Source organism: Nocardia sp. NPDC051832 (genome assembly GCF_040681285.1).
Taxonomy (GTDB): Bacteria; Actinomycetota; Actinomycetes; order Mycobacteriales; family Mycobacteriaceae; genus Nocardia.
Window position 1 is genome coordinate 1,470,881 of record NZ_JBFAYL010000002.1, and the last position, 115,343, is coordinate 1,586,223.

A 115,343-nucleotide genomic window follows, 5' to 3' on the forward strand; every position below is an offset into this window, starting at 1 on the left:
GCGGGAAGGGTGACCGACATGCGGACCCGGGTCCCCGGCTCGGTGTGGTCGATCTCGAGTTCCTCGGTCAGTGCGCGCATCATGTCGATGCCGCGGCCGCGGTTGCCGGGGTCGGCCGATCGCGGTTTCCAGACGCCGGTGTCGCTGACCAGGATCGTCACCCGCTCGGTATCGCACTCGGCGGACAGGGTGACCTGGTTGGCGGCGGCGCCGTTGCTCAGGTAGGCGTGTTCGATGCTGTTGCTACAGGCCTCGTTCGCCGCCGCGACCAGATCCGAGGCCAGGTCGTGCGGGACGGCGGCCGCGGCCAGCCAGGCTTTGAGCTTGCGGCGCAGCGCGGCCAGCTGGTCCGGGTGCGCGGGCACGTCCAGATGCAGCGACGCGGGCGGCTGGCGGTAGACCACCATGGCGACGTCGTCGTCGTAACCCGCCGCCGGGCGCAGCCGGGAGAGCACCGCGTCGGCCACTTCGCGCGGCAGTTTGCCCGGGGTGTCGGCCAGCACCGCGGAGATCTTGGCGAAACTCTCGTCGATGTCGACGCCGCGATGTTCGACCAGGCCGTCGGTGAACAGCACCAGCGTGGAGCCGGGCGTGAGCGCGGTGGTGGCCTCCGGGCGCCGCGGCGTATCGAAGGTGGCCAGCGGGACCGCCCGGCCGCCTTCCAGCAGCCGGCCCGGCGCGCCGACATCGGCCAGGATCGGCGGCATATGCCCGGCGCTCGAGTAGCGCACCAGCCCGCGTTCGGGATCCAGCACGGCCGCGCAGACGGTGGTGCACATGGCGCCCGGGATCCGCGCCGCGACCGCGTCGAGTTCGGTGAGCAGCTGGGCCGGACCCGCGCCGCGCAGCAGCAGCGCCCGTGCGGCCGTACGCAATTGGCCCATCACCACGGCGGCGGACAGACCACGGCCGACGCAGTCGCCGACCACCACGCCGATGGTCCCGTCGTTGAGCGGCACCACGTCGTACCAGTCGCCGCCGATCTCCAGCGGCGGCAGCGCGGGCTCGTAGTGCACCGAGAACCGCGGCGGCAGTTCGATCGGGCCGAGCATGGCCCGCTGCAAGGTCAGCGAGGTGGAACGGGCCTGATCGAAGTTGCGGGCGCGCTGCACGGCCAGGCTCAGATGCCCGATCAGCAGCGAGAACAACGTCCAGTCGGCGGCGGTGATGGCGCGCGGCGCGGCGAAGCGCAGCCACAGCGCGGCGTCGCCGACCTCGCCGAGCGGGGCCACGATGCCCTCGGAACTCTCGGCGTCCTTCCCGCCCCCCTGCCCTTCGGGCCCACCCTCCGGGATCGCGAACAGGCTGCGCGGCGGGCGGCGGCGGGCCCGCTCCAATAGTGAGGTGGCTCGCTCGTCCAGCGTCGGCGCCTCGATGTTCTGCGAATTGCGTTCCACCGCACCGGAAACGTAGACCTCCGGGCGGGCGTTGCGGTTCGGCCACACCGACACCACGGCCGATTCCGCGCCGACGGTGCGGCGCAATTCGTCCAGGCCCACCGCGAGCACCTCGACCACGCTGGTGGCCGCGCCGACCGCGGTCGCCAGCCGGGACGCGGCCTGGTCGCGGGCCTGTGCGTCGTGCTCGGCGGTGACATCGCGGATGGTGCCGACGAAGATCTGCTCGTTGTTCTCCGGCTTGATCAGCGAGGACGTGCTGACCGCGAGCCAGACGTCGCGGCCGTCGCGATGCCGGACCGGAATGACGAACCGCTGCGCCACCGTGCCCAGGTCCGGATAGCGCGGGCCGGTGGGCAGCGACCACGGGTGCGGCAGCGGATAGGGGAGCCCGGCGGCGCCGTAGCCGGTCAGCGCGCCGAAGGCGGTGTTGACCTCGATGATGGTGCCGCGGGAATCGGCGACGAAGAAACCGTCCTGCAGCGATTCCACCAGCGCGGTGCGGAAGGCGTCCCGGCCCGCGAGATCGTCCGCGCGCGAACGCTGTTGCTCGTAGCGGCGCAGGCCGCCGAGGTAGCCGCGGGTGGCGATATCCAGGGCGGCCAGGGTTTGCAGCAGGAATTCCAGCGCCGGCTCCGCGATCGGGCGCTCGGGGTCGTCGTTGGCGGCGACGAATCGGAAATGGTGTTCGGTCAGATCGAGCAGGCTGATGTCCTCGACCAGGGCCCGGCGGCCCAGTTCGTAGCCTTCGGCGAGACTGGCGTGCGTCGGCGAATCCAGGTGGCGCCGTAGCGCGTTCGCGTAGGCGTCCAGAAACGCCGCCAGCACATCACTCATGGTGTTCCGTTCAAGGTCCCGCCGCGATGGCGGGCGGCCAGCACCAGCGCGTCGTCCGTGTCCTTGGAATGGCGGCTGAGCACTTCCGCCGCGATCTCGGCGGTGGACTTGGAAAGATCTATGCCGTCGAAGGATTCGGCGACGATGCCGTCGGTGGACATGAGCAGCAGATCACCGGCGCGCACCTGCACGGTCTGCGGTTGCAGATGTTGCGGCAGCCGGTAGCCGACGATGCCGCCGGTCATCAGCACCGTCGCGCGCACCGTGAGCCCGGCCGGGCCGACCGTCAGCACCCGGGACTCCACATTGCCGACCCCGAGCCAATTGATGGACTCGGCGCAGTCGAACAACGCCAAGGAGACCGCGGCGCCGCGGGTATCGGCCATCGCCCGGTGGCACAGCAGCATCAGCACGTCGAGCGGTTCGGCGCGGTTCTCGGAAAGTATCTGCGCGGCACGGTCGGCGGCGTCGGCGGCGGGCGCGCCGTGGCCCAAGCCGTCGAGCACACCGAAAAGCACGGAACCGCCACCGGTTTCGAGCACGACGCAGCGGTCACCGGACACTCGCTGCCCGGGCAGTGCCCGTCCGGCCACCGCCCATTCGATCCGACCGACGAAGCCGTCCTCATGCACCGGCGGGCACCCACTTCCACATTTCGATCAGGGTGCCCCGACCGGGGGCAGAGTCGATGATGAGCCGGTCCATCAGCCGGCGCGCGCCGGGCAGGCCCAGCCCCAGACCGCGGCCGGTGGAGTAGCCGTCGTCGAGCGCGCGGGCGATATCGCGGATGCCCGGGCCCTGGTCCTCGGCTTGCACCACCAGCGCCTGCCGGCCGTCGCGTTCGTCGACGAGCAGGCGGACTTCGCCGCTGCCCGCGTAACTGGTGATATTCCGGGCGATTTCGGAGATCGCCGTGGAGATCATGGTGCGGTCGGTGAGGGAGAAGCCGAGCCTTTCGGCGAGCTCCCGTCCGGCCTGTCGCGCGATCACGATGTCACCGGACACCTTCACCGCGATCACCATGTTCTCAGCGGCCACTGTCACGACCGTCTCGCTGGTGCCGTTTCGAGGCCTTGCGGTCCAGCCACGCAAGCCCTTCTTCCAGGTCCAGGGCGGTGTGCATGTCCTCGAAGGTGAGGCCCAATTGCACCATGGCGAACGCGACTTCGGGTTGCAGCCCGACGATCACCGTTTCGGCGCCGCGCAACTGCGTCATGTGCGCGATGGTACGCAGCGATCTGGCCGCGAACGAATCCATCACGTCGATCGCGGTGACATCGACGATGATGCCGTGCGCGCGATACTTGGAGACCTGTTTCATCAGGTCGTCCTGCAGGCGCTCGGTATCGGCGTCGGTCAAGGCGGATTGAACCGACGCGATCAGATACGTGCCCTGCTTGAGTATGGGTACCGGCATCAGCCCGCCCGACTACCGTCCGTCGCGTTCGGTCAGGAGTCGATCCGTCACGCGAGTGACTTCGTAGCCCAGCAGCCGTTCGGCCTCTTCGATACCGCCCTGGAGGTCGCCGACGGCGTTCATCTTGGACAGGTCCAGGCCGATGGTCACCAGGGTGAGCGCGATCTCCGAGGACAGGCCGGTGATGATGACGTTCGCGCCCATCAGGCCGGAGGCGTCGACGGTCTGCACCAGGTGGTTGGCCACCGTGGAATCGATCTGCGGCACACCGGTGATGTCGATGACGACCACCTTGGCGCGGTTGGAGCGAATCGCGCGCAGCAGCTGCTCGGTGAGCTGGCGGGCGCGCTGGCTGTCCAGCACGCCGATGATGGGGAGGATCAGCAGCTGCTCGCGGACCTGCAGGACCGGGGTGGACAGCTCGCGGATCGCCTCCTGCTGCTGGCGGATGACGCGCTCGCGCTCCTGCACGAACGAGATGGCCACGGTGCTCGCGATGCGGTTGGCGGCCGGTTCGTAGGCGTCGAGCACCTGGTTCAGCAGCTCGAAGTTGGTCTGGTACTTCTCGAACAGCGAGCGCGCCAAGACATCTCGGAGCAAGAGCACGATGCCGAGGACCTCGTCGGTTTCGACGCCTCGGGGAATGATGCGCTCGGACAGGTCGCGGGCGTAGGCCTGCAGCGCCTCGACGCTACCGGTCTCGAGCACCTCGACGTAGTTGTCGAAGATGGAGGTCGCCTCGGAGAAGATTTCCTCCGGGGTCATCGCCGTGAGCAGCTGGGCGTCGGTGATGCGCCGGGCCCATTCCTCACGGAGCGCGGTGCGGTTCTGGCGCAAGTGCTCGACCAGCTGCGGCAGCAGATTGTCGACCGGGCCGACAGGCAACGAGTCCGCCGAAAGGCTCATGGACACCTCGGACATGGAATTTCCAGCCCCTTTCGACGGGTGGGTCAGTACGTTCGAACGGTCGGCCTGCGAGCCGATACCGAGCCTAGTCATACCCCAGCCGTACTGTTATCGAAACCTGAGGGTAGCTCGGAGAAGCCCCGTTGCAGTGCCGAGAGGGCCTGATCGAGGTAAACCGTGAGGTCGGCGTCGGCGCGGGCGACCCAGGCGTCGAACGCGGCGCGGGCGGTCGCCAGGGTGCTGCGGCCGACGGCCAGTGGAATCAGAGCGTCTTCGGCGGCGCCGAGGCGCCGGGCGGCGAAGGCGCTGACCGCGCGTTCCCAGGCGTCGTAATGGGCGCCGGCGGTGGCCGCGAGGGCGGGCACGGTGGCGATCAGATGCATGCGGGTGCGCAGTTCGGGGATGTCCTCGGCGCGATAGGTATTGGCGCTGACCACCACCCGGCGCACCGCGGTCATCATCGGCACGTCGTCCGGGATGGTGGCGAAAGCGGCTTCCAGGGCTGCGATCTCGTCGTCGAACTGGGACCAGAGCACCTCGGCCTTGGTGGGGAAGTAGCGGAAGAAGGTGCGCCCGCTGATGCCCGCGGCGGCGGCGATCTGCTCGACGGTGGTGTTGTCGAAACCGTGCGCGCTGAACAGTCGCATGGCGATCAGCTCGAGTTCGCGTTTGGTGGTGCCCCGGGGGCGGCCGCGGGTGGTGGTGCCCTGCCCTGTCACGAAAGTCATTATGTCAGCGATTGCCGTATTGATTATGTCAGCGAGTGACGTTAATCTCGGCCTCGTGGTAGAACACGTTTCAGATCTGGCCTGGCCCGAGGTGGGCGCGCGGGCGGAGAAGGGCGTGATCCTGGCGGTTCCGGTGGGGTCCACCGAGCAGCACGGACCGCATCTGCCGCTGTCGACCGATACCGATATCGCGGTGGAGATGTGCCGACGGCTGGCCGCGCGCCGGCCGGATGTGCTTGTGGCGCCGGCCATTCCGTACGGCTCCAGCGGGGAGCACGCCGGTTTCCCCGGGACGCTGTCGATCGGGCAGGCCGCGCTGGAACTGCTGATCGTGGAGCTGTGCCGTTCGGCCACCGACACTTTCGACCGCATCGTGCTGGTCAACGGGCACGGCGGCAACGCCGAACCGCTCCAGCGGGCGGTGCGGTTGCTCCGCGAGGAATCCCGCGACGTGCGCCTCTGGGTGACGCGCTACCACGGCGACCTGCATGCGGGCCGCTCCGAAACCGGCATGCAGCTCGCGCTGGATCCGCTCCGGGTGCGCCCGGAGCTCGCCGAACCCGGTGACCAGCGCCCGATTTCGGAGATCTTTCCGCTGCTCGCCGCCGGCGGCGTGCGCGCGGTGAGCCCGAACGGCGTGCTCGGTGACCCCACCCCCGCCACCCCGGAGGAGGGCGCCCGCCTCCTCGCCGAACTCGCAAGACATCTGGAAAACGACAGCCGGTCCTGGTGGCCGGTCGAGCAGCAATCAGACACAGATAGGGCCGGACAATGAATCCCTGGTTCGAAACCGTCGCCGAGGCGCAGCGCCGCGCGAAGAAGCGCCTGCCGAAATCGGTGTACGGCGCGCTCATCGCGGGCTCCGAACGCGGTCAGACCATCGACGAGAACCAAAAGGCCTTCACCGAACTGGGTTTCGCGCCACACTGCGCGGGCCCGATCGGGGAACGCGATCAGTCCACCACTGTCATGGGTCAGCAGCTGTCCATGCCGGTGCTGATCTCGCCGACCGGCGTGCAGGCCGTGCATCCCGACGGCGAGGTCGCCGTGGCGCGCGCGGCCGCCAATCGCGGAATCGCCATGGGGCTCAGCTCGTTCGCCTCCAAGCCGATCGAAGAGGTGATCGCGGCCAATCCGGCCACCTTCTTCCAGCTGTACTGGTGCGGCAGCAAGGACGAGATGGCCGAGCGGATGGGCCGGGCCAAGGCGGCCGGCGCGGTCGGGCTGATCCTCACCCTGGACTGGTCCTTCTCGCACGGCCGGGACTGGGGCAGCCCGGTCATTCCGGAGAAGCTGGACCTGAAGGCGATGATGCAGTTCGCGCCGCAGACCCTGGCCAAGCCGCGCTGGCTGGCGACCTACCTGCGGTCCGGGCACATCCCGGATCTCACCGCCCCCAACATGGCGGTCGGCGGCAAGGCCGCGCCCGGCTTCTTCGGCGCGTACGGCGAATGGATGGGCACGCCCGCGCCGGACTGGGACGACGTGCGCTGGATCGTCGAGCAGTGGGACGGCCCGGTCATGCTCAAGGGCATCATGCGAGTCGATGACGCGCACCGTGCGGTCGACGCGGGCGTGGCCGCGATCTCGGTGTCCAATCACGGCGGCAACAACCTCGACGGCACGCCTGCCGTGATCCGCGCGCTGCCGGTGATCGCCGACGCGGTCGGCGCCCAGGTGGACGTGGTGATGGACGGCGGCGTGCGCCGCGGCAGCGACGTGGTCAAGGCCGTGGCGCTGGGCGCCCGCGCGGTCATGCTCGGCCGCGCGTACCTGTGGGGCCTGGCCGCCAACGGGCAGGCGGGCGTGGAGAACGTGCTCGACATCATGCGCGGCGGCGTCGACTCGGCGCTGCTGGGGCTGCGCAAAACCAGTGTGGCGGAACTGGATCGGAGCGACCTGGTGATTCCGGACGGTTTCGAACGGGCGCTGGGCGTGCCGGCCCGGCCGCAGGCGGTGCCGGACCAGGCGGCCGCGGGCTAGAGCTCCTCCGTCGCGCGCCGATGGTGCGCGAGCAACGTGTCGTAGATGTCGGCGAGCGCCGCCAGCTGATCGCGGTCCAGCGCGTCGATCATGTGGCGGCGCACGCTGCGCGCGTGCGCCGGGGCGGCGCTGCCGAGCAGGTCCGCTCCGTGCGGGGTGAGCCGGGCGGCGGTGCGGCGGGCGTCATCCGGGATCGGCTCCCGCAGGACCAGGCCGCGCTTCTCCATCCGGGTGATCTGGTGTGAGAGCCGGCTCTGCGACCACTCCAGCCGTTCGGCCAGATCGGCGAAGGTGAGCCGGTGGTCCGGCGATTTGGACAGGCTGGCCAGCACCGAGTATTCGACGTAGGTGAGGTTCGACTCGCGCGCGGAGTCGCGCCCGACGGCGGCGGCGATGAGGTCACGAGTGCGCACGAAGCCCACCCAGGCTCGCATCTCGACCTCATCGAGCCATACCGGTTCCGTCATGGGACCCTCCAAACGACAGCGTCAACCCTGAGAGTTAGCACCACAGGGTTGAACGTGCAACCTTTTGTGCCTGCTACCAGGCTCTTAGGATTGCCTAACCCAGGTGGGCGCCGGTCCGGTGGATAGGCTCGCTGTGCTTGTGACCAGTGTGCAGGCACCCAGCCCCATGTGAAGGAGAGCGCTCCGTGACCGCGCCGGAATTCCGCTATTCAGATCTGCTGCCGATCGGCACGGACGACACCCCCTACCGGTTGATCACAACCGAGGGTGTCAGCACCTTCGAGGTCGACGGCCGCACCTTCCTGAAGGTGGAGCCCGAGGCGTTGCGCCTGCTGACCGCCGAGGCGATGCACGACATCAGCCACTACCTGCGCCCGGCGCACCTCGCGCAGCTGCGCAAGATCATCGACGACCCGGAGTCCTCCGGCAACGATCGATTCGTCGCGCTGGATCTGCTGAAGAACGTCAACATCTCCGCGGGCGGCATTCTGCCGATGTGCCAGGACACCGGCACCGCGATCGTGATGGGCAAGAAGTCCGAGGGCGTGCTCACCGGCGTCGACGACGCGGAAATGATCAGCCGCGGCGTGTTCGACGCCTACACCAAGCTGAATCTGCGCTATTCGCAGCTCGCCCCGATCACCATGTGGGACGAGAAGAACACCGGCACCAATCTGCCCGCGCAGATCGAGTTGTATTCCGCTCCTGGCGATCCGGCGAACCCGTCCTACAAGTTCCTGTTCATGGCGAAGGGCGGCGGTTCGGCGAACAAGTCCTTCCTATACCAGGAGACCAAGGCGGTGCTGAATCCGCAGCGCATGCTGGAATTCCTGGACGAGAAGATTCGTTCGCTCGGCACCGCGGCCTGCCCGCCGTATCACCTGGCCGTGGTGATCGGCGGTACCAGCGCCGAATTCGCTTTGAAGACCGCGAAATACGCCTCCGCGCACTATCTGGACAATCTGCCCACCGAGGGTTCGATGGCGGCGCACGCGTTCCGCGATCTGGAGCTGGAAGAAGAAGTCTTCAAGCTCACCCAGGAGTTCGGTATCGGCGCGCAGTTCGGCGGTAAATACTTCTGCCACGACGTGCGCGTGGTGCGCTTGCCGCGGCACGGCGCGAGCTGCCCGGTGGCGATCGCGGTGTCGTGTTCGGCGGACCGCCAGGCGCTGGCCAAGATCACTGCCGAGGGCGTGTTCCTGGAGCAGCTCGAGCGCGAGCCGGCGCAGTATCTGCCGGAGCAGACCGACGCCATTCTCGGCGGCGACGTGGTGCGGATCGACCTGAACCGGCCGATGGACGAGATTCGCGCCGAACTCTCGAAATACCCGGTGAAGACCCGGCTTTCGCTGACCGGTCCGCTGGTGGTGGCGCGCGACATCGCGCACGCCAAGATCAAGGAACGGCTCGACGCGGGCGAGCCGATGCCGCAGTACATGCGCGATATGGCGGTGTACTACGCCGGTCCGGCCAAGACCCCCGAGGGTTATGCGTCGGGCTCGTTCGGGCCCACGACGGCCGGGCGCATGGACTCCTATGTCGATCAATTCCAGGCCGCCGGCGGGTCGCACGTCATGCTCGCCAAGGGCAATCGTTCCGCGCAGGTGACCAAGGCGTGCAACGAGCACGGCGGGTTCTACCTCGGATCCATCGGCGGGCCCGCGGCCCGGCTCGCGCTGGACTGCATCAAGTCGGTCGAAGTGCTCGAATATCAAGAGCTCGGTATGGAAGCCGTCTGGAAGATCGAGGTCGAAGATTTTCCCGCGTTCATCGTTGTCGACGATAAAGGCAACGACTTCTTCGCCGAAACGCAGAAGCCGATTGCGTTGCGCGTGCGTACGCGCTCCAAAGAACGCGTCTGAAAATAGGCATTCGCCAATTGCTTCCGCGATAGGACACGGCATTGTCACCCGGTTCGCCGGGGTGACAATGCCGTTCCGGCGCGCACCCTGGAGGGGGTAAGTCGCCGTGTCCGCAAGTCGAGGAGGGCAATGAGTACGTCGTTTCGTATCTCGGATTCGGCCAGCCGACGGCTGGTCTCCCGTGCCGTACGCGAGGGAACGAGCTCGACCGCACTGCTCAACCGCCTGATCCGCGAGGGCGTCGACCAACTGGAACATCCGGGCATCGTCTTCCGCGGCCCCCTGCACGACCGGCGGGCCGCCCTGGCCGCCGGACCCGAGGTCTGGGAAGTCGTCGCCCGCCTCATGGAACTCGATGGTCCAGTGGAGCAGCGGATCGTGGCGCTGGCCCGCCAGTCCGATCTCCAGGACCGCAAGATCCGCACCGCGGTGGCCTACGCCCGCGAGCACGGCACCGAGATCGGCGAGCGCATCGGGCGGCATCGCCAAGCGTCCGACTTGGTGCGCCACAAGTAGTTCCGCTCGCTGTTTGCCTCGAAAAAGATTGGGCACCACCAGATATGCAAGGGCGCTCGCTCTTGGATGGAGGAGGATCATGCCGATCGAGCAAACGGCCCGGATCATCCGGATGCTGGAAGTACTGATTACGGCTCTGGCCGCGCTCGGCTTGATCGTGGCCTGGATCGTTGATACGCCCCCTGTGTTGCTGGTGATTTTCGCCGCGGTCATCGCCTACGGGAGCTGGACGTTCACGCATCCGATCGAGACCTGACCTCGGGCAACAACATCGTTGTGCGCGCCGGGACGGGCGCGCGGTTCCCGGGAACGGCGTGCCGCGGCGGCTAGGATCGCCGACATGATCGCAAAGCTAGCGCTGTCCGCGATGGCTCTACCGGCGCTTTTCGTCTTGACCGCGCCCGGTGCGCACGCGGACCAACGCACAGCGGCGGCCGCCGCCGGGACCGAAGGACTGAACCCCGCGTTGGCGGCGGCATACACCGAGGCCGAGGCGTCGGCCCGGGCCGAAGGTGTGACCTTGTACATCAACTCCGGCTACCGCTCCTATGCCGAACAGCAGGCGATGTGGGAGGACGGGGTCGCCACTTATGGCAGCCCGGACGAGGCGCGCCGGTGGGTGTTGCCGCCCGAGGAGTCGACCCACGTCTCCGGCCAGGCGATCGATGTGGGTCCGCAGCCCGGCGCGCAGTGGTTGGAGCGCAACGGCAACCGGTGGGGCCTGTGCCGGATTTACGCGAACGAATGGTGGCATTTCGAGCTGGCGACCGTGCCCGGCGGCCAGTGCCCGGCATTGCGCGCCGACGCGAGCGAACAACCGCATGCGCCCGCGCCGCCGCAAGCCGTCCCGCCGCTGCTGACCGGCAGCGCGGGTCCGCTGAAAGCCTGGCGCTGGGGGCCCGGCCAGTAGTTTCGCCGCTTCTCGTGGTTGTTCGACGCCTCGCACCCCTGTCGGTCGGCAGGGGTGCGATCGCGTTCGAAGGTCAGTTGGCGGGTTCCAGTTCGCCCGGCATGTCGTCGAGGGTCAGGCCGCCTTCGATGCCGTTGGGGACGCGGCGGCGGTTGGGGGAGCCGAGGGCGGTGGTGAGGTCGGTGCCGTCGTGTTCGGCGAGCAGGTCGCCGCTGTCCCACACCAGGAGGGTGGCGCTGACGGAGTTCTCGGCGGTGGAGTGGGCCAGGTCGTAGTGGGCGCAGCCGGGGACGTGGGGGTAGGTGATCCAGAGGTCGTAGCCGGTCATGAACAGGTCCAGGTCGAATTGGACGCTGAGGCCGAGGAGTTCGCTGCGGCCGTTGTCGTCGACGCCGGCGAAGGCTTCGTCGAGGGCGAGCAGGCGGGGGGCTTGCGGGTCGGCGGAGTCGAGCATGACGTGAGCGGCGGCGAAGAGCGGCAGGTGCAGGGAGACCGACTGCTCGCCGCCGGAGAGGGCGCTGTGCCGGGCGACGGTGAGCTTGTCCTCGGTGCCGTCGCCGGAGATCAGGGTGAAGGAGAAGACCCGCCAGGTGCGGTAATCCAAGGTGGCGGCGAGGATTTCGGGATAGGAGCGTTCCGGGTGCGCGGCGCGGGCGGCGCGGATCTCGGAGGCGAAATGTGAGCGGATCGCGGCCAGGTCCTCGGGGGAGAGCACGGAGGCATCGCGGTCCAGCAGTTTGCACATGGCGCGGGCGGCGTCGGACAGCGCGTCGGCCAGCACCCAGTGCACGCCGATCGTGTTGCCCGAGGACATGCGACGCTGCTTCATCTCCGCGCCCATGCGGGCGATGAGATCGCGGGCGTCGGAGGTGCGTTCGTAGATCTGCTGGGCCAGGCCGGTGAGCAACGCGTCCTCCAGGATGCGGCGCTCGGCGTCGGTGAGCAGCAGTTCCTGGTCGTGGCGGGCCCGATCGATGCGGCCCGCGAAATCGGCGAGCGCCGACATGCCCTGTTCGTCGGCGACCTGCACCACGGTGAGCCCGTCGGCGGCGTCCCATTGCAGGCGGTAGTCGCGGCCGCAGCCCGCCAGGGCCGCGTCGAACTCCTGCAAGGCGGCGGTGACGGCGCTGCGCGTGGTCTTGCGGGCGGCCTCACCGGCCTTCACCGAAGCCGTTGCGGCGGAGAGGTTTCCGAACAGTTCGGCCACCTCGTCCGGCAGTACCTGTGGTTCGACCTCGGGTCCGGCCTGGGTGATCCGGTAGAGCAACTGCTCGGCGGTGGACCAGGCGGCGTCGCTGCTCGGCCAGCGGCTGTCGTCCGGCGCGCCGAGCAGCCGGAGCAAGTCCGGACGGGCATAGGGCGCAAGAGTTTTCACGTCGGTGAGCACTTCGGTGAGGGCGGTGCCGAGGGATTCGAAGGCGGTCCGATAGGCGGCCTCGGCATCGCCGATCGCCTCGATCGCGGAGTTCGCGGCCTTGCGGGCGGCCTTCTGCTCCGCGCGCGCGGCCTCGATCTTCTCCCGGGCCAGTTCCAGGTCCCGGTCGATATCGGCCGCGCCCGCGCCCAGCGCTTCGCGCAGGGTTTCCAGTTTGCGGGATTGCTCCTGGTAACCGGCTTCCGCGGCTTCGGCCTCCTCGGCGAAAGCTTCGGCCAGGTCCTGTGCTTCGGCGAGGCGGTCGGCGCCTTCGCGTTCGCGTTCCCGCTCGCGGTCGTGGTCGGTGCGCAGGCGCAGCAGTCCGGTGCCGGTGTTCTCGAAGTGCCGGATGGCGGCGGCGAGCGCGTCGATATCGCGCGGATCGCGGGGCGTGTTGTGTTCGGCGGCGATGGCCCGCAACTTCTTGTCGACAGTCGCGACGGCGGCAACCGCTTGGTCGAGGTCGCTCTCGGCCTGGGTGACGGCTTCGGAACGCGAGCGCATCATGCCCGCGGCTTCCGAGACCGCACGCAGGGCGGCGGTGACGGCGGAAGGGCGCGGCAGCGCTTTCGCGGCGGCGGCGATCCGCGCGAGTTCTGCTGTGGCGGCGGCTTCTTCGGCGGTCGCCTGGTCCTGGGCGGTCGCGGCGGCGGCCAAGGCGGCGGCCAGTTCGGTGAGGCGGATCTCGCGCCGGCGTGCCCGGGCGGTCGCGCCGATGAACTCGGCGTCGGCCTTGCGGTGGCGGCCGAGCTGCACGCCTTGGCGGAAGCCGCCGGAGGTGCTGACCGCGACTTCGTCGTCGCCGAAGCTCGCGGTGCTTCCTTCATGCAGTGCGATCGAAGCGAGGACCGCGGAGACGGTCTGCCGCGGCACCGTCAGGTGCCCGGAATCCTCTTCCACCACAAGCACATCGGCGAGCGTGCGGCCGGACGGGCGGTGCGGGGACGGGACCAGGAACTGTTCGGAGGTGTAATCGGCGGGCAGGTCGGATTCCGCGCAGACCCAGGCGTCGAGCAGGCCCGCGGCGTGCAGCGCGGCTTCGATGCCACCGGCCGCTTCCGGCGTCACGTCGTCGGCGAACCGCACCAGCTGCCAGAGCGGACCGCCCGGCCGGTCGCCGCGCGCATCGGTGCGCGTGGCCGAAGGCGTTGGGGCATCGTCACTCTGGGCGGCGACACGGTCCCGCTCGGCGGTCAGTTCGGTGATCCGGTCCGCGGTCGCGGCGGCCTGCGATTTGGCTTCCTGCCTGCGGTTGCGAATCTCGTCGAGCAGCGGCTCGGCGCGCTCCGACAGCACCTCCGCGATCCCGGCGGCCTCGTCGGACCCGGCGTTGGCCAGAGCCGTGTCGAGCGCGTCGAACAAGCCTTTCTCGATGGGGGAGTAGACCTCTCGGTGCTGGTCCCACCAGCCCCGCAGCGCCGCCGAAGCTTCGGTGCGAGCCAGCGCGACCGCCGCCTCCGCCGCCGCGACCTCGGCGGCCGCCGAATCCTTCGCCGCCACGGCCCGTTCGGACTGACGCTGCGCCCGGGTTCGCTCGGCGGCCGCGGCATCCATGAGCCCCAGCGTCTTCCGGACCGCGCGCACGTCGGCGTCGCGTTCCTCGGCGCGCGCCCGCACGGCGGCGGTGAGGTTGTCGGCGCGCGAATCCTCCGACGGCGCGGTCCAGTCGATGCCCGCTTCCTCGGCGGCGGAACGCAATTCGTCCTCACCGCGAGCCAGGGTCGCGGCGGCGGTGCGGACCGCGGCGGTCGAGCGCTCGGCCTCCTGCACGCGCTGGTCGAGGGTCTGGCGCGCCTTGAGCGCCTTGTCCCGATGCACACTCGCCGAGGTCTCCAGGCGACGCACCGCGTCGGCGAGATCGTCGAGCTGCTGCTTGCCCTCGTAGGCGCTGGAGCGCTGCAAGGTTTCCCGGTCGGTCAGCGCTTGCTCGTAGGTGCGATCCGCGTCGTCGGCGCGCGCCTCGGCAGCGGTGCGCTCGGCTTCGCGGCGCTCGCGCAGCGCGGTCGCGGCGAACAGCGCGGTGCTCGCGTGCGTCACCGCGTCGAGCCGGGTGCGGACCTGGTCGACATCCGTCTTCGCCTGCACCGCAAGGTATTTCCGATAGACGCCGACGAACGCGCGGGTGGCGGTGTCGGCGTGCACCAGCCCTTCGAGGTTGCGCCCCACCTCCTCCATATCGCTGAAGGAGCGGGCCGCGTCCAGGATCATCTGCTCGTCCAGCGGGCGCAGACCGTCGGTGAGCGCCTGCGAAAGCCCGCGCGGGTCCAGGTTTTTCGCCAGCTGCGGGCGGCGCAGCGTGAGGATCAGGTTGATCAGCTGGTCGTAGCGCTGGGTGCCGAGGCCGAACATGCGCGCGTCGATCGCGGCCCGATATTCCACCGGGCGGTCCACGATGCAGTCGGTGCCGATCTGCTCAGCCAGCTGCTTGCGGGTGAACGGGCGGTCGTCCGGGCCGATCAGCGAAAAGTCCACGCCCACCCGGCCGTCGGCGACGAAGTACCAGCGCGTCACCTTGTCCGCGGAGCGGGTGGCGCGCATGCCGATGCCGATCGTGACCACCTCCGGGTCGTCCCAGCTGCCGCGCGCGAACTCCATCCAGATGTAGGAATACGCCGACTCCTGCTTGCGATACAGCAGATTCGACTTCATGGTGCGCTCTTCACCGGCGAACGGGTTCAGCCGGCGCGGTTCGATGCGCCCGTCCAGGACGAACGGGAACAGCACCTCCAGCGCCTTGGTCTTGCCGGAACCGTTCGGCCCGCGCAGCACCAGCCTGCCGTCGGCGAAGCAGAACTCCTGATCGCGGTAGTCCCACAGGTTGACGATCCCGGCGCGGGTCGGGATGAAGCGCACTCCGCCGTGGATAACCGACATGGTCAAACCCCTTCCGTGGCAACGCTTGCGCCGGTCTCCGCGGCGGTGACGAACAACTCTTCGGCCCGCTTGGTGCGGACGGTGACGACCGCGCCCCGGTACCGGGCGAGGGCGGGCAGGATCAGCAGACCTTCCGGGCCCGCTGCGCCGGGCGCCACTTGGAGCAGGCGCAACCGTTCCAGCAGGGCCACCACCTCGGTGGTCAGGCCGGGAACGTCGGCCTGCCACTGGGCGGCGAAGGTGACGCCGTAGCGGTCGGCGAGCGCCTGCACAGTCTCGCTGACCCAGGCGTAGTCCAGGAACGGGTAGGTCGCGGGGTCCGGTGCGTCCTCCGGATCGTCCGGAATCTCGTCCTCGTCCAGCGAATCGGCGAACGGGAGATCGGCCAGCGGGGCGAAGACCGTGGACTCGGGGATCGCGTCGTCGAGTTGCGCGACCAGGCGCACCATCGGATCGGCGAGTGCGGGGCGGTGCGGCAGCGGGTTGTCGATGTCGAGCACCAGATCGGCGATCTCGCCGACCAGCAGCAGGGCGACCTGGGCGAGGGTGCCGGCGCCGGGGAACCGGACATCGGAGAGCCGGCCCGAAACATCGATCAGCGCAACGCCTTCCGCGCGGCGCTCGGCGCGCAGGCCGGTGAACAGTTCGACTTCGGCGACGATGCGTTCGTGCGCGAGGACCGCGCGTTCCCCGGGGGCGAGGTCCTCGGCGTAGACGACGGGGCGCTCGACCAGGCCGCGCCGCACCCGCCGGGCGACGTCGGCGCTCGCGGGTTGTCCGTTCGGGTGCGCTTCCTCGCCCAGCAGACCGGCGACGCTGTGCAGGTGTTGCAGCGCGCGCGGCGGCCGGAAGATCGCGAAGACGACCGGTCGATCGATGTCGTACAGGGCTTCTCCGACCGAGGGATCCGAGGCCCAGCCGCCTGCGTCACCGTCGGCGAGGGTGAGCGCGCCGCGGTGCGCGAGCCAGCCGACGGCGTCGACGAAAGCGTCGCGGTCCGCGGCGCGATCGGGGGAGAGATCGAGTCCATCGATCCGGCCGGTGTAGGCGGCGACCTGATCGGCCAGCTCCGACAACGTGATCTGATCGCCCGCGCGCCCGAGCGCGGCCAGCGCCAGCGATAGGTAGGCGTAGCGGCGGCGATCGAACAGGCGGTCGTTGACGGTCCTGGCGGGTTTGCCCGCGTCGAGTTGATCGAGGACGGGAAACAGTCGCGCGGTGGTCTCGGTGACTTCCAGGCGATAGCCGAACAGCTCGGCCAAGTCCTCGCGCAGCTCGGTGGCCCACCTGCGGATCAGGGGCAGTGCGATGCGATCCGGATAGGTCCGGGTCACCAGGTGATTGGCGAGGATCACCCGCGCTGCCCGCTGATAGTTGTCCAGCGCGAGCGAATCGATGCGGCGTGCGTGAATCATGCTCGGCCTCCCTTCGGGCGGGTTGCTCGGACGTCGAGCTTGCGGCCGTTGAGGTGCAGCAGGCCGCGGGCGGTGCGTATCACCGTCGATCCGGGGTGCGTCGAGACCGTGAGCGTGATGCCGTTGTCGGAGCCGGTGGTCCCGTCGACCCGGCCGCTCACCGGCACCCAGGCCGTGGAGGCGGCGTCGAGCAGTCGCAGCAAGACCTCGGTCTCCCGATCGTCCAGCTCGCGCTCGTAGATATCGGCGGCGGCAAGGGATTTCGCCGCTTTCGCGCGCGAACGCTGGGCGTCGAGCTGGGCCTCGCGCAGGCGGCGGATGCTGGCGTCGTTGCGCTGGATCCGGGCGGGCGCACCGGCCTGTGGTGGGCGTCCGGTTTCGGCGAGGGTGCGCGAGATCTCCAAAGGCGGTGCTTCCCACCAGGATCGAGTCGGCGGGATCAGATCCGCGTCGGGATGCTCCATCGACAGGTGCCGGGGGCGGCCCAAGCCGAAGACCGTGTCGAACAGCGCGTGCGCGCTGTCGGTGCTGGGCGCGGCGGTGAACCAGCCCGCGAGATGCCGCAGCGCCGATTCCCGGCTCACTCCGCCACGCCGGGTCTCGGTGACCCGCCGCAGCAGGGACAGGACCGCGGCGATCGCGCTCATCGTCGCTTCGCGCAGCCGGTCCGCTTCCGTCGAATCACCCGCTTCCGCCGGGACGAACCAGGTCCGCAAGCCCTGCCACCGGGCGCGCCAATCCGCCTGCCGCTCCTCCGGACTCAACAGCACCCGCTCGTCACATCCCGCGGCCCGCTCGATCAGCTCGTCGACACCGGTCTCCTCGATGTCGCCGATCGCGTTCGCCAGCCGCGGCGCGAACCGCGCCAAATCCATGCTGAAGTCCCGCATGTGCGCCAGCAGCGCGTCCTTGTGCACGAGAAACGCCTCGGGCGTGATCTCCGTGGTCCGCACCATATCGCCCAGCGACAGGTAGAAATGCGCGGCCCGCGCCGCCATATCGGTGAGCGCCGCGTCCAGCCGCCGCAACGTCCGATACACCCGCTCCGCGTCCCCGGCGTGGTTCGCCTCGGCCAGCGCGTTCAGATCCGCGAGCAACTCCGGCAGCACCAGCCGCGACAACGCCGCCTCATCCAGCCGCGCTGTCAGCACCCCCGCGACCGCCCGATACGCCTGAAACCCGGCCTGCGAGAACTGATACACGTAATGCCGGTTCCGATACTCCGCCAGCGTCGCCGCCCGCGTCCCGTCATACGACCGCTCCAGCACCCCCCACTGATGCAGCTGATCCAGCAACGGCCCGATCTCCGCCCCCGACAGCTCCGCGGCCGCCGCACTGTTGCGCCGAATCCACTCCGCCACATCATCGGCATGCAAGAGCACCACATACGCGGCCCGCGCACTGTCGAACGCCCGCAGCACCCACAGGTAATCAGCGCGCTTCTCCGCCGTAGCGAAGGAAAACAGCCGCAGCCGCTCGTCGCTGAGTTCGAAGTCGGCCCGCTGCGCTTCTTCGAGCACAGAGCCTTCGGCGGAGTCGGTCACCGGGAACAGGGTAGTAGCGGGTACGCCCCCTCCCGACGGAACAACCCCGCGTGTCCAATTTGCGGCGTGTTCGCCCACCCCCATTCCGTCGCGACACCACCCCTGGCCTGCCCCCGAACTGATACTCGATCCGCCAAGCCTGTGGCCTGAACTACATGTCCTGGCTAACTATTGGCACCCAGCCCGAGATGTGACACCGCCCGCCCTGCTGCCATCAAGCCCTGGATCGGCGGGGAAGTTCGCCGATTACTGGGTTTTGCTTATTCGGGGGAGAGGGATCTGAGTTGGTCGAGGTAGATGCGGGTGCGGGGGTCGCCGGGGAAGCGTTCGATGATTTCGCGGGCGGCTTCGCCGGCGATCCACATCAGGGAAGGCAATGATCTGCGTTTGCCGGAGAAGGCGCGCATGCCTTCGTCGACCGCGAGTTCGAGGTCGCGGTTGCGGACCGCTACGACAGCGAGGGTGAGGTGGGCTTCGGAGACGCGCATGGGGTTGCGGATGGTGCCGTCGGCGCGGGTGGAGTTGCGGATGACTTCGCGCGCATAGGATTCGGCGAGCTGGTCTTCGCCGGCGACGCGGCAGCAGTCCATGGCGTAGAAGTCGAACTTCTGGGGGTCGACGACGAAGTGGTTGTCGAGATTGATCGGGGGCTCGAGTCGCTCCAGGATCGCTCGGCCGGTGCCGAGAGCGCGCTCGACCTCGGCGCGATCGCCGATGCGCGCCCAGGCCTTGGCGCGCTGGGCGGCGAGCTGGACGCCGACGCCGAGGGAGCTGGACGAGGCCAGCGCACCGTCGGCAGCCTCGATGGCACCCCGGTAGTTACCTTGAGTCAGGGCGAACCAAGCGGCCATTTCGGCGCCCCAGCCGATGATTTCGGCATGGTCGGCTTCGGAGCCGAGCGAGCAGGCGGCGCGGCGGGTGGCCTCGGCGGAAGTGCGCCGGCCCAGGTCGTAGTCGACGCAGCCGACGAGCAGCGCGACCCACCCGGCGAGCACCAGGATCTCGCGGTGCTGGGCCAGTGTGAGCCGCCCGTCCAGCAGTGAGGTGATACGGCGCAACCAGGCGGTTCCCTCGCTGTGCAGGGAATGCGGGTCGGCATAGGGGTATTCGCAGCACAGCCGCTCGGCGGTGATCCGGATGGCGTCCAGCGTCGCGGCCGACACATCGGACATCCGTAGCCGCCCAATGAATTCCAGCGTGTCCATCCCGGTGGCGGAGAGCAGCTCATCGTCCCGGTTGGGCCGGGATTTGGGGAAGAACGCCGCGGTCACGGTGTCGAAGGCGGCGGCGATGATGGGGGCGTAGAAGTCGTCGGGGCGCGACTCGCCCGACTCCCAGCGCCGCCAATTGCGTAGCAACGTACTGTCCGTCGGCAAATTGTGGGACGACTTCGCGCGCATCACCCGGACCGCGTCGGCTTGAGACCACCCCCTGGCGTCGCGCTCGGAGCGCATCCGGACAGCCCAGACGGGTCGATCGTCTCCAGCGGCCACGCCCCAAGTATCGCACCAGTTAACGCTCAGCGGACCGAATAGGGCATAGAGATGTCACTGGGTTGACACCTGCATTTGCAACATGGCGTCCGACATCCTGGAGGAGGAGCGGCTACAGTTTGCCAACCCACTGCCCCACACCGCATTACCCCTTCGGGGGCCCATCCAAAACAATGCAACAGCGACCCATGACCAACGGAGGTTCGGGTGGAAGCGTTGATCTATGGATACTTGCGTGATGATCTGGCCGACGGCCACTGCGAGGAGCTCGAGGATGCGATGAGCATGCTCGCGCAGGCCGAAGGCCTTTGCTTCGCCGCGACTTTCCATGAATCGACTTCGGGTGACGGCACGGCGTTCGCCGAGCTGACGCAGGAACTCAAGCGCGCCGACGCGCACCACGTCGTAGTTCCCTCGCTCGATCACTTTGCCGGCCAGACGATTCCGCGCGACATTCTGATCGCGAAGCTGGCCCAGGACGCGGCGGCCCAGGTGTGGACCGTCGAGGATTTACAAGGACCACCCGGCACCCAAGACTGAGGTGCGGGGGGCGCGACCGTTCGCCGCGCCCCGGCTGCCCTGCCGATTACAGCCCGAAACTCCCGGGACCTCGCCTGCGCAGGTACTTTTCGAACTCGGCCGCGATGGCGTCGCCGTCGATCTTGGCGATGGCCTCGTTCATGTCGACCGCCGCGTCGCCGCGTTCCTCCAGCGAGCGCACGTATTCGCTGATCTCCTCGTCGCCGACGGTCATCTCGTTGACCGCGCCCTCCCAGTCCTCGGCCTGCTTGGGCAGTTCGCCGAGCGGGACCTCGATGTCGAGCACGTCCTCGACCCGGTGCAGCAGCGCGATGGTCGCCTTCGGATTCGGCGGCTGGGAGACGTAGTGCGGCACGGCCGCCCAGAAGGACACCGCGGGTACGCCGGCGCGCACGCACTGATCCTGCAACACTCCGGTAATACCGGTCGGTCCCTCGTAGCGGGTCTGCTCGAGGTTGAAGCGCTCGGCGGCTTCCTTGCTATAGGCCGACCCGGTGACCGGAACCGGACGGGTATGCGGGGTATCGGCCAGCAACGCGCCGAGGATGACCACCGTGTTCACATTCAGCTGTTCGATCATCGCGAGCAGCTCGCCACAGAAACTGCGCCAGCGCATGTTCGGCTCGATCCCGCGCAGCAGCACCACGTCGCGCTCGCTGCCGGGCGGCGAACACACCGACAGGCTGGTGGACGGCCACTGGATCTCCCTGGTCACGCCGTCGACCTGGCGCACCGTCGGGCGGTTCACCTGGTAGTCGTAGTAGTCCTCGGAATCGAGTTCCGCTAGCGGCTCGGCGTCCCAGATCAGTTCCAAATGCTCCACCGCGCCACTGGCCGCGTCACCCGCGTCGTTCCAGCCCTCGAAGGCGGCGACCAGCACGGGATCCCGCAGCGTCGGCAGTTCCGACTCGGGAGTTTCACTGGGGTTCACCCGTTCACCCTACGGTGTGGGCTCGGCATGCGCTGTCTCATATAGCAAGGACACGGCCGGGCACGCAGCGTGAGTGTGGTCTGGTTCACCCACCTCTCACCTGCAGTGGTGCGGTTGGTGGGTTGGTCGGACCTGCCCTTTACGCTTGTACCTATGTCTGCGCCCCGATCCGCTGCGTTCGATACCACGCTTCTCGACACGCTGTCCCGCCGTGTCGTCATCGGCGACGGTGCGATGGGCACCATGTTGCAGGCGGCGGACCTGACGCTGGACGATTTCCTAGGTCTGGAAGGCTGCAACGAGATCCTCAACGACACCCGGCCCGACGTGCTGCGCAGCATCCATCGCGCGTACTTCGAGGCGGGCGCGGACGCGGTCGAGACCAACACTTTCGGCTGCAACCTGCCGAACCTGGCCGACTACGACATCGCCGATCGGATCCGCGATCTGTCCGAGAAGGGCACGCGCCTCGCGCGTGAGGTCGCCGACGAGATGGGCCCGTCCGCGGACGGAACCCCTCGCTATGTGCTGGGCTCGATGGGCCCCGGCACCAAATTGCCCACCCTGGGCCACGCCCCCTACACGGTGCTGCGCGACGCCTACGTCGAATCCGCGCTCGGCATGCTCGACGGCGGCGCCGACGCCATCCTCGTCGAAACCTGCCAGGACCTGCTGCAGGTGAAGGCCGCGATCACCGGCAGCCGCCGCGCCATGGAACTGGCCGGCCGCCGGATCCCGATCATCACCCACGTCACGGTGGAGACCACCGGCACCATGCTGGTCGGTTCCGAAATCGGCGCGGCGCTGGCGGCTTTGGAACCGCTCGGCATCGACATGATCGGCCTGAACTGCGCCACCGGCCCGGACGAGATGAGCGAGCATCTGCGCCATCTGTCCAAGCACGCGCAGCTGCCGGTCTCGGTGATGCCGAACGCCGGTCTGCCGGTGCTGGGCCCCAACGGCGCGGAATACCCTTTGACGCCCGAGGAATTGGCGATCGCGCTGCGCGGCTTCGTCTCCGAATACGGCCTGGCCCTGGTCGGCGGCTGCTGTGGCACCACCCCGGAGCACATCCGTCAGGTCACCGAGGCGGTGCGCGAGGTCGAGAAGTCGCTGCCCGCCATCGCGGAGCGCCGCCGGCCCGAGCACGAGCCGAGCGTGTCGAGCATGTACACCGCGGTCCCGTTCGAGCAGGACGCCTCGATCCTGATGATCGGCGAGCGCACGAACGCCAACGGCTCCAAGGCTTTCCGCGAGGCCATGCTGGCCGAGGACTGGCAGAAGTGCCTGGACATCGCCAAGGATCAGACTCGCGACGGCGCGCACATGCTCGACCTCTGCGTCGACTACGTGGGCCGCGACGGCGTCAAGGATATGGAGGCGCTGGCGTCCCGCCTGGCCACCGCGTCCACCCTGCCGATCATGCTGGACTCCACCGAAACCCCGGTGCTGCAGGCCGGTTTGGAGCACCTGGGCGGCCGGTGCGCGGTGAACTCGGTGAACTACGAGGACGGTGACGGCCCGGAATCCCGCTTCCAGCAGACCATGGCCCTGGTCGCCGAGCACGGCGCCGCCGTGGTCGCGCTGACCATCGACGAGGAGGGCCAGGCCCGCACCGCGGAGACGAAGGTCGCGATCGCCGAGCGCCTGATCGCCGACATCACCGGCAACTGGGGCCTGCTGGAGAGCGACATCATCATCGACACGCTCACCTTCACCCTGGGCACCGGCCAGGAGGAGTCCCGCAAGGACGGCATCGAAACCATCGAGGCCATCCGGTTGCTGAAGCAAAAGCATCCGCAAGTGCAGACCACACTGGGTCTGTCGAACATCTCCTTCGGCTTGAATCCGGCCGCGCGGCAGGTGCTGAACTCGGTGTTCATGCACGAGTGCGTCGAAGCCGGCCTGGATTCCGCGATCGTGCACGCCTCCAAGATCCTGCCGATGGCGCGTATCCCCGAGGAACAGCGCCAGACCGCGCTGGATCTGGTCTACGACCGCCGCGGCGAGGATTACGACCCGCTGCAGAAGCTGATGTCGTTGTTCGAGGGCGTGTCCACGTCGTCGTCGAAGGCCTCGCGCCAAGAGGAGCTGGCGGCGCTGCCGCTGTTCGAACGGCTGGAGCGGCGCATCGTCGACGGTGAGAAGTCCGGGCTGGATACCGATCTCGACTCGGCCATGGCCGAGGTGCCGCCGTTGCAGATCATCAACGAGACGCTGCTCGCGGGCATGAAGACCGTCGGTGAGCTGTTCGGCTCCGGCCAGATGCAGCTGCCGTTCGTGTTGCAGTCCGCCGAGGTCATGAAGACCGCCGTCGCCTATCTGGAACCGCACATGGAGGCCACCGACGACAGCGGCAAGGGCCGCATCGTGCTGGCCACCGTCAAGGGCGATGTGCACGACATCGGCAAGAACCTGGTCGACATCATCCTGTCGAACAACGGCTACGAGGTCGTCAACCTGGGCATCAAGCAGCCGATCGCGACCATCCTCGACGCCGCCGTCGACAAGAAAGCCGACGTCATCGGCATGTCCGGGCTGCTGGTGAAGTCGACGGTGATCATGAAGGAGAACCTGCAGGAGCTCAACACCAAGGGTGTGGCCGAGCAGTTCCCGGTGCTGCTCGGGGGCGCGGCGCTGACCCGTGCCTATGTCGAGCACGACCTCACCGAGGTCTACCACGGCGATGTGCATTACGCCCGCGACGCCTTCGAGGGCTTGCGGCTGATGGACGAGATCATGACCGTCAAGCGCGGCGGCGGCATCGACCCGAACAGCCCGCAGGCCATCGCCGAACGCGAGAAGGCCGCCGAGCGCAAGGCCCGGCACGAGCGCTCGAAGCGGATCGCCGAGGAACGCAAGGCCAAGGAGGTGCCGGTCGTGGTGCCCGAGCGCTCCGACGTGGCCGCCGACCTGCCCGTTCCGGTGCCGCCGTTCTGGGGCACCCGGGTGGTGAAGGGCCTTGCGCTGCAGGAGTACTCGGGTCTGCTCGACGAGCGGGCGTTGTTCCTGGGCCAGTGGGGTCTGCGCGGCCAGCGCGGCGGTGAAGGACCCAGCTACGAGGAACTGGTGGAGACCGAGGGCCGCCCGCGGTTGCGGTCCTGGCTGGACCGGCTGGCCACCGAGAACGTGCTGCAGCACGCCGCGGTGGTCTACGGATACTTCCCGGCGGTGTCGGAGGGCGACGAGGTCATCGTGCTCACCGAGCCCAATCCGGAAGCGCCCGAACGCTATCGGTTCACCTTCCCGCGCCAGCAGCGGGACCGGTTCCTGTGCATCGCCGACTTCATCCGCTCCCGGGCCAAGGCCGAGGAAACCGGTCAGGTCGATGTGCTGCCGTTCCAGCTGGTCACCATGGGTCAGCCGATCGCCGACTTCGCCAACGAGCTGTTCGCCGCCGACAACTATCGCGACTACCTGGAGGTGCACGGCATCGGCGTGCAGCTCACCGAGGCGCTGGCCGAGTACTGGCATCGCCGGGTCCGCGAAGAGCTGACGCTGGAGGGTCATTCGGTCGCCGAATCCGATCCGGCCGACGTGCAGGACTACTTCAAGCTCGGTTATCGCGGCGCGCGCTACTCCTTCGGGTATGGCGCCTGCCCCGAGCTGGAGGATCGCGCCAAGCTGGTGGATCTGCTGGAGGCGGGCCGGATCGGTGTGGTGCTGTCGGAGGAGTTGCAGTTGCATCCGGAGCAGTCCACCGACGCGTTCGTGCTGCTGCATCCGGAGGCGAAGTACTTCAACGCCTGAGCAGTGATCGGACCGTGCGGGATGGTGTGATGGTCCTCACCGGTTGGGGTGTTGTCGGAGGTTACCCGGTACCGGCAGGCACGTGATTCGGCCCACGCGGCCGAAGTCGCGCGGCGAGTTGGTGGATGTCTGTCGGTTGGGTATGCCATTGTCGATGCAGTTGCAACTGCATCCGGGGCAGTCGGCGGATGCGTTCTGTCGGCGGCTGTTCGCAGGTCGCTCGACCAGGTCGGCCAGAACTGCTTACGGGTGCAAAGTACTTCGGCGCGTACGATTTTCGGAGATTCCGAACTCGGCCGCCGGGGTGCGATCGAGCTCGGTGTGAAAGCAGGAGGGTAACAACCCATGACGGCGGATCGGTTGATCGCTGGACGGTATCGGCTCACGGACCCGATCGGCACCGGCGCCATGGGTGTGGTGTGGCGTGCCACCGATGTCCGGCTGCGACGCACCGTGGCGGTGAAACAGTTGATCCTCGGCCCCGGGTTGTCCCGTTCGGCCGCACTGGAGGCCAAGCTGCGGGCCATGCGGGAGGGCCGGATCGCGGCCCGACTACACCACCCCAACGCCATCACCGTCTTCGATGTCGCCGAAGAGGACGGCCAGCCCTGGCTGGTCATGGAATACATGAACGCGCCCAGCCTGGCCGCGAAACTGTCCGGCCGGCAGACGCTTCCGCCCGAGGAGGTGGCCCGGATCGGCGCGCAAGCCGCGGCCGCGCTGTCCGCCGCGCACGAGGCGGGCATCATGCACCGCGATGTGAAACCGGCGAATCTCCTCGTCGCCGATGACGGCACGGTGAAGATCACCGACTTCGGCATCTCCCGCGCGGTCGGCGATGTCACGGTGACCGCCACCGGCTTTCTCGCGGGTACCCCCGCCTATCTCGCGCCGGAGGTGGCGCGCGGTGAGAACCCCGAACCGGCCTCGGACGTGTTCGCCCTGGGATCGACCCTGTACGCGGCCCTCGAGGGCAGCCCGCCGTTCGGTGAGGGCGACAATCCGCTGGCCGTGCTGCATTCGGTAGCTCGTGGCGAGATTCCGCCGCCCAAGCAGGCCGGCGAGCTGGGCCCGGTGCTGCTGCGCCTGCTCGCGCCCGGCATCGATGCCCGCCCGACCATGCGCGAAGCCCGCGAAGCGCTCGAAGCCGTTGCGGCGGGCCGGGTCCCGGCCCTGGCCGCGGTGCCGATCAGCACCAAGGTGATGCCCGCGCCCGGCGGTGACGCGACCACCGTGCTCGCCGCGCCGGGTCCCGACGCCGACGGGGCCACCGAATTCATCCCGGCGCCGGCGGCCCAAAACCCGACGCCGCCGCCACCCCCGGCCCGGTCCAGCGACACCTTGCGCGGGGGAGCGGGCGACGGCGGACCCAGCAAACAGACTCTCGCCCTGGTCGCCGTGGCCGCGGCGGCCGTGCTGCTGGCCGCGTTCCTGCTCTGGACCCGCAACAGCGGCGAGGAGTCGCCCCAGGTCGCCCAGCAGAGCACCACCGCCGAGCCCGCCGCGCCGTCGTCCTCGCTCGCGGGCGGCGCCCCCGTGCAGCGCGAACCGCAGAACCCGCCGTCGTCGACGACCACGCCACCGCCGTCGAGCAGCACCACGACGCCGCCGTCGAGCACCACCACCACGCCCCCGACGACGACCCCGGCCGGCCCGCCCACCCCGGAGAAGGTCGGGCAGTTCATCCAGGGCTACTACAGCATGCTGCCCGGCAACGTCGACGGTGCCTGGGCCCAGCTCGCCCCCGCTTACCAGGCCCAGACCGGTGGTTATGCGGCCTACTCCTCATGGTGGCGCACCATCCGCTCGGTGAGCGTCAGCAACGTCACACCCAGCGGCGACGGCGCCACCGCGACGATCAACTACGTGAAGGCCAACGGCCAGCGCGACAGCGAAACCCGCTGGTTCCGCGTCTCCTCCGACGGCGGCCGCCTGCTCATCACGGCGTCCAGCACCTGACCGCGGGGAGCCAGTAGCGGCCGACTGGACCTGTGGCCGGGTGCGCGTCGGCCGTTACCCTGGTGAACGACTTGGTGGAGAGGCCACCATGGAGTTCGAGGAGTGGCACCGAACGTGACAGCGCTGGCCGCGGTTCTCTGGGATATGGATGGCACGCTGCTCGACTCGGAGAAGCTGTGGGATATCGCGGTTCGGGAGCTGGGCCGCGAACTGGGCGGTGAGGTGACCGACGAGATCCGCCACGCGCTGGTCGGTTCCGCGGGCCCGGCGGCCATGCAGATCATCTACACCGGTCTGGGTCTCGACCCGTCACCCGCCGAGGACGCCGCCGCCCGAGCCTTCCTGGAAACCCGCGTAGCCGAACTGATGACCGGCCCGATCCCGTGGCGTCCCGGCGCGAAAGACGCCCTCGCCATGGTCCGCGAAGCGGGCCTGTCCAGCGCCCTGGTCACCAACACCAAACGCTCCCTGGCCGAATACGGCCTGGACACCCTGGGCCGCGACTTCTTCGACACCTCGGTCTGCGGCGACGAAGTCCCCCAGGGCAAACCCCACCCTGCCATCTACCTCCGCGCCGCAGAACTCCTCGGCGTCGACCCACAGCACTGTGTCGCCATCGAGGATTCCCCCACCGGCGCCCAGGCCGCCGCGGCCGCGGGCTGCGCCGTCCTGGTCGTTCCCTGTGAGATCCCGGTCCCCGCGGGCCCGGGGCGCGTCTTCCGCGACTCGCTGATCGGCCTCACCCACGCCGACCTCCAGCAGATCCGGCACGACATCCGCTGACGAGCTACTCGGTTGTGCGCGTGCGGATCGAGATTCCCCGCCCGCTACGAACCGGCGGGTACGATACACGAGAGTTGCTGTCCCGCAACGGAAGTGTGGCGGCGATCGCAGGCTGCTCGGCGCGCATTGGAGGTCGGCACAATGCGCTGTGAGAGGCGTTGTACTACAACATAACTCGTGCTCGGCTGAGATTGTGACGGTGCTCACGAGCGGGCCGAATCGGCGCGCGGAGGCGGCCGGTCCACCAAAATAGCAACATGGCAGCGACGGGCGACCTGGATGATTTCGTCGACACCGCGCGGTATCCGCTGGCCGATCGCGAGGGCCGGAGTGCGGTGGTGCGCCGGGCGCGCGCGGAACTGGCCGAGAGTGGCTGCACCGTGCTGGCGGGTTTCATCCGGCCGGAACTGATCGAGACGCTGCGGACCCAGGGGGCGGCGCTGGCGCCGCACGCCCACTATGCGGTCGAGCGCGTCAATGCCTACAACATTCCGTTGAATTCCGAACTGCCGCAGGATCATCCGGGGCGGATCGTGCTGGAACGCGGCAATGCTTTCGTGGCGCGGGACCGGATCCCGGCGGACGCGCTGATCCATCGCCTCTACACCGACGAGCGGTTCCAGCGGTTCCTCGCAGAGTGTTTCGGCCTCGCCGACCTCTACGAATTCGCTGATCCGCTGGCCGGGCTGTGCCTCAATGTGGTGGCGCCCGGCATGTCCCATCCCTGGCACTTCGACACCAACGAGTTCACCGTCAGCATGCTCACCCAGCCGGCGGACGCGGGCGGGGTCTTCGAGTACTGCCCGAATATTCGGACACCGCAGGCGGAGCATCTCGACGACGTCCGGAGCGTGCTCACCGGCTCCGGTGACCGCTACATCCACCGGCTGGACCTGCGGCCCGGTGATCTACAGCTGTTTCAAGGGCGATTCTCGCTACATCGAGTCTCGCCGGTATCCGGTGCCGTACAACGGCATTCGGCGATCTTCGCCTACACCGACCGGCCTGGCGTGATCGGAACCGTGGAACGAACCCGTCAACTGTTCGGCCGCGTGTTGCCGGACCATCTAGCCGCCCGGGCGCGCCTGGTCCGCGGCGACCAACTGCTCGACTGAGGGGCGTACGCGCCCGCTCGAGAGGAACACCACCGTGCCAGTGCCCTTGCATACGACCGGGAAAGCCTCCTTCGACGACATCTACCACCGCCCCGATCCGCGCGACTATTACACCCGCCTGGCCGACCTGGACTATCGCATCCCGGAACTGGCCAAACCCCACTTCCAGAAACAGATCCGGGAGTGCCGCGCCGCGACCGGCACGGACACCCTCACCGTGCTCGATATCGGCTGCTCCTACGGCGTCAACGCCGCGCTGCTGCGGCTGGACACCGGCATGCGCGGACTGGCCGAATACTACGGTGACGCAAGCGAATTCGAACGTGCCGACCTGATCGCGCGGGATCGTGCGCGGCTGGCCGCCGACGATCGGCTGCCGGGCGTCCGATTCCTCGGCATGGACGCGGCCCGTCCCGCGCTGGCGTACGCGCACGCCGCGGGCTTGCTGCACGACACAGTGCACGCCGATCTCGAAACCTCCGAGCCGACCGACGAGCAACGTCGTACGCTGGCTAGCGCCGATCTGGTGATTTCGACCGGATGCATCGGTTACGTGACGGAGAAAACCCTTGCCCGCATCGCGTCCGCACACCCGCACCGTCCCCCGTGGATGGCGCATTTCGTCCTGCGGATGTTCGATTTCACGCCGATCGCCGCCGCGCTGTCGGTCCTCGGTTATCGGACCGAGTGCGTCTCCGGAATGTTCGAGCAGCGCCGGTTCGCCTCACCCGACGAACAGGCACAGGTCCTGGACGTTTTGTCGGCCAAAGGCATCGATACCGCCGAATACGAGTCACAGGGCCGTCTTTACGCCAACCTCTACTTGTCGCGCCCAGAATTCCCCCGCAGCACCGCATCGAATACGAGGAATCAGAGTTGAGTGACCGAACCTTCGCAGCCGACGACCAGCTACCCCGGGTGCCGCTGCCGACACTCGAGGACAGTTGCGCCCGATTGTTGCAGTGGTGTGCCCCATTGCTCAGCCCCGGGGAATTCGCGACCACCGAGGCCGCGGTCGCCGATCTGCTGCGCCCGGAAGGTCCGGCCCGCACGCTGCACGCGGCCCTCGCGGAATACGACAACACTCCCGGTGTCGGCAGCTGGCTGGATTTGTTCTGGCCTTCCCGCTACCTCGGCCGGCGCGATCGAATCGCGTTGAACGCCAATTTCTTCTTCCTTTTCCGGGACGACACCACCTTGGCCGCGTCGACCGCCGCCGATCAGGTGGAGCGCGCGGCCGCGATCGTGTCGGCGGCCGTCGCCTACAAACTCGCGCTCGACGAGGAAGCGATCGAGCCCGCCACGCAGCGCGGTCAGCAACTGTCGATGTGGCAGCACAAATATCTGTTCTCCGAGACCAGAATCCCCGGTCCGGAGCAGGACAGCGTGCGGGTGCCCTACAGCGACGAATGGCCGGGCCCCTCGGATGCGCGCCACATCGTGGTGTTCTATCGCGGGAACGCGCTGCGCCTCGAGGTAATCGGACCGGACGGCGCGCCCTACTCCCTGGAAGATCTCGCCGATGCCCTCCGGACCGTGCTGAGCACCGTCACCGAAACCGGTGCCGCGGCCGGGCATCTCACCACCAAGGCCAGAGCCGAATGGGCCGCCAGTAGAACAGCTTTGCGTGCCGAACCGGCCAATGGCGCGGCCCTCGACACCATCGAAACCGCCCTGTTCTGCCTATGTCTCGAAGATTTCACGCCGCAGGACGACCTCCAGGCCTGCGATCAACTCCTGCACGGCGACAGCGGTAATCGCTGGTTCGACAAAGCGGTCTCGTTCATCGTCTTCGGCAATGGTCAGGCGGGCATCAACGTCGAACACTGCGGCTTGGACGGCACCACCATCCTGTCCTTCGTGGACACCCTGCTGGAAACCTCGGCGGCCGACCATGCCGCGCGTTCCGGCGCCCGATCGCAAGGCCGCCCGCCGCTCGCACCGATCGAATTCGTGCTGAACGAGGAATTGCGCGCCGATATCGCGGCCGCCGGGGCCGACTTCGCGGAATACGCGGCGGCGAACGCCACCACCACGGTCTCGTTCGAGAATTTCGGCACCACCCGGGCCAAACAACTCGGCATCTCCCCGGACGCGTTCGCGCAATTGAGCTACCAGCTCGCACACCGGCGCAGCAAGGGATTCACCGGCGCCACCTACGAGTCCATCGCCACCCGGCAATGGCGCAACGGCCGCACCGAGGCCATGCGGGTGGTGACCCCGGAGCTGGTGGCCTTCGTCGACGCGGTGCAGGACCCGGCGGCGAGCAAGGAAACCCGGGTCGCCGCCGCCCGGACCGCGGCCGCCGCGCACGTCGAACGAGCCAAGCAGTGCCAGGCGGGCGACGCCCCGGAGCAGCACCTCTGGGAATTGCAGTGGATCCAGCGTCGTCGCGGGGCCGAGCTGGGCGTCACCGAGCCGATCCCGCTCTACGACAGCCCGGGCTGGCTGATCATGCGCAACGACTACCTCAGCACCAGCTCCGCGCCGTCGGTCAATATCGAGTACTTCGGTTTCGGATCCACGAGTCCGACCTGTATCGGCATCGCCTACGTCCTGCTGCCGGACCGCTGGAACCTCTACCTGGCGACTCCGGAACCGGTCGCCGACCAGATGCACGCCTTTGCCGGTCACCTGCGCACGGCGGTCGCCGATCTGGCGGCGCTGCTGGCGTGATCGCGGTCCGCACGCGGGGTGAGCAACTCTCCCGCGTGCGGATCTGAAAGAATCTCTTCCGTGAAGAACTTCGAATCCCTGTTCGCCGAGCTGCAGGATCGTGCCGCCACCCGCCCCGCGGGCTCCGGCACCGTGGCCGCATTGGACGCCGGCGTGCATGCCCAGGGTAAGAAGGTGCTCGAGGAGGCCGGTGAGGTCTGGCTGGCCGCCGAGCACGAGAGCGACGAGTCGCTCGCCGAGGAGATCTCGCAGCTGCTCTACTGGGTGCAGGTGCTGATGGTGGGCCGCGGGTTGAAGCTCGAAGACGTGTACCGACATCTGTGATGTCCGCTCCGTCTTCCTGCTGAAACCCCTCTGAAAGGACCCCGCCATGCTGCGCGTCGCAGTTCCCAATAAAGGCGCTCTCTCCGAATCCGCCACCTCCATCCTGGCCGAGGCCGGCTACCGCAAGCGCACCGATTCGCGTGACCTGACCGTTCTCGACCCGGCCAACCAGGTGGAGTTCTTCTTCCTACGGCCCAAGGACATCGCCATCTACGTCGGGTCCGGCGAACTCGATCTCGGCATCACCGGCCGCGATCTCGCCCTGGATTCCGGCGCTCCGGTGCAAGAACGGCTGTCGCTGGGCTTCGGCCGCTCCACCTTCCGCTACGCCGCCCCCGCCGGGCGCGCGTGGACGGTCGCCGATCTCCAGGACAAGCGCATCGCCACCTCCTACCCGAACCTGGTGCTCGAGGACCTGAAGGCGCACGGCATCGAAGCCGAGGTGATCCGCCTCGACGGCGCGGTCGAGATCTCCATCCAGCTCGGTGTCGCCGACGCCATCGCCGACGTGGTCGGCTCCGGTCGCACCCTGCGCCAGCACAACCTGGTCGCGTTCGGGAACTCGCTGTGCGACTCCGAGGGGGTGCTGATCGAGCAGGTCGGCTCCGATCAGAACGAGCGGGCCCGGAATCAGCTCATCGCCCGCGTTCAGGGCGTGGTCTTCGGCCAGCAGTACATCATGCTGGATTACGACTGCCCGAAGGAACTGCTGGCGCGGGCCGTCGAGATCACCCCCGGCCTGGAGTCGCCGACGGTCTCGCCGCTGGCCGACGAGAACTGGGTCGCGATCCGCGCCATGGTGCCCCGCAAACAGGGCAACGAGGTCATGGACCAGCTCGCCGACCTGGGCGCCAAGGCCATCCTGGCCTTCGACATCCGCTCCTGCCGCGCGTTCTGACACGGCTATCGATGAATTCACGGTGAGCGCAACCGGTGTGCGCGGTTTTCGGACGTCATACGTTGTGTCCTCTCGATGAGGAACACAAGGAGTGACTTACCGTGTCGCAGACACCGCCCGCGGACAACGCGGGCCGCAGATTCGCTGTGAGTGAGGACTGGCTGGCGGCGATCGTCGGCCTGATCCTGATCGTGCTGGTTCTGGCCGGCGTGATCCCGGGCTGGCTGGTTTCGCCGGACTGGCTGGTGCGGTGATGACCGAGCAAGCCGCGGCGGAAACGCCGGTCAAGTCCGAAACCGCTGCGCTGCAAGCGATCGCGCGACCTACCAAGGGGGAGATCGCGGCGGGTGTGGCCGTAGTGCTCGCGCTGGGGCTGATTACCCGCTATCTCGACGCGCACGGGCCGGAGTGGGCGAAGGAGACTCCGTTCCAGCGGATCGCCAAGTCGGTCGAGTTCCCGGTGTATGCCATCGCGCTCGGCCTGCTCGGCAACGTCATCCTGACGAAACTGAATCTGCGGGAACGGCTTTCGGCGGGTTTCCGCACCGAGTTCTTCATCAAGACCGGTGTGGTGCTGCTCGGCGCGTCGATCAATCTGAAGATCCTGGTGACCGCGGCGGGACCGTCGATCCTGCAGGCGCTGCTGCTGATCACCGCGGTGTTCGGGTTCACCTGGTGGTTCGGCGGCGTGCTCGGCCTGGACGACAAGCTGCGTGCGCTGCTGTCCTCGGCGGTGTCGATCTGCGGTGTCAGCGCCGCGATCGCCGCCGCCGGGGCGGTGCAGGCCAAGCGGGAGCAGATCGCCTACGCGGCCTCCCTGGTGATCATCTTCGCGCTGCCCTCGATCTTCGTATTGCCCTGGCTGGCCGACACTCTCGGCCTCTCGGACGCGGTAGCGGGCGCCTGGATCGGCGGCAATATCGACACCACCGCCGCGGTCGCCGCCTCCGGCGCGCTCGCGGGCGAGGACGCGCTGAAGATCGCCACCATCGTCAAGACCACCCAGAACGCGCTGATCGGCATCGTGGCGATCGCATTGACCGCCTACTTCACCCTGCGGGTGGAGCGCAGCCCGGGCGCGACCCGCCCCTCGGCACGCCAGTTCTTCGAGCGCTTCCCGAAGTTCGTCCTCGGTTTCATCGCCGCCTCGGTAATCGGCACCCTCTTCTTACAGTCGGTGGACAAGAAGACCGGCACGGCGCACATCGCGATCGTCAACGACCTGCGCACGTCATTCCTGATCCTGGCCTTCGTCTCCATCGGCCTGGAGTTCTCCTTCCGCGGCTTACGCGAAGCAGGCTGGCGCCCCATCGCCGTCTTCGGCTCGGCGGTAGTCGTGAACCTCCTTGTCGGCCTAGGCCTCTCGGTGCTCCTCTTCCGCGACTTCACCATCTAGCCCGGCCCTAGGCGAACTCTTTGAGCATCTGGGTGAGCGCGGTGGGGTCCTGCACCATGGGCAGGTGTCCGGTAGGGAGTTCACGCTGGAATTCGGCACCGAGCTCGGCGGCGTACTTGCGCTGCAACGCGGCCGGAAACTCGCGATCGGCGGTGGCCACCACATACCCGGTGCGAGTGGGGAAGCGGCGCGGCGAGACACGGTCGCGGTAGAGACGCTGCGATTCCGGGTCGAAATCGCTGACGACGCGCGCGGTCTCGGCCTCGCCGAGTCCGCTCGCCAGCGAGCGAATCGCCTGCTCCGGCGGACGAGTTCCCGCAACCCGCATGGCGAGACTCACGATATGCCGCTGCGGGAATGGCAGCGCACCGAGAAATGACGTGCCTGCCGCGGGAATGGACGCCGCGATGCCGAACAGCCCCTCGACCCGATCGGGCGCGATCGCCGCGATCTCGCTCGCCACCACCCCACCGATCGAATGGGCGACGAGGGTGAACGCCGTGCCCGGAGCCTGCTCCAACGCGGCCTCGGCATACTCCCGCAGGCTCGCGTCGCTCGACTCGGGATAGCTCGCGACCACCGACTCCACACTCAAACCGGCACGCACCTCGTCCCAGATCCAAGCGGGCAGTCCGGCCCCGCTGAGAAACAGGATGGGGGAGCCGGGCGGGGTCGTGCTCATCGATAACTCCTCGGATTGTCGTGTGTGACACCAACTCGCGTGCGGCACCGAGCATTCCACGCCCGCATTCCGCGACGACGTGGACTTCGGACTTCACTCGGCGACGGCGTCGGCCAGAGTCTCCTCCGGTGACTCCGGGCCGTCGGCGGGCCAGCCTGGATACGGCGGCGGCGTACCGCCGAAGGCGGGGCACAGTGGCTTGTAGTCGCAGTAGCCGCACAGCCAGCTGGTGGTGGGTTGGAACTCACCGGTGCGGCCGGCCTCCAGGATTGCTTCCCATAGTGCGCCCAGGGTGCGTTCGAAGCGGAGCAGTTCCTCTTCGTCCGGTGCGTAGGTGAGAATCTGCTCGTCGGCGAGGTAGATCAGCCGCAGTTGGGCGGGCAGAATCCCGCGGGTGCGCAGCACCACCAGGGCGTAGAACTTCAGCTGGAACAGCGCTTTGGTTTCCTGCGCCAGGCCCGGAGCGCGGCCGGTTTTGTAATCGACCACCCGCAGTTCGCCGGTCGGCGCGACATCGATGCGGTCGACGAACCCGCGCAGCAGCACGCCGTTCCCGAGTTCCACCTCGACTCGGGCTTCCCTCGATTCCGGCTCGAAACGCGTCGGATCCTCTAGTCGGTAGTAGCTGTCGAGCAGCGTGCGTACTTCGGTGAGGAAGGGCTCCAGCCCGTCGGGAGCCACCAGCTCGGCCACCTCCGGTTGTCCCTGCTGGACCCGGGCCCAGGCCGGCTCGACGAGCTCGGCCGCGCGCTCGGGTCTGCGCTCGGCGGCGGGCAGCCCGTAGAGGTCCTCGAGCACCGCGTGCACCACTGTTCCGCGCACCGCGCCACGCGAGGGCGCTTCCGGGATTCGGTCGATCGCGCGCAGCCGGTATTTCAACGGGCACTGTTTGAAATCGATTGCCCGCGAGGGCGACAGCGCCGGCCTGCGCCGCTCGGAACCGCGCTCCGGCCCGGCCTCGGGGGTGAGATCGGCAGGGGGCTTGCACGCGGGCACTGACATACCTGGCAGGCTATCCGGCGGCACTGACATAAAGACAAGAAGCACCGCCATCGAATTCTGAACGGAGATACATGACGGCCAGACGGACCGGGCCTTTCACCATCGGTGACCGGGTACAGCTGACCGATGCCAAGGGGCGCCTTTACACGGTCGTCTTGGAGGAGGGCAAGGAGTTCCACACCCATCGCGGCGGCATCAAGCACGACAAGCTGATCGGCGCCGACGAGGGCACTGTGGTCACCTCCACCAACGGCACCCCGTATCTGGCGCTGCGTCCGCTGCTGGTCGACTACGTGCTCTCCATGCCCCGCGGTGCGGCCGTCATCTACCCGAAAGACGCCGCCCAGATCGTGCACGAGGGCGATATGTTCCCCGGCGCGCGCGTCCTGGAGGCCGGTGCGGGTTCCGGCGCGCTGACTTGCTCGCTGTTGCGCGCGGTCGGCCCGCAGGGCGAGGTCATCTCCTACGAGATCCGCGACGACCACGCCGAGCACGCCATCCGCAATGTCGAGACCTTCTTCGGCGAACGCCCGGCTAACTGGTCGTTGACCGTCGCGGACGTCGCGAATTACGACGGCGAACCGGTCGATCGCGTCGTGCTGGACATGCTCGCGCCCTGGGACGCGCTGCCCGCGGTGTCCAAGGCGCTGGTGCCCGGCGGTGTGCTGGTCGTCTATGTGGCGACCGTCACGCAGCTGTCCAAGGTCGTCGAGGCGCTGCGCGAACAGGAGTGCTGGACCGAGCCGCGCTCCTGGGAGTCGATGGTCCGCGGCTGGCACGTGGTCGGCCTCGCGGTGCGGCCCGAGCATCGAATGCAGGGCCACACCGCGTTCCTGGTGAGCGCGCGCCGCTTGGCCGAGGGCACCGTGACCCCGAAACCGCAACGGCGCCCCTCGAAAGGCTGAGACCGGGAACGACTAGGGGGCGCAGGGCGCGATGAACGCCAGCATGCTGCAGGCGCTCGCGTCCGACAGCTTCCACTTGCCGTCGACGTGTTCCCAGGTCATCGGCATCGCCGGGGCGGAGCCGTGCGGGGAGGTGGTGACCACCTGCGCGGTCGCCTTGGTGCCCTCGACCTTCACGTCGCTGACCGCGAAGGTCAGCGTGCCGTAGCCGGCCAGCGCCTGGTTCAAAGCTTCAATGTTGGCCTGGCGCTTGGCGCCGTCGACCACGATCGCGGTCTTGTCGGCGGTCGGCTTGGCCGGATCGGCCAGCAGCACCAGCGTCGCCTGCAGGTCAGCGGCCGAAGGCGCGGCGGCCGCCGAGTGATCGCCGTGACCGGCGGCACTTGTTGTGGCGGCGGCACTGGTGCCGGTGGCCGGGTCGGACTTATCGTCGGAACCACAACCGGTTACACCGGCCGTAACGGCCAGCGCCACCGCGGCGCTAGCCATAGACAGACGGATTTTCCTTGCGGGAAGGAGCATTGAGTCAGCAACCTTTCGGCTCGATCGGCGAGCGCGCTCGCCAGGTTCGGGTTAGGGCAGGCTAACATGGACAGACGCTGGTCGATCGCAGCCCAGATGTGATCACGACGAAACCGTGTTGGAAGGCGAGAACCGTTCACGCCCGGTAGCGTTGATAGACCGGGACTGGGAGGAGCAGCACATGAGCCCCATCGAGAATTCGGATTCGGCGGCCTGGAGAGAGCTCGAGGCGGTACGCGCCGAAGCAGCTGCACTCCGAAGGCAACTCGCCGATTCACCCGATCGCGCACGGGAATTGGAAGCCCGTATCGATTCGCTGACCATTCGCAACACCAAGTTGATGGACACCCTCAAGGAAGCGCGGCAGCAACTCGTCGCGTTGCGTGAGGAAGTCGATCGGCTCGGTCAGCCACCGAGCGGATACGGCGTGCTGATCGGCGTATACGAGGATCAGACGGTCGACGTATTCACGTCCGGGCGCAAGATGCGGTTGACCTGTTCACCGAACATCGACACCGCGACCCTGGAATACGGGCAGACCGTCCGCCTCAACGAGGCGCTCACGGTCGTGGAGGCGGGCGTCTACGACGCGGTCGGCGAAATCGGAAGTCTGCGAGAGATTCTCGACGACGGCCGGCGCGCCCTCGTGGTCGGCCACGCCGACGAGGAGCGGGTGGTGTGGCTGGCCGGCCCGCTGTCCAAGCTCGCCGAGATGGACGATCTGGAAGATCCCGATCGCCCGATTCGCAAACTGCGGCCGGGAGATTCGCTGCTGGTCGACACGAAGGCGGGCTTCGCCTTCGAGCGCATTCCCAAGGCCGAGGTCGAGGATCTCGTGCTCGAGGAAGTGCCGGATGTCGACTACAACGACATCGGCGGCCTGGGTCGCCAGATCGAGCAGATCCGCGACGCGGTGGAGCTGCCGTTCCTGCACAAGGACCTGTTCCGCGAGTACGCGCTGCGCCCGCCCAAGGGCGTGCTGCTCTACGGTCCGCCCGGCTGCGGTAAGACGCTGATCGCCAAGGCCGTCGCCAACTCGCTGGCCAAGAAGATCGCCGAAGCCCGCGGTGAGGATGCCAAGGAGGCCAAGTCCTTCTTCCTCAACATCAAGGGTCCCGAGCTGCTGAACAAGTTCGTCGGCGAGACCGAGCGCCACATCCGGATCATCTTCCAGCGGGCCCGGGAGAAGGCCTCGGAAGGCACTCCGGTGATCGTGTTCTTCGACGAGATGGACTCGATCTTCCGCACCCGTGGTTCGGGCGTCTCCTCCGATGTGGAGACGACCGTTGTGCCGCAGCTGCTTTCGGAGATCGACGGCGTCGAGGGCCTGGAGAACGTCATCGTCATCGGCGCCTCCAACCGCGAGGACATGATCGACCCCGCGATCCTGCGCCCCGGTCGTCTCGATGTGAAGATCAAGATCGAGCGTCCGGACGCGGAGTCGGCCGGCGACATCTTCTCCAAGTACCTGATCGACAATCTGCCGCTGCACGCCGACGATCTCGCCGAATTCGGCGGGGACAAGGCGGCCTGCCTGCACGCGATGATCGACCGGGTCGTGGAACGGATGTACGCCGAGAGCGAGGACAACCGCTTCCTGGAGGTCACCTACGCCAATGGTGACAAGGAAGTCCTGTACTTCAAGGACTTCAACTCCGGCGCCATGATCCAGAACATCGTGGACCGGGCCAAGAAGTACGCCATCAAGGCCGTCCTCGACAGCGGCACCCCGGGCTTGCGCATCCAGCATCTCTTCGATTCCATCGTGGACGAGTTCGCCGAGAACGAGGACTTGCCCAACACCACGAATCCCGATGACTGGGCCCGCATCTCGGGTAAGAAGGGCGAGCGGATCGTCTACATCCGCACCCTGGTCACCGGCAAGAACGCCAGTGCCAGCCGCGCTATCGACACCGAGTCCAACACAGGTCAGTACCTGTAGAGGTCAACAGCCGAAAGGGCCGCGTTTCCCACCGGGAGCGCGGCCCTTCCGGTATTCGGGTGTTGCGTGTTTCGGCTGAAAACAGACATACCGGGTAGCGTCTTGCGCTGAAACCAGAGGAGATCGAATGACTTACCCGCAGCCCGAGCCCTATCCGGGCGCTGAACCGTATCCGGGCGGTTCGTACGACCCGTACAGCCAGTCCCCGGCGAAGCCGCCGGTGCCCTCGACTGTGCAGAACGCCTTCTACGTGATGCTCGCCGGCGCGGTTCTCACCGTGCTCAGCACGCTGCTGGTCTTCCTGGAGCTGGACACCATCCGGGACGAGGTGCGCAACGCGGACCCCGACGGCGTCTTCACCGAGCAGCAGCTCGATGGGCTGGTCACCTTCGCGATCGGGTTCGCGGTAGCCATCAACTTGGTCTCGGCCGGCCTGTGGGTCTGGATGGCCTTCGCCAACCGCGCGGGCAAGAACTGGGCCAGGATCACCGCGAGCGTCTTCTTCGGCCTCAATGCCCTCTTCTCGCTGATCAACCTGGTGGGCGCGGGTGTGGCGGGTTCCGGCGCCGGAGTGTCCGGCCTGATCTCCACCGTGGTCCTCCTGCTCATCGGCGCGGCCGCGATGTTCCTGTTGTGGCACAAGGACTCCGCACCGTACTTCAAGCCGGCGCCGCCCGCCGGGTACGGCCCGCCGCCCGGGCCTGGCGGCCCGCCGCCGGGTTACGCGCCGCCGCCCGGCGTGTGAAAACTCCGAAGGGCCGCGTCTTCCACGGAAGACGCGGCCCTTCGTCGTGTCCGGGCTAGTTCTTGACGGCCACCGAGTCGATGACGACGTCCGCGGCGGGCGCGCCGTCACCGGCGCCGTCCTTGGTGCCGCCGTTGGCGACCGCCGTCAACTTGTCCATGCCGGCGCTGATCTTGCCGAACGGGGTGTAGTTCGGCGGCAGCTGCGAATCCTGGGTCACCAGGAAGAACTGGCTGCCATTGGTATTCGGCCCGGCGTTGGCCATGGCGACGGTGCCCGCCGGGTAGGTGGCGCCGGCCAAGTTCTCGTCGGGGACCTGGTAACCGGGGCCGCCGGTGCCGGTGCCGGTCGGATCGCCGCACTGGAGCACGAAGATGCCCGCGGTGGTGAGCCGGTGGCAGCGGGTGTGGTCGAAGTAGTTCTCGTTCGCCAGGAAGACGAAGGAGTTCACGGTGCGCGGCGCCTTCGCCGCGTCGAGCGCGATCGTGACCGCGCCACAGCTGGTGTTCAGCGTCGCGGTGTAGTTGGCGCCCGAATCGATCGCCATACCCGGCTCCGCGGGCCACTGCTTGCCGTTGGGCTCGCCGGCGTCGGGGGTGCATTTCGGCACCGCCGCCGTGGCCTCGGGCATCGTCAGGACGCCGCCGAGGCCGAGTACCGCGAGGGCCGCGCCAGCAGCGAAAAGCCGTGCACCGCCTAGGGTTCGCCGGAGAAATCCGCTTCGGGTGCTATGGACGAGTTGCCGCTGTTCGCTGCTCAACGTTCTCCAGTCTCCTTCATTCGGTTCCCGCATCGGTCGATGCTCTGGCGCATCATGCCATTTCGCGGCGGAGCGCGGACCTGGATGGGCGGACAAGTGTGCTCGGCTGGGGTATCGTGTCCGAAACCTGAATGTGTGCAAGGCCACTCGCCATGGCGTATCCGCATAACTGCTGCTGAGTGCGGCGGCAGGTAGGCAAAAGTCCCATCCAGCGGACTTTTTCGGCGAAATCGCTGATCAAACTGTTCTGAATTGTGCATGCTTCACATTGCTCGGCGTGCGAGGGCGCGTCGTTTGAAGATGAGGAGTCATCATGTCCGGATCTGCAGCGGATTTCATCGTCGAGGTGCTGGTCAAGACGATCACCCAGCTGATCACCGGTAGCGCCGGCTAGTCCGTCGCCAGTCCGGAGGCCGCGTTCCCGCTCGGGAACGCGGCCTTTGTCGTTTCCCGACCCGGGGTGATTGACCTTGCGTGCTAAAATCTGGCCGTGCGGTCAGAAAAAAATCCGGATGGACAACGCAAGTCGTTCATCGAGGAGGCGCGCCGCCGCCAGATCATCGCGTCGGCCGTTCAGGTCATCTCCGAAGCCGGATACGCCGGCGCCTCGCTGGCGCGGATCGCCGAGCACGCGGGCATCTCCAAGGGCGTCATCTCCTACCACTTCGCGGGCAAGGACGAGCTGATGGAGCAGTTGGTCATCCAGCTCTACATCTCGGGCGGGGAGTACATGGCGCCGAAGATCGGGGCGGTGCAGGGCCTGCGCAACCAATTGCTGACCTACATCGCGACGAACCTCGAGTTCATCGACGCGAACCGCACCTATATCGCCGCGCTGCACCAGGTGGTGCTGAATTTGCGCGACAGTGCGGGCAATCTGCGGTTCGCCGCCTCCGATGGTGAGCAGGCGGTCATCCAGCCACTGGTCGAGCTGCTGGTGCAGGGGCAAGCGAAGGCGGAGTTCGGCACGGACTTCGATCCGGTCCGCATGGCGGAGTCGATCCGCGATGCCATCGACGGCGCGGCGGCCCGCGCGGCGCGATCGGCGGATTTCGATATGACCGCGTACTCGGCGCACATCTGCCGGGTGTTCGACATCGCGACACGGGAGGCGGAGCGGAAATGACCGGCGTACTGGAAACGCAAGGGCGGCAATCGGAGACCGAACAGCCGCCGTTCGCCTACGCGGGCGTCGGCGCGGTCGTGGCGGTGGCCGCGGTGGCGCTGTTCGCCTCGATCGGCCGCTACGGATTCTTCGGCGACGAACTGTACTTCCTCTCCGCCGGGCGCAGGCTCGCATGGGGGTACGCCGATCAGGGGCCGCTGGTGCCCGCCCTCGCCCGCCTGATGGACCTGCTCGCACCGGATTCGATGGTGGCGCAGCGTATTCCGGCGGTGCTGCTGACCCTCGCGGCGATCGTGATCAGCGCCCAGATCGCGCGCGAGTTCGGCGGTTCGCGGACCGCGCAGGTGCTGACGGCGGTCGCTTATGTGACCTCGCCGTTCCTGCTGGTGCAGGGTGCGCAGCTGGCCACCAACACCGTTGATACCGCGCTGTGGGTGCTGATCAGCTGGCTGCTGATCCGGTGGGTGCGCACCCGCCAGGACGTGCTGCTGCTCTGGGCGGCGCTGGCGACCGCGCTGGACATGCAGGTCAAGTGGCTGATCCCGTTCTTCTGGATCGCGGTCGTGATCGGCGCGCTGGTCTTCGGGCCGCGAGAGCTGGTGCGGCGCAAGGCGTTATGGCTCGGTGGCGCACTTGTCGTGCTGCTCTCGGCGCCGATGCTGCTCTGGCAGGCCGAGCACGGGTGGCCGCAGCTGGCGATGGGCGCGGCGATCTCGCACGAACAGGACACCGTCGGCGGCCGGTACACCTGGATTCCGCTGGCGATCGCCTCGGCGGGGCTGTTCGGCGGCGTGCTGCTGATCGCGGGGATCTGGGCGCTGCTGCGCGCGGAATTCCTGCGGCCCTACCGCTTCCTCGGCCTGGTCCCGTTGCTGCTGACGCTGGCGTTCCTCGCGACCAACGGCCGGCCGTACTACGCCGCGGGCTGCTATGCGGCGCTGATGGCCGCCGGTGCGGTGTGGTGGACCCGGGATGCGGTGCGCTGGCGCCGGATCGCCACCGTGCCGCTGGTGGCGCTGTCGGCGGCGATGGTCATCTGGAGCCTGCCGTGGCAGGCCGAGGCCGATATCGATCCGGTGGACAACGAGGCCGAAGCGGGTTTGGCGATCGGGCTCTACGGCAAGTTCGGCTGGAACGAACTGCGCGACGCCACGGCGAACGCCTATCAGCAGCTGCCGAGCACCGAACGCGCCCAGGCGGTCATCATCGCCGATTCCTATTGGCAGGCTTCGGCTCTCGATGTCGGCCGCGCGCGCTACGGCCTCCCGCCGGTGTACAGCCCGCAGCGCGGCTTCGGATACTTCGGCACCCCACCGGATTCGGCCACCTCGGTGCTGTGGGTCGGCGGCGACGAGCAGGAGTTGCGGGCCCTGTTCGGGTCGGTGGTCCAGGTCGGGCGGTCGGATGCACGGCTCGGTATTCCGGGCGTCACCCGGGACGTGCCGATCTGGCACTGCGACCATCCGCTGCGGCCGTGGTCGCAGACCTGGCCTGGGCTGCTGCGGTTGAACTGAGCGCTGGCTTACGCTGGCGGGGTGGGAGATCTCGGACTCGACACCGCCGTCGACGGCGCCGCCGGCCACTACACCGCGACCCTCTCGCCGGACTGGGAAGCGTGGGGCCCGGTCGGCGGATACCTTGCGGCGCTTGCCGTTCGGGCGGCGCGCGAGCACGGCGAACTGCCGCGCGTCGCGTCGGCCACCTGCCAGTTCTTGTCCGTCGCCGAATTCGGCCCGGTCGAGCTGAGCGCCGAAACATTGCGGTCGGGGCGGCGCGCGGAGTCGATCCAGGTGCGGATGACCCAGCGCGGCAAGCCGATCCTGGCCGCGCTGGTGTGGCTGACCGCCGACGGTCTGCACGCCGGCGTGCAGCACGACGCGGCGCGCATGCCGGTGATACCGCCGCCGGAGGGGCTGCGCTCCTGGGACGACCTGACCGTCCAGCTGCCCTCGGTGTGGAAGAGCGTCGAGGGCAGACCTGTTGTCTGGCACGAACATTGGCGGCAGCGGCCGCTCGGCGCCCCGGTGTGGCAGGGTTGGTTCCGCTTCCGGCCCGCCTGCACTGATCCGGCCGCGGACGCCGCGCGTCAGCTGATCCTGCTCGACCTGCTGCCGTACCAGGCGCTGCTGGCCGCGCACCGCGACGAACTGCTCGCCCCGAATCTGGATCTGTCGGTGCAATTCCATCGCGCCGGGCCGGTCGACGAGTGGCTGTTCGCCGAAGCTTCCTGCGACATCGTGGAGTCCGGGCTCGTCGGTTTCCGCAGCCGGGTGTGGACCCGCGACGGACGTCTGCTGGCCTCGGGTTCGGGCCAATTACTCTGCAGCCCGATGCCCGCCGGGCCGACCGGCGGCCGGTCGACCTGAACGCGCCGGCACAGGGAACGGCCCGCTCTAGCGCGGGCCGCGGTAGGCCGCCTCGGCCTGCCACCGATCGATGCGGAAGATGATGCCGGCCAACAGGATTGCCGCGGTGGCCAGCAGCGACACCCCGATCCAGACGGTGACCGTCTGCGCGGCGCCGATGCCATACCAGAACACGACCCAGGCGCTGATCCAGGCGAGCCACCACACCCAGACCAGCGCGCCCGCCGAGCGTTGCGCGGGGTGCGAATCGCGCCAGACCTGATACACCACCAACGCGGGCATGATCAGGTTGGCGATCGGCAGGAACCAGGCGCCGATGGCCCAGCCGCGGGAGAGGCCGCCTGCGTGCGGGCGCAGGGCGTCGGCGTTCATGCGGGCGCGCATCAGCCAGCACAGGAAGACCACTCCGGCGATCAACAGGGCGAGGACGAGCGTCAGCAGGCCGACCACGGTCGGGAGGGCCCAGTCGTCCAGTGCCGCATCGTATGCCGGTGAGTCCTCCGGCAAGGCGTCGAGCGTCCGATAGTCGGGCGTCGCGAGAGCCATCACGGCGGGACCGGGGAATACCAGGGCGAACAGCAGGGCGGTGGTGATGCCGAGACCACGGCCCACGGAGACAGGCGGGGCGCCGAAGCGCGGATCGTGGAGAGCCGGGGGCGGCCCGGGGTAGGGGTGCTGGATCTGCTGAGGGAGAGCCGGGTGCGGCCCGGGGTAGGGATGCTGGATCTGCTGGGGGAGGCTGCCCGAACGCGCCCGGCTGGTCTGCCACGCGCTGACCCGGCGCAGCAGGACGGTGACGGCGAGGGCGGCGACGAGCTGGACCAGGATGCCCGCCAGCCAGATCAGGACGCCGAGCCCGGCCCGGGTAGCGTCCTCGCTGCCGAACCGCGGGGCTATGCCGAACAAATATCCGGTGAACAGCAGCAGCGCGCCGAAGACGAACGCCACCCACCAGATCACGACCACCTTGGTGAGCGAATTCGCGGGCAGCCGTGCCGAATCCGGGGACAGGGCCGGGTCGCTCGCGCGCTGGATGTCATCGACCAGCACCGGCGGCAGGAACCAGTTCACCACCGGCAGGAAGCCCGCCACCGCCCAAGCCCTGGGCAGCCGATGGGGTGCGGCGCAGAACAATTCGGCATTCGAGCGGGCCCGGTAGGTCCAGACGACGAACAGCAGGCTGCCGATCAACTGCACCGTCACCGCCGTCGACGAGGTCCAGAACAGCCATTGCCCCGTCTGGTCGAGCGCCCGCAATTGTTCTTGCGCGTGCGCCAGACCGGTGGCGGGCTCACTCGCCAGCTGCCAGTTACGAATGTAGACAACCAGTTCGGCGCAGAGCGCCGCCAGCACCACCCAGACCGCGGCCTGCACGGCAGCGGCCAAGCCGCCGACCGGTTTGAACGCCGGGCCCGCGGGCGGGCGCTCGAAATCGAGATGGGTTTGCGTCACCATGGGAATCCCCTCCCCGCAAGGAATTGACCGAACTCCAAAATGTGTCACCTCCCGGGGGCGCGGTCAACGGATTTCACTTCTCCCTGCTGGCAACCAGATACGCGCGGGTGGTGTCGACCTCGGACGGATAGGCGCGCCGCTCGAGCGCCGCATCGATCCGGAACCCGGCCTCGGTCAACAGCGCTTCGATCTGCGGGCGCTCGAAGAAGTGGAAGTCCAGATCGACCGTGTGTCCGAGCATGTCGTCCAGGTGCAGGGTCTCGCTCCCGACATGGAAGGACAGCAGCAGCCGCCCGCCCGGTACCAGTGCGCGATGGAACTCCCGGAAGACGCCCGGCAGCTCGGCCAGCGGCACATGAATAATCGAGTAGAACGCGACGATCCCACCCCACACCCCGTCGGCGACCTCGAGGGCGCGCATATCGCCCACCCGGAACTCGATCTCCTCGTGCGCCTTCGCCGCCAGCTCGACCATCCGTGGCGACAGATCGAACCCCGTCACCCGCGCCCCGAGATGATCCAGATACCAGCTCACATGCCCTGGCCCGCACCCGATATCGGCCACCACCGCCTCCTCGCCGACCTCGTCGGCGAACACTCGCAGCAACGCCCGATCCAGCGGCTTCTCCCGCAACTCCGCCCCGAATCTTGCGGCGTAATCCTCGGCGATCTCGTCATAACTGTCCCGCGTACCCACCCGCCCATACTGCACCGCTCGGCTGGTACTTGCCGGTTGGACGGAGCGGATCGCCCTACGGGTTCCGACGGCGCTACCCCGCGGGGCGGTCGGTACCCGGCAGGGTGAGGGCGACAAGGCTTGTCAGCTTGGTCCGGAGTCGGTCGACGTCGACCGGGGTGGCGCCGTGGGCGAGTTCGTGGAGGACCAAGCCGTCGATGAGCGCGACGATGAGGCTCGCCTGCTCGGTGTCGCCGGTGACCGCGGCCGCCATTTCCACGAAACCCGCCGTTAGGGTTTCGATCGTGGCGGCCATCAGCTGGCGGCTCGGGGGATCCAGTTCGAGGAGTAGGCGGGCGCGGCTGCGGGCCCGGGCCGGGCCGAGCCAGTGCGCCAAAGTGGTGGTGGCGCCTTCGATCAGGGCAGCCGAATCCATGGTCGGGGACAGTTGCCCCGCGCTGAACCGCTCGATGTCGGCTCGTTCCAGGTCGGCGATGCGGTCGACGATCGCGGTGAGTAGCGCGCGCCGGGTCGGGAAGTGGTAGCTGCAGGTTCCCGGCGGGAGCTCGGCGCGCATTTCGACAGCGCGGTGGGTGAGTCCGCGCAACCCCTGCTCGCCGATTACCTCGATGGCGGCGTCGGCCAGCAACGTCTTGCGATCCGGGTCACTCCTATGCACAGATTCATGCTACAGATGTAGTGTCTGCTACAGATGTAGTGTTCCAGTTTTTCGGAGGTTTCCAATGCGTATTCCCTTCTATCGAGTAGGCGCGTGGTGCTGGATCGTCACCGGCCTCGGCCACACCGCCGGTGACGTCTATCTGCGGAGCCGGCCGTCGAAAGCCGACGCGACGTTGGACACCGTGCTGCGAAACCATCCCTTCGAGCTGATGGGAACGCAGCGCAGCCACTACGAGCTGTTCATGGGTTTCAGCCTGGCCATGGGTATCTCGATGGCGCTGGTGGGCCTGCTGTTCCTCATGCTGGCGCGTTTCGCCACCGAGCCTCGTCAGGTGCGTCAGGCCGGATTCCTCGGCCTCGCAGCATCATTGGGCCTGCTCGCGCTCTCGGTGGCCTGGGAGCCGCCGCCTCCGATCGTCTTGTTCACGCTGGCGAGCCTGGCGTTCGCGGCGGCCGTCTTCGTGCCGGTGCGCGCACCCCGGTCGGTGCCGGCCTAGGCGTACCCGGATTCCGCAGTTCGAGGTTAAGCGCTGGTTCGGGTCCAGCCGAGGCGATATCGCCGGTCGGTGGGGTCGGATATGTTCGATCGGTTGCTGGGTGAGAGGAGATCGGTATGGGTTCAACGGTTTTCGCGGTGTTGTTGCCGATCGCGCTGGCGCTGATCATGTTCGGGCTCGGGTTGACGTTGACCGTGGACGACTTCAACCGGGTGTTGCGGTATCCGAAGGCGGCGGTGGTGGCGCTGGGCTGCCAGATGGTGCTGTTGCCGGGGGTCTGTCTGGGGTTGATCTATCTGTTCGGGCTGGGCGGGGCGCTGGCGGCCGGGATGATGCTGCTGGCCGCCTCGCCGGGCGGGCCGTCGGCCAACCTGTTCAGTCACATCGCGGGCGGCAATGTGGCGTTGAACATCACGCTGACAGCGGTGAATTCGGTGCTGGCGGTGTTCACCATGCCGCTGGTGCTGGCCCTGTCGTTCCGCTTGTTCCTGGCCGACGCGGAGTCGATCGGGCTGCGGCCGGACAAGTTCGCGCAGGTGTTCGCGATCGTGCTGGTGCCGGTGGCGATCGGGATGTTCGTGCACCACCGGTTCACCGCGTGGGCCGAGCGGATGCGCGGCAAGGTGAAGGTGCTCTCGATCGTGGTGCTGGCGCTGGTGGTGACCGCGGCGGTGGCCAAGAACTTCGAGACGCTGACCGAGAACATCGGAAAGCTGTCTGCGATCTGCCTGGTGTTCGCGGTGATCAGTCTCGCCGTCGGATACTTCGTCCCCAAACTCCTGCGCGTCGACGAGGATCAGGCGATCGCCTCGGCCATGGAGATCGGCATCCACAACGGGGCCATCGCGATCGCCGTCGCGGCCACGGTGTTGCAGAACGACCAGATGGCGGTGCCGGGCGCGGTCTACGGCGTGCTGATGAACATTCCGGCGGCCGCCGTGGCGTATCTGCTGGCGCGGCGGGCCCGCCGGCCGGAACCGGTACCGAGCACGGCAGGCTAGGTAAGCTGGGTGACCACCGGAGGAGTGCACCGTGGAACTAGCATCGTTCATTATCGGAATCGTCGGCCTCGTTTTCGGTGTCGCCGCAATGTTCAAGTGGACCATCGATCTCCGGCGCCGGGCCCGCTATCGGGATGTCATCAAGGCGATTTCGAAGTTGGATGGCGTTATTCGGCATCACCGGTTCGATGTGGTGGTCGGGCTCGCCGACGGCTTGGTTCCGGCGGCGATTATCGCGTTGAACTTCAGGATTCCGGAAGTGCATTTTGTCGATGCCACAGTGTCGCTGCGGCGCGGGAATCAGCAGATGGCGCCGATCGACGTATCACATATCCCGGATCTGAGCGGAAAGTCGGTCCTGCTGATCGACAATCACTTGTACACCGGAACCAATATGCGGACCGCGGTGGCGGCCTTGGCGGCCAACAACGCATCCGCGATCGTCACGATGGCGCTGTTCAAACATCAGATGTCCACAGCGGTTTTCGAACCGGATCACTATGTGTACAAGGTCAACGGGCGGGTGCGTTCGGTGCCCTGGGGCATTACGCCCGAGCACCGTTCGGAATACCTGTCCTGAGCGGAGTTTCAGGCGAGGAGCTTCTCGAGCTCGACCGTAGCGGCTTCGAGTTCGCCGAACTCCAGATCGTTGATGAACCGCACCCCTCCGATGCCCTTGGGCAGCGGAATCCGTTGCTGACCTGCGCGATGCCGGGTGCGTTCGAGGACCGACGCCCATATCGTCTCGACATCGATGTCCGGCAAAGTCGGAACAATGTCCAGGCGTCGCGTGAGATGAGCGACGCGACGCGCATCCGCATCGCTGATCAGTCCACGCGCGCGCGAAATAATCACGGAAAGCATGATGTCCAGCGCGACCGCCTCGCCGTGGCGCAGCCGATGATCGAGGTCGCCGAGTTCCCATGGGGGAGAGAAGGTATGGCCCAACTCCACGGCGCGGCAGAGGTCGTCCTCGAGAATGTTGGGCTCTATCTCTTCGATCGTCACAGCTATCGCGGTGTGCAGGATGCCGACGCCGGCCGACTGAAATCGGTCCTCGAAGACTGCCTGCGCAGACGCCGACTCCAGAGCGTTGAAAAGCTCCGCGGAGCATCCGACGCCGAGCTTCAGCACTTCGCCCAGCGCATTGGCGATCTCGCGCCGCGGCAGTGTCTGGAAGAAGGTGCGGTCCAACAGCACACGCTGGGGCGGCTGGAAGACGCCGATGAGGTTCTTCTTCTGGTTGAAGTTGATTCCCGCTTTGATACCGACCGAGGCGTCCACATAGGAGAGAACTGTGGTGGGCACTTTGATATACGGAACACCACGGCGGTACAGGCTGGCGGCCAACGCTGCTACATCCATGACCGCGCCACCGCCGATAATTATCACCGGCTCGTTTCTGCGCTCCACGCCGAAGGCGTCCATTCGATGGATGATTCGGATCAGTGTCTCATGATTCTTGCAGTTCTCGCCACCATCGAGAATCAGGATATCCGAGTCGATGCGCCGCTCCGCCAGGTAACCCCGCAGCGTATCAAGCCAGGCCTCGGGTACTCCGCTGTCGCAAACGATGAACCGTCGGCCAGGGGATGGTCCGCCCGACAAGAGTAATTCTCCGTGCTGTGGAATCAGAGGTTCGGCGATGGATATCTCGTAATTCAAACTGGTTTCGTGGGTTACGGTCCATCCCTTGATCTCCGGCACGATCGATTACCTTCTGACATAAGCGGATACAAGCCTAGCTGGCTATAGCGTACGCTCGCCGCAGCCGGCCTAGGTTTAGGTTCCTGGCGGGAACTGGCCATTCGCCTGGACCGTGGTGCCTGTCAAGGTGAAGGTGACCACGCTGGGGCCGCCGGTCGGGCAGCACAGGGCGTCCTCTGGGAGCGCCCATTTGTATTGCACCTGAACGGTATCGCGGGTTTTGCCGAGCATGTGGGTGTAGGCGTAGGGCTCCTTGGACGCGGTGCCGAGGTATTTGCCGCCGGTGAAGAACAGGATGTGGGTGGCGGGGTGGATGCCGGTGCCCTCCATTGTCATCCAGGACAGGACGCCGGTGCAGCCGTCGGCGGTCAGGTCCGCGCTGGCGCCCGGGATGGTCCAGTCGGTGGCCGGGTCGGACGCGGCGACCTGAGTGAAGGCGGTGCGTGCGAGTTCGGAGTTCCGGTCGAAGCAATAGCCGCTGCCGCTGCCCGGCTGCGCTGTCGGCGGAGTCGTGACCTGCGCGGTCGGCGGGGGCTGGGGTGCGCTGGGGGCGGTCGGGTTGTTCGCGGTCCCGGGTTGGGCCGGGGTGACGGCGACGCTCGACGGCCGGGGCGGCGTGCTGGGCGCGGCGGGCGTGGATGTGTCCGCGCCGCAGCCGGATACGGCGGCCACGATGCCCGCGGCGATCACTAGTACTGCCGGTCTGCTGCCCATGATTCCCTCGATCAGCTCGAACGGTTGGAGCGGTACCCCTGCTGGCGAAATCGCGGAGATCGTGGGCGGTGTTACCGGCGGCCGTGCCCAGGTGGGCCGGAAATGCCCGGCCCACCTGCGAATCAGCGGATCTCAGTGGTACCCGAGCAGGTGATCGCCGGCACCGGCACCAAGCCGGTATTGACGACCGAGAGGTCGAAGCGCACCGGACCGGTCCCGGTCGGCAACTGGCCGAAGCTGGTGTCGGTGGGGAAGAACGGGCCGGCCTGACCGTGCGCGGTCACGGTGCCGGTGCCGCCGGTGGCGAGGTTGGTCCAGGTCAGCGTCGGGTGCGTGCCATAGCCCCAGATGCTGCCGCCCATATTCACCGCGACCACCGGACGCCCCGAGTACAGGTCGCCGCCGTGGGTGCCGTGCAGGGTGCCGCTGTAGGGCAGATCGACGATGTTCGGGCTGAGCCCGACGCAGCGCATGCCGATCTCGATCGGGCCGCCGTAGTCGGCGGCGGAGGCGGTCGCCAGGCTCGACAGCGTGCCGGCAGCGAGGACTGCCGCGCCCGCGGCGACCCGGGTGATCATGGATGTCTTCATCATCCGACGCTAACACAACAGAAGTTGCGATAGATCGAACGGCGCATCAGGTGCGGCGAACCCGCCGATAAGTGGGCGCGGCCAGGGTAGCGGTCGCCAATTCTGTTGTCAGCCAATCCAAGTTGAGATCGACAAGCGGAGACACGGTGAGCCGCAGGTGATCCGAGACGGGGTGATCGCCGACTTCGAAGGGCCCGCCCGGCGCGACCTTGATCCCGGCGGCGGCCAGGGAGATCATGGCCGCGTTCTCGTCGGCGACGGGCAACCAGAGATTGATGCCGTCGCCACGGGTGAGCGCGACCCCCTTGGCGGCCAGTGCCCGGCGGAGTGCGGTTCCGCGCCTGCGGTATTCGGTCCGCGCGGCGGTGACAGCTCGAACGGACTCCGCGTCACCGAGCATGGTCAGCAGGACCCGTTGCAGCAGCCGGCTGGTCCACCCGGCCCCCAGCATCCGGCGTTCGACGACCGGATCGAGCAGATCGGCGGGCCCGCCCGCGACGGCCAGGCGCAGATCGGCGCCGTGCGATTTGGAATAGGACCGGACGTGTACGGTTCGCCGCGGTAATCGCGCGCCCAGCGAGCGCAACGCCGACGTGGCGATCCCCGCGCTGTGGTCGTCCTCGATGACGAGAACGCCGGTGTCGCGCAGGATGCCGGTGAGTTCCCGAGCCCGCCCGGCCGACAGCGAGACCCCGGTGGGGTTCTGCGCGCGCGGCTGCATCAGGAAAACGGTGGCGCCGAATTCGGTGACCGCCCGCGCGAGTTCGGCAGGCAGCGGCCCGGATTCGTCGAGATGGACCGGGATCGGCCGGGCGCCGAGCCGGGCCAGCAGATCGAGAAACGGCGGAAAGCACGGATCCTCGACGGCGACGGTGTCGCCCAGGCGCACATGGATGGACAGCAGCCGATCGATGGCGTCCAGCGCGCCGTCGAATACGGTGAGGCGTTCGGCCCGGAACGGCCAGTCGGCCCGAACGGCCGCCGCCAGCTCGGGCAGCACCGCCTCGCCGAGATAGTCGGCCGCGAGGGCTCCGGCCTCGTGCGCGGTGATCTCGCGCAGCGCCGCCGCGAGGTCGGGCAGCAGCGCCGGATCCGGGGTGCCGCGGGAAAGGTCGACCCGGAAGGCGCTGTCCGAAGGCGGATGCAGCCGCTGATAGCGGCCCGCCGGTCGGCTCGCCATTGTTGCGGCGGGTTCGCCGACGAAGGTGCCCGCCCGTCCGCGCGCGATGATCGCTCCGGTGGCGGCCAGCGCCCGCCAGGCCTGATTGACGGTGGCGGGGGAGACGCGCAGCTCTTTGGCCACCTCCCGCACCGTGGGTAGTCGGGAGCCGGGAGGCAAAGCGCCGGAACGGATTCGGCGGCTGATCCCGGCGGCGATCCCGGCGGGCGTGCGATCGTCCAGATCGGCGGTGAGCTCGGCGGGCGACATGAGCGCGGCCGGCGGCACCCGGTCGGGGAGTGCGCCGGTACTGCTCGCGCTTTCGATCGTCACGGGCTCAATTCTGCGACAGCCACGGTCCGGCAACCGGCACCGGCCCCAAGATTTACTGCACCGAAATTGTTTCCGCGCAGATGTAACACATTGGACCTGCTTCAGGGTGCACGATAACAATCATGCCAACCGTTCGAGCCGCGCTCGTCCAGACCAACTGGACCGGCGACAAAGAGTCGATGATCAAAGTGCACGAGGACTACGCGCGGCAGGCGGCCGCGCAGGGAGCGAAGGTGATCTGCTTCCAGGAGCTGTTCTACGGGCCCTACTTCTGTCAGCAGCAGGACGCGAAGTTCTACGAGTACGCCGAATCGGTGCCCGGGCCGACGACGGACCGATTCGCCGCGCTGGCACGGGAACTGGGCATGGTCATGGTCCTGCCCGTCTACGAGCAGGAGCAGCCGGGAGTGCTCTACAACACCGCCGCGGTGCTCGACGCCGACGGCAGCTACCTCGGCAAATACCGCAAGCACCACATTCCGCAGGTCAAAGGCTTCTGGGAGAAGTTCTACTTCCGGCCCGGCAACCTGGGCTGGCCGGTGTTCGACACCGCGGTCGGCAAGGTCGGCGTCTACATCTGCTACGACCGGCATTTCCCGGAGGGCTGGCGCGCCCTGGGCCTGGCGGGTGCGGAGATCGTGTTCAACCCGTCAGCGACCTCGCGCGGGCTCTCGGCCTACCTGTGGAAGCTGGAGCAGCCGGCCTCGGCGGTGGCCAACGAGTACTACATCGGCGCGATCAACCGGGTCGGCGTAGAAGAGCTGGGGGACAACGACTTCTACGGCACCAGCTATTTCGTCGATCCGGAGGGCAAGTTCGTCGGCGAGGTCGCCTCCGACACCGACCCCGAGCTCGTTCTCCGCGATCTGGACATGGACCTGCTGAAGGTGGTGCGGGATCGGTGGGCGTTCTATCGCGACCGCCGGCCGGACGCCTACGGACCACTGCTGGAGCCGTGATGACTACTTTCATTCATGGCGGCACTGTCGTCTCCGCCACCGGTTCCCAGTTGCTGGACGTGCTGATCGACGGCGAGTCCATTGTCGCTGTCCTGCAACCGGGTTCGACCGCGCTCGGCGCGGATCTGCGCGCCTCGGCCGACACCGTCATCGACGCCACCGGCAAGTACGTGATTCCCGGTGGGGTGGACGGGCATACGCATATGCAGCTGCCGTTCGGCGGCACCGAGGCCTCGGACACCTTCGAGACCGGCACCCGCGCCGCGGCCTGGGGCGGGACCACCACCATCGTCGACTTCGCGGTGCAGAAACCCGGTGAGCGGGTGCAGGACACACTCGGCCTCTGGCATCAGAAAGCGGCCGGGAACTGCGCCGTCGACTACGGCTTCCACCAGATCATCGGCGAGGTCAACGACGAATCCCTCAAGGGCATGAGCGAATTGGTGTCCGAAGGGGTGACCAGTTTCAAGCTGTTCATGGCCTATCCGGGCGTCTTCTACTCCGACGACGGGCGGATCCTGCGGGCCATGCAGTCCGCGGGCGACCTCGGCGCGCTGATGATGATGCACGCGGAGAACGGCATCGCCATCGATGTGCTCGTCGAGCAGGCGCTCGCTCGCGGCGACACCGCGCCGTACTTCCACGGCACCTCGCGGCCGTGGCAGATGGAGGAGGAAGCCACCCATCGCGCGATCATGCTGGCGCAGTTGACGAACGCGCCGCTCTACGTGGTGCATGTGTCCGCGAAGCAGGCGCTCGAACAGATCGCGACCGCACGGGGCAACGGACAGAACGTTTTCGGTGAAACCTGCCCGCAGTACCTGTATCTGTCGCTCGAAGAGCAGCTGGGCGCACCAGGTTTCGAAGGCGCGAAGTGGGTGTGCTCGACACCGCTGCGGTCCCGGGCCGAAGGCCATCAGGACGAGCTGTGGCGCTATATCCGCACCGGTGATGTGTCCACGGTCAGCACCGACCACTGCCCGTTCTGCATGAAGGATCAGAAAGAACTGGGGCGCGACGACTTCAGCAAGATCCCGAACGGCATCGGCGGCGTCGAACATCGGATGGACCTGATGTTCCAGGCGGTCAAGAACGGCTGGATCTCGTTGGAACGGTGGGTAGAGGTCTGCTGCACCACGCCGGCGCGCATGTTCGGCATGTACCCGCGCAAGGGCGTGATCTCGCCGGGCGCCGACGCGGACGTGGTGATCTACGACCCCAACGGCCACACCAGCATCGGCTACGAGAAGACCCACCACATGAACATGGACCACTCGGCCTGGGAGGGCTTCGAGATCGACGGCCACGTCGACACCGTGCTCTCGCGCGGCCGGGTGATCGTGGACAACGGGCAGTACCTGGGCAGCGCGGGCCACGGCCGGTACCTCAAACGCGAACTCTCGCAGAACCTCATCTAGATCGGAGACGGCTCGATGGACATCGGTGTGGTGCTGCAATGCACGCCCCCAGCCTCTCGTGTGGTCGAACTGGCCAGGCAGGCGGAGACGCACGGGTTCTCGCATGTGTGGACCTTCGACTCGCACCTGCTGTGGCAGGAGCCGTACGTCATCTACAGCCAGATCCTGGCCGTCACCCGCAAAGTGGTGGTCGGGCCGATGGTGACCAACCCGGCCACCCGGGACTGGACGGTGACGGCGTCCACGTTCGCGACGCTGAACGACATGTTCGGGAACCGCACCATCTGCGGGATCGGACGCGGCGACTCAGCGGTGCGCACACTCGGCGGGAAGCCGACAACCCTTGCGACGCTGCGGGATTCCATCGAGGTGATCCGGGAGCTCGGCAACGGCCGCAGCGCCCGGATCGGCGACACCATGGTTCGGCTGCCGTGGGCAGCGGCTTCCCGGCTGGAAGTGTGGGTGGCGGGCTACGGCCCGCGCGCGCTCGACCTGACCGGTGCAGTCGCCGACGGGTTCATCCTGCAACTGGCCGACCCGGACATCACTGCGTGGACCATCGCGCGGGTCCGGGCGGCCGCGGAAAAGGCGGGACGTGACCCCGCATCGGTGAAAATCTGTGTCGCCGCACCGGCTTACGTCACCGACGGGTCCGAATCCGGCGTGGCCCACGCCCGCGAACAATGCCGCTGGTTCGGCGGGATGGTCGGCAACCACGTCGCCGACATCGTCGCCAAGTACGGGACGGGCGGCGCGATCCCGGCCGCACTGACCGACTACATCGCGGGCAGGCAGGGCTACGACTACAACCAGCACGGCCGCGCCGGCAACACCCACGCCGATTTCGTGCCCGACGCCATCGTGGACCGGTTCTGCCTGATCGGCACGCCGGACGATCAGGTATCCCGGCTGCGGGAACTGGAAAAGCTGGGTGTCGACCAGTTCGCGGTCTACCTTCAGCACGACGCCAAGACAGCGACATTGGAGGCCTACGGCGAATCCGTCCTCCCGCGCATAGCGCACCCGGTGACAGCCACGGAGTCGATCGGATGACCCCGCAATCGCCCCCCGCCGTCCCGGCGATTTTGTGGACCGGCCCCAGGCACTCAGGCCGGGCGGGATCACCGGCGTCCGATCCAACAAGTGTTTTTCGCGGCTCCTGTGCTGGGTTCCGGCCAAAGGCATGCCAGGACGACGGTGGGGAGAACGCCCGGGATGACGGCGCGAGAGCCCGGGATGGAGGGGAGGTGTCGCGATGAGAGTGAAATCGTGGAAGGTGGGACGTGTCGGCTATCCAGTTGGCGCTCTGGTGCTGGTGATCGCGCTGTGGGAGCTGGTGAAGCTGCTGGTTCCGGCGCAGGGCGTCAGCGTCGGCGGCCAGCGGATCCTGCCGCGCACCAGTGATGCCGCGATGCCACACGTGTGGCGGGTCTTCACCGTTCTGGGCGATGCCGACGGAAAACGCACGGTCGGTGAAACGCTGATCCGGACTGCGGGATTCACCTTCACTCTGGCGTTGCTCGCGTTGCTTATCGGCACCGTTGTCGGAGTCGCGCTGGCCGTGCTGATGCAGCGCTTCGCCTTCGTCGAACGTGGGCTGCTGCCCTATATCGTTGTCTCGCAGACGGTTCCGCTGATCGCGCTGGCCCCGCTCGTCGCGGGCTGGGGCGGCAAGATCGTGATCGCCGGGGAGCCGTGGCGGCCGTGGATGAGTATCGCGGTGATCGCCTCGTATCTGGCGTTCTTCCCGGTCGCGGTCGGCATGCTGCGCGGATTGCAATCGCCGTCGAAGGCATCGGTGGAGTTGCTGCACAGTTATTCGGCCGGATGGTGGGACACACTGGTGCGCTTGCGTTTTCCCGCAGCCGTGCCACACTTCCTGCCTGCCCTGCGCCTGGCTGCCGCCGCCTCGGTGATCGGCGCGGTCGTCGCCGAGATCTCCACCGGAACCGCCGGCGGAATCGGCCGCCAGATCATCGTCTTCTCCCAACAGGCCACCGGCGATTCGTCCCGCCTGTACGCGGCTGTGCTCGCCGCCGCCCTACTGGGCATCGCCGTCACCGGCGTGGTCGCCCTCGCCGAATTCGCGCTACGCCGCTACAGCCGTCCCGCCGGGGTCGGCAGCTCATCAGGAGGAACTCGTTGATCGCCAAGCAACGCCCGGCGCGGAACACCGAACTATCCACTGCCGAGGGCGAGACAGCTGTTCTATCGACGCAGGGTGTGGACGCGACCGTGGAGGCGGCCGACTCAGCGCCAGCCAACCAAGTTGAAGCCGGCCCGGTGACAGCTGCCTCGGTCGCCGCCGATCCAGTGCAGGCCGACCAGGTGGCAGCTGACTTGGTGGCGGCTCAACCGGTGGCCGGCGAGCCGGTCGCGGCGGTCGAGTTGGGCGAGGTCGGGAAGATTTTTTCGGCTGGCTCGGTGACTGCGCTGTCGGATGTTTCGCTGAGAGTCGGTGCGGGGGAGTTTGTTTCGCTGATCGGGCCGTCTGGCTGTGGTAAGTCCACGTTGTTGCGCATCATCGCTGATCTGGAGCAGCCCTCGAGCGGCACCGTGACCGTGCACGGGAAGACCGCGCGGCAGGCGCGGATCGATCAGGATTACGGCATCGCTTTTCAGCAGGCAGGGCTGCTGGATTGGCGCACGGTGCAGGCGAATGTGGAGCTGCCGTTGGAGTTGCACAAGGTGCCGAAAGCCGAAAGGCGCAGGCGTAGTGCGGAACTCCTGGAGATGGCCGGGTTGACCGAGTTCGCTACCCGATACCCGCCGGAACTGTCCGGCGGTATGCAGCAGCGGGTCGCGATCGCGCGGGCGCTGGCTCGTAAACCTTCGCTGCTGCTGATGGACGAGCCGTTCGGCGCGCTGGACGAGATGACCCGGGAGCGCATGCAGGGTGAGCTGCTCCGCATCACCGGGGAGACCGGTGCCGCAGTGGTTTTCGTGACGCATTCCATCCCGGAGGCCGTATTCCTGTCCGATCGCGTCGTGGTCATGTCACCACGCCCCGGCCGCATCACCGACATTGTCCGAACCGGCGGCTGGGGTCGCGCGGCCGCATCCCACGATGCCACCGCAGCGGACGAGGTCCGCTCGAGCACACCGTTCTTCGAGGCGGTCGCCGCCGTCCGGGCGGCGCTGCACGGCGGGCACAATGAGCAGCGCGGACGGGACCACCGATGACGTCGCTGAAATCGGTACTCCCGCCTGTCCTTTTCGGCGTCGGCGGCCTCGCGCTCTGGCAGCTCCTCACCGTCGCGGCGGGTGTCCCGTCCTTCCTGCTGCCCGCCCCCACCGCCATCGCCGAACAGTTCACCGAGAACTTCGCCCGGATCCTCGAAGCCGCCACCGCGACCGGAGCCAACGCACTGACCGGCCTGTTGATCGGCGCGGTCCTCGGGATCCTCGCCGCGATGGTGGCGGTGCGGTTCCACTTCATCGACGGCCTGCTCAGCCCGATGGCGGCCGCGGCCGCCGCGGTGCCGATCGTCGCCCTCGCGCCCCTGCTGAACTCGATGTACTCGACCACCACCGATACGCCGCGCCGCATGGTCGTCACGATCGTCGTGTTCTTCCCGATGTTCGTGAGCACCGCCAAGGGCCTGCGCCAGGTGCCGCAGGTGCATCAGGACCTGATGACCTCCTACGCCGCGGGCGGCTGGCAGGTCACCCGGACGGTCCGGCTGCCCGCCGCGCTCCCGCACCTGTTCACCGGCTTGCGCATCGCCGCACCGGGCGCGGTGATCGCCGCGATCATCGCCGAATACTTCGGCGGCCTGCAGAACGGTCTGGGCTCCCGGATCATCTCCGCCGCCTCGAACACCGCCTACCCCCGTGCCTGGGCGTATGTCGCCGGCGCCATGCTCGTCGGCCTGGTCTTCCTCGCCGCCGTCGTCCTACTCGAACTACTCACCCGCAAACCCCGCACCACGCTTGTTCTCAGGAGATCGAAATGACCAGACCCACACGGAGATTGCGCGCCTGTCTGGCGCTGGCAGTGCTCGCCGCGGCGGCGCTGACCGGCTGTAGCACCACCGAGAGCGGCTCGGGCACCACCGCCGACGGCCTGACCAAGGTCCGGTTGCAGTTGCAGTGGTTCAAGCAGGGCCAGTTCGCGGGCTACCTGGCCGCGGTCGATCAGGGCTTCTACAAGGAGCAGGGCCTGTCGGTCGACATCCTGGACGGCGGAACCGATATCGTCCCGCAGACCGTGCTCGCGCAAGGCCAGGCGGACTACGCGGTGGCGTGGGTGCCGAAGGCGCTGGCCTCCCGGGAAGCGGGCGCCGGCATCACCGAGGTGGCGCAGGTGTTCCAGCGCTCGGGCACCAAGCAGGTGGCGTTCAAGTCCGACAATATCGCCGACCCGGCCGCACTGCGCGGCAAGACGGTCGGAAACTGGGGCTACGGCAACGAATTCGAGCTCTTCGCGGGCATGACCAAGGCGGGCATCGATCCGTCCCGGGACGTGAAACTGGTGCAGCAGCAGTTCGATATGAACGCCTTCCTCGCCAAGGACATCAACGCCGCCCAGGCGATGTCCTACAACGAGTACGCCCAGCTGCTGGAGACCAAGAACCCCGCCACGGGAAAGCTGTACACCGCGGACGATTTCACCACCATCGACTGGAACGACCAGGGGGTGGCGATGCTGCAGGACGCGATCTGGGCCAACACCGAGAAGCTCGCGGATCCGAAATATCAGGACCAGACCGTGCGTTTCCTGGCCGCCTCGCTGAAGGGCTGGGCCTTCTGCCGCGACAACGTCGACAAGTGCCGCGACATCACCGTCGCCGCGGGCAGCACCCTCGGCGCGAGCCACCAGCAGTGGCAGATCAACGAGGTCAACAAACTGATCTGGCCCTCGCCCGCCGGGATCGGGATGGTCGACAAGGCCGCCTGGGACCGGACGGTCAAGATCGCCAAGGAAACTCGCAACGCCGAGGGCGCGACGGTGCTGAAGAAGGATCCCGACGCCGCCGCCTACACCAGTGAATACGTCACCAAGGCTTTGCAATTGCTCAAAGACGGCGGAACCGATGTCACCGGAGCGGGTTTCCAGCCCATTCAGGTGACCCTGACGGAAGGTGGAAAATGAGCGCGGACGATCATGTCTTCTACCCCTGGAGCGTGCAGGGCGGCCCCAATCCTCCGATGATCACGGGGGCGTCCGGGTCGTGGTTCTGGGACGAGCACGGCAAGAAGTACCTGGACTTCTCCTCCCAGCTGGTGAACGTCAATATCGGCCACCAGCATCCGGAGATGATCGCCGCGATCGTCGAGCAGGCGCAGGTGCTGGCGACCATCTCACCGACCGTCGGCAATCAGGCGCGCAGTGATCTGGCCCGGCTGATCACCGATCGCGCACCGGGACAGTTGAATCGGATCCTGTTCACCACCGGCGGCGCGGAAGCCGTCGAGCACGCGGTGCGGCTGGCGCGCAGTTTCACCGGCCGCACCAAGATGCTCGCGGCCTATCGCTCCTATCACGGCGGCACCGGCACGGCGATCGGCCTGACCGGCGAGCCGCGGCGCTGGGGCGCGGAGCCCACCAATGTCGACGTGACCCGGTTCTTCGCGCCGTATCCCTATCGATCGCCCTGGGGCACAACCAGTCCCGAGGACGAGACGGCGGCGGCGTTGCGTCATCTGCGGCAGGTCATCGAGCTGGAGGGCCCGAACCATATCGCGGGCCTGATCCTGGAGACCGTGGTCGGCACCAACGGCGTGCTCGTGCCGCCGCCCGGCTATCTGGCCGGCGTCCGGGCGCTGTGCGACGAGTTCGGCATCGTCTACATCGCCGACGAGGTGATGGTCGGCTTCGGCCGGGTCGGGGAGTGGTTCGCGGTGCAGGCCTGGGATGTCGAACCCGACCTCATCACCTTCGCCAAAGGCGTGAATTCCGGCTATGTCCCGCTCGGTGGCGTGCTCATCGCCGAGCGGATCGCGCAACGCTACGACGACACGCTCTATCCGGGCGGCCTCACCTATGCGGGCCATCCGCTGGCGTGTGCGGCGGGCGTGGCCTCCATCGGCCTCTACGAACGCGACGGCATCCTCGACCACGTGCGCACCGCCGGCGCGGAAGTGCTGGGAAAGGGCTTGCAGGAGTTGGCCACCCGCCATCCCAGCATCGGGGAGGTGCGGGGCCTGGGGTTCTTCTGGGCGCTGGAGCTGGTCCGCGATCAGGGCACCCGGGAGCCGTTGATCCCGTTCGCCGCCACCGGCGCGGCGGCCGAACCGATGCTGCGGGTGACCGCCGCCGCGAAGGAGCACGGGCTGTGGCCGTTCAACGCGGGCAACCGATTCCAGATCGCGCCACCGCTGACCACCTCCGCCGACGACCTGCGTGCGGGGCTGGAGCTGGTCGACCAGGTGCTGGCGGTGGCCGACGAATATGTGCGCTGACGTTCAGTTCGGCGTCAGCTCGATGACGACACCGCCCAGCTTCCAGGTCTGGTAGATGTCGGCCTTGACCGGGAGACCGTCCGCGGCGAACCCGATGCCGTTGAACTTGGCGTTGGTGGGGTTGTCCCTGGCGATGACCTCGTAGAGCCGCATGACATCCAGCTCGCCGGTGTGCACGCGCGGATCGAACGCGCGCGGCTTGCCGCCCAGGGAGGCGGTCACCGGCGTGCCGGGGCGGAGGTTGCGCACCCAGGGCCGCAACGCGGTGCCGATCAGGAGGGCGTCGTCGTGGCGGGTGTAGGCGACCGGAACGTCGAACACCTTGCCGGATTTGCGCCCCACCACGTGCAGGACCAGCAGGCGTTTGCCGATCAGCCGGGACACCCCGGGGACGCGCAGCAGGATGCGGACGATCGAGTTGACCATGCGCTGCCGCTTCATCAGCGGCTCGGGTCCGCTGGTTGTCGGTGTGCCGAAAGGGTTTTCGGCTGGTTTGTGCTCGCTCATGACACCAGTATCGTCCGGGCCGCCGAGCGCCGCCCGGACTCGCCCGCTTGGGTCGGCGGCCAGACGGCTGTTTCCCGCTACATTCGGCTGCGTGGCCGACATCGAAGCACGTCACAAGCCCGGCCCGGAAGCGGCCGGGCCGGCGATCGCCTGGCGGGAGATCGGCGTGGTCGCGGCCGTTTCCGCCGCCGTGCTGCTGTTCTCGATCAGCCGCTACGGGTACTTCGGCGACGAGCTGTACTTCCTGGCCGCGGGCCGCCGCCCCTCGTTCGGCTACGCGGATCAGGGACCGGTACTGCCGCTGCTGGCCCGCGCGATGGACACGATCGCTCCCGGCTCGTACTTCGTATTGCGTTTGCCCGCGGTGGCTTTGACCGTTCTGGCGATCGTGCTCACCGCGCTGATCGCGCGCGAGTTCGGCGGCGGACGCTGGGCGCAGCTGCTCGCCGCGCTGGGTTACGCGACCTCGCCGTTCCTGCTGTTGCAGGGCAAGATCCTCACCACCAACGCCGTCGACACCGTGCTGTGGGTGATCATCACCTGGTGCGTGGTGCGCTGGGTGCGCACCCGCCGCGACAGCCTGCTGCTGTGCGCGGCGCTCGTCACCGCGGTCGACATGCAAGTGAAATGGCTGATCCCGTTCTTCTGGATCTGCGTCGCGGTGACCGCCTTGATCTTCGGGCCGCGCGAGCTGGTGCGCCGGCCGCTGCTGTTGCTCGGCGGGCTGATCGTCGTGCTGGCGACCGCCCCGACCTTGCTCTGGCAATCCGGGCACGGCTGGCCGCAACTGCATATGGGCGCGGTGATCAGCGGCGAGCAGGAGGTGCTCGGCGGCCGCCTGATGTTCGTGCCGCTGGCGCTGCTCACCGCCGGATATCTCGGCGCGGTCCTGCTGGTCTACGGCACGTGGGCGTTGCTGCGGCAGCACAGCCTGCGGCCCTACCGATTCCTCGGCGCGACCCTGGTCTTGCTCGTCGCGATCTTCCTGCTGATCGGCGGCCGGATCTACTACATGGCCGGAATGTACGGGGTGGCGCTGGCGGCGGGCGCGGTCGGTGTCGTGGAACTACTTGGGCGACTGCGGCTTCCGGACCGTAAGGCGGTCGGCTTCGGCACCGTCGTCCTGGCGGTCGTGGCCACCGTCATGGTCCTGTCGAGCACTCCATGGCGCTCGGCCGAACAGGTGCGACCGCCGCGCGACGACGCCGAGGCCACCATCGATATCGGTGTCTACGGCGAGTTCGGCTGGCCCGAGCTGACCGCGGAGGTCACCCGGGTCTACGACGAACTGTCCCCGCGGCAACGCGCCGGGACCGTCATACTCACCGACACCTATTGGCAGGCAAGCGCACTGGATCAACTCGCCCGCCACGCGCTGCCGCCCATCTACAGCGCCAGCCGCGGTTTCGGCTACTTCGGCGTCCCGCCGGACGACGCCGCCGAGATCATCGCCGTCGGCCTCGACGAAGGCTTCCTACGCTGGCAGTTCGACGACGTCGAACCCGTCGGCAAGGTCGACACCCGCCTCGGCTACCCGGGCAACACCCAGAACGTCACCCTCTGGCTGTGCGCCGGCCGCCGACACCCTTGGTCGGAAGTCTGGCCTGCGCTGATGCACCTCTAATCTGGCAGCTATGAGCACCGAGATCTGGCACAACCCGCGCTGCACCAAGAGCCGCACCGCGCTGGCGCATCTGGACGCGGCCGGAGTCGACTACACCGAGCGCCGCTACCTCGACGACCCGCCGACCGCGGCCGAACTGCGTGACGTGCTGAAACGGCTCGGCGCCGAGCCCTGGGACATCACCCGCACCGGCGAGCAGATCGCCAAGGATCTGGGCCTGGCGAGCTGGGGCCGCACCGCCGCGGACCGCGATCGCTGGATCGACGCGCTCGCCGCGAATCCGAAACTGATCCAGCGTCCCATCGTGCTCACCGCCGATGGCGGCGCGGTGCTGGCGCGGACCGACGAAGCACTCCATACGCTGGACTGAATCGCTGTAGGGTCGGCAAATATGAAGGTACAACTGCGCCACAATCCCGCCTCCACCATCGCGCGGTGCTTCCTCGAGGGCGGCGAGCCGATGCGCGTGGAAAGCGGTGCCATGGTGGCCCATTCGGCCGGCGTCACGCTGCAGGCCAAAGCCGAGGGCGGAATTTTGGCCGGGCTCAAGCGCTCGGTGCTGTCCGGTGAATCGTTCTTCGTGTCCACCTTCACCGCGCCGCCGCAGGGCGGATGGGTGGACGTGGCGCCCGCGCTCCCCGGCGACATGCTGAACTTGCAGATTACCCAGGACCGGCCGTACTTCATCAGCCGCGGCGGCTGGATCGCCAATTCCCATGGCGTGCAGGTGGAAAGCAAATGGGGCGGTTTCGCGAACCTGTTCGGCGGCGAGGGCGGGTTCGGCCTGCGCGCGCACGGTGACGGCGAGGTGGTGGTCGGTGTGTTCGGCGCGATCGATGTCATCGATCTGCAGCCGGGCGAGCCGATCACCATCGACACCGGGCACGTGGTGGCCTACGACCTGGCGATGAACTTCACCATCCGGCGCGCGGTGTCCGGTCGGTCGATCCAGTCGCTGAAGTCCGGGGAAGGCTTCGTCTTCGACTTCGTCGGTCCCGGCCGGGTGCTGTTGCAGACGCGTAATCCGGGCGCGTTCGCGGCGTGGGCGGGGTCGGTCGCCTCCACCAGCTGACCTTCCGGGCAAGGGTGTGGTGAGGGTTTCATTGCGAGGATGACACCCGGAGTTCACCACGCAGACGCGGGCGACCGCGATGCTGTGGGCTCCTTACCCACTCGTCGAAAAAGGATTCACCCTATGGAGATGCTCGCTGTGTTCGCCGACCTGGTTCAGAACGTGCTCAACCTGAGCTCCCTCAGCGCCGGCTGACACCGCTGCTCGACCACCACGGCCCACCGGGATTCCGGTGGGCCGTTTTTCATGCGATCAGGTCCTCGACGATTACCCGGGTGTCGGGGACGAACGGCCAGGCCGGATCCGCCAGATGCGCGCGCAGCTCGGCGTCGGTCCACCACCAGCCCTCGGCGATCTCCTCCGGCTGATGCCGGATCGGCCCGTCGTAGCGCAATTCATACGCGAACAGGTGGCAGCGCATGGGTTTTCCGTTCCACTCGCCGTCCCAGGCCGCGGCGGCCATCGGCAACGGGCTCGTGCCTGCCGGGAGCACGATCCCGAGTTCCTCGGCCAATTCCCGCACCGCTGTCTGCTCGGGCTCCTCACCCGGTCCGACCACCCCGCCCGCCAGGCAATCGTGCATGCCCGCGAACACCATCTTCGTCTCGGTGCGCCGGTGCACGTAGACCCGGGCGCCGTCGGGCGAACGCACCAGCACACCCGCGCTGGCATGCCAGAGCCCCTCGCGATAGACCCGGGCCCGGTCCTCGGCGCCGATCACCCGGCCCAGCCGGTCATAGACGGCGATCATTTCGCTGGGTTGCGGCTGGGAGTTCGGCTGCGCTGACACCGGCCGAGAGTACCGTGAGGTCAGCGCGTTCCCCGATGAGAGGACCGGCCCATGGTGCTTCCCCGCGCACTCGCGAGATTCAACCGCCACGTCACGAATCCGGCGGCGAGCGTGCTCGCCGGCCGGGTTCCGCCCTTCGGGACGATCGTGCACAAGGGCCGAAAATCCGGGCGCGAGTACCGGACGCCGGTGTGGGTGTTCGAAGTCGATGGCGAGTACCGGGTGGCGCTCACCTACGGTCCGAAGGTCGATTGGGTCAAGAATCTCACCGCCGCCCAGGCGTTCCAGCTGGACTGGAAGGGCAGCACCCTGGAGTTGATCGAGCCGGAGGTGGTGCACGACGCCGCCGCGAGCTGGGCGCCGATCGGGGTACGGCAGGTGCTGCTCGCGCTCGGCGTCGAGTACAGCCTGCGCGCGCGACCGGCGTTCTAGCGGCGGCGCTGCGGTTTCACCCCCGGTTTCGGCGCGGTTGCCTTGCGGACCACCACTTCCTTTGCCGCGGTAGCGGCTTCGGCGTCCAGGCGCCGATAGACGAGATGCTGCTGAGCCAGCGTCCAAGCGTTGTTCGACACCCAGTACAGCAGAATCGCGACCGGCAGGAACGCGCCGCCGAACAGGACGCCCGCCGGGAACACCCACAGCATCAGCGTGTTCATCAGCGGAATCTGCTGCGCGGCCGGATCCTGCCGGGCGATCGAGGACCGGGCCGTGAAATGTGTCGCGACCGCGGCGATCAGCATCAGCGTGACCGCGACGGCGATCATCGGGACGGCCGGGTGCCCGGCCAGCGTGCCGGACAACGGCGCGCCGAAGAGCTTGGCCTGCAAGAACGACTGGACCTCCGCGGTATCGAAGAAGTAGTTGGCGGTGTTCGCGTTCTGCTCCGCCGACATCGGCGCGGGGGTCGAGCCGAACGGCAGGTGGCCGGCGGTCCCGGTGCGGTCGAAGGACCGCAGGACGTGGAACAGGCCGAAGAACACCAGACCCTGACCCAGCGCGGGCAGGCAGCCCGCCAGCAGGCTGACGCCGTGCTCTTTGCGCAGCTTCTGCATTTCCAAGTATTGCTGCTGCTTGTCGTCGGGATACTTCTGCTGGATGGCCTGCATGCGCGGTTGCAGCCGCTTCATCACGGCCTGGGCGCGGGCCTGTTTGAGGAACGGTAAGAACAGCAGCGCCCGGAGCGAGGCGACCAGGAACACGACCGCGAGCACCCAGGCCAGCCCACTGGTCGGGCCGAGCACGGCGGCGAAAACGGTGTGCCACAACCAGAGCACGGCGGATACGGGGTAATAGACGAAGTCGAACATGAACGAGCACCTGACTCGAGGCGTGCGCGCACCGCACGGAAACGGGAATGGTCAGCGAAGCCGACGACCCCGTGGGGGAGCCGTCAGGCGGTGACCAGACCGGGTGCTCGAGGACGCGGACGACCAGCGGTGTCCGGATTGCTCTGCCGCAGATAGGAACCGCGGCGACGGCGCTGCGCGGAGGACGGCGGCCCGGAGCGGGCCAGGCGCATCGGCAGCAGGCGGGCGGACCGCAGCGAGACCAGCGCGAGCAGCGCTGAGGCGGCGACCACACCGAGGATCGCCAGCGCGGCGGACTCGTTGGCGGGCGCCGCGAACAGCGCCAGCGCGGGCAGCAGGCAGGCGAGGACCGCCAGCACCCTCAGCTGCAACCGCGTCACCATGCGCCCGAGCCTACCGGGTGGCCAGCGGTGTGGGCGCGGTCCGGGTCAGCAGATCGCTGACGATGGTGTCGCGGGCCAGCGGGACGCCGAGGCTGCGGGCATGGCCCTCGAACAGCGCCAGCACCGATTCGGTGAGAATCGCCTCGACCTGGCCGGAGGTCAGCGGGGATGCCGGGTCGGCGCGCCAGCTCGTCACCACGCCGTCGGCCAGCGCGACGATGCCGAACGCCATCGGACGCGCGGCGGCGGCGTCGATGCCGAAGCGGGTGAGCCCGGCGCTGAACAGGTCGGCGAGGCGACCGCCGATGCGGTCGCGGGCGCTGGTCAGCGCCGCGTCCGAGCGGGGCGTCGAATCGCTCAGGAAGCGGTGCAGATTCGGGTGGCCGGCGACCCAGCCGACATAGGCGCCGACGGCTTTGGCCACCGCGTCGCGCACGGTGCCGTTCGGGTCCAGCGTCGGCATCAGTTGGGTCAGCAGGGATCTGAGGATGCGCTCGCGGATCTGCTTGTCGAGATCGGCACGGCCGTCGAAATGGCGGTAGACCACCGGGCGCGGCAGTTGCAGGCGATCGGCGACCTGACGCACCGACACCTCGACGCCGTGTTCCTCGATGACCGCGATCGCCGCGTCGATGACTTCGGCGCGGCGGCGCGCCTTGTGCCCGTCCCAGCGGGTCGCGCGGCCGTCCACGGCCTCGCGTTTTCCGTTGGTGGTCACAGCATTACGGTACCCGTTCGGGCATTGACTGAGACAGGGTGTATCACTAATCTGAGTGTTACAGCTTGTCTCGCATACCTGAGGGTTGGAGCCGATATGGGCGACGACGCCGTAGTCATCCCCGCCGAGTCCTTCGCGCAGCGCCTCCTCACCGGTTCGGTGAAGAAGTCCTACGACCCCGTCGTGGACATGGACTGGGACGCGCCACTGGATCCCGGAAAGTTCTTCCTCCCACCGGAATTGGTGTCGCTGTACGGCACGGCCCTGTGGGAGTCCATGACGCCGGAGCAGCGGCGCGAACTGTCCCGCCAAGAGCTCGCGAACGTGCTCTCGGTGGGCATCTGGTTCGAGAACCTGCTCAACCGGCTGCTGTTGCGCGAACTCATGACCGACGATCCCACCAGCCGGCACTCGCACTACACGCTGGTGGAAATGGGCGACGAATGCCGCCACATGATGATGTTCGGCAAACTCATCGACCGCATCGAAGCCCGCCCCTACTGGCCGAATCTGCCTGGCCGCCTTGCCATCAGCTCCTTGCAGATCTTCCTGCGCGGCTCGATGACCTGGGTCGGCGCCCTGGTCGGCGAGGAGATCTTCGACGCGCTGCAACGCCGCACCCTCGACGATCCGCAGCTGCAACCGCTGGTGTCGCGCGCCATGCGCATCCACGTCACCGAGGAGGCCCGGCACATCGGCTTCGCCCGCGACGCGCTGGCGCGCCGGGCGCCGACCATGTCGGCCGCCGAAATCGCCTACACCCGACTGTGTGTCGCCGTCGCCGCCCCGCTGTTCGTCTACCTGCTGACCAATCGGCACATGTACGACCGCGCGGGCCTCGACGGTCGCGCGGCCCGGCGCATCGCCGCCGAGAACCCCTACGCCCGTCAGGCATTGGCGACCGGCGCGGCGAATCTCGGTGCGTTCCTGGACAAACAGGGGCTGATCGGCCCGGTGGGCAAATGGATCTGGCGGCGGCGAGGTCTGCTCTGATGAGCGAGCCCGACGTCGTCGTCATCGATTCGCTCGGTGTCGCGGCCGAACTGTGTGCCGCAGACCTGGGCGATGTCCGGTTGCTCCGAGCCGCCACCCGCCTCGAGTTCGACGCTGCCGAGGACCGCTGGGAGGTGCAAGCCGCGGACGGGCGGTGCCACCGCCCCAGGGCGGTCGTGCTCGAATCCATTTCGCGGCCTACGGTTCTCGCGAATGGCCGCACCCTGCCCGAGGAATGGGCCACCACCACCTTCCTGGCCGTCGCCGCCCACGGATTCCCCAACCTCTTCCTGCATCCGGGCACCGAGGACAAGCGCCGAACCCGCTACATCCGCCGCTGCCTCGAAATGCTGCACCGCACCTCCAGCACCCGGATCGAAGTCCGCGCCGCCACCCAGCACGAGTACCTCCGCCGCGCCACTCTTCCCGGTTCCGCCGCCTGGCGTCGCCGCGCCCTGCGCCGCCCGGACCCACACCACTTCGACCTGACCGTGCCCGCCGATCGCGAACCCGCACACGACTATTCGGGCCCAGCCACCCTCGACGCCCCAGGCGCTCTGCTCCCGGTCCAGGTCACCCTTTGCGGCCACGCCGACCCCATCGACGGCCGCTTCCACTGGTACGGCCGCATCTCCGCCACGGACGACCTCCCCGACCCCGGCCGCGCCGAAGTCCTCCTGACCCTCCCCGACGGCCAACCAACCCCGGGACGACTGCAAGAACGCGACCCCTGGGGCAATCTCCGCATCGTCGGTACCGGCACTCCGCCCTATCCCGTCGACGGCTCGTAGTGTCGGCCCGCCGACGGCCTCTCGCGCGGCGGAACTTGCGCCGGGTCCGGCGGCGAACGGCTATCTGCCCCTGGCGGGTTCGGCGACCTGTTGCCAGGCGCCCTCGCCCAGGTCCCATTGGGCGGCGCGGTTCAGGGCGGTGGGGAAGAAGCCGAAGGTGCGGCGACAGGTGCGGGTGAGGTGGGCGGTGTCGTCGAAGCCGGCGGCGGTCGCGGCGGCGGCGAGGTCATCGCCGGAGTGCACGCGGATGATCGCGACGCGGAGGCGGAGCCAGAGGATGTAGGGGCGCAAGGGGATTCCGACCTGGGCCGCGAAGAGGTGGGAGAGGCGGGCGGGGGAAAGGCCGACGCGGCGGGCGACGTCGGCGCCGCGGATGGAGCGGTCCGGGACCAAGGTGGGCAGAACGCGTAAGGCTTCGGTGACGGCGACGTGCCGCGCGCCGTCGGGAGCCGTTGCCTCACAGCGCAGGTCGCGGATGATGCTGGCCACCTGGTCGGCGAGAGCGGCGCGGGCGAGGTCGACCGGCAGCGGGTGCGCGGTGGGGGACCAGCCGTTCTCGTGGGCGCGGCGGTCGGCGGCCGCGCCGGCGACGGTTTCCGGATCGAGGTAGAGGGCGGCGCCGTGGTCGGCGCCCGCGTCGATGCGATGTGGGGCGTCGGCGGGGACGATGACCTGGGTGCCGCGGTGGCGGGTGCCGCTCGCGTCCATCACGGTGATCGGAGTGGACGCGGTGAGAACCTGGACGGCGTGATGGGCGTGCAGGTCGGTCGGGGCGATGGCACCGCCGAAGGCGAGAATGCCGGGGCGCAGGAAAGCCGTGGCAGCCCGTGCGGGCACCCCGTTGGTGACCAGAGCCTTCTCCATCGGACGCTCCCGGCAGGTGACACGAATCCAGGATCGGATCCATGGCTGAGACTATCGGGGCGGTCGGTGTGCGGTGCGGGTTTCGGTGAGCTGAGGGGGAATTCGCTAGCTACGCAACGGTCCCTGGCGGAAATCCGCCGGGGACCGTTGCGAGTTGCTCAGAAGGCCGACGCGGGCGCGAGCGGCAAGACCAGACTGGACGGCCGGGCCGCATCACGATGGATCTGCTGCGCGGAACCGAGCAGGCGCGGCAGATCGCTCGGAATCGGGATCGTGGACGGGAAGGTGCCGCTGGTGATCCGCAGTCGCAGTGCGTGCCCCGGCTCCAGCCGGTAGAAGGTGGGCCGGATCTTGATCTCCATCTTGACCACCTCGCCGGGCACCAGCAGCTGCTCGGCGTCCTTGCGCACGACGTGCTCCGGTCCGTAGACGGTGCCGTCCGGCGCCCGCCAGGTCTTGGCCTCCGCCAGCGTGCGCTGACTCGCCAATTGCGAACCGCCCGTGATGTTCACGGCCGTCCCATCCGGCGCGACATCGTCGAGCCACACCTGGAACGCGGCATCGGTACTGGTCGAGGACGCGTACAGCGTGACGCTGCCGGGCCCGGCCAGCATGGTCGGCTCGGTCACCGGATCCATCGTGTACTTGCGGCCCGCCACCGGTCCCTGTACCCACTCGGTGCACGGGTTGTAGGCGGTGAACAGCCGGAACACGAAGTCGAACAGCCCCGCGGCGTACTGGCCCAGCGACTGCCGGTTGCAGATGTTGTCGATCCCGGTGTAATCCAGGCGATCCGAGGCGTCGGCCACCGCCGGCGGCTGCGCGACCAAGCGATCACCGTCGAAGTACCGCTGCTGGATCGTGGCCTGCTCGAACGGATAGCGCGCCGTGGAGACGGCCACATTGTTCGGATCGATCACGTGCAGCGTGTTGTCCAGCTCGTCGACGCCGTTGCGAATGTCCTTGAGGAACCGGTCGAACCAGGCCACGGTGATCATGTTGGTGTCGATGCGCGACCCCGGGCCGAACCCGAGCCCGACGTGATACCACGGGCCCATCATCAGCTGGAACCGTCCATCGGTCGGCTGCCCCGGCGCCATCGGCGCGAACTGGTCGCGCCCGGCGGCCAGGTTCTGCAACTGCGAGTAGTTGCGGAACGGGCCCTCCTGGTACAGGTCCCACAGCCCGCCGACCTGGTACATCGCGATATCGTTCTCGACCAGCTTGTGCAGCTCGGTCTCGAAACGCCGTTCCTGCCAGAAGTTTCCGTCGTAGGCCAGCGGCCCGCCGGCGTAGGCCTCCAGCAGCAGTTTGATGGTGCTGTCCGAGGACACCAGCGCCGCCAGATGATCGCCGAGGGCCTGCAAGAAGGTCTGCGGCGACACCACCGCCGTCATGAACGGCCCGATCAGGCTCAGGTACGGCACCATCACCGAGATGACGGTGAGCAGCAGCGGGCTCATCAGGCCGTCGTGCCCGAGCACCTCGTTGAAGATGTTGTTGGGCATGGCCATCGGCACGATGGCCTTCAACGGCGAACCGGGACCGATGGATTCGGCCGTCCGCAGCGCCGACAGCGCCGGGAACGAGTACCCGTACATGCCGACCTTGCCGTTGGAGCCGGGCAGTTTCGCCGCCCACTCCACCAGCTGCGCGCCGTCGATGCCGTCCTGTTTGGAGGCCGGGTTCCAGGCGCCGGTCGAGCCGCCGGTGCCGCGCACGTCGGCGATGACCTCGATGTAGCCGCGGCGCACCAGCATGTCCTGGGCGCTGGTGGCCTGGTTGATGATCCGGCGCGCGTCCTTCAGGTGATCGGGCAGCGGAATGTGCAGGGTGTCGACGACGCTGGTGACCGCGGCGGCCAGCGAGCTGGACAGCGCGCCGTAGGTGGTGAAGTTGACGACCACCGGGAACTCGCCGCCCGCGCGCTGACCCGTGGCCGGATCGGTCGGGTACCGCACCTCGGTCTGCAACTGGGTGCCGTCCGCCAGCGGGACGACGTGGCCGAGTTCGTAGCCGATGCCGTACTGCTCCGGCGTCGGCTGGTAATCGGCGGGCAGCCCGAAGTTGGCCGGGGCGTTCGGCACCGGGCCCGCGGCGGGGACCGCCTGCGCGGGCACGGTCTGAGCGGTCAAGCCGAGCGCGGTGATCGCGGCGGCGGCGATCGTCACGAAGCGGCGCTTACGCGACTGCGTGCGCGCGCCCGTGCGGGTCGTCATTCTCAACTACCTGAACCTCATCTGGGAGACCACATTGTCGGTGTACAGCACACCGCACAGCCGGGGTGCCGTACTACCGGCAATTCACACGATGAGCGGCGGGCGATTTGTGCTCTTGACCAAAGACGTCAGGGTGCGAAGGACGCGGATTCGAGGCGGCGCGCCAACCGGGCCGCCGACAGCGTCATCGCGTCGGCGGGCCGATGCGGGTCGAGTCCGGTGAGTTCGTGCACGCGCGAGAGCCGGTAGGTGACGGTATTGCGGTGCACGTTGAGCTGGCGTGCGGTGGCCAGCTGGTTGAACCCGCTGTCGACGAACACCTCGAGGGTTTCGGCAAGCATCGGCTGTGCGTCCAATGGCGCCAGCACCGCGGCCAGCCCGGGCCGGGCCGCGTCACTCACCGCCACCGTGTATTCGAACTGGAGATTTGTCCGGCGGCACAAGACTTCCCGCCGGGTCAGGCAGCGGCCGAGCTCGGCGAGCACGCGGGCCTCGGCGAACATCGCCGGGATCTCCGCACGCGTGCGGGCCGCGCCGACCCCGACCCAGTAGGGCGGCGCCTGCCCCGGTTGCTGCGCGGGCAGGCGAGCGGTGAGCCCGGCCAGGGTGCTCGCACCGTTGTCGCCGGGTTGCAGCGGGATCAGGGCCGTCCAGCCGCCGGCGTCCAGGCGCAGGAACACCCCGGGGATCGCCTCGACCCGATGGCGCAGCGCCGAGGCGGGTCCACCCACGGGGACGGCGGCCGGCCCCGCCGGCGGGGTGGGCGAATGCAGGCTGCCGCACAACCGGAACACCGCGACCAGGAAGGCGTCCGCCACCGGGATCACCGGATCGTTGGCCCACTCGACCGGGTCCTGCCCGGTGAGCAGCGCGTCGGCGATACCGCGCCGGCGTTCCAGCAGTTCCCAGCGCGGATCGTGCGAACGCTGGGTGGCGGCGTTGGCGATCCGGTTGGTCACCAGCGTGACGTACTTGAGCAGTGTGAGCGACATGTCCAGCAGCGCTTCGTGTTCACCCGGCGCGGCCGACTCCCGCAACCGTTCCCACAGGAAGGCCGCGCCGAGCCGGTAGCGGTCCAGCACATCGGTCAGCGGCGTGCCGTCGCGCACCCGGCCCATCGCCAATTCGATCAGCTCGCGGGTGTCCTCCTCCGACGGTTCCGCGCCGCCGCGCAGATAGTCGAAGAACAGGTCGACGTTGAGTTTGGTGCCGCGGGCGAAATCGGTCTCCACCAGCGACTGCGGCATCTGGGCGTACGGCGGCAGCGCCGAATAGAAGCCGTCGACCATCGACGCGGCCCGCCGATGCAGGTCATCGAACAGCCGGGGGTTGGCGGCGGGTGGCGTCGATGGCCCGGGCAGGCCCTGCGGCGCACGGGCGGCCACGCGCACCCGGTCGGCTCCGAGGCGTGGCGCCTCGCCAGTAGAGCTCATCTGGGCCTCCGGGTGCACGATAGCGTCATTGCTGTCTCCCCAACTTACTTCGAGTAAAGATCCTCGATCGTAGCCGTGTAGCGGGCCGAAATCGGGTTCCGCTTCAATTTTCCGGTGGCGGTCAGGCAGTCCCCGCCGTTCTCCCACACGTCCGGAAGCACGATGTACTTCTTGACCTGCTCCACCCGGGAGAGCTTGCTGTTCGCCTCGGTGACGCCCTGCTCGATCGCGGCCAGCACCTGCGGATCCTTGGCCAGCTCCGCGGTCGAGGTCGCGGTGATCCCGTTGCGCTGCGCGAAGGCGGCGGCCAGGTCGGGATCCAGGCAGATCAGCGCCGTGTTGAACGGGCGCTGCTCACCGATGCAGACCACCGTGCCCGCCAGTGGCGTCGCGGCGGCGATGGTGTTCTCGATATTGGACGGCGACATGTTCTTGCCGGCCGCGTTGATGATCAGTTCCTTCTTGCGGTCGACGATCGAGAGGTAGCCGTCGGCATCGATGGTGCCGATATCGCCGGTGTGCAGCCAGCCGTCGGCGTCGACGGTCTCGGCGGTCTTGGCCGGGTCGTTGCGGTAACCGCGCATCACCATCTTGCCGCGGACCAGCACCTCGCCGTCGTCGGCGAGTTTGATCTCCGCGCCGGGCAGCGGGGTGCCGACGGTGCCGATCTTCACCCGGTCGGGGCCGTTGAGCGTGGCTCCCGCGGTGCACTCGGTCATGCCGTACCCCTCACACAACGGCAGGCCGAGGCCGAGAAAGAATTCGTGCACCTCCGGCGGGATGGCCACCGAACCGGTGACCGCGACGCGTACCTTGTCCAGGCCCAGCTTCTCCCGGATGGGCAGCAGGACAAGCTTTTCCGCGAGCCGGTACTGGGCCTTTTCGACGGCGCCGAGCGGGCGCGCGTCGGAGGCCGCGCGGGCGCGGGCCCGGCCCACGCCGACGGCCCAGTGGATCAGGCGGCGCTTGAGCGGCTTCTCCCCGGCGAAGCGCTCCTCCAGTGCGCCTTTGACTTTCACCCACACCCGGGGGACGCCGAGGAACACCGTCGGATGCACCTCGGTCAGCGCGGCCGCGACCTGCTTGAAGTCGGGCACCGTGGTGATCTGGCCGCCTTCGAGCATGGTCAGGTAGTGCGCGAACCAGCGGTTGGCGGCGTGCGCGTCGGGCAGGTAGGAGATCACCCGGTCGTCCAGGCCGCCGCCGCCGAATTGCTCGATGATGCGGGCGTTCTCGATGAAGTTGGTGTGGGTGAGCTCCACGCCCTTGGGCGGGCCGGTGGTGCCGGAGGTGTAGACGATGGTGAGCAGGCCCTCGGGATCCACCGCCCGCCAGGTGGCGTCGAAGTCGAAGCCCGTCTTGGGGTTCGCCTCCACGTCGGCCAGAGCCAGCGTGCCCTCGACGGCCTCGTCGACGCAGATCACGTGCTCGACCTTCGCGCCCTGCTCGGCCGCCTTGGCGACCGCCGCGAGAATCTGCGGCGCGAACTGCTTTTCGCAGATCACGACCTTGTTGCCGGCATTGCCGAACTGGTAGGCCAGCAGATCCACCGGGTTGGTGTTGTACACCGAGAACGGTGTCGCGCCGGTGTGCAGCACGCCGGTATCGCAGAGGTGGAACTCGGGCCGGTTGGTCATCATCAGCGCCACCGTGTCACCCGGCTCGACACCCAGCCCGGCCAGTCCCGCCGCGATCGCGCGGACCCGGTCCCCGTACTCCCGCCACGTCAGCGACTGCGCACCACCCATGGTGCGCAGCGCGACCGCCTCGCCGTATCGCGCCACGTTCGCCTGGAAGGCGGCGCACAACGTGTCCGGACGGGCCGTGCCCGCCGGGACTGTCGAAGAAACCAAAACCCGAACCTGTCTACTCATCGTGGTCGAGGCCACACCATTGCCTTGGCAAACGGTTCTGACCTCAGCGTCTCTTTAAGGAGAGCGCACCGACCCGGGCCTCGGCTAGCGGCAAACAAGAAGACTGTGTGCCACACATTTGTGCATGTGACCAAGTTCGGCCGGTCACGGGGCTATCCGCAGGACAGACCCGCGCCGAGGTTGACCGGAAGCGCCGAGTTGGTGAGCGCCTGCGACGCGGCCGGGCTCAGGCAGTTGCGGCCGCCGGTGAAGTCGAGCACCGAGCCCGGGCCGAGGTTGCCGCCGGATTGGCCGAGGGCGATCTCCCCGGCGACCCGCGTGTCCTGCAACTGGCCGGTCAATGTCAGGTCGCCGACGGCCCGCACGTGCAGGTCGGCGACCTTGGCGCCGGAGATCGTGGTGTCGGAGACGGCGAAGGTCATCAGGTGCCGCGCGGGGTTCGGGCCGGCGGGGGAGTAGGCGTAGACGCCCAGGCCGTCGGCGCTGCACTGGCTCAGGTGTGCGTTGCGCAGGGTCAGTGCGGTGTGATTGTCGCGGCCGAAACTGGCGGAGAACAAACAGGTTCCGAGGTTGCCGGGCACGATCGGGTTGAGCACCTCGCCCGGGAAGCTGGAGCCGGAGGCGGTGAGGCCGTCGATGGTCATGACATGCCGCGCGCCCTCGTTGCTGAGGTTCAGGTTCTGCACGATATCGCCGGGCACGTCCCGGAATTCGCTGTTGGTCAGCGTGACCTCGCTGTCCGGCGTGCCGTTGCTGGTGACGAATTCGATGCCGTTGGCGGAGAAATGGCCGCCGCCGTGCTCGTAGCGGTTGCCGTCGATGGTGATGCGCATGCGCGCGCGTTCGGCAGCGTTGATGAACAGGCCCTCGCTGTCGGCGACGGCGTTCTTGGGGTCGTTGGCGGGCAGGGCGATCCGGCGCTGGGTGTTGCCGCGCAGGGTGGCCGTCAGCGCGGAGGTGCCGGTGCTCTGCATGCCGACCGCGAGGACCGAGAACTTGGTCAGGCCCTCGTTGATGTCCTCGGTCAGGTTGCCGGTCAGGGTGGCGTGCACCTGGGCGGCGCCGCTGGTGCGGATGTCGATGCCGTCGCCGCAGGCGGTGTCGCGCACGGTGTTCCGGTCGATGGTGAGGGTGCTCGCGCCGGCGTCCGAGTCGACCATGATGCCCGCGTAGCCGTTGGTCAGCGAGATCAGGTTCGGGGCCGCGGGCAGGGACATGCCGAACGGGACGCCCAGCATCGGCGGGAACGGTTGCACGACGAAACCGGTCTGGCAGCCGCGGTTGGTGTCGGAGATCGTATTGCCGCTGAGCGTCACCGATCCCACATTGCGGCCGTAGATTCCGGAGCGTTGCGCGCCCGCGACGACGATGTCGCGGACCTCGGTGCCGGGGGCCAGGCGCACGGCGTCGCCGTCGTGGGCCGCGGTCGAATTCGTCAGTGCGCCACCGCGTCCGAGCAGTTTCTGACCGGGCTCGAGCGCGATGCCGCCGTCCAGTGCGGTGGGCGCGGGGAGCACGATGATGGTGTCGCCCGCGCCGGCGGCCGCCGAGACCGCGGCAAGAGTATTGAAAGGCGCTGCCTCCGAACCGTTTCCGTTCGCCGCCGCGTTCGCGCCGACGAACCAGGTGCGTCCGGGGTCGGCCGCGGCGAACCCGGGCAGTACGCCCGCGGCGACCGCGCAACACAGGACACCCACCGCGAGGCGCAGCGGAGACGAGTTCATATCGTGCCTTTCGGAATCGACGCACCCCGGGCCCGGGAGGTCGTGTGGTTCAGCTCACCGCACCGCCGGGGCCGGCGGTATCGGCAGAATGCCGAACCCGGCCGTCGATCTTTGTGCGGCGCGCCGATTCCCGTTCCGTCATCGATGCATAAGTCGTATGGTGAGTTCGGCGAGCAGCACCACGGTCGCCTCGCCGATCCGCGGATGGCACATGAGCCGCGAGAGCGAGGAGCGAAGCCGTGTCGATTGCCCATACCACCGAAGGAATCCTGGACTTCATCCGCGAGGAGGAAGTCGAATACATCGACATCCGATTCTGTGATGTTCCCGGTGTGCAACAACACTTCTCGGTTCCCGCCGTCATGTTCGGCGCGGACCTGGTGGACAACGGGCTCGCCTTCGACGGTTCGTCGGTGCGCGGGTTCCAGTCCATCCACGAATCCGACATGCTGCTGCTGCCGGATCTGCGTACCGCCCAGCTGGATCCGTTCCGGGGCGCGAAGACGCTGAACATGAACTGTTTCGTGCACGACCCGCACACGCGCGAGGCCTACAGCCGCGATCCGCGCAACGTGGCCCGCAAGGCCGAGGCCTACCTGCGCAGCACCAACGTCGCCGACACCGCCTACTTCGGGCCCGAGGCCGAGTTCTATATCTTCGACGCCGTCCGCTACAACACGTCGATGAATCGCGCCTTCTACGAGGTGGATTCGTCGTCGGCCTCGTGGAACACCGGCGAGAAATACAACCCGGACGGGACGTTGAACCGCGGGTACAAAGTGCGGCCCAAGGGCGGTTATTTCCCGGTCGCGCCGTACGACCACGATGTCGATCTGCGTGATGACATGTGCACCAAACTCCAGGCGGCGGGGTTGGAGCTGGAGAAGGGGCACCACGAGGTCGGCACCGCCGGGCAAGCCGAAATCAACTACAAATACAACACACTGCTCGCCGCGGCCGACGATTTGCAGCTCTACAAGTACATCATCAAGAACACCGCGTGGAATTACGGCAAGACCGTCACCTTCATGCCGAAACCGCTGTTCGGTGACAACGGCTCCGGCATGCACGTGCACCAATCGCTCTGGAAGGACGGTGAACCCCTCTTCCACGACGAGGCGGGCTACGCCGGACTCTCCGATCTGGCCCGCCACTACATCGGCGGCCTGCTGCTGCACGCCCCCTCCCTGCTGGCCTTCACCAACCCCACCGTGAACTCCTACAAACGCCTGGTCCCCGGTTACGAAGCCCCGGTCAACCTGGTCTACAGCCAGCGCAACCGCTCCGCCGCCGTCCGTATCCCCGTCACCGGCAGCAACCGCTTCGCCAAACGCCTCGAATTCCGCTGCCCCGACTCCTCCGGCAACCCCTACCTCGCCTTCGCCGCCATGATGATGGCCGGCCTGGACGGCATCAAGAACAAAATCGAACCCGCCACCCCCATCGACAAAGACCTCTACGAACTCACCCCCGAAGAGTCCGCCGAAGTCATCCAAACCCCCGCCAGTCTCGAAATAGTCATCGACCGCCTGGAAGCCGACCACGACTACCTCACCGAAGGCAACGTCTTCACCGACGACCTCATCGAAACCTGGATCCGCCTCAAGCGCGACACCGAAATAGCCGAAATCAACGTCCGCCCCCACCCCTACGAATTCGACCTGTACTTCGACGTGTAGGCCCGCCGCCTGGCGGGCACGCGACGCCCTGATTGTGTCGGACCCCCCTGGGAGCATGGGCTCATGACGATGGGGGCTCAGGATCGGCGAGGCAGTCTGTGGACCGGTGCGGATTATGCCGAGTTCGTTACGGCGCTGCGCATCTCGATGACGGAGGTGGAAGTCGCCGATCGCCTGGGCCGCAGCCGGGGTGCGATCCGGTCCAGGGCGCGGTTTCTGCTGTTGGATGCTTACAAGTCAGGTGTCGCACTGGAGAAGCTCCGGACGATGGTCAGCGATCCGGAGTTCGATTGGGAGGGGCTGGTGCGCGAGGCGCACGCACATGCCGGAATGCCCTACTGGGACGGCGATTCGGATGCCGGGCTGATTTCGGCGTGGGCGCAGTCTCCGCCGCCCTCGATGCACTCCCTGACAAGCGATTTCGATGTTGATGAACAAGCGATCGCACGGCGTTGCCTGGAACTGAACCTTGCGCAGAGTCGTGCGGAAGTCGTAGACCACCTGGGCGCCGAAAGCGGCGGCGTTCTCGCGGTGCAAGCAACGCTAGCGCGTGACAAGGCCGGAAGTTCGGTCGGTGTGCTGGTGGTGACATCCGAAGGCGGTGCCGTCGTTCATCTTTCACTGCATCCCGATATCGGTGCGGCCACGCGCGCCTGCGGTGAATTGGATGATCAGACGCTGGCTGAAACGCCAGCGATGTGGACTGTAGCAACGAGAGTCGTCGGCGAAGGCTCAGTGCGGGCCAGTCAAGGCGGTCCTTGGGAAACCCGGCAGGATTCCGCTCCGGGTGCCAGCTGAAGTCGGGTTGGTAGTGGGTGGTAGGCGGTCAGCCGAGTTCGAGGGTGGTGGTGCCGAAGATTCGGGCTGTGTGGTGGGGACGGACGGGGCCGGTGTACATGCGGGCGGTTTCGAAGGCGGGTTTCAGGGCGGCTTCTTCCGCCAGGTGGACGGCGGGGGTGTTGTGGAGGGGGACGTCGATGGCGAGGGGGCCGTCGGCGATGGCGGCGAGGGCGCAGAGAAGCTGGCGGGCGTCGGCGGGGGTGTCGGCGAAGAGGGGGCCGACGCGGAGGGAATGCCTTGCGGGGCGGATGGTTCCGTAGCCGGTGAGACGGCCGTCGAGGATGCGGACGACGGTTTGGTGGCGGGGGTCGCCGAGCCAGGAGTCGAGGAAGCGGGGGCGGTCGGCGGGGACGCAGCGGGTGTCGTAGGCGTGCAGGCCGGTCAGGTCGCCGGGGGAGAGGGCGCGGACGGTGGCATCGGGGGGTGGGAGGTCCGGTTCGCCTTCGAAACGTGCTGTGCGGTAGGCGAGTTCGAAGCCGCTGCGCCGGTAGTTGGCCTGCTGGGCGGGGACGCCGTCGAGGCCGACTACCCGGGCGCCCGCGTGTTCGAGGCCGGCGCGCCAGGTGGCCAGGCCGAGGCCGGCGCCGCGCAGGTCCGGCCGCACCAGGTAGAAGCCCAGGAACGCGTAGTCCGGGCCGTAGTTCACCACCGACACCGCGGTGGCGGGCTCGCCGTGGAGTTTGCCGAGGAAGAATCCGTCGGGGTCCTGGGTGAAGAAGGTGGCGGTGTCTCCTTCGCCCGGGTTCCAGCCCTCCGCGTCGGCCCATTCGACGACGGTCGCCCAGTCGTCGCGGGTGGCGGGAGCGATTACGAGGGCGTCGGGGCGCACGGCATCCGGCATGCGTTCACCGTAGAGGTATCCCGGCGGAGCCTTCCAGCCTTTCGAGCACACCGGCCAAACCGCTTCGCCGCACGGCGATGTCGCCGATATCCGCGCCGTAGACGACCTCGTGCCACGGGCCGAGTTGATGCCAGATCAGAGCCCGCCGGCGCAGCTCCCCGGTGACCCCGTAGGCGTCGGCGACCGCGTCGGCGAAGGCGGTCGGCGCGCCGTAGAGGGCCCACGCGAGATCGATCGCGGCGTCGCCGACGTGCGCGTCGCCGAAGTCGATCACTCCGGAGACGCGTCCGCCGTCGGTCAGGACATGTTCGGGACCGAGGTCGCCGTGTACGACCGTGTCGGCCGGGAAGTCCCGCAGCGCGTCGAGGATCGACTGGGCCGAATCCTGTTGCGCGACAGGAATCAATGGCACGACCTCCGACTGGAACCTGCTGATCTCCGCGATTCGGCTGCTCCTGGTCTGCTCCGCCGGGATCAATCCGTGCCGAACCGCCTCGGCCGCGGAACTGCCGTGCAGCGCGCGCAGGAACCTCCCCACCGCGACACCGTCCTCGACACCGGGCGACTCGAGCGCGTCACCGGGTACCAGCGCGTGCCGGACGACCAGCGGGTCGTCGGTGAGCACAGCGGGTATCGGCACCGGCAGCGGCAGCGACGGGGCCAGCCAGGGCAGCAACCGAGTCTCACGCCGAAGCTGATCGGCGACCTCCGGCCGCCGCGGCCGCCGCTCGATCCAGCGTCCCTCGACCAGCGTGGCCAAGCTGTCCCAGCCCTGTGAGAACTCCATGGCCCCACGGTAAAGCAGGGCTGACTTGTCGATCAGGCGGTGCGATTGAGCTCGGTCACGATCCGCGCCAGATCCGACCACATCACCGGCCGGTCGTGCTGCTCGGCCTGGGCCAGGTCGCGTTCGATCAGCGATCGGATGTAGGCGCTCTGGCTCAGGCCGAGGCGCACGGCCCGGGCCTTACATCGGCTGTCGAGATCGCCGGGCAGTTTGACCGAGCGCGGGACCAGGTCGGCCCCCGTGTCCTGCCCGGTCACCACGGGCACCTCGACGGTTTCGTCGTCACGGTAGGTGAGCCGGCCCATGATCGCCTGCATGTCCTCGGCGTTGGTGGGGAAATGTTCAGTCATCGTGGGTCGCCTCCCATTTCTCGAATTCGGTGACCTGCTCGGGTTGCAGGTGACCGGCGCCGCAGATGTACAGATCCGGACCCATGGTGCGAGCCAGCACCGCGAGGGGCCGGCCGGCCCCGGTACGTCCCCACAGCACGACATACCGGATTCCCGTCGCCCGGTCGTCGGCGGGTCGGAGCCACACCGGACGCTCCCCGGCCAGCCAGGCGTTCACCAGGTCGAACACATCGTCGGAGTCGACTCCGGCACGGGCGAGAAGCTGGCCCAGCGCGAAGTACCACTCAATACCCACGATCCAGACTACCACGAGACTACCGCAGGTCAGAAGCCCTATCTCAGGCGATCAGCGATGTAATTCGATGGCCAGCCGGACCAGTTCGGCCATGTGGTCGCCGTCGGTGGCCGAGAGCCGGATCGCCTCGTCGAAGGGGACCGTGCGGACCTCGAGGATCTGCTCGCCGTCGTCCGGATTGGTGGGCGCGGAGTCCACGACGACGTCGGCGGTGCACCACAGCCAGGCCTTGTGCGGGTGCGGTTGCCAGGGGAGATACGGCTCGGGCAGATCGCTGGTGGCGTGGTGCGCGCCGATGCGGTGGATCGGGCCGATCGGCCGCGCGCCGGCTTCCTCGCGGAGTTCGCGCCGCACGCAGGCATCGATCGACTCGCCGGCTTCCCGGGTGCCGCCGGGCACCAGCCAGAAATCGCGAGCGTCGCGGCACAGCACGATCTCGGCGCCGGCGAAGCAGACGACGTGCACGTTGGTGACCAGCTCGTCGGCCGGGATCTCGGTGGAGAACTGGACGTCGAGACCGCCCCACTCCCAGCGGGTCGGCCGGTGCAGCAACGGGTATCGCTCGGCGAGGCTCACCCCGACCACGCTAGCGAAAAGATGACCCAAACCCCCACGAGTTCGCCACCCGCACATCGTTGTACGGGCACCCGGCAGTGCTGTTGCAGGGCTCTCCGGTAAATCAGCGGACTCGCAGGAGCAGGGCTTCCGGGTCGAGCTCTTCGTTCTCGACGCGGAAGGCATTGCGGAACAACTGCTGGTTGCGGTCGTTGCGGCGGGGGATGCGGCCGGTCTCGGGGTTGATGCGGCAGGTCGCCGCGCAGCGCAGCCAGTCGCGGGTGCAGGCGGCGTCCTGGAAGCGCGGGAAATGGAACTTCGGACCCATGGCCCAGCCCATGGACAGCAGCCCGAGCTGCGCGTCGGCCGGCCAGGAATTGAAGGCGGCGAAGGGCATGATGACCGAGCCACTGTGGTGGCGCACCATCCGGCCGCGCAACAGCGTTTCCAGTTCCTCCAATTGGCGGAATACGGCGGCAGTCTCGTCCGGGCCGGTGGCCGGGGTTCCGCGTGCGAGCAACGGTGCGTTGAACGGAAGCCAGACCTCGCGGACCGAGGCTTTCATGCAATCTCCTTGTGGACTAGATGTTTCCATAGTGCGGTCCACACAGGCGAAGAACACGAGTAGCGCACTACTCGTGTTCTTCGCCGAGATCAGGCGATTGCGGGTTTCAGCGCTCCCGGGCAAGGAAGCGATAGCTGCTGTGCCACAACCACTCCACCGGTCCGCGCTCGAACCGGCGCAGCCACAGGTGGGCCGCGGTGATGATGATCAGCGACACCAGCACGTACATGCCGATGGTGAACGGCACGTAGTTCTCGGGGGCGACGCGGGCCGCGAGCCCGAAACCCCAGCCGTAGCAGAAGATCGAGGCCACCAGGTTCTGCAGGATGTAGCAGGACAGCGCGGTCCGGCCGACCTCGGTGAGGCGGCGGCCCGCGAACCCGACCCGCGGCCGGCGCACATAGAACTCGGCGACCAGCGCCAGCACGCCGAAAGCCACGAACGGCGCGGTGCCGTACCGGGTGAACACCACGATGTCGCCGCCCACCGCGATACCCGCCGCCAGATCGATCGGCGCGGCGATCGCGCCGACGATCATGAGCCGCTTGCGGATTCGCGCGCCCTCGGCGGTGAACAGACCGGCCCGGAACAGGCGCGCGCCGGCCAGGAACAGCGCCACGGACATGGCGAAGACGAAGATCGCCTCGATCCGGAAGCCGCCCGCGTTCTCCAGCCGGAACAGCACCAGATCCCAGAACGACCCGTCGGCATACGGATTCGGGTCGAGCGGCTCCCGCGCCGCCGCCTCCTGCCGCGGCGCGAACGCGATCACCAGCCCGATCAAGGTGAGCATCGCGGTGTGCACACTCGCCGCGATGATCAGCCAACGACGTTGCGCCCGTTCACTTGTCGCGAGCACATAGGCGACCACGAGCCCGGTCAGCGCGTACCCCATCAGCACGTCGAACTCGGCGACCAGCACGAAGTTCAGCACACCGTCCAGGAACAGCAGCCCCGCCCGCAGCGGATACTTCCCCGGCCAGCGCCGCCCGCCGCGTACCGCCGACCGCTGCTGAATAGCCAGCCCGATGCCGAACATGATCGTCAGCAATCCGAGGAACTTGCCCTGCGCCACCTGCTGCAGCGCCCGCTCCGCCCACATCCACCCGCCTTCGGCGGACCGTCCGAGTTCACTGATATAGCCGAGCAGCCCCTCCGGATTGGTGAGAATCCAGATATTGGTGCCGAGGGTGCCCAGAATCGCGATGCCGCGCAGCACGTCCAGCGCGACCAGCCGGGAGGGCCGCGCCGGCTCCTCCGCTTCACGGTGCCGCCCTGCGTCCGGACGGGGATCGACAATCGATTCGGTCATGCAACGACTATCTGATCTCGCGGCCGCTGTCAGGGTCCTCCGGAAGTACGACCCGGGGGATGACATCCAGGTCGTCCGCCGGAACGACCGGCCCCGGCCTCGAGTCGAAAACCCTTTGCGCGCAGCGTCGAAGGGCGCGGAGAATCGCCCTGCATGGGGTGCGATATCCACGGGTACATCGAGTGCCGGGTCTGGTGGCGGCAGAACACCTGGCGGGCCGCGATGGACTTCGACCTGATCGAGGGCGGCCGGCACTACGACGCGTTCGGCCTGCTGTTCGGGGTGCGCAACTACGCCGGTTTCCGTCCGGTCGCGGCGAATCGCGGTATGCCCGAGGATGCTTCGGAGCCGGCGCGGGCCGAATTCGAAGGCTGGGGGGTCGACGCGCACAGCGCCACCTGGATCGGCTGGGACGAGATCGCGCAGCTCGACTGGAGCGAGCCCGCCGACGAACCCGACTCCCGCATTCACGAGTTCAAGCGCGGTCCCGGCGGCGAGTGGGAGCCGGTCGGCAAGGCCGCCTGGAGTGCCAGGTTCGCCGAGGTGCTCGGAAAATCGGATCGGCCCGCGCTCGACTACGGCGAGAGCTGGCCGGAGGGCACCGAGTGGATCGACGGCGACACCATGTTCCGTGTCGTCCGGCTGACCAGGCGTGAGGTGATTCCCGAGGGCGGGAGCTGGCAGCCGACCTGGGACGTGATGGCGGCGCTGGCCGCCGTGCACGGCGCGGCGAACGTTCGGCTCGTGGTCTGGTTCGACAACTGATCCGCCACCCGGAACATCGCCTGCGGGAATGAGATCGGGCGCGTCGCACCCCGGGTGCGGCAGGTCCGGGGGAGGGCGTCGCCTAGGCTCGAGGTATGCAGCGCATTATCGGTATCGAGGTCGAATACGGCATCTCCACTCCCACCGAGCCGTCGGCGAACCCGATTCTCACCTCCACGCAAGCGGTTCTCGCCTATGCCGCGGCGGAGGGTGTGCCGCGCGCCAAACGGACCCGCTGGGATTACGAGGTGGAGTCCCCGCTGCGGGACGCGCGCGGTTTCGACCTGTCCCGGATGAACGGCCCGGCGCCGGTGATCGACGCCGACGAGGTCGGCGCGGCGAACATGATCCTCACCAACGGCGCCCGGCTCTATGTCGATCACGCGCATCCGGAGTACTCCGCGCCCGAGGTCACCGACGCGCTCGACGCCGTCATCTGGGACAAAGCGGGCGAACGGGTCATGGAGGCCGCCGCGCGGCACGCCTCCAGCGTGCCCGGCGCCCCGCGTCTGCAGCTCTACAAGAACAACGTCGACGGCAAGGGCGCCTCCTACGGCACCCACGAGAACTACCTGATGAGCCGCGACACCCCGTTCAACCAGATCATTGTCGGCCTCACCCCGTTCTTCGTGTCCCGCCAGGTCATCTGCGGTTCCGGCCGGGTCGGCGTGGGCCAGTCCGGGGATCACGCCGGGTTCCAGCTGTCCCAGCGCGCCGACTACATCGAGGTCGAGGTCGGCCTGGAGACCACGCTCAAGCGCGGCATCATCAACACCCGTGACGAACCGCACGCCGACGCCGACAAGTACCGCCGCCTGCACGTCATCATCGGCGACGCCAACCTGGCCGAGATGTCGACCTACCTCAAGGTCGGCACCACCGCGCTGGTGCTGGATCTGATCGAGGCCGGCGAGGACCTGTCCGATCTGCAGCTGGCCCGCCCGGTGACCGCCGTGCACCAGATCAGTCACGACCCCACCCTGCGCACCGCTGTGGCGCTCGCTGACGGCCGGGAATTGACCGGTCTGGCCCTGCAGCGGCTCTACCACGAGCGGGTCGCGAAGTTCATGGACCGCGAAGGCGTCGACGACGCCCGCGCCCGCGACATCCTGGACAACTGGGCCATGGTGCTGGATCTGCTGGAACGCGACCCCATGGAGACCTCCGACCTGCTGGACTGGACCGCCAAGCTGCGCCTGCTCGAGGGCTACCGGCAGCGCGAGGGCCTGGCCTGGTCGGCCCCGAAACTGCACATGATCGACCTGCAGTATTCGGACGTGCGCCTGGACAAGGGCCTCTACAACCGCCTGGTCGCGCGGGGTTCGATGAAGCGCCTGGTCACCGAGCAGCAGGTGCTCGATGCGATGACCAACGCCCCGACCGACACCCGCGCCTACTTCCGCGGCGAGTGCCTGCGCCGCTTCGGCGCCGACATCGCGGCCGCCAGTTGGGATTCGGTGATCTTCGACCTGGGCGGCGATTCGCTGGTGCGCATCCCCACCCTGGAACCGCGCCGCGGCACCAAGGCACATGTGGGCAAATTGCTGGATGGAGTGAATTCCGCGGCCGATCTGGTGGAACAGCTGACTACGTAACCGAACACAACCGGACGGCGAATTGAACACAGATCCGCCATCCGGTCGGTGTTGCTGGGTAGGGTTGAAGGACGAGCACGCACATTGCTCATGATCGGGTCCGTGCTCATACTTCAGGTCCGGTCATGATGAGGACAGAGGAGGTCGGCTGCCATGGCACAAGAGCAGACCAAGCGCACCGGGGGCGGCGACGAGGACGAGGGTCCCGAGGGTGTAGACGCCGCAGGACAGGAGCGCCGCGAGAAACTGGCGGAGGAGACCGACGACCTGCTCGACGAGATCGATGACGTGCTCGAAGAGAACGCCGAAGACTTCGTCCGTGCGTACGTGCAGAAGGGCGGCCAGTGACAGCAGGTGACCCGATGCGTCTCCAGCCGGGGCACGCGCTGTCCTCGTTCATCGAGCATCTGCGTCAGCACGCACCGGAGCTGTTGCCGGGCAACAGGTTCGCCGCGATAGACGGTGCCACCGCAGCAGCCGGTGGCGCCGCCGCGTCGGACCTCGCCCCGCACGGCACCACCATCGTCACGGTGTCCTACCGCGGCGGCGTGCTGATCGCCGGTGACCGGCGTGCCACCCAGGGAAACCTGCTGGCCAGCAGGGACATCGAGAAGGTGCACATCACCGACAGTTTCTCGGCGGCCGGCATCGCGGGTACCGCGGGCCTGGCCATCGAGATGGTGCGGCTGTTCGCGGTGGAGTTGGAGTACTACGAGAAGATCGAGGGCGTCTCGCTCACCTTCGACGGCAAAGCCAACAAGCTGTCGAAAATGGTGCGCGACAACCTCCCCGCCGCCATGCAGGGCTTGGCCGTGGTGCCGGTGCTGGTCGGCTATGACGAGCACACCGTCGATCCGGACCGCAAGGGCCGGATCATCACCTACGACGTGGTCGGCGGGCGCAGCGAGGAGCGATTCGGTTACGCCGCGGTCGGTTCCGGCTCGATGTTCGCCAAGTCGTCGCTGAAGAAGCTGTACGCCAAGGGCATCGACGAGGAGCGGGCGCTGCGGATCGCGATCGAGTCGCTGTTCGACGCGGCCGACGACGACACCGCCACCGGCGGCCCGGATCTGGTCCGCGGCATCTTCCCGACGGCGGTCGTGATCAACGAGGACGGCGCCGACGAGGTGACCGAGGAGCGTTTGGCCGCGATCACCCGTGGGATCGTCGCCGACCGTGAGGCTGCGGAAGAAGGGGGTGCCCCCGCATGACACTGCCGTATTACGCCTCGGCCGAACAGATCATGCGCGACAAGACCGAGCTCGCGCGCAAGGGCATCGCTCGCGGTCGCAGTGTCATCGTGCTGGCCTACGACAAGGGTGTGCTGTTCGTCGCGGAGAATCCGTCGGCGACCTTGCACAAGGTGAGTGAGCTCTACGACCGCGTGGGTTTCGCGGCCGTGGGCAAGTACAACGAGTTCGAGAACCTGCGCCGCAACGGCATCCTGCAGGCCGATCTGCGTGGTTACCAGTTCGACCGGCGCGATGTCACCGGTCGCGCGCTGGCCAACGCCTACGCGCAGACCCTCGGCGCCATCTTCACCGATCAGCTCAAGCCCTATGAGGTGGAGATCTGCGTCGCGGAGGTGGGGTATCCGGAGCAGCAGCCCGAATCGGTGCTGTACCGGATCAACTTCGACGGCTCCATCGCCGACGAACGCGAGTACGTGGTGATGGGCGGCACGACCGAGCCCATCGTCAGCGCGTTGAAGAGCTCCTACAAGGCCGGTCTCGACCTCGCCGCCGCGGTCGGCGTCGCGGTCAAGGCGTTGCAGGCCGGCGTGCCCGAGGGCCCGGACAAGCGGTCCATCGGGGTGGCGCAGCTCGAGGTGGCGACGCTGGAGCAGGCGCGCCCGCGCCGGGCGTTCCGGCGGGTCACCAACTCGGCGCTGGAGAAGCTGCTGAACCCGGGCAAGACAGCGGCTCCGGCCGCCGAAGCCGAGCCCGCCGAGGCCCCGGAGAAGTCCGAGGACACGCCGAACTCGGAGTAGTCCGAAGCTCGAAGCCCGGGACCGTGCGGAACCCAATCCCGCACGGTCCCGGGCTTTTTGCATGGCACCGCCCCCGAAATCTGCGTGTCGCAACCACTTCCAGCGTAGTTTGCCCAAACATGGCCGAGAAGCAGTCGAATCACCACGATGCGCTCTTCAAGAAAGCTCTTGGCGCTCCGGCGGACATCGCTGGTGAGTTGCGGTGCCTCGGCCCTCGTGCGAAGGAGGCATACATGTCAATCGCCGACGAACTGCGCGCCGAAGGACGGGCTGAAGGCCGGGTTGAAGGTCGGACCGAGGCATTGGTCAAGGTCGTCCTAGAGCTACTGACCGAGACGAGATCTTCCAGCCCTGACTGGGGAGACGTCACGCCGATGAGTTTCCGCCGCCGGATACGTCAGGACCGGTATGACTACACACACGCTCGAAGTTCCCGGCGCGAAGCTCACCTACGACGTCCACGGCCCACTGCCGACCGCTGATGGCCGCCCGCCGCTGCTCATGATCGGCCTGCCGATGGACGCCAGCGGTTTCACCACGCTCGCAACGCATTTCGCCGATCGCACGGTCGTCACCTATGACCCGCGCGGAATCGGCCGCAGTGTCCGCACCGACGGCCAGGTCGACAACCTGCCCCCGCTTCATGCCGAGGACGTGCACGCCGTCATCGAGGCCCTCGACTCCGGGCCGGTCGAGATCTTCGCCAGCAGCGGCGGCGCCATCGTCTCGCTCGCGCTCGTGACCGCCCATCCCGGCGACGTGACGACCTTGGTCGCGCACGAACCGCCGATGCTGTCGGTGCTCCCCGACGCCGCGGCGGCCAGCCGTGCCGCGGACGGCTATTACGCCGCCTATGCGGCGAAAGGCTTCGGCGCCGGAATGGCGGTCTTCCTCACGATGACGTCTTGGCAGGGCGAATTCACCGACGACTATTTCACCGCGCCCGCCGGCGATCCCGCGATGTTCGGTCTGCCGGTCGAGGACGACGGCTCCCGCGAAGAACCACTGCTGTCGGAGCGTTCCCGTCCGGTCGTCAACTATCGCCCCGACATCGCCGCGCTCACCGCCGCCCCGACTCGGATCGTGCTCGGCATCGGCGAGGAGTCGATGAACACCGTCACCGAACGCACCTCGACAGCGCTCGCTGAGCGCCTCGGCCAGAAGCCAATCGTCTTCCCCAGCCACCACGGCGGATTCACCGGCCCCGAGTCCGGCTATCCGGGACAACCGGAGGCGTTTGCCCGAGTCCTGCACGAAGTCCTGGACGGACCGTCGAGATAGTCCGCCTGCACATTCTCGGCTACCGCGCAAGACCTCTCCGGCCGGATTTCGACCCCGCCGATACGGCTTCCAGGATGAGTTGCCATAGGCGACAGCTCAGAAGACTGGTCGTGATCAAACGACCAGAGGAGTTTCCAGAAATGGTGTCGACGCAAAGGCGCAAGATACTGGCCGGATTGGTGGTCACCGCGGTGGCGGCAGGCGGCGTCGTGGTGGCGCGCGCCGTGGACGAACGCGGCCCAGCTCGAGCGGATCCCAACGTCGTCCTGGCCTGCGCGGACCGCCGCCCGGCTCAGGTCGACCCCGGCAGCTACGGCATGCAGAACGACGGATCCTTCCTGCACCCAGGGCTCACCTACGTGAACGAGGAAGAGCAGCATCCCTTCCCCGGCGGCGGCGAGGATCTGTTTCCCGGCACGGGCGGCTACGACCCGAACACCTACAAGAGCGACAATGTGACGGTCGAGGCGCACTACCCTGGTCAGCGGTTCACACCCGACCCGTTCCATTCCTGGCAGAACATCGTGGACTTCGACGGCCGCCGCTACATGTTCCAATACGATCGCAGCGAAGCCCGCGTCTACGACATCACCGACGTCCGCAACGTGCAGGTCGTCGAATCGCTGACCCGGGCCGATCTGGCCGAGGCGGAGGGCAACGACGAGGCGCTGGCGAGCCAGGATTGGGCGGCCCACGACTACTGGGGCGCCTCCACGATTCAATGGAGCGAGAAATACGGCGGCTACATCATGGTCCAGAGTTTCGAGATGCGCCGTCAGGTTCCGTTCTGGATGGGCGACACCCCAGACAAGAGCAAGTACGCCGCCGCGGCGGGCGTGGCCGCCGCGCGGGCGGACAAGCAGCTCAAGGGTTTCAAGGTGTACAAACTGAACGGCCCGCGCAAATCGGACTGGCAGCTGCTCGCGACGGTGAGTACCGATGCGGCACAGGCGAATCCGCTGGCGCCCGACCTCGGCAAGCCGCAGCAGGGTTCGGGTTCGCTGGATGTGCCGCACTGGGACGGCGGCCGCTACCTGTTCATCTCGACGGCTCCCAGCGATGACTGGTCGATGCAGGAGTACCCGACCTACCTGTATTCCAACGGGTTTCAGGTGTGGGATATGGCCGACCCGGCCGCACCCACACTGCTCGACACCTGGCACCGCGAGGGCATGGTCCGTGGCGAGGAAGCGGCCTACCGCACCAATCCGCGCTGTGGTAACCGGACCTCCTGGATGGGCTCGCGCAACCCGCTCTACATTCCGACCCCGATCGAGGAGGGTGGGAAGTACGGTTTCGCGGCCATGGGTGGCTTCGGCATGTCGATCATCGACATCTCCGATCCGGCGAATCTGCGCGAGGTCGGCCATGTGGACGTCCCGATGTCGGTGGCGGTACCGAAGCCGACAACGTCGACGTCTCCCAGTTCGAAAAGACCGGCATGGTCTATCTGAGCGGTTACCCGTTGTCCGAGGACTGCTACGAGCCGTACAAGGACATCTTCCAGGTGGACGCGACGAACCCCGCGCAGCCGCGCATCGTCGGCCGGTTGCCCCGCCCGACCCCGCCGGAAGGCGCGCCGGTGACCGACTTCTGCCAGCGCGGCGGCAGCTTCGGCCCGAAACGCAGCGGGTACTACACCTCGCCCGGCGACCCACGGGACGGCCTGATGATCTACGACTTCTACAACGCCGGCGCGCAGTTCTTCGACGTCTCGGACCCGAAGAATCCCGAGATCGCGGGCTACTTCGCGCCGCCGACCTTCGGTGCGGAGACCGAGGATTGGGCGCGTAGCAATCCGACGCACGGCGTGTACGTCGAGTACGACCGCAATATCGTCTGGCTGCTGACCAACGACGGCATCTACGCGCTGTCCTCGGAATCCCTGCTCGGGACACCGAATCTCGGCGCCCCCGCAGCGCCCTACCGCACCAGCGCTCGATGATCACTACCGTGGTGGCGTGTCCCTGATCGCACGCGGCGAACAGTCCGCGCTGACCCGCGCGATCCGCCGCTGGTTCGGCGCGACGCCACAACAGGTCCGCGGTGCGGCCCGGGAAAATCGCGACGCTCTCGCGATCCCCCTGATCTGAATCAGCGGTGCCTCGGCAACGACACCCGAGATAACAACGGGCCGTTGCGCATTCCACGGCCGCGTAAGGCTGCATTTCCCCTGCTCGTCGGCGCGCCGACCAGGGTGTGGGGCACTCGGCTACTAACGTTGTGCTCGACGGCGAAAGGAGAACAGTAACAAGCCAGTTCGGTACGTCGGCCGGAGCTGTCGTGTGGCCGACGAGCTTTCTTCCGCGTCTAATCCTCGCTGGTGTAATACCTTTGGATTTGAGTCTCGACAACCTTTTCGCAGGCCTGGAAACCGTTTGTTCGGTGTGGCCGGAGCTGATTCGGGAGGTCGAAGATCGATGAGGTTCGAACAATTCTCTGAGCGTCCCTCGACGCTGGTGGAAATCCTGGTACGGCGCGCTGCCGAACAGCCCGGGCGAGTCGGGTACACATTTCTCGACGGTCATGGTCACCCCGAGGTCGAGGATTACGCCCTTCTGCTGAAACGCATTCTCGGATTGGCGACTCGGTTGCAGACGATCAGTGCGCCGGGCGACCGAGTTCTGCTGCTCTGCCCACCGGGTCCCGATATGGTGCACGCGTTCTTCGCTTGTCTGCTGACCCGGCGCGTCGCGGTGCCGCTGTATGTGCCGGGCTCGCGAAGACATTCCGATACCGTGGCGGCGATCGCGCGGGACAGCGGCGCTGTCGCCGTCATCGCGCCGCAGTCGGCCGCCGCGGTGGCCCGCGACCTGCTCGGCTGGCCCGACGGGAAGATCGTCGACAGCGCGGCCACCGAATCCGGCGATCCGCTGGAGCTGCTCGACACACCGCTGCCTGCGGACGACGACATCACTCATCTCCAGTACACCTCGGGTTCCACCGGTTCCCCGAAGGGCGTGGTGGTGCGCCACCGCAATCTCGTCCACAACCTCGAGTGCTTGCGGCGCGCGCTCGGGCACACCGAGAGCACCTCGGCTGTCCATTGGCTACCGCCGTCCCATGACATGGGCCTGGTGCTGGGAATTCTGCTGCCGCTGTTCGTCGGGTACCCCGCGACGCTCATGGCGCCGGAGACGTTCCTGCGCCGGCCCCTGGTCTGGTTGCGGGCGATCTCGGAGCACACGAATACCACTGCCGGCGGCCCGAATCTGGCCTACGGGCTGTGCGCCGAGCGGGTGTCGCGCACCGAGGCCGAACAGCTGGATCTGTCGGAATGGAACATCGCGTTCGTCGGCGCCGAACCGGTCAATCCGACTGTGCTGGAGACCTTCGCCGAGAAGTTCGCCGGGAGCGGATTTCGCCGGGAGAGTTTCTTTCCCGGCTACGGCCTGGCCGAAGCCACGCTGTATGTGAGCGGCGGGCCGGTCCGATCGGGCGTGCGCACCCGCTCGTTCGCAAACGAGGAGCTGGAACAGGGCCGCGCCGTGGCACGGCCCAATGGTCGAGAGCTGGTCGACTACGGGCCGGTCCGGGCGGGCGCCGCGGCACTGGTCGATCCGGGGACGCTGCGCCGGACGGATGCCGGGCGGGTCGGCGAAATCTGGCTGAGCGGAGCGAGCGTCACTTCGGGATACTGGAACAAACCCGAGGAAAGCGAGCGCACATTCGCGGCGGAAATCGCGAACGAGAGCGGGACGTCCTATCTGCGGACCGGCGATCTCGGATTCATGCTCGACGGGAATCTCTTCATCTGCGGGCGTCTCAAAGAGGTCATGATTCTCAACGGGCGCAATTTGTTTCCGCAAGATATCGAATGGACCATCGAATCCAACCATCCGAGCTTGCGCCGCGGTGGCTGTGCCGCGCTGTCGGTGGAGATCCACGGCGAAGAACGTCTGGTCGTCGTGCAAGAGCTCGAGGACGACACGGCCGACGTCGACGCCGCCGCACTGGAGGATTCGATCCGATCCGCGATCAGTCGTGACCACGCCATATCACTGTATCGAGTGGTTTTCGTGAGCCGGGGCAAAGTCCTGAAAACGACCAGCGGCAAGATCCGCCGATCGCACCTGCGGCATTTGTACGCCAACGAATTCGAATCGAGGGCCCGATGAGCGAGCCGCAGGACGCCGACAGTACGACATTCTTCCTGGAGTGGGCGCGGCAGCGACTGGAACTCGATTCGGTGGACCCCGGGACACCGCTCACCGCCCTCGGCCTCGATTCGGTCAAAGCCGCCGAGCTGTTGACGATACTCGAGGACCGCTTCGGCATCGAACTCTCCGCCGAAGACATCTACGCCGGTATGTGCGTCGCCGACGTGGTCGAGGCAGTCGCCGAACACCGCGATCGCGGCGTCGAAATCGTGGGCGCGGCGACCGGTTCGACCGCACGGCCGGAGCAGGCCGCCACCGGTATCCAGTTCGGCCTGTTCTTCTTCGCCAGCGACGCACAGCACGCCGACTCGCACCGCTACCAGCTGTTGTTCGACAGTGCCCGTTTCGCCGACACGCACGGCTTCAGCTCGATCTGGCTGCCGGAGCGCCATTTCCACAAGTTCGGTGGTCTGTACCCCAATCCCGCCGTGCTCGCGGCGGCGCTGGCCGCGATCACGCAGCGGGTGCGGATCCGGGCGGGCAGTGTGGTGCTGCCGCTGCACAACCCGGTGCGCGTCGCCGAGGACTGGTCGGTGGTCGACAATCTGTCGGACGGGCGGGTCGACGTCGCGTTCGCCACCGGCTGGAATCCCGACGATTTCGTACTGGCACAGCACAATTACGAGACCCGGGTGGAGGTCACCCGGTCCGGGATGGACACTGTTCAGCGACTGTGGCGCGGCGAGTCGATCACGCTGCCGAACGGTGTCGGTGACGCGCGGCCGGTGTGTATCTTCCCCACCCCGATCCAGCCGGACCTGGCCACCTGGGTGACCTGTAGCGGGGGCGTGGAGCGCTTCGAGATGGCGGGCGAGCTCGGCGCGAATGTACTGACCGCCTTGCTCTTCCAGAGCGTGGACGAACTGGCGGACAAGATCACCGCCTACCGCAAGGCGCGCGACCGCCACGGCCACGACCCCGAAGCCGGGAAGGTCACGGTCATGCTGCACACCTTCGTCGGAGCCGACGACGCCGCGGTGCGCCAGACGGTGCAGGGACCGTTCAAGAGCTACCTCGCGGATTCGGTCGATCTGTGGCGCCGCGGCGCGGCGGCGCTCGACAGCTTGGACGACCGGTCGCGAAACAAGGTGCTGGACTTCGCTTTCGAACGCTATTACCGAACCAACGGGCTCTTCGGCACGCCGGAATCGGCGCTGTCGATGGTCGAGAGCCTGCACCGAGCGGGCGCGGGGGAGATCGCCTGCCTGATCGACTTCGGAGTCGCCGCGCCGGCGGTGCTCGACGGGCTCGAATCGCTGGCGACCCTCGCGGACAAAGCACGTTCTCTATGAGTTTTCAGATCCTCAGGAGGCGGGATGCGCGACCCTCAATCATTTCCGCTGACCGCCGCCCAGCGTGCGATCGGATTATTGCAGCAACTGGCCGGCGCCACGCCGGTGTCGAACGCGCTGTATCTCGAGCTCGCCGGTGACCTCGACGCCGCGCTGCTGAGCGCTTCGTTCGGACGGGCGCTCGACGAATTCGAGGTCGGCCGCGTGCGTGTGGTCGAGGTGGACGGACAGCCGAGGCAGGTGGTGGACGACACCGCCACCGGCGCGGTGCGGCTGCTGGATTACACGACGGCGCCCGATCCGGTTGCCGCGGCCCTGGATTGGATGCGCGGCGACTACCGCGCGCCCATCGACCTGGCGACCGGCCCGGTGGTGCTTGGTGCGATAGTGCGGGTCGCCGAGCGCCGGTGGCTCTGGTACCTGCGCGCCCATCACATGGTGATGGACGGCATCGCCGCGTTGAACATCCTCACCCGAAGCGCGCACCTCTACACCGCGGCGCGGGCGGGCGCCGAGCCCGCGGGGCAGGCGATTCGGTCGCTGCGTGAGATCGTCGCGGCCGACGAGCAGTATCGTGCCTCGCAACGCTTCCAGGACGACCGGATGTTCTGGTCGAAGTATGTCGCCGAGCTCCCCGTGCCGGTCACCCTGACCGATCGGGCCGCACTCGCCGAGGAGCACCCGCTCGCGGTGAGCACGCTGCTCTGTGCGGACACCGACACCGCGCTCCGTGCCGCCGCCGGAACCCGATCGGGCGGACCGGCGGTCGTCGTCCTCGCCGCGTTCGGCGTGTATCTGGCGCGGATGACCGGCTCCGACGAGGTGGTGCTGAGCTTGCCGGTGTCCGCGCGGGTCACGGCGGCCATGGGGCGCTCCGGCGGAATGACCGCCAACATCGTGCCGTTCCGGATCGCCGTCACTCCCGGGCACACCGTCGGCACCTTGCTCGAGCAGACCCGGAGCACGCTGCTGGAGGTCCTGCGCGGGCAGCGCTACCGGCACGAGGACATGCTCCAGGATTCGGAATCAGTTGCCGCCCGGCATCTTCCACCGGCCGCCGGGCCGATGGTGGACCTGATGATCCTCGACGCCAAGATCGTGCTCGGCGATATCACCGGCCGGCTCCAGGTCCTGACCCCCGGGTTGGTGCCCGATCTGTCGGTGAACGTCTATCCGGCCGTCGGCGGCGAGAGCACCAGGGTCGATTTCTTCGCCAACCCGAGCGTGTACACCGCCGATCAGGTCGCCGATCACCACCGGCGTTTCGTAGCGTTCCTCGGCAGCTTCTTGCGCACCGATTCCGAGACTCCGGTGCACGCCGTCGAATTGCTCGAGCCCAGTGAGCGGCGGGCGTTACTGGAATCGGGTGCGGGCGGTTCGGGGCCCGAGCCGGTCACGTTGTCCGACATGCTGTCCCGGACGGCAGCCGCGCACGCGGATCGGCTCGCGGTGCACGACGCCGCGCACACGTGGACCTACCGCGAGCTCGATGACTGGTCGAACCGGTGTGCGCGCACGCTGATCGACTGCGGCGCGGGCCCGGAAACCACCGTGGCGATCGCGATCACGCGCTCATCGGCCTGGGTGCGCGCGGTCTGGGCGGTCGCCAAGACCGGGGCCGCGTTCGTGACCATAGATCCGAGCCAGCCGGTCGAACGCAATCGCTTCATTCTCGCCGATTGCCCGGCCGCCCTCCTGCTGACGAGTAGTGAAACCGGCGCGGCAGCAACCGGTTCGGCGGAGACCGGCCTCCGGGTGGTCGATATCGACCGGCTCGAACCGCGTGCGGGCGACACCGCCCCGATCACCGACGCGGAGCGCCGCGGCACGCTGCGGATCGGCCATACCGCGTACGTCGTGTACACCTCGGGCTCGACGGGCACACCGAAAGGTGTTGCCGTGACCCATGCGGGCCTGTCCGGGGTGTCGGACACCCTCGGCCGGCAGTACCGGCTCGACCGCGACTCCCGGGTGCTGGCGGTCGCCGCCCGCACCTTCGACGCGGCAGTGTTCGAGCTGTTGTCGGCGGTCTCGGCCGGGGCGGCGCTGATCATCGCTCCCGGTGACGTTTTCGCCGGCGCGGCCTTGCAGGAGTTGCTGCGCGCCCAGCGGGTGACGCACGCGTGCCTGACGCCGGCCGTCGCCGCCACGCTCGACCCGCGCCGGCTCGACGAGCTGCGGGTGCTCATGGTGGCCGGTGAAGCCTGTCCGCCCGCGCTGGTGCGGGACTGGCCGGGCAGCGACGCCGCCGGTACCCGCCTGCTGTACAACCTGTATGGGCCGAGCGAGGCCACGATCTGGGTCAGCGGCGCGGCGTTGCGTCCCGGCGACGCGGTGACGCTGGGTGCTCCCATCCCCGGAGTCCGGCTTACCGTGCTCGACAAGTGGCTGCGACCCGCGCCCGCCGGTGTGGCGGGCGAGTTGTTCGTGGCCGGTCCCGGCGTGGCACGCGGATATCTCGGCCGGGCCGGCCGCACCGCGGCGTCGTTCGTGGCAGATCCGTACGGTCCGGCGGGAACCCGGATGTATCGCACCGGCGACGTGGTGCGCTGGGAGCTCCGCGCCGAGGGCGGCCCGCGGCTGATTTTCCTCGGCCGTGCCGATTCCCAGGTCAAGATACGGGGCCAGCGCCTCGAACTCGGCGAGATCGAAGCGGCGCTGACCGGCCTGGACGAGGTGGAGCACGCCATCGTCACGACGGTCGAGGCGGAGACCGAATCGGCTTGGGTGGCGGCCTATCTCACCGCGGCGCCGGGCCACGCCATCGATGCGGGCACGGTCCGGCAGGCGGTGGCGCGACGACTTCCGTCGTACATGGTTCCCGAGACCATCACGGTGCTCGACGAGATGCTGATGACCGCGAGCGGGAAAGTGGACCGCCGCGCCCTGCCCCGGCCGCAGCGACCGGTCACGACCTATCGCGCCGCGTCGTCCCCGATCGAAGAGATCGTCACCGCCGCGTTCGGCGACGCGCTCGGCGTGGATCGCGTCGGCGTCGACGACGATTTCTTCGCGCGGGGCGGGCATTCGATCTCGGCGACCCGGGTCGCGGGTCGGCTGGCCGAGGTCACCGGCCGGGCGGTCGGCGTCCGGGACATCTTCGACGCGCCCACGGCCGCGGCGCTGGCCGGCGTGCTCACCGCACGCGAGATCGGCCCGGGCCCGGCGCGGGCGAAGCTGGTCATCCGGGCACGACCAGCACGAATTCCCTTGTCGTCCGCGCAGTTACGCATGTGGTTCAGCAACCGGTTCGAGCCCGAAGCGCCGACCTACAACATCCCGCTGGTGTTCCGGCTGTCCGGAGCACTGAACACCGAGGCCATGACCGCGGCGCTCGGCGCGGTGGTCGCGCGCCATGAAGTGTTGCGCACTCGCTATCCCGAGCTGGACGGGGTGCCGCGGCAGGAAATCGTCCCGAGTGCGGCGGCCGCTCCGGTGCTCGAGGTGATCGAGCTGGATCCGGCGCGGGTGCACGATGCGGTGACCGCGCGGGTGCGGAGCGGATTCGACCTTCGCGTGGATATGCCCTTGCGGGCCACGGTGTTTCGGTGCGGCCCGATCGAGCACGTCATGGTGCTGGTGCTGCATCACATCGCCGCGGACGGTTTGTCGATGGTCCCGTTGCTGCGGGACCTGTCCACGGCGTACGCGGCCGCTGCGGTGGGGCGGGAGCCGGGATGGGGACCGCTGCCGGCGCAATACGCCGACTACGCGGTGTGGCAGCGTGAACTGCTGGCGTCGGAGCCCGATGCCGACAGCGTTTTCGCGGCGCAATGCCGGTACTGGGCACGGGAATTGGCGGGCGCGCCGCAACCGATGGCCTTACCGGCCGACCGGCCGCGCCCACCGGTGCTGAGCAACCGCGGCGACGTCGTCGAATTCACCATCGACGCGCCGCTGCGCGCGGCACTGTATCGGCTGGCGCGCGAGCGCCGGGTCAGCGCGTCGATGGTCTTGCAGGCGGCGCTGGCGGTCTTGCTGTCGCGGCTGGGGGCCGGACCGGACGTGTCGATCGGCGGCCCGGTCGCCGGACGTACCGCGGAGGCACTGCGGGACCTGGTCGGCTTCTTCGTCAATACCTGGGTGCTGCGGGTCGATCTGTCCGGCAACCCGCGTTTCGAGCAGGTGCTCGACCAGGTCCGCGGCAAAGCCCTGACCGCCTACGAGAATCAGGACGCCCCGTTCGAGCGGCTGGTGGAACGGATCAATCCAGCCCGGTCGACGGCCTACCACCCGTTGTTCCAGGTCTCCCTCGAAGTGCAGAGCGGTGGCCTGCCCGCACTGGACCTGCCCGGCGTGGCCGCCGAATTCCTCGCCCGCAGCACCGGAAGCGCCAAGAACGACCTGCATTTCGATCTGATCGAGACCCTCGGCAGCGCGGCGGCTCCCGCGGTGCTGGCCGGCCGGATCGAGTACGCCACCGATCTGTTCGATCGCACCACGGTGGCGGAGATCGCCGACCGCTATCTGCGGGTCCTGCGCGCGGTGTGCGCCGACCCCGCTGAATCGATCGCCGATATCGGGCTTTTGGCCGCGGCGGAACGCGAGCAGCTGCTGACGCAGTGGAACTCGCGCTCCGAAGGCACGGCGGGGGAGACCACGATCGTGGCGGCGTTCGGCGAACGAGTCGAGGCCGCGCCGGACTCGATCGCACTGCGGTTCGGGGGCGAGGAGCTGACCTATGCGGAACTGGCTGCGCGAGTAGAGGTTCTGGCCCGGGCACTGGCCGGTCGGGGCGTGGGCCGGGGCTCGGTGGTGGCGGTGGCATTGCCGCGGTCGACGGATGTGGTGACCGCCGTGCTCGCGGTGCTGCGGGCCGGTGGCGCGTATCTACCGATCGATCCCGAATATCCCTCCGGCCGAATCGAATTCATCCTCGCCGATGCCGACCCCCGGCTGGTGTTGACGACGACGTCGACCGCGGCCGGTTTGCCTGTGGGTGAGCGGGATTCGTTGTGCCTGGATGCCGTGGATCTCGCGGGCGAGCCGCTCGATAACGGCTTGCCGCTGGTGTCACCGGCCGATGCGGCGTACGTGATCTACACCTCAGGGTCGACCGGACGCCCGAAAGGTGTTGTGGTCGAACATCGCGGCGTGGTCAATATGGCTACCTACGGCTGGCCCGGCGGCCCCGGTGAACGAGTCCTGTTGCATTCGTCGATGGCGTTCGACGCTTCGGCCTACGAGCTGTGGCCCGCCCTGCTGGCGGGATCGACGCTCGTCATCGCACCGCCCGGCCGAGCGGAGATCGAGGAACTCGGCCGGACCATATCCCGGCATGACGTGACGGCGTTGTACGTGACGACTCCGTTGTTCGAGGTCCTGGCGAGCTCGGGTCCGGAATCGACACTCGCATCGGTACGCCGGGTGGTCACCGCCGGTGATGCGCTGCGTCCCGCCGCGGTCGCCCGCTTCCGCGACCGGTGGCCGGGAATCGGCGTGGCCAATGCCTATGGGCCGACCGAGAACACGGTGTGCCTCTCGGCCTATGTGGTCCCCGATTCGCCGGAGGACAGCCACGGCGGCAGCGTCCCGATCGGAGCGCCCGTCGCGAATATGCGCGTATTCGTGCTGGATTCGCGGTTGCGGCCGGTGCCGGTCGGCGTGCCGGGCGAATTGTATGCGGCCGGAATACAACTGGCGCGCGGCTATCGGAATCGGCCAGGCCTGACCGCGGACCGATTCTCGGCCTGCCCGTTCGGCGCCGGCGAACGGATGTACCGGACCGGTGACGTGGTGCGGTGGACTCGCGCCGGGGTCCTGGAGTTCGTCACGCGCGCCGACGAACAGGTGAAAGTGCGCGGGTACCGGATCGAGCCCGGCGAGGTGGAGTCCGCGCTGACCGCGCATCCGATGGTCGCGCAGTCGGTGGTGATCGCTCGTGCGAGGGATTCCGCGGAGACGGTGAGCGCGGCCGACAAGATGCTGGTCGGGTATGTCGTCCTCGAGCGCGGGCGGGAAGCCGCGGCCGGCCTCGCCGTCGAGCTTCGGCGTTTCGTCGCGAACCGGCTGCCGGAGTACCTGGTGCCGTCGGCGATCGTCGTCCTGGACAGCTTGCCGTTGACACCCAACGGCAAGGTCGATCGACGCGCGTTGCCCGCACCGGTCTTTACCGGCACGGATTCGCGCGCCGCGCTGACCCCGGCCGAGGAGCTGGTCGGCACCGTCTTCGCCGAGGTGCTCGGGGTGGCGCGAGTCGGGGCCGACGACGATTTCTTCGCGCTCGGCGGGCATTCGCTGTCGGCGATGCGGGTGGCCGCGCGGCTGACCGCGGCACTGGACACCGAAGTGGGCGTGCGGGATGTCTTCGAGTTCCCCACGCCCGCCCGGCTGGCGGACGCGCTCGACGACCGCGGAGCGGGCCGCCGACCGGCGCGACCGGCGTTGACGGTGTGCGAGCGGCCGGAGCGCATCCCGTTGTCCTACGCGCAGTCCCGGCTGTGGTTCATCAACCGATTCGAACCGGACTCACCCGCCTACAACATTCCGATGGTGCTGCGCTTGCGCGGGCCGCTGGACCAGGAGGCGTTGTCCGCGGCGCTGACCGATGTGGTGGCGCGGCACGAGAGCCTGCGCACGGTGTTCCCGGACGAGGACGGGGTGCCCTATCAGCGCATCCTGCCGATCGCGGCGGCCGCGGCGCCGATCGAGACCCGGACGGTCGATCCGGGCGAGCTCGAGCCGGTCCTGACCGCGCTCGTGCGCCGGGGATTCGACGTCTCGACCGAACTGCCGTTGCGAGTGACGGTGCTGCGCACTGGTTTCGACGACCACACCGTGGTGCTGGTACTGCACCATATCGCCGCCGACGGTTGGTCGATCGCACCGTTCGTGCGGGATCTCACGGCCGCGTACACCGCGCGCCGGCAGGGACAGCCCGCGCAGTGGCCGCCGTTGCCGGTGCAGTACGCGGACTTCACGCTGTGGCAGCGGGAGACGCTGGGAGCGGAGTCCGATCCGGACAGTGTGCTGGCGACGCAATTCCGTTATTGGGAAAACGAACTGGCGGATGCGCCGCAGCCGATCGCGCTGCCGGCCGATCGCCCCCGGCCGCCGGTCGCCCGCAATCGGGGCGAGGTGATCGCGTTCGCCTTCGAGCCCGCACTGTGCGCGGCGCTGTATCGACTCGCCCACGAGCGCCAGGTGACAGTGTCGATGCTGCTGCAATCGACGCTGGCGGTGTTGTTGTCGCAGGTCGGCGCGGGCCCGGATATCTGTATCGGCGGTCCGGTCGCCGGGCGTACCCATGCGGCAACCCACGACTTGATCGGCTTCTTCGTCAATACCTGGGTCCTGCGGGTGGATCTGTCCGGTGACCCGCGTTTCGAGCAGGTGCTCGACCAGGTCCGCCGGAAGGCCCTGACCGCCTACGAGAATCAGGACGCGCCCTTCGAGCGCCTGGTCGAATTGCTCCACCCCGTGCGTTCGCCCGCCTATCACTCGCTGTTCCAGGTGTCGTTCGCCCTCCAGAACAACCTGCTGCCCGATCTGCGGTTGCCGGAACTGGAGGTCGAGATCGTTCCGGCGACAACCGGTACCGCCAAATTCGACCTGCACGTCGATGTGGTCGAACGGGTGAATGCGGCCGACTCCGCGGCGGCCCCCGCACTGTCCGGCCGGATCGAATACGCCACCGATCTCTTCGATCGCGCCTCCGTGATCGACCTCGCCGCACGCTTTCTGCGCTTGCTGGACATCGTCAGCACGGATCCGGGCCTGCCACTCGGCCGGATCGATATTCTCGCGCCGGCGGAACGCGAACAGGTACTGCGAGTCTGGAACGACACGGCGGCGCCGGTGCCGCACGCGGCCTCGCTCGCCCACCTGTTCGCTCGACAGGTCGCGGCCACCCCGGAGGCGGTGGCCGTCGCGCACGCCGACGGCGCGGTCACCTATCGCGAATTGGCCGGGCGGGTCGATGTGCTGGCCCGGGTGCTGATCGGCCGGGGCGTCGGCCGGGGTGCGGTGGTGGCGGTGGCGATGCCACGATCGGCGGACCTGGTGACCGCCGTTTTGGCGGTGGTGGTGGCCGGTGGCGTGTATCTGCCGATCGACCCCGAATATCCTTCCGGCCGTATCGAGTTCATCCTCGACGACGCCGACCCGGTGCTCGTGCTGACGACGGCTGCCGTCGAAGCGGGTTTGCCCGCAGATGAGCGGGCCACCTTGTGCCTGGACGTCGCGGACCTCGAGGGTGCCGCCCGCGCTACCGGGATGCCGCCATTGTCACCGGCTGACGCGGCCTATGTCATCTACACGTCCGGCTCGACGGGACGGCCCAAAGGTGTTGTGGTCGAACATCGCGGCGTGGTCAATATGGCGACCTACGGCTGGCCCGGCGGCCCCGGCGAACGAGTCCTGTTGCATTCGTCGATGGCGTTCGACGCGTCGGCCTACGAGCTGTGGCCCGCCCTGCTGGCGGGATCGACACTCGTCATCGCACCACCCGACCGGCTCGATCTCGCCGCGCTGATGCGCACGGTGGCCCGGCATCGGGTCACCACGATCTTCGCGGCAACCGCGCTCTTCGAGGTGCTCGCGAGCGCGGAACCCGAGCTGGTCGCCGATTCGGTGCGTCAGGTCGTCACCGGTGGTGACGCCTTGAGTGCGGCGGCGGTAGCGCGCTTCCAGGAGCGCTGGCCCGGCGTCGATATCGCCAATGCCTATGGGCCGACCGAGAATACGGTCTGCGTATCGACCGAGGAGATCCCGGGCGCGCGGCCGTGGGCGGAGGACGCGCGGGTGCCGATCGGCACTCCGGTGGCGAATGTCCGGGTGTTCATCCTGGACGCGTGGTTGCGCCCGGTGCCGGTCGGCGTAGCGGGCGAATTGTATGTGGCCGGAACACAAGTGGCGCGCGGCTATGCGGGCCGGCTCGGGTTGACCGCGCAGCGGTTCGTGGCCTGCCCGTTCGGGGCCGCCGAGCGGATGTACCGGACCGGCGATGTGGTGCGGTGGACCCGGGCCGGGGTGCTCGAATTCGCCGGCCGGGCCGACGATCAGGTCAAAGTGCGTGGATATCGGATCGAACCCGGTGAGGTCGAGGCCGCCCTGGTAGCGCATCCGGCGGTGTCGCGCGCGGTGGTCGTCGCCCGCACCCTCGCTCCGGCCGAGACCACGGCTGTGCTCGACAAGCAGTTGGTCGCCTATATCGTCCGCGATCGCGACGCGGTGGTCGGCGGCGCGAGTGACCGGGCGGCCGAGCTGGTCGGCCACTGGCGGCAGGTCTACGACAACCTGTACGCCGGGAAGGAAAGCTACCTCGGCGACGGCCGTGCGTTCGCCGAGCCGATGGCGTTGGACGCCGATTTCGGCGGCTGGAACAGTAGCTACACCGGGGCGCCGATCCCGGTGCGGCAGATGCGGGAGTGGCGGGACGCGGTCGTGGACCGCGTGCTCGGCCTGCGGCCGGTACACGTGCTGGAAATCGGTGTCGGTTCGGGATTGCTGATGTCGCGACTGGCGCCGCGCTGCGTCGAGTACTGGGGCACCGATTTCTCGGCGGCGACCATCGCCAATCTCGAATCCCGGCTGCGTGAGTCGGCGGTGGACTGGGCGGATCGGGTGAGTTTGCGCGTGCAGTCCGCCGACGACGTCTCGGACCTGCCGCCGGACCGCTTCGACGTGGTGGTGCTGAACTCGGTGGCGCAGTACTTCCCGAACGCCGCCTACCTGATCGACGTGATCGACAAGGTGCTGGGTTTGCTGGCGCCCGGTGGCGCGCTGTTCCTCGGCGACATCCGGAACCTGACGTTGTTGCGGGAGTTCGCCACGGGCACGCAGCTGGCCGCCGGCGGAGCCCAGGACACGGTGGCCGCGGTGCGCGAACGCGCGGGCCGGGTGCTGAGCGCCGAGCAGGAGTTGCTGGTCGCCCCCGAGTTCTTTCGCGCGGTGCGGGACAAGGTCGCCGGCATCGCCGCGGTGGCTATCGAGCTGAAGTACGCGCCGGTCGACAACGAGTTGACGCGCTACCGCTACGACGTGGTCCTGCGCAAAGCCCCGGCGCGGGTGCGGTCGCTGGCCGACCTGCCGCGGCGCGCGTGGGCCGAATTCGGTGATCTGTGCGGACTGCACGCCCAACTCGCCGCCGAGCGGCCCGAGGCGCTGCGCATCACCGGAATACCGCATGCCGGAACGGTCGCGGACGTCACGGCGACGCGCCTCCTCGACGCCGCCGACCCGGCCGCGCGGGTCGCCGATCTCGAGCTGGGCGACCCGGCCGCGGCGGTGCTGCCGCACGAGCTTCGTTCGCTCGGTGCGGGATCGGGCTACACGGTGGCCGTCACCTGGTCTCCGGTGGCCGGTCGGATGGACGCGGTGCTGGTTCGCGGCGCGGACGTGACCACGACATTCGACGACATCTATCCGGTCGCGGGTCCGCTGGATTCGCTGGGCGCGTACGTGAACGATCCCGGGATCGGCGATCTGGTGGGCGAGATCCGGCATTTCGCGGCGGATCGATTGCCGGAGTTCATGATTCCGGCGGCCATCGTCCTCCTCGACGAGCTGCCCCTGCTGCCCAGCGGCAAGGTGGACCGGCGTGCCCTGCCCGCCCCGCAGCTGCGCACCTCGGCCTATCGGACGCCGTCGACACCGTGGGAAGAGACTGTGGTCTCGGTCTTCGCCGAAGTCCTCGGCCTCGACCGGGTCGGGGCCGAGGACGACTTCTTCGCTTTGGGCGGGCATTCGCTGTCCGCGACACGGGTGGCGTCCCGCGTGGCGACGGCCACGGGGCTGCCGGTCGAAGTGCGCGACGTGTTCGATGCACCGACCGCCGCGCAGCTGGGCGGCGTCTTGGCCGCGCGTGCCACCGATGCGGAGCGGCAGTCGAGCCTGGAACTGGCGGCCCGTGACCGGCCGGACCGAATTCCGTTGTCGTTCGCGCAGTCTCGCATGTGGTTCATCAACAAGTTCGAGCCGGATTCCCCCGCCTACAACATCGCCGTGGTGCTGCGGTTGCGTGGGCGACTGGATGCGACGGCGTTGTCCGGCGCGATCGGTGATGTGGTGGCCCGGCACGAGAGTCTGCGCACGATCTTCCCCGACGAGCAGGGCATCCCGTGCCAGCGGATTCTGTCCGCCGACGACGGTGCGGCCCTGGCGGTAACGGCTGTCGAGGCGAGCGAGCTCACCGAGCGGGTGCGCGGTATCGTGCGGCAGGGCTTCGACGTCTCCACGCGGCCGCCGTGGCGAATCGCGGTGCTACGCAGTGGATCCGAGGACCATTCGCTGGTCGTGGTGTTGCACCACATCGTCGCCGACGGCTGGTCGATCGCGCCGCTGGTGCGTGATCTGTCGCTGGCCTACACCGCGCGCCTGGCGGGGCGGGCGCCGCAGTGGGCGCCATTGCCGGTGCAGTACGCCGATTACACGCTGTGGCAGCGCGAAGTGCTCGGCTCGGAGTCCGATTCGCGGAGTACGGCCGCGCGTCAGCTCGCCTATTGGACAACACATTTGGCAGGGCTGCCGGATCGGCTGGAGCTGCCCGCCGATCGGCCGCGTCCGGTGGCGGCCTCGCAGCGCGGCGGCACGCTGTCCTGCACTCTGGATGCCGCGACGGTGGCCGGGTTGAGCAGGCTGGCGCGCGCCCGGCGGGTGACGCCGTTCATGGTGGTGCACGCCGCGTTGGCGGTACTGCTGTCCCGGTTGTCGGGCAGTGCCGATATCGCGGTGGGTACGCCGATCGCGGGTCGCGGTGCGGCGGCGCTGGACGGGCTGGTCGGCATGTTCGTCAATACGCTCGTCCTGCGCACCCGGGTCGACGAGGCCCGGTCGTTCGCCGATCTCCTGGCGGAGTGCCGGGCGGTGGATCTGGCGGCCTTCGCGCACGCGGACATTCCGTTCGAGCGCATCGTGGAAGCTCTCGACCCGCCGCGCAGCCAGGCGTATCACCCGTTGTTCCAGGTGCTGCTGGCCTTCCAGAACCTCGACCTGGATCCCGCGTCGGTGCGACTACCCGGGCTCGCGGTCGAACCGTTGCGGAGTCTCGATATCGGGGTCGAACGGTTCGATCTCACCCTGACCGTCGCCGATATCCCGGACGTCGCCGCCGAGGTGCCGATCACCATCAGCTATGCCCTCGACCTGTTCGACCCCTCGACGATCCGGGCGTTCGCCGACCGCCTACAGCGCATCCTGCGTGCGGTGGTGGCCGATCCGGCGATCGGTTTGCGGGAGCTGGACCTACTCGCACCGGACGAGCGAAAGGCGTTGCGCCGGTGGAACGAGGGCGGCGCCGGTCCGCGGCCGCGCACGTTGACCGAGATCCTCACCCGCGCCGCGGCGGAGTTCCCGGCACGGGTCGCGGTCGTGGCCGCGGGGCAGGAATGGACCTATCGGGAACTCGACGAGTGGTCGAACCGGTGCGCGCGCAGGCTGATCGAGCAGGGTGCCGGGCCGGAAACCACCGTGGCGCTTGCCATCCCGAGGTCGGTGGCCTGGATACAGGCGGTGTGGGCGGTCGCGAAAACCGGCGCCGCTTTCCTCTCCCTCGATCCGGCGCAGCCGCGGGAGCGCAATCGCGGCATCCTCGCCGACAGCGCGGCCACCGTACTGCTCACCGACGGTGCTCGACCGGCAGGGGAGTGGGCGGTACCCGGAGTCGTCGTGTTCGATGCGGCCGGGTTCGACCCGTCCGTCTGGAGCGCGGACCCGCTCGGGGACGGTGATCGCCTCGGCGAGCCGCGGCCGGGCAGCACCGCCTACATCGTCTACACCTCGGGGTCGACCGGGACGCCCAAGGGCGTGGCGGTCAGCCATGCCGGGCTCACCGCGATCACCACGGCGCAGCATCGAGACTGCCGGACGACCGCCGAATCCCGGGTATTGGCGGTCGCCGCACGCACTTTCGACGCGGCGATCTTCGAACTGCTGCTCGCGGCGCCGGTCGGCGCCGCGCTGATCGTGGCTCCGGAGGAGGCCTTCGCCGGCGAGCCATTGACGGAGCTGATGCGCGCCCAGGGTGTGACGCACGCGTGTTTGACGCCGGCCGTCGCGGCCACGCTCGACGCCCGCCGGCTCGATCAGCTGCGCGTGCTGATGGTCGCGGGCGAAGCCTGCCCGCCCGCGCTGGTGCGGCAGTGGTCGGGCAGCGACACCGCCGGGGTCCGCACAGTGCACAACCTGTACGGGCCCAGCGAGGCCACGATCTGGGTGACCGGTACGGAACTGGTTGCAGGCGAACAGATCTCGATCGGTGCGCCGATCCCGGGAATACGTTCGGCGGTACTGGATGCCTGGCTGAACGTGGTCCCGCCGGGTGTTGTCGGCGAGTTGTACGTCGCCGGCCCCGGAGTGGCTCGCGGCTACCTCAACCGCGCCGCGGCGACTTCGACGGCGTTCGTGGCCGATCCGTTCGGGCCCGCCGGATCCCGCATGTACCGCACCGGCGATCTGGTGCGGTGGCTCCCGGAGGGCGCCTTGGTGCTGGTGGGGCGCGCGGATTCCCAGGTCAAGATTCGCGGCCAGCGCCTGGAACTCGGCGAAATCGCGGCCGTACTGACCGAACTCGATATCGTAGAGCGCGCCGTCGTCACCCGGGTCACCGACGGTGACACCCCGCGACTGGCCGCTTATCTCACCCCAGCGCCGGGGCAGCTGCCCGACGCGAGCACCCTCCGGGAGGCCGCCGCACGGCGACTGCCGTCGTACATGGTCCCCGACGCCTTCTCCGTCCTGGACGAACTGCCGCTGACCCCGAGCGGGAAGGTGGACCTGCGCGCGCTTCCGGCCCCGGAGTGGTCGAGGACGACCTACCGCCCGCCCGCCACCGCCGCCGAGGAAATCGTCGCCGCGGTGTTCGCGCAGGTCCTCGGACTCGACCAGGTCGGAGCCGACGACGACTTCTTCGCCTTGGGCGGCGACAGCATCGTCTCGATCCAGTTGGTCGCCCGGGCGAAGGAGCGCGGCGTGGTCTGCACACCGCGGCAGGTCTTCGAGGCCCGCACGGTTTCCGCGCTGGCGCGGGTGGCCGAATCGGTCACGCCCGCACCGGTGCTGGCGGAATTGCCCGGCGCGGGCGTCGGCGCGCTGCCGCTCACCCCGATCGTCCGGTGGATGGTGGAGCAGGGCGAGTTCGGACGGTTGAACCAGACCCTGGTGCTCACCGCGCCGGCCGGACTGGATCGAGCCGGATTGACGGCGATCCTGACCGCGTTGATCGACCGGCACGACATGCTGCGGGCTCGGCTCCGGCACGACGGCCGGGACTGGCGCCTCGAGACCCGGCCGCGCGGGACAGACGTCGAATCGCTGATCCATCCGATCGGCACCGGACCGGAGAGCACCGCGGCCGAGCGCCAAAGTTTGGTCACGGCGGCGGTCGAAGCGGCGCTGCGCCGGCTGGATCTAGCCAACGGCGTTGTCCTGCAAGTGCTCTGGTTCGCTCCCGCCGACGTGACGCAGTCCGGTCAGCTGATCTTCGTCGCGCATCATCTCGTGGTGGACGGCGTTTCGTGGCGCATCCTGCAACCCGACCTGATCGCGGCGTGGCAGCAGTACCGCACCGCGGGTACGGTGACGCTGCCGCCGGTGGGGACGTCGATGCGGCGCTGGGCGCACGGCCTGGCCGAGGCGGCGCGGTCGCCCCGGCGGGTGGCGGAGCTGGCCGGGTGGCAGCGGATCCTGGACGGACCGGACCCGCTGCTCGGAGCGCGTGCGGTGGACCCCGCGCGCGACGGCGCGGGCACGATACGCGTACGGCGAGTGCGGGTTTCGCCGGAGATCACCACCGCGCTGCTGACCCGGGCGCCCGCGGCTTTCCACGGGGACGTCCAGGACGCGCTGGTCGCCGCGCTGGCCGTGGCGGTCGCGTGCTGGCGGGCCGGGCGGGGTGTCGCGGAGTCCTCGACGCTGCTGCGGCTGGAAGGGCACGGGCGTGAGGAACAGGTCCTCGCGGGCGCGAACCTGACCTCGACCGTCGGCTGGTTCACCACCGCGTACCCGGTCCGGATCGAGTTGGCCGGAATCGATCTGGCGGACGCCCGCACCGGCGGTCCGGCGATCGAGGCGGCGGTCAAGATCGCGAAAGAGTACTTGCGCGCAATTCCGGACCACGGCATCGGCTACGGCATGCTGCGCTACCTCAACCCGGAGACCGCGCGGGCCCTGCCCGCCGGGCCGCCCGGCCAGATCGCCTTCAACTATCTCGGTCAGGCGTCGCCGAACCGAACATCCAGCGGGACAACGCCTGCCGAGTTCGCCGTCACCGACGCCCTCGGCGCTCCGATCGCCGATGCCGACCTGCACGTTCTGGCCACGGCGGCCGTCGACATCACGGCGGTTGTCACCGAGGGCTGTCTATCGGCCACCTTCGGCTACCCCGCGGGCGTGCTGGACGACGCCGAGGTCGGCGAACTGGCCCGGCTCTGGGTCGAGGCGTTGCACGCCGTGGCCGACCGGCTGCGCCGGCCGCACGCCGGCGGGCATACGCCGTCGGACTTCCCGCTGGTGCGGGCGACACAGTCGGACATCGCCGCCTGGGAGGCGCGCTACCCGAATCTGGTCGACGTCTGGCCGCTGTCGCCGTTGCAGACCGGGCTGCTGTTCCACGCCCGGCTGGCCGAGTCGCGGGTGGATGTGTACGCGGTGCAGCTCGCGATCACACTGACCGGAGCGGTGGACGCCGACCGGCTGCGCCGGGCCGCGCAGTTCCTGTTGCGGCGCTATCCGAATCTGCGGGTGGCCTTCAATGCCACCGCCCAGGGCGAAGGCGTGCAGATCGTCGCCGAGGACGTCGTGCTGCCGTGGCGCGAGGTCGACCTGCGTACGGCCCCCGAAGGCGCGCTCGCGGAGGTGCTCGCCCAGGACCGGTCCGAGCCGTTCGATATCGAGACCGCGCCGCTCATGCGGTTCACCCTGGTCGCGGTGGCCGCCGACCGGTTCACACTGCTGCTCTCCTACCACCATGTGCTGTTCGACGGCTGGTCGATGCCGTCGCTGCTGCGGACGCTGCTGGCGGCCTACGCCGAGCCGGGTGGTGCAGCGGTCGCGGAGTCGGCGGGTTCCTATCGGTCCTATCTGGACTGGCTGCATCGTCAGGATCCGGCGGCCTCGCTGCGGGTGTGGCGCGACGCGCTCGACGGGGCGGAGCCGACGCTGCTCGCCGCGCAGGCCCCGGCTCCGGAATCGACGGAGCGAATGGGCGCTGTCGCCGTGGAATTCGAGGAGGGGCTGACCGAGCGGATACTCGCCACGGCGGCCGCGGCCGGGGTCACGGCGAACACCGTGTTCCAGCTGGCCTGGGCGCTCGTCGTGGGGTATCTGGCCGGACGCGACGATGTCGTCTTCGGTGCGACGGTGTCCGGGCGGCCCGCCGAATTGCCGGGTATCGAGTCCGCGGTCGGCTTGTTCATCAACACCATCCCGGCTCGGGTCCGCTACGCCGCCGGGGAGCCGGTGGCCACGGTGCTGGCCCGGGTGCAGGCCGAACAGTCGAGTTTGCTGGAACACCACCACATCGGGCTCACCGATATCCATGCCGCACTGGGTGTTCCGGCCCTGTTCGACACGGTTCTGGTGTTCGAGTCCTACCCGGTCGACGAGGCCGCGCTCACGGCACAGGTCGCGGCGATCGACGGCATGGGTGTGGCGGACGTACTGTCCCACGGCGGCGCGCACTATCCCCTCACACTGGTCGTCGTCAAGGGGCAGCCGTTCCAGGCGCAAGTGCAGTACCGGCCCGAGGTGTTCGCACACGAATGGGTCCGCGACTGCGCCGACCGGCTCACACACGTGCTGGCGGCGATGACCGACGATTCGTCCGCGCCGCTGGGGGCGATCGACCTGCTGTCCACGGCCGAGCGCGCCCGGCTCGTGCCGGTGCGCGGCCGCCCCGCGCAGCCGCCGCGACCGCTGGCGGACCTGCTCGCCGCCGGAGCCGCGCTCGACCCGGGCGCACCCGCGGTGATCTCGGGCGCGGTGACGCTGCGCTTCGACGAGCTGGACGACCGGTCGAATCGGCTGGCCCGCTTGCTGATCGGACGCGGGATCGGCCCGGGCGACGCGGTCGCGCTGGCGCTGCCCCGGGGTATCGACTTCTTCGTCGCCCTGTGGGCGGTGACCAAGGCCGGCGCGGCCTTCGTACCGATCGATCCGCGGCATCCGCGGGACCGGGTCGCCGGGATGCTCGCCGATTCCGCGGTATGCCTGGTCCTGTCGGTGCAGGCTACGGCGGCCACGGTGCCGGACACCGCCGACCGGCTGATGCTCGACGGGCCGGAACTGCCCGCGCGCCTCGCCGAATACTCCGCGAGCGCGGTGCGCGACGGGCAGCGGGTCCGCCCGCTGCGGCCCGAGCACACCGCCTACGTGATCTACACCTCCGGATCGACGGGCACCCCGAAGGGGGTGGTGGTCGGGCACGAGGGTTTGGCGAACTTCACCGCCGAACAGCGCGAGCGGTACCGGGTGGACGCGAGCTGCCGGGTCTTGGCGGTGTCGGCGCCGGGTTTCGACGCGGTGCTGATGGAGTTGCTGATGGCGCACCCGAACGGCGCCGCACTGGTGGTCGCGCCGCCGGACACCTTCGCCGGCCCCGGGCTCGCGAACATCATGTGCCGGCAGCGGGTTTCGCACGCCTTCGTGACGACGAGCGTGCTGGCGACCATGTCGCCCGCCGGGCTGGACGCGCTGCGGGTGCTCGTCACCGGTGGCGAACGGGTGCCCGCGGAGCTGGTGGCGGCCTGGGCGCCCGGCCGGGAGCTGTACGTCGCGTACGGGCCGACCGAGACGGTGATCGTCACCACCCTCAGCGCGCCGATGGCTCCGGACGCGCCGGTGACGCTGGGCGGGCCGATCCGCGGGGTCGAGGCCGTCGTCCTGGACGGGTTGCTGCGGCCGGTGCCGTCCGGCGTGCACGGTGAGCTGTATCTCGGCGGTATCCAGCAGGCGCACGGTTACTCGAACCGGCCAGGTCAGACGGCCGCCGCGTTCGTCGCGAATCCGTTCGGCCGCAGCGGTTCCCGGCTGTACCGCACCGGCGACCTGGTGTGCTGGAACGCGAGTGGCGAGCTGGAGTTCGTGGGCCGCAACGACTTCCAGGTCAAGGTGCGCGGACAGCGGGTCGAACTGGGTGAGATCGAGGCGGTGCTCGCCGCCCAGCCGGGTGTCCGGCAGGCCGTCGTCGTGCAGCACGCGGCCACCGATCGGCTCGTCGGCTATCTCGTCGGCGCCGGGCTGGACCCGGAGCGGGTGCTGGCCGCGGCCCGGCTGCGGCTGCCCGCGCACATGGTGCCCGACCTGTGTTCGGTGCTGCCGGAACTGCCGCTCACCGTGAGCGGCAAGGTGGATCGCGCGGCGCTGCCGGAACCGGAACAGCGCCCGCGGAACTACCGGGCGCCGTCCACCCAGGCGGAGCTGGCGGTGGCGGAGGTGTTCGCCGAGGTACTCGGGATCGACCGGGTCGGCGCGGACGACGACTTCTTCGCCCTCGGCGGACATTCGCTGTCGGCCATGCGGGTGACCGCGCGGCTCTCCGCGCTCGGCGGCGCACGGATCGGGGTGCGCGAGGTCTTCGAGGCGCCGACGCCCGCGCGGCTGGCACAGCTCGTGGCGGCCGGCGGCGAGCCGGCGCTGTCCGTGCCGACCGCCCGGCAGCGACCCGCCCGGGTGCCGCTGTCGTTCGCGCAACAGCGCATGTGGTTCATCAACCGGTTCCACGGGGCCGCGGCCTCCTACACGATTCCGCTGGTGTTGCGGTTGACCGGCGAGCTGGACACCGCGGCCCTGACCGCGGCGATCGGCGATGTGGTGGCGCGGCACGAGAGCCTGCGCACGGTGTTCCCGGATGAGGCGGGGACACCGTTCCAGCGGGTGCTGCCGGCCGAGCAGGCCGCGGTGGGCGTCGAGGTGCGGCCGGTGGATCCGGCTGGGCTCGACGCCGCCGTCGCCGCGGCGGTCCGGCCGGGGTTCGATCTGTCGTGCGAGCTGCCGGTGCGAGTGGTGTTGCTGGACAGCGGT

The 115,343-nt window shown here is 68.3% G+C and carries 94 protein-coding genes (2 of these 94 running past the window's edge); 54 read left to right on the top strand and 40 right to left on the bottom strand.

Going from position 1 to position 115,343, the window contains the following annotated elements; translation table 11 throughout:
- From AB0M14_RS16720 to mftR, 6 genes are all read right to left on the bottom strand, one after another.
- Positions 1 to 2,234 carry the 5' portion of a SpoIIE family protein phosphatase gene (locus AB0M14_RS16720; RefSeq protein WP_364995127.1) on the bottom strand. Its footprint begins 52 nt before the window's first position, so only the first 2,234 of its 2,286 coding nucleotides appear in the window; it begins with the start codon at positions 2,232 to 2,234; the stop codon falls past the left edge of the window.
- Positions 2,231 to 2,866, bottom strand: coding sequence for a SpoIIE family protein phosphatase (locus tag AB0M14_RS16725; RefSeq protein WP_364995130.1), 636 nt, complete (start codon positions 2,864 to 2,866; stop codon positions 2,231 to 2,233). Before AB0M14_RS16725 ends, AB0M14_RS16720 begins: the two co-directional genes overlap by 4 nt.
- Positions 2,859 to 3,272 (bottom strand): ATP-binding protein, encoded by a 414-nt coding sequence (locus tag AB0M14_RS16730; RefSeq protein ID WP_307869903.1) that lies wholly within the window; start codon positions 3,270 to 3,272, stop codon positions 2,859 to 2,861. Before AB0M14_RS16730 ends, AB0M14_RS16725 begins: the two co-directional genes overlap by 8 nt.
- Complete coding sequence (locus tag AB0M14_RS16735; RefSeq protein ID WP_194813806.1) at positions 3,262 to 3,651, bottom strand: STAS domain-containing protein; 390 nt, start codon at positions 3,649 to 3,651, stop codon at positions 3,262 to 3,264. The genes AB0M14_RS16730 and AB0M14_RS16735 overlap by 11 nt, the downstream gene beginning before the upstream one ends.
- 12 nt (positions 3,652 to 3,663) lie before the next feature.
- A complete protein-coding gene (locus tag AB0M14_RS16740) occupies positions 3,664 to 4,572 on the bottom strand; it encodes an STAS domain-containing protein (protein WP_364995133.1) in 909 nt (302 codons plus the stop codon).
- A gap of 74 nt (positions 4,573 to 4,646) precedes the next feature.
- A complete protein-coding gene (gene mftR / locus AB0M14_RS16745; RefSeq protein WP_364995135.1) occupies positions 4,647 to 5,276 on the bottom strand; it encodes a mycofactocin system transcriptional regulator in 630 nt (209 codons plus the stop codon).
- Positions 5,277 to 5,340: 64 nt separating this feature from the next.
- Here mftR and mftE point away from each other — a divergent pair, with 64 nt between their 5' ends.
- Complete coding sequence (gene mftE, locus AB0M14_RS16750) at positions 5,341 to 6,060, top strand: mycofactocin biosynthesis peptidyl-dipeptidase MftE (protein WP_364995138.1); 720 nt, start codon at positions 5,341 to 5,343, stop codon at positions 6,058 to 6,060.
- Positions 6,057 to 7,268: a pre-mycofactocin synthase MftD gene (gene mftD, locus AB0M14_RS16755; protein ID WP_364995140.1), complete on the top strand. Its 1,212-nt coding sequence runs from the start codon at positions 6,057 to 6,059 to the stop codon at positions 7,266 to 7,268. The genes mftE and mftD overlap by 4 nt, the downstream gene beginning before the upstream one ends.
- Here mftD and AB0M14_RS16760 read toward each other — a convergent pair.
- On the bottom strand, positions 7,265 to 7,735 hold the full coding sequence (locus tag AB0M14_RS16760; protein ID WP_364995143.1) for a MarR family transcriptional regulator: 471 nt from the start codon (positions 7,733 to 7,735) through the stop codon (positions 7,265 to 7,267). The genes mftD and AB0M14_RS16760 overlap by 4 nt on opposite strands.
- Positions 7,736 to 7,920: 185 nt before the next feature.
- On the opposite strand from AB0M14_RS16760, the gene AB0M14_RS16765 reads away from it, so the two are divergent.
- From AB0M14_RS16765 to AB0M14_RS16780, 4 genes are all read left to right on the top strand, one after another.
- On the top strand, positions 7,921 to 9,597 hold the full coding sequence (locus tag AB0M14_RS16765; RefSeq protein ID WP_364995146.1) for a fumarate hydratase: 1,677 nt from the start codon (positions 7,921 to 7,923) through the stop codon (positions 9,595 to 9,597).
- 129 nt (positions 9,598 to 9,726) lie between these two features.
- On the top strand, positions 9,727 to 10,113 hold the full coding sequence (locus AB0M14_RS16770) for a hypothetical protein (protein ID WP_364995148.1): 387 nt from the start codon (positions 9,727 to 9,729) through the stop codon (positions 10,111 to 10,113).
- A gap of 79 nt (positions 10,114 to 10,192) precedes the next feature.
- Positions 10,193 to 10,369, top strand: coding sequence for a hypothetical protein (locus tag AB0M14_RS16775; protein ID WP_364995151.1), 177 nt, complete (start codon positions 10,193 to 10,195; stop codon positions 10,367 to 10,369).
- 84 nt (positions 10,370 to 10,453) lie between these two features.
- On the top strand, positions 10,454 to 11,023 hold the full coding sequence (locus tag AB0M14_RS16780) for a M15 family metallopeptidase (RefSeq protein ID WP_364995153.1): 570 nt from the start codon (positions 10,454 to 10,456) through the stop codon (positions 11,021 to 11,023).
- Positions 11,024 to 11,096: 73 nt separating this feature from the next.
- Here AB0M14_RS16780 and AB0M14_RS16785 read toward each other — a convergent pair whose 3' ends face one another.
- The 4 genes from AB0M14_RS16785 to AB0M14_RS16800 form a co-directional block, all read right to left on the bottom strand.
- Positions 11,097 to 15,311, bottom strand: coding sequence for a TIGR02680 family protein (locus AB0M14_RS16785; protein WP_364995156.1), 4,215 nt, complete (start codon positions 15,309 to 15,311; stop codon positions 11,097 to 11,099).
- A gap of 2 nt (positions 15,312 to 15,313) precedes the next feature.
- A complete protein-coding gene (locus AB0M14_RS16790; protein WP_364995849.1) occupies positions 15,314 to 16,723 on the bottom strand; it encodes a TIGR02678 family protein in 1,410 nt (469 codons plus the stop codon).
- Positions 16,723 to 18,198, bottom strand: a complete 1,476-nt coding sequence (locus AB0M14_RS16795; protein ID WP_364995851.1) for a TIGR02677 family protein — start codon at positions 18,196 to 18,198, stop codon at positions 16,723 to 16,725. Before AB0M14_RS16795 ends, AB0M14_RS16790 begins: the two co-directional genes overlap by 1 nt.
- 332 nt (positions 18,199 to 18,530) lie before the next feature.
- Positions 18,531 to 19,763, bottom strand: a complete 1,233-nt coding sequence (locus AB0M14_RS16800) for an XRE family transcriptional regulator (RefSeq protein ID WP_364995159.1) — start codon at positions 19,761 to 19,763, stop codon at positions 18,531 to 18,533.
- A gap of 207 nt (positions 19,764 to 19,970) precedes the next feature.
- Between AB0M14_RS16800 and AB0M14_RS16805 the strand changes: the two genes are divergently transcribed.
- Positions 19,971 to 20,303, top strand: a complete 333-nt coding sequence (locus AB0M14_RS16805; RefSeq protein WP_364995162.1) for a hypothetical protein — start codon at positions 19,971 to 19,973, stop codon at positions 20,301 to 20,303.
- A 46-nt stretch (positions 20,304 to 20,349) separates the two neighbouring features.
- Here the strand turns inward: AB0M14_RS16805 and AB0M14_RS16810 are convergent, their stop codons facing one another.
- On the bottom strand, positions 20,350 to 21,234 hold the full coding sequence (locus AB0M14_RS16810) for a PAC2 family protein (RefSeq protein ID WP_364995165.1): 885 nt from the start codon (positions 21,232 to 21,234) through the stop codon (positions 20,350 to 20,352).
- 153 nt (positions 21,235 to 21,387) lie between these two features.
- Between AB0M14_RS16810 and metH the strand changes: the two genes are divergently transcribed.
- The 10 genes from metH to AB0M14_RS16860 all read left to right on the top strand — a co-directional run bounded on the left by metH (position 21,388) and on the right by AB0M14_RS16860 (position 34,135).
- The gene (gene metH, locus AB0M14_RS16815; RefSeq protein WP_364995167.1) at positions 21,388 to 24,984 is read left to right on the top strand and encodes a methionine synthase; all 3,597 of its coding nucleotides are present in this window, start codon (positions 21,388 to 21,390) and stop codon (positions 24,982 to 24,984) included.
- A 345-nt stretch (positions 24,985 to 25,329) separates the two neighbouring features.
- Positions 25,330 to 26,943 (top strand): serine/threonine-protein kinase, encoded by a 1,614-nt coding sequence (locus tag AB0M14_RS16820; protein WP_364995169.1) that lies wholly within the window; start codon positions 25,330 to 25,332, stop codon positions 26,941 to 26,943.
- 102 nt (positions 26,944 to 27,045) lie between these two features.
- Positions 27,046 to 27,726 (top strand): HAD family phosphatase, encoded by a 681-nt coding sequence (locus AB0M14_RS16825; protein WP_364995171.1) that lies wholly within the window; start codon positions 27,046 to 27,048, stop codon positions 27,724 to 27,726.
- A 257-nt stretch (positions 27,727 to 27,983) separates the two neighbouring features.
- Entirely contained in the window at positions 27,984 to 28,841 is an 858-nt protein-coding gene (locus AB0M14_RS16830) for an arpA protein (protein WP_364995173.1), read from the top strand.
- Between the two features lie 34 nt (positions 28,842 to 28,875).
- Entirely contained in the window at positions 28,876 to 29,721 is an 846-nt protein-coding gene (locus tag AB0M14_RS16835; RefSeq protein ID WP_364995174.1) for a class I SAM-dependent methyltransferase, read from the top strand.
- Positions 29,718 to 31,517: a choline/carnitine O-acyltransferase gene (locus AB0M14_RS16840; RefSeq protein WP_364995177.1), complete on the top strand. Its 1,800-nt coding sequence runs from the start codon at positions 29,718 to 29,720 to the stop codon at positions 31,515 to 31,517. Before AB0M14_RS16835 ends, AB0M14_RS16840 begins: the two co-directional genes overlap by 4 nt.
- Before the next feature lie 60 nt (positions 31,518 to 31,577).
- Positions 31,578 to 31,841 (top strand): phosphoribosyl-ATP diphosphatase, encoded by a 264-nt coding sequence (locus AB0M14_RS16845; protein WP_194813789.1) that lies wholly within the window; start codon positions 31,578 to 31,580, stop codon positions 31,839 to 31,841.
- Between the two features lie 46 nt (positions 31,842 to 31,887).
- Entirely contained in the window at positions 31,888 to 32,739 is an 852-nt protein-coding gene (gene hisG / locus AB0M14_RS16850) for an ATP phosphoribosyltransferase (protein WP_364995181.1), read from the top strand.
- A 101-nt stretch (positions 32,740 to 32,840) separates the two neighbouring features.
- Positions 32,841 to 32,993, top strand: a complete 153-nt coding sequence (locus AB0M14_RS16855) for a hypothetical protein (RefSeq protein ID WP_364995184.1) — start codon at positions 32,841 to 32,843, stop codon at positions 32,991 to 32,993.
- Positions 32,993 to 34,135, top strand: a complete 1,143-nt coding sequence (locus AB0M14_RS16860) for a putative sulfate exporter family transporter (RefSeq protein ID WP_364995187.1) — start codon at positions 32,993 to 32,995, stop codon at positions 34,133 to 34,135. Before AB0M14_RS16855 ends, AB0M14_RS16860 begins: the two co-directional genes overlap by 1 nt.
- 7 nt (positions 34,136 to 34,142) lie before the next feature.
- Here the strand turns inward: AB0M14_RS16860 and AB0M14_RS16865 are convergent, their stop codons facing one another.
- Complete coding sequence (locus AB0M14_RS16865) at positions 34,143 to 34,817, bottom strand: alpha/beta hydrolase (protein ID WP_364995190.1); 675 nt, start codon at positions 34,815 to 34,817, stop codon at positions 34,143 to 34,145.
- Positions 34,818 to 34,910: 93 nt separating this feature from the next.
- Positions 34,911 to 35,819, bottom strand: a complete 909-nt coding sequence (locus AB0M14_RS16870) for a RecB family exonuclease (RefSeq protein WP_364995193.1) — start codon at positions 35,817 to 35,819, stop codon at positions 34,911 to 34,913.
- Between the two features lie 71 nt (positions 35,820 to 35,890).
- On the opposite strand from AB0M14_RS16870, the gene AB0M14_RS16875 reads away from it, so the two are divergent.
- Entirely contained in the window at positions 35,891 to 36,724 is an 834-nt protein-coding gene (locus AB0M14_RS16875) for a tRNA (adenine-N1)-methyltransferase (protein ID WP_194813782.1), read from the top strand.
- A 12-nt stretch (positions 36,725 to 36,736) separates the two neighbouring features.
- Here AB0M14_RS16875 and AB0M14_RS16880 read toward each other — a convergent pair whose 3' ends face one another.
- Positions 36,737 to 37,213 carry a hypothetical protein gene (locus AB0M14_RS16880; RefSeq protein WP_364995196.1) on the bottom strand — a complete coding sequence of 159 codons (477 nt, stop codon included), beginning with the start codon at positions 37,211 to 37,213 and terminating at the stop codon, positions 36,737 to 36,739.
- A gap of 214 nt (positions 37,214 to 37,427) precedes the next feature.
- Here AB0M14_RS16880 and arc point away from each other — a divergent pair, with 214 nt between their 5' ends.
- A complete protein-coding gene (arc, locus tag AB0M14_RS16885) occupies positions 37,428 to 39,188 on the top strand; it encodes a proteasome ATPase (protein WP_364995199.1) in 1,761 nt (586 codons plus the stop codon).
- Between the two features lie 127 nt (positions 39,189 to 39,315).
- Entirely contained in the window at positions 39,316 to 39,933 is a 618-nt protein-coding gene (locus tag AB0M14_RS16890) for a hypothetical protein (protein WP_364995202.1), read from the top strand.
- A 55-nt stretch (positions 39,934 to 39,988) separates the two neighbouring features.
- On the opposite strand, the gene AB0M14_RS16895 is transcribed toward AB0M14_RS16890, so the two are convergent.
- Positions 39,989 to 40,564, bottom strand: coding sequence for a peptidylprolyl isomerase (locus tag AB0M14_RS16895; protein WP_364995205.1), 576 nt, complete (start codon positions 40,562 to 40,564; stop codon positions 39,989 to 39,991).
- A 619-nt stretch (positions 40,565 to 41,183) separates the two neighbouring features.
- Between AB0M14_RS16895 and AB0M14_RS16900 the strand changes: the two genes are divergently transcribed.
- From AB0M14_RS16900 to AB0M14_RS16910, 3 genes are read left to right on the top strand one after another with little or no spacing between them, the layout of a single operon-like run.
- Entirely contained in the window at positions 41,184 to 41,819 is a 636-nt protein-coding gene (locus AB0M14_RS16900; protein WP_364995207.1) for a helix-turn-helix domain-containing protein, read from the top strand.
- Positions 41,816 to 43,333, top strand: a complete 1,518-nt coding sequence (locus AB0M14_RS16905; protein ID WP_364995210.1) for a glycosyltransferase family 39 protein — start codon at positions 41,816 to 41,818, stop codon at positions 43,331 to 43,333. Before AB0M14_RS16900 ends, AB0M14_RS16905 begins: the two co-directional genes overlap by 4 nt.
- A gap of 21 nt (positions 43,334 to 43,354) precedes the next feature.
- Entirely contained in the window at positions 43,355 to 44,185 is an 831-nt protein-coding gene (locus AB0M14_RS16910; protein WP_364995212.1) for a thioesterase family protein, read from the top strand.
- 27 nt (positions 44,186 to 44,212) lie between these two features.
- Here AB0M14_RS16910 and AB0M14_RS16915 read toward each other — a convergent pair whose 3' ends face one another.
- From AB0M14_RS16915 to AB0M14_RS16925, 3 genes are all read right to left on the bottom strand, one after another.
- Entirely contained in the window at positions 44,213 to 45,640 is a 1,428-nt protein-coding gene (locus tag AB0M14_RS16915) for a DUF4328 domain-containing protein (RefSeq protein WP_364995215.1), read from the bottom strand.
- 73 nt (positions 45,641 to 45,713) lie between these two features.
- Positions 45,714 to 46,337 carry a class I SAM-dependent methyltransferase gene (locus AB0M14_RS16920; RefSeq protein WP_364995218.1) on the bottom strand — a complete coding sequence of 208 codons (624 nt, stop codon included), beginning with the start codon at positions 46,335 to 46,337 and terminating at the stop codon, positions 45,714 to 45,716.
- Positions 46,338 to 46,410: 73 nt separating this feature from the next.
- A complete protein-coding gene (locus tag AB0M14_RS16925; RefSeq protein WP_364995221.1) occupies positions 46,411 to 46,995 on the bottom strand; it encodes a TetR family transcriptional regulator in 585 nt (194 codons plus the stop codon).
- Positions 46,996 to 47,059: 64 nt separating this feature from the next.
- Between AB0M14_RS16925 and AB0M14_RS16930 the strand changes: the two genes are divergently transcribed.
- The 3 genes from AB0M14_RS16930 (at position 47,060) to AB0M14_RS16940 (ending at position 49,075) form a co-directional block, all read left to right on the top strand.
- Positions 47,060 to 47,494, top strand: coding sequence for a hypothetical protein (locus tag AB0M14_RS16930; RefSeq protein ID WP_364995224.1), 435 nt, complete (start codon positions 47,060 to 47,062; stop codon positions 47,492 to 47,494).
- Between the two features lie 116 nt (positions 47,495 to 47,610).
- Positions 47,611 to 48,495, top strand: a complete 885-nt coding sequence (locus AB0M14_RS16935) for a bile acid:sodium symporter family protein (protein WP_364995226.1) — start codon at positions 47,611 to 47,613, stop codon at positions 48,493 to 48,495.
- A gap of 31 nt (positions 48,496 to 48,526) precedes the next feature.
- Positions 48,527 to 49,075 carry a phosphoribosyltransferase family protein gene (locus tag AB0M14_RS16940; RefSeq protein ID WP_364995228.1) on the top strand — a complete coding sequence of 183 codons (549 nt, stop codon included), beginning with the start codon at positions 48,527 to 48,529 and terminating at the stop codon, positions 49,073 to 49,075.
- 8 nt (positions 49,076 to 49,083) lie between these two features.
- On the opposite strand, the gene AB0M14_RS16945 is transcribed toward AB0M14_RS16940, so the two are convergent.
- From AB0M14_RS16945 to AB0M14_RS16960, 4 genes are all read right to left on the bottom strand, one after another.
- Positions 49,084 to 50,202, bottom strand: coding sequence for a sedoheptulose 7-phosphate cyclase (locus AB0M14_RS16945; RefSeq protein ID WP_364995231.1), 1,119 nt, complete (start codon positions 50,200 to 50,202; stop codon positions 49,084 to 49,086).
- Positions 50,203 to 50,277: 75 nt separating this feature from the next.
- Positions 50,278 to 50,916, bottom strand: coding sequence for an LppP/LprE family lipoprotein (locus AB0M14_RS16950; protein WP_364995234.1), 639 nt, complete (start codon positions 50,914 to 50,916; stop codon positions 50,278 to 50,280).
- A 122-nt stretch (positions 50,917 to 51,038) separates the two neighbouring features.
- Positions 51,039 to 51,506: a hypothetical protein gene (locus AB0M14_RS16955; protein WP_364995237.1), complete on the bottom strand. Its 468-nt coding sequence runs from the start codon at positions 51,504 to 51,506 to the stop codon at positions 51,039 to 51,041.
- Between the two features lie 46 nt (positions 51,507 to 51,552).
- Positions 51,553 to 52,998, bottom strand: coding sequence for an aminotransferase class I/II-fold pyridoxal phosphate-dependent enzyme (locus tag AB0M14_RS16960; RefSeq protein WP_364995240.1), 1,446 nt, complete (start codon positions 52,996 to 52,998; stop codon positions 51,553 to 51,555).
- 122 nt (positions 52,999 to 53,120) lie between these two features.
- Between AB0M14_RS16960 and AB0M14_RS16965 the strand changes: the two genes are divergently transcribed.
- The 8 genes from AB0M14_RS16965 (at position 53,121) to AB0M14_RS17000 (ending at position 61,780) form a co-directional block, all read left to right on the top strand.
- Positions 53,121 to 53,957, top strand: a complete 837-nt coding sequence (locus AB0M14_RS16965) for a nitrilase-related carbon-nitrogen hydrolase (protein WP_364995242.1) — start codon at positions 53,121 to 53,123, stop codon at positions 53,955 to 53,957.
- On the top strand, positions 53,954 to 55,375 hold the full coding sequence (gene hydA / locus AB0M14_RS16970) for a dihydropyrimidinase (protein WP_364995245.1): 1,422 nt from the start codon (positions 53,954 to 53,956) through the stop codon (positions 55,373 to 55,375). Before AB0M14_RS16965 ends, hydA begins: the two co-directional genes overlap by 4 nt.
- Before the next feature lie 15 nt (positions 55,376 to 55,390).
- Complete coding sequence (locus tag AB0M14_RS16975; RefSeq protein ID WP_364995247.1) at positions 55,391 to 56,428, top strand: TIGR03842 family LLM class F420-dependent oxidoreductase; 1,038 nt, start codon at positions 55,391 to 55,393, stop codon at positions 56,426 to 56,428.
- A 202-nt stretch (positions 56,429 to 56,630) separates the two neighbouring features.
- Positions 56,631 to 57,521, top strand: a complete 891-nt coding sequence (locus AB0M14_RS16980) for an ABC transporter permease subunit (RefSeq protein ID WP_364995249.1) — start codon at positions 56,631 to 56,633, stop codon at positions 57,519 to 57,521.
- Between the two features lie 278 nt (positions 57,522 to 57,799).
- A complete protein-coding gene (locus tag AB0M14_RS16985; protein WP_364995251.1) occupies positions 57,800 to 58,558 on the top strand; it encodes an ABC transporter ATP-binding protein in 759 nt (252 codons plus the stop codon).
- Positions 58,555 to 59,331, top strand: a complete 777-nt coding sequence (locus AB0M14_RS16990; protein WP_364995254.1) for an ABC transporter permease subunit — start codon at positions 58,555 to 58,557, stop codon at positions 59,329 to 59,331. The genes AB0M14_RS16985 and AB0M14_RS16990 overlap by 4 nt, the downstream gene beginning before the upstream one ends.
- Positions 59,328 to 60,470: an ABC transporter substrate-binding protein gene (locus tag AB0M14_RS16995; protein WP_364995257.1), complete on the top strand. Its 1,143-nt coding sequence runs from the start codon at positions 59,328 to 59,330 to the stop codon at positions 60,468 to 60,470. The genes AB0M14_RS16990 and AB0M14_RS16995 overlap by 4 nt, the downstream gene beginning before the upstream one ends.
- The gene (locus AB0M14_RS17000; protein WP_364995260.1) at positions 60,467 to 61,780 is read left to right on the top strand and encodes an aspartate aminotransferase family protein; all 1,314 of its coding nucleotides are present in this window, start codon (positions 60,467 to 60,469) and stop codon (positions 61,778 to 61,780) included. Before AB0M14_RS16995 ends, AB0M14_RS17000 begins: the two co-directional genes overlap by 4 nt.
- 3 nt (positions 61,781 to 61,783) lie before the next feature.
- Here the strand turns inward: AB0M14_RS17000 and AB0M14_RS17005 are convergent, their stop codons facing one another.
- Entirely contained in the window at positions 61,784 to 62,287 is a 504-nt protein-coding gene (locus AB0M14_RS17005) for a nitroreductase/quinone reductase family protein (protein WP_364995262.1), read from the bottom strand.
- Between the two features lie 91 nt (positions 62,288 to 62,378).
- Here AB0M14_RS17005 and AB0M14_RS17010 point away from each other — a divergent pair, with 91 nt between their 5' ends.
- The 3 genes from AB0M14_RS17010 to AB0M14_RS17020 are packed head-to-tail and all read left to right on the top strand — an operon-like array spanning position 62,379 to position 64,983.
- Positions 62,379 to 63,911 carry a glycosyltransferase family 39 protein gene (locus AB0M14_RS17010; RefSeq protein ID WP_364995266.1) on the top strand — a complete coding sequence of 511 codons (1,533 nt, stop codon included), beginning with the start codon at positions 62,379 to 62,381 and terminating at the stop codon, positions 63,909 to 63,911.
- A gap of 10 nt (positions 63,912 to 63,921) precedes the next feature.
- On the top strand, positions 63,922 to 64,281 hold the full coding sequence (locus tag AB0M14_RS17015) for an arsenate reductase family protein (protein WP_364995269.1): 360 nt from the start codon (positions 63,922 to 63,924) through the stop codon (positions 64,279 to 64,281).
- Between the two features lie 21 nt (positions 64,282 to 64,302).
- Entirely contained in the window at positions 64,303 to 64,983 is a 681-nt protein-coding gene (locus AB0M14_RS17020; RefSeq protein WP_194813761.1) for a TIGR00266 family protein, read from the top strand.
- A 244-nt stretch (positions 64,984 to 65,227) separates the two neighbouring features.
- Here the strand turns inward: AB0M14_RS17020 and AB0M14_RS17025 are convergent, their stop codons facing one another.
- On the bottom strand, positions 65,228 to 65,734 hold the full coding sequence (locus tag AB0M14_RS17025; protein WP_364995854.1) for an NUDIX domain-containing protein: 507 nt from the start codon (positions 65,732 to 65,734) through the stop codon (positions 65,228 to 65,230).
- 90 nt (positions 65,735 to 65,824) lie between these two features.
- Between AB0M14_RS17025 and AB0M14_RS17030 the strand changes: the two genes are divergently transcribed.
- On the top strand, positions 65,825 to 66,205 hold the full coding sequence (locus AB0M14_RS17030) for a nitroreductase family deazaflavin-dependent oxidoreductase (RefSeq protein ID WP_364995273.1): 381 nt from the start codon (positions 65,825 to 65,827) through the stop codon (positions 66,203 to 66,205).
- On the opposite strand, the gene yidC is transcribed toward AB0M14_RS17030, so the two are convergent.
- The 3 genes from yidC to AB0M14_RS17045 all read right to left on the bottom strand — a co-directional run bounded on the left by yidC (position 66,202) and on the right by AB0M14_RS17045 (position 68,181).
- Complete coding sequence (gene yidC, locus AB0M14_RS17035) at positions 66,202 to 67,080, bottom strand: membrane protein insertase YidC (RefSeq protein ID WP_364995276.1); 879 nt, start codon at positions 67,078 to 67,080, stop codon at positions 66,202 to 66,204. The genes AB0M14_RS17030 and yidC overlap by 4 nt on opposite strands.
- 83 nt (positions 67,081 to 67,163) lie before the next feature.
- Positions 67,164 to 67,463: a DUF6412 domain-containing protein gene (locus tag AB0M14_RS17040; protein WP_364995279.1), complete on the bottom strand. Its 300-nt coding sequence runs from the start codon at positions 67,461 to 67,463 to the stop codon at positions 67,164 to 67,166.
- Between the two features lie 10 nt (positions 67,464 to 67,473).
- Positions 67,474 to 68,181 (bottom strand): TetR/AcrR family transcriptional regulator, encoded by a 708-nt coding sequence (locus AB0M14_RS17045; protein WP_364995282.1) that lies wholly within the window; start codon positions 68,179 to 68,181, stop codon positions 67,474 to 67,476.
- 96 nt (positions 68,182 to 68,277) lie between these two features.
- On the opposite strand from AB0M14_RS17045, the gene AB0M14_RS17050 reads away from it, so the two are divergent.
- Together AB0M14_RS17050 and AB0M14_RS17055 are read left to right on the top strand one after the other, a co-directional pair.
- Positions 68,278 to 69,174 carry a diiron oxygenase gene (locus tag AB0M14_RS17050; protein ID WP_364995285.1) on the top strand — a complete coding sequence of 299 codons (897 nt, stop codon included), beginning with the start codon at positions 68,278 to 68,280 and terminating at the stop codon, positions 69,172 to 69,174.
- Positions 69,174 to 69,965 (top strand): DUF4873 domain-containing protein, encoded by a 792-nt coding sequence (locus tag AB0M14_RS17055; RefSeq protein ID WP_364995288.1) that lies wholly within the window; start codon positions 69,174 to 69,176, stop codon positions 69,963 to 69,965. The genes AB0M14_RS17050 and AB0M14_RS17055 overlap by 1 nt, the downstream gene beginning before the upstream one ends.
- Before the next feature lie 60 nt (positions 69,966 to 70,025).
- Here the strand turns inward: AB0M14_RS17055 and AB0M14_RS17060 are convergent, their stop codons facing one another.
- The 5 genes from AB0M14_RS17060 to AB0M14_RS17080 form a co-directional block, all read right to left on the bottom strand.
- Positions 70,026 to 70,829 carry an AraC family transcriptional regulator gene (locus AB0M14_RS17060; protein ID WP_364995291.1) on the bottom strand — a complete coding sequence of 268 codons (804 nt, stop codon included), beginning with the start codon at positions 70,827 to 70,829 and terminating at the stop codon, positions 70,026 to 70,028.
- Positions 70,830 to 70,987: 158 nt separating this feature from the next.
- Positions 70,988 to 73,048, bottom strand: a complete 2,061-nt coding sequence (locus AB0M14_RS17065; protein ID WP_364995295.1) for a CocE/NonD family hydrolase — start codon at positions 73,046 to 73,048, stop codon at positions 70,988 to 70,990.
- 128 nt (positions 73,049 to 73,176) lie between these two features.
- Positions 73,177 to 74,481, bottom strand: a complete 1,305-nt coding sequence (locus tag AB0M14_RS17070) for a helix-turn-helix domain-containing protein (protein WP_364995297.1) — start codon at positions 74,479 to 74,481, stop codon at positions 73,177 to 73,179.
- 44 nt (positions 74,482 to 74,525) lie between these two features.
- The gene (locus AB0M14_RS17075; RefSeq protein WP_364995301.1) at positions 74,526 to 76,334 is read right to left on the bottom strand and encodes an AMP-dependent synthetase/ligase; all 1,809 of its coding nucleotides are present in this window, start codon (positions 76,332 to 76,334) and stop codon (positions 74,526 to 74,528) included.
- A 173-nt stretch (positions 76,335 to 76,507) separates the two neighbouring features.
- Complete coding sequence (locus AB0M14_RS17080) at positions 76,508 to 78,079, bottom strand: hypothetical protein (RefSeq protein ID WP_364995303.1); 1,572 nt, start codon at positions 78,077 to 78,079, stop codon at positions 76,508 to 76,510.
- 245 nt (positions 78,080 to 78,324) lie between these two features.
- Between AB0M14_RS17080 and glnA the strand changes: the two genes are divergently transcribed.
- Positions 78,325 to 79,758 (top strand): type I glutamate--ammonia ligase, encoded by a 1,434-nt coding sequence (gene glnA, locus AB0M14_RS17085; protein ID WP_364995856.1) that lies wholly within the window; start codon positions 78,325 to 78,327, stop codon positions 79,756 to 79,758.
- 63 nt (positions 79,759 to 79,821) lie between these two features.
- Positions 79,822 to 80,556, top strand: coding sequence for a hypothetical protein (locus tag AB0M14_RS17090; protein WP_364995306.1), 735 nt, complete (start codon positions 79,822 to 79,824; stop codon positions 80,554 to 80,556).
- 28 nt (positions 80,557 to 80,584) lie between these two features.
- On the opposite strand, the gene AB0M14_RS17095 is transcribed toward AB0M14_RS17090, so the two are convergent.
- The 7 genes from AB0M14_RS17095 to AB0M14_RS17125 form a co-directional block, all read right to left on the bottom strand.
- Entirely contained in the window at positions 80,585 to 81,439 is an 855-nt protein-coding gene (locus AB0M14_RS17095) for a GNAT family N-acetyltransferase (RefSeq protein ID WP_364995309.1), read from the bottom strand.
- A gap of 4 nt (positions 81,440 to 81,443) precedes the next feature.
- The gene (locus AB0M14_RS17100; RefSeq protein ID WP_364995313.1) at positions 81,444 to 82,226 is read right to left on the bottom strand and encodes a phosphotransferase; all 783 of its coding nucleotides are present in this window, start codon (positions 82,224 to 82,226) and stop codon (positions 81,444 to 81,446) included.
- Between the two features lie 32 nt (positions 82,227 to 82,258).
- The gene (locus tag AB0M14_RS17105; RefSeq protein WP_364995316.1) at positions 82,259 to 82,576 is read right to left on the bottom strand and encodes a hypothetical protein; all 318 of its coding nucleotides are present in this window, start codon (positions 82,574 to 82,576) and stop codon (positions 82,259 to 82,261) included.
- Positions 82,569 to 82,871: a hypothetical protein gene (locus tag AB0M14_RS17110; protein ID WP_364995318.1), complete on the bottom strand. Its 303-nt coding sequence runs from the start codon at positions 82,869 to 82,871 to the stop codon at positions 82,569 to 82,571. The genes AB0M14_RS17105 and AB0M14_RS17110 overlap by 8 nt, the downstream gene beginning before the upstream one ends.
- A 51-nt stretch (positions 82,872 to 82,922) precedes the next feature.
- Positions 82,923 to 83,447, bottom strand: coding sequence for an NUDIX domain-containing protein (locus AB0M14_RS17115; RefSeq protein ID WP_364995321.1), 525 nt, complete (start codon positions 83,445 to 83,447; stop codon positions 82,923 to 82,925).
- A gap of 103 nt (positions 83,448 to 83,550) precedes the next feature.
- Complete coding sequence (locus AB0M14_RS17120; protein WP_364995324.1) at positions 83,551 to 83,991, bottom strand: hypothetical protein; 441 nt, start codon at positions 83,989 to 83,991, stop codon at positions 83,551 to 83,553.
- 106 nt (positions 83,992 to 84,097) lie between these two features.
- Positions 84,098 to 85,303, bottom strand: a complete 1,206-nt coding sequence (locus AB0M14_RS17125) for a DUF418 domain-containing protein (RefSeq protein ID WP_364995326.1) — start codon at positions 85,301 to 85,303, stop codon at positions 84,098 to 84,100.
- 153 nt (positions 85,304 to 85,456) lie between these two features.
- Here AB0M14_RS17125 and AB0M14_RS17130 point away from each other — a divergent pair, with 153 nt between their 5' ends.
- The 12 genes from AB0M14_RS17130 to AB0M14_RS17185 form a co-directional block, all read left to right on the top strand.
- A complete protein-coding gene (locus AB0M14_RS17130; protein WP_364995329.1) occupies positions 85,457 to 86,068 on the top strand; it encodes a hypothetical protein in 612 nt (203 codons plus the stop codon).
- A 95-nt stretch (positions 86,069 to 86,163) separates the two neighbouring features.
- The gene (dop, locus tag AB0M14_RS17135) at positions 86,164 to 87,663 is read left to right on the top strand and encodes a depupylase/deamidase Dop (RefSeq protein WP_364995332.1); all 1,500 of its coding nucleotides are present in this window, start codon (positions 86,164 to 86,166) and stop codon (positions 87,661 to 87,663) included.
- 153 nt (positions 87,664 to 87,816) lie between these two features.
- Positions 87,817 to 88,011, top strand: a complete 195-nt coding sequence (locus AB0M14_RS17140; RefSeq protein ID WP_194813738.1) for a ubiquitin-like protein Pup — start codon at positions 87,817 to 87,819, stop codon at positions 88,009 to 88,011.
- 14 nt (positions 88,012 to 88,025) lie between these two features.
- Positions 88,026 to 88,874 carry a proteasome subunit beta gene (gene prcB / locus AB0M14_RS17145; RefSeq protein WP_364995335.1) on the top strand — a complete coding sequence of 283 codons (849 nt, stop codon included), beginning with the start codon at positions 88,026 to 88,028 and terminating at the stop codon, positions 88,872 to 88,874.
- Positions 88,871 to 89,653 carry a proteasome subunit alpha gene (gene prcA / locus AB0M14_RS17150; RefSeq protein WP_364995337.1) on the top strand — a complete coding sequence of 261 codons (783 nt, stop codon included), beginning with the start codon at positions 88,871 to 88,873 and terminating at the stop codon, positions 89,651 to 89,653. The genes prcB and prcA overlap by 4 nt, the downstream gene beginning before the upstream one ends.
- Before the next feature lie 408 nt (positions 89,654 to 90,061).
- On the top strand, positions 90,062 to 90,934 hold the full coding sequence (locus AB0M14_RS17155; protein WP_364995340.1) for an alpha/beta hydrolase: 873 nt from the start codon (positions 90,062 to 90,064) through the stop codon (positions 90,932 to 90,934).
- 140 nt (positions 90,935 to 91,074) lie between these two features.
- The gene (locus AB0M14_RS17160) at positions 91,075 to 92,388 is read left to right on the top strand and encodes a hypothetical protein (RefSeq protein WP_364995344.1); all 1,314 of its coding nucleotides are present in this window, start codon (positions 91,075 to 91,077) and stop codon (positions 92,386 to 92,388) included.
- Positions 92,376 to 92,879 carry a hypothetical protein gene (locus AB0M14_RS17165; RefSeq protein WP_364995347.1) on the top strand — a complete coding sequence of 168 codons (504 nt, stop codon included), beginning with the start codon at positions 92,376 to 92,378 and terminating at the stop codon, positions 92,877 to 92,879. Before AB0M14_RS17160 ends, AB0M14_RS17165 begins: the two co-directional genes overlap by 13 nt.
- A 16-nt stretch (positions 92,880 to 92,895) precedes the next feature.
- Complete coding sequence (locus AB0M14_RS17170) at positions 92,896 to 93,027, top strand: hypothetical protein (RefSeq protein ID WP_364995350.1); 132 nt, start codon at positions 92,896 to 92,898, stop codon at positions 93,025 to 93,027.
- 327 nt (positions 93,028 to 93,354) lie between these two features.
- On the top strand, positions 93,355 to 95,052 hold the full coding sequence (locus AB0M14_RS17175) for a fatty acyl-AMP ligase (protein WP_364995353.1): 1,698 nt from the start codon (positions 93,355 to 93,357) through the stop codon (positions 95,050 to 95,052).
- A complete protein-coding gene (locus tag AB0M14_RS17180; protein WP_364995355.1) occupies positions 95,049 to 96,386 on the top strand; it encodes a MupA/Atu3671 family FMN-dependent luciferase-like monooxygenase in 1,338 nt (445 codons plus the stop codon). The genes AB0M14_RS17175 and AB0M14_RS17180 overlap by 4 nt, the downstream gene beginning before the upstream one ends.
- A gap of 24 nt (positions 96,387 to 96,410) precedes the next feature.
- Positions 96,411 to 115,343, top strand: partial view of a non-ribosomal peptide synthase/polyketide synthase gene (locus AB0M14_RS17185; protein WP_364995358.1) — the 5' portion only. It continues 6,861 nt past the right edge of the window; only the first 18,933 of its 25,794 coding nucleotides appear in the window; it begins with the start codon at positions 96,411 to 96,413; its stop codon lies beyond the right edge, outside the window.

Excerpts from the sequence above, each read along its gene's own strand:
- AB0M14_RS16965 (WP_364995242.1), top strand. The coding sequence starts at position 53,121 with ATGCCAACCGTTCGAGCCGCGCTCGTCCAGACCAACTGGACCGGCGAC.
- dop (WP_364995332.1), top strand. The coding sequence starts at position 86,164 with ATGCAGCGCATTATCGGTATCGAGGTCGAATACGGCATCTCCACTCCC.
- AB0M14_RS16980 (WP_364995249.1), top strand. The coding sequence starts at position 56,631 with ATGAGAGTGAAATCGTGGAAGGTGGGACGTGTCGGCTATCCAGTTGGC.
- AB0M14_RS16975 (WP_364995247.1), top strand. The coding sequence starts at position 55,391 with ATGGACATCGGTGTGGTGCTGCAATGCACGCCCCCAGCCTCTCGTGTG.
- AB0M14_RS16860 (WP_364995187.1), top strand. The coding sequence starts at position 32,993 with ATGACCGAGCAAGCCGCGGCGGAAACGCCGGTCAAGTCCGAAACCGCT.
- AB0M14_RS17005 (WP_364995262.1), bottom strand. The coding sequence starts at position 62,287 with ATGAGCGAGCACAAACCAGCCGAAAACCCTTTCGGCACACCGACAACC.
- AB0M14_RS16950 (WP_364995234.1), bottom strand. The coding sequence starts at position 50,916 with ATGGGCAGCAGACCGGCAGTACTAGTGATCGCCGCGGGCATCGTGGCC.
- AB0M14_RS17060 (WP_364995291.1), bottom strand. The coding sequence starts at position 70,829 with ATGGAGAAGGCTCTGGTCACCAACGGGGTGCCCGCACGGGCTGCCACG.
- AB0M14_RS17100 (WP_364995313.1), bottom strand. The coding sequence starts at position 82,226 with ATGGAGTTCTCACAGGGCTGGGACAGCTTGGCCACGCTGGTCGAGGGA.
- AB0M14_RS16955 (WP_364995237.1), bottom strand. The coding sequence starts at position 51,506 with ATGAAGACATCCATGATCACCCGGGTCGCCGCGGGCGCGGCAGTCCTC.
- metH (WP_364995167.1), top strand. The coding sequence starts at position 21,388 with ATGTCTGCGCCCCGATCCGCTGCGTTCGATACCACGCTTCTCGACACG.
- AB0M14_RS16875 (WP_194813782.1), top strand. The coding sequence starts at position 35,891 with ATGACGGCCAGACGGACCGGGCCTTTCACCATCGGTGACCGGGTACAG.
- AB0M14_RS16775 (WP_364995151.1), top strand. The coding sequence starts at position 10,193 with ATGCCGATCGAGCAAACGGCCCGGATCATCCGGATGCTGGAAGTACTG.
- AB0M14_RS16770 (WP_364995148.1), top strand. The coding sequence starts at position 9,727 with ATGAGTACGTCGTTTCGTATCTCGGATTCGGCCAGCCGACGGCTGGTC.
- hisG (WP_364995181.1), top strand. The coding sequence starts at position 31,888 with ATGCTGCGCGTCGCAGTTCCCAATAAAGGCGCTCTCTCCGAATCCGCC.
- AB0M14_RS17025 (WP_364995854.1), bottom strand. The coding sequence starts at position 65,734 with ATGATCGCCGTCTATGACCGGCTGGGCCGGGTGATCGGCGCCGAGGAC.
- AB0M14_RS16740 (WP_364995133.1), bottom strand. The coding sequence starts at position 4,572 with ATGTCCGAGGTGTCCATGAGCCTTTCGGCGGACTCGTTGCCTGTCGGC.
- AB0M14_RS17000 (WP_364995260.1), top strand. The coding sequence starts at position 60,467 with ATGAGCGCGGACGATCATGTCTTCTACCCCTGGAGCGTGCAGGGCGGC.
- AB0M14_RS17175 (WP_364995353.1), top strand. The coding sequence starts at position 93,355 with ATGAGGTTCGAACAATTCTCTGAGCGTCCCTCGACGCTGGTGGAAATC.
- AB0M14_RS17095 (WP_364995309.1), bottom strand. The coding sequence starts at position 81,439 with ATGCCGGATGCCGTGCGCCCCGACGCCCTCGTAATCGCTCCCGCCACC.
- AB0M14_RS17165 (WP_364995347.1), top strand. The coding sequence starts at position 92,376 with ATGGTCTATCTGAGCGGTTACCCGTTGTCCGAGGACTGCTACGAGCCG.
- AB0M14_RS16905 (WP_364995210.1), top strand. The coding sequence starts at position 41,816 with ATGACCGGCGTACTGGAAACGCAAGGGCGGCAATCGGAGACCGAACAG.
- AB0M14_RS16865 (WP_364995190.1), bottom strand. The coding sequence starts at position 34,817 with ATGAGCACGACCCCGCCCGGCTCCCCCATCCTGTTTCTCAGCGGGGCC.
- AB0M14_RS17055 (WP_364995288.1), top strand. The coding sequence starts at position 69,174 with ATGAGCGAGCCCGACGTCGTCGTCATCGATTCGCTCGGTGTCGCGGCC.
- AB0M14_RS16935 (WP_364995226.1), top strand. The coding sequence starts at position 47,611 with ATGGGTTCAACGGTTTTCGCGGTGTTGTTGCCGATCGCGCTGGCGCTG.
- yidC (WP_364995276.1), bottom strand. The coding sequence starts at position 67,080 with ATGTTCGACTTCGTCTATTACCCCGTATCCGCCGTGCTCTGGTTGTGG.
- AB0M14_RS16735 (WP_194813806.1), bottom strand. The coding sequence starts at position 3,651 with ATGCCGGTACCCATACTCAAGCAGGGCACGTATCTGATCGCGTCGGTT.
- AB0M14_RS17160 (WP_364995344.1), top strand. The coding sequence starts at position 91,075 with ATGGTGTCGACGCAAAGGCGCAAGATACTGGCCGGATTGGTGGTCACC.
- AB0M14_RS17125 (WP_364995326.1), bottom strand. The coding sequence starts at position 85,303 with ATGACCGAATCGATTGTCGATCCCCGTCCGGACGCAGGGCGGCACCGT.
- AB0M14_RS17030 (WP_364995273.1), top strand. The coding sequence starts at position 65,825 with ATGGTGCTTCCCCGCGCACTCGCGAGATTCAACCGCCACGTCACGAAT.
- prcA (WP_364995337.1), top strand. The coding sequence starts at position 88,871 with ATGACACTGCCGTATTACGCCTCGGCCGAACAGATCATGCGCGACAAG.
- AB0M14_RS16785 (WP_364995156.1), bottom strand. The coding sequence starts at position 15,311 with ATGTCGGTTATCCACGGCGGAGTGCGCTTCATCCCGACCCGCGCCGGG.
- AB0M14_RS17070 (WP_364995297.1), bottom strand. The coding sequence starts at position 74,481 with ATGAGCTCTACTGGCGAGGCGCCACGCCTCGGAGCCGACCGGGTGCGC.
- AB0M14_RS17015 (WP_364995269.1), top strand. The coding sequence starts at position 63,922 with ATGAGCACCGAGATCTGGCACAACCCGCGCTGCACCAAGAGCCGCACC.
- AB0M14_RS16820 (WP_364995169.1), top strand. The coding sequence starts at position 25,330 with ATGACGGCGGATCGGTTGATCGCTGGACGGTATCGGCTCACGGACCCG.
- AB0M14_RS16830 (WP_364995173.1), top strand. The coding sequence starts at position 27,984 with ATGGCAGCGACGGGCGACCTGGATGATTTCGTCGACACCGCGCGGTAT.
- AB0M14_RS17050 (WP_364995285.1), top strand. The coding sequence starts at position 68,278 with ATGGGCGACGACGCCGTAGTCATCCCCGCCGAGTCCTTCGCGCAGCGC.
- prcB (WP_364995335.1), top strand. The coding sequence starts at position 88,026 with ATGCGTCTCCAGCCGGGGCACGCGCTGTCCTCGTTCATCGAGCATCTG.
- mftD (WP_364995140.1), top strand. The coding sequence starts at position 6,057 with ATGAATCCCTGGTTCGAAACCGTCGCCGAGGCGCAGCGCCGCGCGAAG.
- AB0M14_RS16990 (WP_364995254.1), top strand. The coding sequence starts at position 58,555 with ATGACGTCGCTGAAATCGGTACTCCCGCCTGTCCTTTTCGGCGTCGGC.
- AB0M14_RS16780 (WP_364995153.1), top strand. The coding sequence starts at position 10,454 with ATGATCGCAAAGCTAGCGCTGTCCGCGATGGCTCTACCGGCGCTTTTC.
- AB0M14_RS17120 (WP_364995324.1), bottom strand. The coding sequence starts at position 83,991 with ATGAAAGCCTCGGTCCGCGAGGTCTGGCTTCCGTTCAACGCACCGTTG.
- AB0M14_RS17090 (WP_364995306.1), top strand. The coding sequence starts at position 79,822 with ATGACGATGGGGGCTCAGGATCGGCGAGGCAGTCTGTGGACCGGTGCG.
- AB0M14_RS17020 (WP_194813761.1), top strand. The coding sequence starts at position 64,303 with ATGAAGGTACAACTGCGCCACAATCCCGCCTCCACCATCGCGCGGTGC.
- arc (WP_364995199.1), top strand. The coding sequence starts at position 37,428 with ATGAGCCCCATCGAGAATTCGGATTCGGCGGCCTGGAGAGAGCTCGAG.
- AB0M14_RS17080 (WP_364995303.1), bottom strand. The coding sequence starts at position 78,079 with ATGAACTCGTCTCCGCTGCGCCTCGCGGTGGGTGTCCTGTGTTGCGCG.
- AB0M14_RS17140 (WP_194813738.1), top strand. The coding sequence starts at position 87,817 with ATGGCACAAGAGCAGACCAAGCGCACCGGGGGCGGCGACGAGGACGAG.
- AB0M14_RS17105 (WP_364995316.1), bottom strand. The coding sequence starts at position 82,576 with ATGACTGAACATTTCCCCACCAACGCCGAGGACATGCAGGCGATCATG.
- AB0M14_RS16880 (WP_364995196.1), bottom strand. The coding sequence starts at position 37,213 with ATGGCTAGCGCCGCGGTGGCGCTGGCCGTTACGGCCGGTGTAACCGGT.
- AB0M14_RS16995 (WP_364995257.1), top strand. The coding sequence starts at position 59,328 with ATGACCAGACCCACACGGAGATTGCGCGCCTGTCTGGCGCTGGCAGTG.
- AB0M14_RS17180 (WP_364995355.1), top strand. The coding sequence starts at position 95,049 with ATGAGCGAGCCGCAGGACGCCGACAGTACGACATTCTTCCTGGAGTGG.
- AB0M14_RS17040 (WP_364995279.1), bottom strand. The coding sequence starts at position 67,463 with ATGGTGACGCGGTTGCAGCTGAGGGTGCTGGCGGTCCTCGCCTGCCTG.
- AB0M14_RS17065 (WP_364995295.1), bottom strand. The coding sequence starts at position 73,048 with ATGACGACCCGCACGGGCGCGCGCACGCAGTCGCGTAAGCGCCGCTTC.
- AB0M14_RS16930 (WP_364995224.1), top strand. The coding sequence starts at position 47,060 with ATGCGTATTCCCTTCTATCGAGTAGGCGCGTGGTGCTGGATCGTCACC.
- AB0M14_RS16890 (WP_364995202.1), top strand. The coding sequence starts at position 39,316 with ATGACTTACCCGCAGCCCGAGCCCTATCCGGGCGCTGAACCGTATCCG.
- AB0M14_RS17130 (WP_364995329.1), top strand. The coding sequence starts at position 85,457 with ATGGGGTGCGATATCCACGGGTACATCGAGTGCCGGGTCTGGTGGCGG.
- AB0M14_RS16895 (WP_364995205.1), bottom strand. The coding sequence starts at position 40,564 with ATGCCCGAGGCCACGGCGGCGGTGCCGAAATGCACCCCCGACGCCGGC.
- AB0M14_RS16870 (WP_364995193.1), bottom strand. The coding sequence starts at position 35,819 with ATGTCAGTGCCCGCGTGCAAGCCCCCTGCCGATCTCACCCCCGAGGCC.
- AB0M14_RS16915 (WP_364995215.1), bottom strand. The coding sequence starts at position 45,640 with ATGGTGACGCAAACCCATCTCGATTTCGAGCGCCCGCCCGCGGGCCCG.
- AB0M14_RS16760 (WP_364995143.1), bottom strand. The coding sequence starts at position 7,735 with ATGACGGAACCGGTATGGCTCGATGAGGTCGAGATGCGAGCCTGGGTG.
- AB0M14_RS17155 (WP_364995340.1), top strand. The coding sequence starts at position 90,062 with ATGACTACACACACGCTCGAAGTTCCCGGCGCGAAGCTCACCTACGAC.